This is a genomic window from Flavobacterium sp. NRK F10 (assembly GCF_024054235.1).
GTDB classification, from domain to species: domain Bacteria; phylum Bacteroidota; class Bacteroidia; order Flavobacteriales; family Flavobacteriaceae; genus Flavobacterium; species Flavobacterium sediminis.
The window spans coordinates 2,473,892-2,589,234 of sequence record NZ_JAMXLC010000001.1 but is presented as its reverse complement, the minus strand read 5'-3'; the positions used below and the strand labels follow the sequence as shown (position 1 = coordinate 2,589,234).

Genomic DNA, 115,343 nt, shown 5'->3' with positions numbered 1-115,343 from the left:
GGGAAACTGTGGTTGTTGCGTCATCAAAAGACGAAAATTACTCCTACATCCCTAAAAATTACGAAATTCCTTCGGATGCCGATTATTTTCACTGTACTTCCAATAATACTATTTTCGGAACGCAGATCAAATCCTTTCCGCAAACCGACATTCCTGTAGTTTGTGATATGAGTTCGGATATTTTTTCAAGAGTTTTAGACTTCTCTAAATTTGATATTATCTATGCAGGAGCTCAAAAAAATATGGGACCTGCAGGAACTACACTGGTTGTTGTAAAAGAAGAAATCTTAGGAAAATCAGGAAGAACGATTCCTAATATGTTGGATTATCAACAACATATTGCAAAAGAAAGTATGTACAATACACCGCCGGTATTTGCTGTATACACTTCTTTACTTACTTTACAATGGTTAAAGAATTTAGGTGGTGTACCGGCTATTGAAAAGTTAAACAATGAAAAAGCTGCTCTTTTATATAATGAGATAGACCGAAATCCTTTATTCAAAGGTGTGGCTGCAACTGAAGACCGTTCGAACATGAATGTTACTTTTGTACTGAACAATCCGGAACATCAGGAAACATTTGACAAAATGTGGAAAGAAGCCAATATATCCGGCATTAACGGACACCGTTCTGTAGGTGGATATCGTGCTTCTATTTATAATGCGATGCCGATAGAAAGTATTCAGGTTCTGGTTGACGTAATGAAAAAATTAGAAGAAAACGTTTAATCGGTTTTGTTGCCAAATCAACAAAATTAAATTTTATACAATATGAAAGTATTAGCCAATGACGGAATTTCTAAAAGCGGTATAAAAGCTTTAGAAAAAGGTGGTTTTGAAGTCATAACAACTAAAGTAGCACAAGAACAGGTAGCCAGTTATATCAACACTAATGATGTAAAAGTACTTTTAGTAAGAAGTGCTACCAAAGTACGTAAAGATATTATTGACGCTTGTCCGGGATTAAAAATCATCGGAAGAGGAGGCGTTGGTATGGACAATATAGATGTAGATTACGCACGCCAGCAAGGAATTCATGTTATCAACACCCCGGCATCTTCTTCTGAAAGTGTTGCCGAATTAGTTTTCGCGCACTTATTCTCCGGAGTTCGTTTTTTACACGATTCAAATCGCAATATGCCTTTAGAAGGAGATACTCGTTTTAACGAATTGAAAAAAGCTTATGGTGGCGGTGCCGAGTTAAGAGGAAAAACATTAGGTGTGATCGGTTTCGGAAGAATCGGTCAGGCCGTTGCTAAAATGGCATTAGGACTGGGAATGAAAGTAATTGCTGCCGACAAATATGTTGACAATGCAGTTATTAAAGTAGATTTCTATAACGGTCAGTTCATCAATGTAGACATTAAAACCGAACCTATGGAAGAGGTTTTAAAACATTCTGACTTTATTACACTTCACGTTCCGGCTCAGGACGGTTACGTTATTTCGAGAGAAGAAATTGATTTAATGAAAGACAATGCCGGAATTGTCAATGCTGCTCGTGGCGGAGTAGTTGACGAAGTTGCTCTTGTAGAAGCTTTAGACTCCGGTAAATTGCGATTTGCGGGATTAGACGTTTTTGAAAATGAACCGACGCCTGCCATGAAAGTATTGATGAATTCAAAAATTTCATTAACACCACATATCGGTGCGGCAACAGATGAAGCACAAGACAGAATCGGTACGGAATTGGCGGAGCAAATCATCAGTTTATTAAAAAACGAATAATAAACCTTAAAAAACTGTAGAACTATGGCAGGAATTTTAGATTTAATCAATAGTGATTTAGGCAAACAAATCATTGGAAACATTTCGGCGCAAACCGGAATTAGTGAAACTCAAGCTTCTGATGTTGTTTCTTCAAGTGTTCCTGAATTATTGGGCGCTATGCAGGGCAATATGTTAAGCGGTGATAGTGCAAACGGCTTATTAAATGCTTTAACAAGCGGTAAACACAACGGAAGCATTTTAGATAATGTAAGTGGCTTTTTAAATGGTGGCGATTTTTCCGATGGTTCTAAAATCCTGAATCATTTATTGGGAGACAAACTAAATGCCGTTTCTACCGGAATTAGTAATAAGACCGGTGTCAGTTCCAGTATCATTACTAAAATTTTACCGATGCTCGCTCCTATCATCATGGGATATTTAGGGAAACAGACTCAAAAAGGAAATGTTTCCAGCACATCTGATTTAGGTGGATTACTAGGAGGTCTATTGACCGGAGTTACTAGTGGAAATAGTGGTAGTGGAGATATCCTTACCTCTGTTTTAGATCAAAACGGAGATGGTAAATTAGATGCCAGTGATGCCATTTCAGCCGTTACTAAAAAGAAAGGCGGTTTAGGTGGATTATTGGGCGGACTTTTCGGAAAATAATTCCAAAATATTTTTTATGTTAAAAGCTCTGAATATTTCAGAGCTTTTTTTTATCTTTAAACATTCTAAATAAGATTGTTTTGCGTCATTATCTTTATATTACGGCTCTTGTTTTCGGATTACTTTTTTCCTGTAATTCCAATAAAGAAGTTGTGGCTAAAGATCAGCATAATGACAAGCCTAAATTGGAAAGCGATACGATCAGAATAGCAAATGACGAGATCGAATATGAAATCATCATTATAGATCCCGGATTTACATCCTGGTTTAATTCTTACGCCAAACCAAGAGGTTTTTACACGCAAAGCTATTTAGAAGCCAGAAATATTTTTTGGGTAACCGAATGGAACAGAAGAGTTATAATGTCATCGCAATATGATCCGAGCCTGTACGAAATGCAGATCAACTACAATTCTTATACAAATTACGGATATGAAGTGAATTATATGCTCTACAACTATTTGGTTTATTTTCAACTAACAAATAAGCAACGTTTGGGCGGATTTCCCCCCAGAATTTAAATATGAAGAAACTCAAAGAACGCTGGAATATTAAAAGCAATTTCCAGTTTGTCATCATTTTTATTGTTTTTGCTATAACCGGTTCTACTGCTGCTTATGTTTCACGACCTATTTCTGATGCTTTGGGAATTCAAAAAGATAATTTACCCTACTGGATATACCTTCCGGTTCGTTTAATTATTATATTCCCTTTATACCAGATTTTACTTATTGCGATCGGTACGCTATTCGGTCAATTCAAATTTTTCTGGTGGTTTGAAAAAAAGATGTTACGCGGTATGAGATTAGGATTTATCGCTGATTTTTTTGATAAAAAAACAAAATAATTTATACTTTTTCTTACTTTTAATTTGCTTTTCCATACATAAAAAGCTATATTTGATTTCTCTGCTATTCAGCCATTTTTTTCTTTAATGTTTAATTTAATTTTATAGCTTATGAAAGCAAACAAAAGAATGAAATGGATGGTTTTCTTATGTGCATCCGCATTTTTACTTTTTTCTTGTGCTAATGAAGAAAGTAGCCCGTCCCAAGAAACAGCAATTACTACAAGTAAAGTAGCTGTTAAAACTACCAAAAAAAGAACTGAAGACATGATGATCTTTAGAACTAAACTAAATGAAATTTTAGAAATGCAACAGAAAAAAGCCGACCGTATGCTAGTACAAGAAGCTCTTTTATCTGCATCTCAGGATTTCTTAATTGCAAATGAAATTGACATTAAGTCTATTACTGACGAAACTCAGACTATTTCAAAAGCATTTGCACTTTATTCTTCTAAAATGAATATGTTAAACCCAACTAAAAACTAACCCTATGAAAAAGATTTTAACACTAATAGCTGCTTTACTGATCTCGGAAACCTATGCAGACAAAATAGAAGTCTACAACAACACAAATTATGATCTGTCATACAACATCACAACCCATGATATTAGTGGTAATCCCTATCCTTATTTACAAAGTAGCGGAACATCAACTTTAGTTACGTTGAACTCATGGAGTTCTGCTGTCTATGACAATAATCTATCCGGAACATTCCCTTTTTACTCACCGCTTACAACACCTCCTATCAATACTTGGGGGCGTTATATAGCTGCGGGCTATCCGGCAATAGACACGCCAAGTAATATAGCACAAAATATATACGGAACTTCACAGACTTTTGCAAAATTCAAATTTCTCTTTGCAGGAACTTCATTTTCTGCTAATGTGGGGCCGTTAGGTTATGCTGACTTTGATGCTATTTATGATCCTACAACAAGTATCTCTATACAATATTTTGAAGGCTTTGACGGGACGAATACCGTTTATTATATATTGGCAGACGAAATTTAAAAAACATATAAAAAAACTGTCTGGAAACACACCTAATTCAATGGATTGTGCATTCAGACAGTTCCTTTTCACAAAAAAAACAGACCTTACACTACTGTTCTTCTTTTACTATAAAATAAGTATAAAGCCAAGTCAATGTAAAAGTCGGAATAATATCGATAAAAGGAATTAGCTCTTCAATCGTACCGATAATACCAGCCACTTTACCTTTAGTTCCTTTATACATCAACATTAATAACAAACCGGAAATAGGAGCCCAGATTACATCAACAGCCTCACCAAATACAGGTACCAAATAAGACATCATTCCTATCAGGTCAAAAATAATGCTCAATACTAACTTTGCTTTCTTATTAGAAGATTTAACTTCAGGTTTAACTATTACCTCTTCTCCCATTATATCTTTTTTTATTCAACTATCTCTATACAAACAAAACTAATGCCAATATAGTACTTCAGAATTGAAAATACTCATTATTTTAATTTGGAATGGTAATATTTTCTCAATTTCTCCAACTTTGGTGCAATAACCATCTGACAATAACCTTGAGATGCATTTTGACTGTAATAGTCCTGATGGTAATCTTCTGCCGGATAAAATTCAGATGCCGGAGACACTTTGGTTACTATAGGCTTAGTATACAATTTTTCCTTTTCAATTAACTGAATATAATGTTCTGCCTTTTCTTTTTGTGCCTGTGTATAGTAAAAAATTTCACTTCTGTATTGCGTACCCACATCAGCTCCCTGACGGTTTAAAGTAGTCGGATCATGAGTACCGAAAAAAATCTCTAATAAATCTTCGTAAGCCACTTCTGTCGGATCAAAAGTGATCTGAATTGCCTCCGCATGTCCGGTTGCACCTGTACATACTTCTTTGTACGTGGGATTTTTAGTCGTTCCGCCGATATAACCGGATACTACTTTTTTCACTCCTTTTACTTCCTGGAATATGGCTTCTGTACACCAAAAACACCCTCCCGCAAAAGTTGCGATCTCATTATGTTTATCCATTTTTATAACAATAGGTTCTTTATTTTTTTGTTCTTCTTTTTGTTTTTTTTGCCCCTGACATCCGGTCACGATCAACAAACTTACTACTAAAACTATTTTCATTTTTGCAATTTTTATCCCAAGTTAGCCATTAATTATTTTTTAAATAAACGGTTTAACTAATTTTTATCACATTTTTTGTATTTCAAAATAGTTTGATTTCCTCAAAATAAGTTACTTTGTAAAAAATTTGTCATGATAAAAGCCTATAACATTCATAAAAGCTATGGAACGCTTCATGTTCTGAAAGGAGTTAATTTACATATCCAAAAAGGAGAGATCGTTTCTATAGTAGGTGCTTCCGGAGCTGGGAAAACAACCTTATTACAGATTTTAGGGACATTAGACAAGCCCAATCTTTCTGATGACTCCTCACTTGTGATCAACAATGAAGATGTTTTAAAAATAAATGACAAAAACTTATCTCGTTTTCGCAACCGGCATTTAGGTTTTATTTTTCAATTCCATCAATTGTTACCGGAATTCACGGCTTTGGAAAACGTCTGTATTCCTGGTTTTATTGCCAACAGAAACAAAACAGAAGTGGAAGCAGAAGCCAAAAAACTTCTGGATTATTTAGGGCTTTCACACCGTATCGATCACAAACCCGGAGAACTTTCCGGTGGTGAACAACAAAGAGTAGCGGTTGCCAGAGCTTTGATCAACAAACCGGCTGTTATCTTTGCCGACGAACCTTCAGGAAATTTAGATACTCATAGTGCCGAAAATTTACACCAGCTTTTTTTTAAGCTTCGAGACGAGTTCGGACAGACTTTCGTTATCGTTACCCACAATGAAGATTTGGCTGATATGGCCGACAGAAAACTGACAATGGTCGACGGAAATATTGTATAATTATGAAAATTTTAGAGACCGATCGATTAATACTTCGGGAATTTGAACCTGATGATGCAGATTTTCTTTTCCTGTTAAATCAAAACTCTAACGTTATCCGATATACAGGCGACGCTCCTTTTTTATCTGTAAAAGAAGCTAACGATTTTATTAAAAATTATTTAGATTATAAAATATTCGGTACAGGAAGATGGTTGGTTATTGAAAAAGAAAAGAACACTTCTATCGGTTGGTGCGGACTCAAAAACCACGATCATGAATTCATTGATCTGGGCTTTCGTTTTTTAGAAGAGACTTGGAATAAAGGATATGCTACCGAAGCTGCTCAAGCCTGTCTTGATTATGGTTTTAATCAATTACATTTTACGGAAATTATCGGAAGAACAATGCCTGAAAATACCGCCTCGCAACGTGTTTTAGAAAAAGTAGGAATGCAATTTTCCCATCAGGAAACTGTTGAAGGTTTACATGAAGCACTAATCTATAAAATTTCTAAATGACTTCTACAGAGCTAAAAGATTTCTTAGATGAAAAAGCCGATTTATACAATCGTCCTGATTTTATAACAACTGATCCTATACAAATCCCGCATTCCTTTACGGTCAAAGAAGATATTGAAATTGCGGCTTTTATAGCTGCTATTTTAGCTTGGGGAAATCGGAAAATGATTATCAGAAGCGGACAGCGGTTTATGGAAATTATGGGAAATTCTCCTTATGATTTTGTCATGACCCACAAGGAAGAGCACTTAGAAACACTAAATACCTTTGTACACAGAACTTTCAACGGACAGGACGCTAAAACATTTATTAAAGCGTTGCGCAACATATACCAAAATCACGATGGTTTGGAAGCGGTTTTTAATCAATCCCAAAGCAATGGAAACCAAGTAGAGAGCATTTCCAATTTCAAACGTATCTTTTTTGAAATCCCGCATTTGCCAAGAACTACAAAACACATTTCCGATCCTTTGAATAAATCAGCTGCCAAACGGATTAACATGATGTTGCGTTGGTTAGTTCGTCAAGACAATAAAGGAGTCGATTTAGGAATATGGAAATCTATCAATCCGGCTCATTTATCCTGTCCCCTCGATGTACACAGCGGAAATGTTGCCCGAAAACTTGGTTTACTTACTCGTAAACAAAACGATGCTAAAGCTTTAGTAGAGCTAGACACCAATCTTAGATTATTGAATCCCCAAGATCCTGTGAAATATGATTTTGCACTATTTGGTTTGGGTGTTTTTGAAGGTTTTTAAATGTAGGCTATACTCTAATAGTAAGGTTTTGAAACATTTTTACAAAATCATGTAACACATCAGTAAGCTTCACAACGTAACTTTGTTTTATCAAAAAAAGATACTAACCTTTAAAAATATAAAACTATGTTACGTTGGACTATTATATTCATAATTCTTGCTATTGTCGCCGGAATTTTAGGCTTTGGAGGTATTGCTGCCGGAGCTGCTCAAATTGCAAAAATCTTATTTTTCATATTTATCGTCCTTTTTATTCTTTCTCTTATAAGAGGAAAAAGGTAAAACAAATATGCTACAACAATCTTATAATTACGTTTAGTTTAAGTTTTGAGTTTTGGTTGAATTAAAAAATCCCGATCGGTCAGATCGGGATTTTTTGTGGAGAATATCGGGCTCGAACCGATGACCTCTACGCTGCCAGCGTAGCGCTCTAGCCAACTGAGCTAATCCCCCTTAGACGATATCCGCAAACCTACAGTTTTTTTCAATATGTTTTACAAAACTCTAAAAAAATAAATACACTTTAACAAAGTCAGGGGATTTAAAAATAAAATTGTAACAAAAAGGCTAAAGTTCCGTCTTACACAGAAAGAAGTTATCGGCTTTTTAAAAACCAACTAAATAAAACTATTTTGGAAACAATTCTTACTATTCGAAACTTAGACAAAGTGTACAACAATCATGTACATGCTGTTAAAAACGTTTCGTTTGAAATAAAGAAAGGGAATGTTTATGGTATTTTAGGACCTAACGGTTCAGGGAAATCAACTACTTTAGGTATCGTTCTCAATGTCGTTAATAAAACTTCAGGAGAATACCAATGGTTTGACGGAACAGTACCTACTCATGATGCTTTAAAGAAAGTAGGAGCTATTATTGAGCGTCCTAATTTTTATCCCTATATGACTGCTGAAGAAAACTTGTCATTAGTTTGTAAAATCAAAGAAGTTCCGCGTGAAAAGATTGCAGAAAAACTGGAATTAGTAGGTCTATTAGATCGCAAAGACAGTAAGTTCAAGACATTTTCTTTAGGGATGAAACAACGCTTGGCCATTGCCTCTGCCCTTTTGAACGACCCTGAGATCTTAATTCTGGATGAACCGACCAATGGCCTTGATCCGCAAGGGATACGTCAGATCAGAGAATTAATAAAATTGATCGCTTCTCAAGGAACAACTATTCTCTTGGCATCACACTTATTAGATGAAGTAGAAAAAGTATGCAGCCATGTAGTTGTTTTACAAAAGGGTGTCATGCTTTACCAGGGAACTGTAAATGAAATGGTTGCTAACGAAGGGTTTTTTGAATTGAAGTCTGATGATATTGTACATTTGGAAAGTATCATAAAGGAACATCCGGCAGTTGACAAAACAAGCCAGGAAGACGGAAAACTGATTGTTTATCTAAACTCCGGTTTAGAAGCTGCTGAATTAAATGATTATTTATTCAAAAAAGGAATTGTTCTTAGCCATTTGGTTAAGAGAAAACACAGCCTTGAAGAACAATTCTTACAATTAACCAATCATCAATCCTAATGTTATGTATCGTTTACTTTCTATAGAATTTCAAAAAATATTCAAGAACAGAGCCAGTAAAATCTTAGTTATACTCTATTTTTCTCTTTTATTCTTATTGTTCTTAATTAGTAATATCGAATTTGATCTGGGACCTATTCATGTTAACATTGCCGATCAGGGAATATTTAACTTCCCGTTTATCTGGCATTTTAATACTTATGTAGCAGATTATTTCAAAATATTTTTAGCTGTTGTTATTGTATCTATGATGGCTAATGAATATACCTATAACACTTTAAAACAAAACCTAATAGACGGATTAAGTAAAAAAGAGGTTATTTTAAGTAAATTTTTGACGGTTATAATGTTTTCATTGATATCGACTCTTTTTGTTTTTCTCATCACATTGATTTTAGGGCTTCGCTTTTCTTCATACAATGAATTTTCAATTGTTTTTTCCCAACTAGAATATGTATTAGGCTATTTTATAAAATTAGTAGCTTTCTTTTCATTCTGCTTATTTTTAAGTGTTTTAATCAAACGTTCCGCTTTTGCTCTTGGTTTTTTGATCTTTTGGTCAATGTTTGAATTCTTTAGTCACGGAATTTTAAAATATGTTATTCTGAAAGAGAACAAACAAGACGATACTTTAATTGATAAGATTTATGATTTCTTTCCGCTTGAATCCATGTCTAACATCGTTGTTGAACCTTATTCCCGATTGAATTTTGTAAAAACTATCGGTACTCAGGTAGGAATAGAAAACACGAAAGATTACAGCGTTCACTTTTCAAACATCCTGATCGCCTTAATCTGGATCTTTATCTTTATTTTCCTATCCTATAAATTGCTTAAAAAACGAGATTTATAGTATCTTTGCAGGTACTATGAAAATGAAATTTATTTTTGGCTTCTTAGTGCTTTTTACAAGCATGCCTCAATTGTATGCCCAATATATTACGGTTGATGATACTTACACTGCCGAAGACTTAGTCAATGATGTCCTCTTCTCTAATTCTTGTGCTTCTGTAAGCAACGTTTCCGTTTCAGGCGGTAACTTTGGTAACGGACAGGAAAGTTGGGGCTTTTTTAGTGGTAACGGAAGTAGTTTTCCATTTCAGAACGGTATTATACTTAGTTCCGGAAAAATTGACAATGCACCGGGACCCAATACGTATATCTCAGATGATGGCGGCGGAAATATCAATTGGGGAGGCGATTCAGACCTTAATCAAGCTCTGGGTATTTCTAACTCACTAAATGCAACAGTTTTAGAATTTGATTTTATTCCGATAGGGTCGCATATCAGTTTTAACTATATCTTTTCTTCTGAAGAATATCACGGAACGGCAACCTGTACCTATTCAGACGGTTTTGCATTTCTATTACGGGAAGCAGGTTCTACTGCTTATCAGAACTTGGCCGTTATACCAGGGACTAACACTCCCGTAAAAGTAACTAATGTACATCCGGATATTCCAGGAGGATGTAATGCTCAGAACGAACAATATTTTGATGCTTTTAACGGAACGAATCATCCTACGAATTACAATGGTCAGACCAAAAGAATGATAGCCGAAGCGGATGTTACTCCCGGAGTTCAATACCATATTAAATTGGTCATAGCCGACGAAGGTAACTATCGCTATGACTCCGCTATTTTTTTGGAAGGAGGTAGCTTTAATTTCGGTTTAGATCTGGGAAATGACAGAACCGTTGCTAACGGCAACCCAATCTGTTCCTCTGAAAATCCTTATACTATCGGGCAAACTATTCCGGGAGCCACTTACCAATGGTTCCAAAACAATTCACCTTTGACCGGCGAAACCAATGCTACACTTGATGTAACTTCTGATGGTATTTATAAAGTAGAAGTTTCAATCGGAGGGTGTATAATAGATTCTGAGGTTGAATTGGAATTTGCACCGAATTTAACTGTTAATCAAACTGATTTTGAAAGTTGCGATGCTGACGATAATCAAGATGGTATTACCGCTTTTGATCTAAATAATATCGCAACACAACTATTCAGCAATCTACCGTCTAATTTCCAGATCTCTTTTTACGAATTAGGCTCTAATACGGCTTTACCGTCAGACTATACTAATACAACAGCATACCAACAAACAATACTTGCCCGAATTTCCAATATCAACTGTTATAGCGATTATCCGATAAACTTAACAGTACACACTTTTGAAGAAACAATTAATGATGTAACTCTCGGACTTTGTAACGGAAATATAGAAACTCTACAGGCAGACAGTGGTTTCAGTAGTTATCTTTGGGACGACGGTTCAACTACCGAATCCATAAATGTAAATTCAGCCGGAAACTATTCGGTTACCATTACTAACGATCAAGGCTGTTCTAAAATTAAAACCTTTTTTGTCGTTACTTCAGAAGCTGCTACCATAACAGATATTGTTATTCATGATTTTGATTCAAATAATACTGCAACGATCTTAACATCCGGAAATGGCAACTATGAATATTCTTTAAACGGCATCAATTATCAGGATAGCCCTGTTTTTGAATATCTGGAAGAAGGAGAATATACGATCTATATTCAGGATAAAAATGGCTGCGGTATCACTATCGGAACGTTTTACATATTGAATTATCCTAAATATTTCACCCCTAACGGAGACAACTACAACGACTATTGGAATATTAAAAATCTGGATAAAAGAGGGCTGCAAGCCAGTAAAATTTTTATATTTGATAGATTTGGAAAACTTCTAAAACAAATTAGTCCGGAAGGCACCGGTTGGAACGGAACTTATAATGATCAACCTCTACCTTCTTCAGATTACTGGTTCGTTTTAGAATTAACCAATGGCAAAACCATAAAAGGGCATTTTGCTCTAAAACGATAACAGAAATTATAATGGTAAGAAGTTTGTTTTTTGTTGCACTGGGAGGTGGATTAGGAAGTATCCTAAGATTCCTGACCAATGTTTGGGTATCCAAAAATATGGTTGAAAAACTGTATAGTGCCACGTTTATTGTAAATATCCTTGGCTGTTTTTTAATCGGTTTTTTAACAGGTTATCTTCAAAAGCAATTTTCCGGTAATGAATCTTTAAAACTACTTTTAGTCACGGGCTTTTGCGGTGGTTTTACCACTTTTTCCACTTTTGGACTTGAAAATTATAATTTTATACAATCCGGAAATTATATGACTTCTATTTTCTATACCTTCTTAAGTATCGGATTAGGAATCATATTTGTCAGTCTGGGACTTTTATTAGCAAAATAATCTATGTTTACAACCACAGAAATCAAAAAATTAAAAGAAATACTCTCTCACCCTAAAAAAATCAGCATTGTTTCACATAGAAATCCTGACGGAGATGCAATGGGTTCCTCCTTAGGATTACTGCACTTTTTACAACAGCTGAATCATGAAGTAACCTTTGTATCCCCTAATGACTTTCCTGATTTTTTAGCCTGGTTGCCCAATGCTGAGAACACTGTAATCTTTGAAAAAGAAGAGGAAAAGGCAAAAGATTTCTTAAACAGTTCCGAGCTTATCTTCACATTAGATTTTAACGCTTTACACCGTACTGGACACCAAATGGGAGCCTATCTGGAAACGTTAACCCTTCCGATGGTTCTGATTGACCACCACGAATTACCGGATGATTACCCTGCTTTTACATTTTCCGACACCAATTACGGTTCAACTTGTCAAATGGTATACGACTTTATTAACGCTTTAGGGTACAATCACTTGATCGACAAAGACGTTGCTACCTGTATTTACACCGGAATTCTTACAGATTCGGGCGGATTCCGATTTCCTAAAACCACGCCGGCTACGCACCGTTGTGTCGCAGAATTAATCGAACGGGGTGTTAATAATTCAGAAGTTTATAATTTATTATACGATAACTCCACTTATAACCGTTTACAACTATTAGGCAGGGCATTACAAAATTTGAAAGTTTTACCGCAATACAATGCTTCCTACATCACACTGAGTCAAAAAGAACTGGACAGCTTCAATTACCAAAAAGGAGATACAGAAGGCATTGTAAACTATGGTTTAACAATTAAAGGAATACACCTTACAGCGATCTTTATTGAAAATAAAGAAGAAGGAATTGTTAAAATTTCTTTTCGTTCACAAGGAAGTTTTGATGTCAATCAATTTGCTCGTAACCATTTCAACGGCGGGGGACATATTAATGCTGCCGGTGGAAAATCTTTTTCAAATTTAGAAGAAACTGTAAACCAATTTATTGCTATTTTAGCAAAAGAAAAAGCTTAATATGAAAATTATTTTAAAATCAATTGCTCTTGGTTTCCTGGTTGCTGCTTGTTCACAACAGCAAGCAAGAAAGCCGATCTCCCATACTGACGGGACTTTTATAAAAGAATCTATTGAGCGGAACAAAAAATTAATTGCCAACGAAGAAAAGCTGATCGAAGATATCATAAAAAAAGACACATTAAAAGAATACTTAGCCTCATCAAAAGGTTATTGGTATAAATATGATGTTAAAGTAACGGATGCAACACCAAGTCCGCAACGAGGAGATATCGCGTTTTTTGACTATGAAATAAAAGATATCCGAAATCAGATCATCTATTCTGAAGAAGAACTCAAACCTCAAAAATATTATGTCGATAAGGAACATATTATGATGGGACTTCGTGACGGGATTAAATTGATGAAAAAAGGAGAAAAAATAACTTTTCTTTTTCCATCACACATGGGATACGGTTATCACGGAGACGATAATAAAATCCAATCGAACCAGCCTTTGATCTGTACGGTTACCCTGAATGATATTCAAAAAGATACGATCCATTAAACAAACTGATTTACATAAATGAGAAACATTAAAAAAGCATTTATTGCATTGGCTACTTCGTTAATTCTGTTTTCATGTAACGAAAAGTATGCCGATTTAAAGGATGGTTTATATGCTGACATCCAAACTTCAAAAGGAGACATTCTCGTTCAATTAGAATTTGAAAAAGCACCTATTACAGTTGCTAACTTTGTTTCCTTAGCAGAAGGTAAAAACCCTTTCGTAGAAGAAATATTCAAAGGAAAACCTTTTTATGACGGACTACTGTTTCACCGTGTTCTTTCAAATTTCATGATTCAGGGTGGTGATCCTAACGGTGATGGTTCCGGCGGTCCGGGATACAAATTCAAAGATGAATTCCATGAGGATCTAAAACATGATGCTTCCGGAATTTTATCCATGGCTAATTCCGGTCCAGATACAAACGGTAGTCAGTTCTTTATCACCCATAAAGAAACTCCTTGGTTAGATCGTGTACACACCGTTTTCGGTCATGTTGTAGAAGGACAAGATGTTGTCAATGCTATTGTACAAGACGATGTTATCGAAAAAATAAGCATCATCCGAAAAGGAAACGAAGCTAAGAAATTTGATGCCGTAAAAATATTTAAAGATTACTACAGTATTGAAGCTGAAAACCAGAAGAAAGCTGCTGAAGCATTAGAAGAGATAAAAAAAGAACAAGTTGTAAAGATCAACGCATTAAAAATGAGCGGCACCAAAACAAGTTCCGGTTTGGTCTACAAGATTGAAAAAGGCGAAGGAAAAAAACCGAATAACGGACAGGAAGTCTATATTCAATATTCCGGTTTTTTAACTAATGGAGAACTGTTTGATTCGAGTGTAGAAGCAATAGCTGAGAAATTCGGAAAGTTAAACCCTAGAAAAGCTGCCGCTAATGCCTACCAGCCCTTACCTTTTAATTACGGCACAAAACAAGGATTGATCCCTGGGTTCATTGAGGCATTGGATTTACTTTCTTTCGGAGACAAAGGAACCTTTTACATTCCGGCGATCTTAGGTTATGGCGCACAGGGTTCCGGAAATGTTATTCCGCCTAACGCAGATATCGTATTTGAAATTGAATTATTAGAAAATCTTCCAAATCAATAAAAAATGAGAATTACAAAACACTTTACCATTTACTTCTTATTGCTGACGTCATTATTGATAGCACAAAATAAAGAAGAGGGATTATTTGCTGAAATTAAAACGAATCAAGGAACTATCTTACTATCATTAGATTTTAAGAAAACACCTGTCACAGTTGCTAACTTTGTTAGTTTAGCTGAAGGAAAAAATGATTTTGTAGACGAAAAATTAAAAGGAAAACCTTTTTATGACGGACTAAAATTTCATCGTGTTATTGCTAACTTTATGATTCAGGGTGGTGATCCGGATGGAACCGGTGCCGGCGGTCCTGGTTACAATTTTACAGATGAAATTACCGATCTGACTCATGAAGGTCCCGGAATTTTATCCATGGCAAATGCCGGTGCAAATACAAACGGAAGTCAGTTTTTTATTACTCATAAGGAAACACCTTGGCTTGATGGAAAACATACCGTTTTCGGACATGTAGTAGAAGGACAAGATGTTGTTGATAAGATCAAACAAGGAGATGTGATTGAAAAAATCACAATTATCAAAAAAGGTAAAGAAGCTAAAAAATTCAAAGCCGAAAAAGTATTCAAGGCTTATATGAAAGATAAAGAAGCTGAAGACAAAAGAATTGCAGCTCTTAATGACAAAAGCAGAGAGAATTTTGCTAAAGTACAGGAAGAGAAAAGAAAAAAACAAGTAGCACTAGAGGAACAAAGAAAAAAAGAACAAGAAGCTAAGATCAGTGCCATTTGCACAGAAAAATCGGTTTACTTTGCTCATCTAAAAGAAAAAGCTACCCAAACTGATTCAGGTTTGTTGTATGTAATTACTCAAAAAGGAACAAACCAAAAACCGGAACCGGGAACTAGTGTAAAAGTTGCCTATTCTGGCTTTTTTAACGATGGAAAACTTTTTGACTCCAGTAATCCTGAAGTAGCAAAACTTTTCGGAAGATACGATCTAAGAAGAGAACAAAGCGGTAATTATGGACCTATCGAATCTACGATCGGTCAACATCGTTTTATTGCCGGATTTGCTGAAGGTGTAGATTTGTTACATTACGGAGAAAAAGCAACTCTTTTTATTCCTTCTAAACTGGCTTACGGTGAAAAAGGCGCCGGTGGTGGCCTTATTCCGCCAAATACAGATTTAGTTTTTGAAATTGAATTGGTAAAATAAATTCATAAAAAAAGCTCTGAAATTTTCAGAGCTTTTTTTATTTATAAGCTTGACTAAGCTTTAAATTTCCAGTCAAATTCATCCTTTTGCGTAAATACTGCTCCTATTTCAATTGTAACCAACACTCCGTAATCAAAATGCAGAAAAACCCAGTTTTCTTCATTGAAAAGCATCGTAACCCCGTCATTCACTTCCGTTTCCCATTGGGTAATCTTATTCGCTTTTAATACTTGTAAAACCTCTTCCCGGCTTTTACCCATTACCTTTTCTCCGAACAATACTGCCTCCGGATTTGAAATGGTAATATATCCCAAACGAAAACCTTCTTCTTCATAAAATGTCAACCGGGATTTCAGATCGTTATACCCTAAAATAACATTTTGTTCCTCATCTTTATATTGAAAATCAGCTTTTCCGTAAAGTGTTTCAACATGATTTTGCTTCATCCCGAAAAGCAATTCATCAAATCCGAATTTTAATTTTATCTCCATATTTTCTAAAATAAAAAACCACGAATCAAACAAAGTTTACAAATTCGTGGTTTCTATAGTAATTTCTAAAATTCTTAATCTATTTTGTATCTTTTACGATCATTTTCATTCAAGTAAATCTTTCTTAAACGAAGTGATTTTGGTGTAACTTCAACATATTCATCTTTTTGGATGTATTCCAAAGCTTCTTCCAATGAAAATTTGATCGCAGGAACAATTCTTGCTTTATCATCAGCACCGGATGAACGAACGTTAGTCAATTTTTTCGTTTTAGTTACATTCACCACCATATCGTCACCACGTGAATTTTCACCGATTACTTGTCCTTCGTAAATATCTTCATTAGGATCAACAAAGAACTTACCTCTTTCCTGTAATTTATCAATAGAGTAAGGAATAGCTTTTCCGTTCTCCATTGAAATTAAAGAACCACTTAAACGTCCCGGTATTTCTCCTTTAAACGGTTGATACTCAATAAAACGGTGTGTCATAATAGCTTCACCGGCAGTAGCTGTTAACAATTGATTACGTAAACCTATAATACCACGAGAAGGAATGTTGAACTTAATCACCATACGATCTCCTTTTGGTTCCATACTTAACATTTCGCCTTTACGAACTGTTACAAACTCTACTGCTCTACCTGATACATTCTCTGGCAAATCTACTGTTAACTCTTCAACCGGTTCGCATTTTACACCATCAATCTCTTTGATGATAACTTGCGGCTGGCCGATTTGCAATTCATATCCCTCACGACGCATTGTTTCAATCAATACAGATAAGTGCAATACCCCACGACCGAAAACCATAAATTTATCTGCCGAATCCGTTTCATGAACTCTCAATGCTAAGTTTTTTTCTAATTCTTTGTTTAAACGTTCTTTAATATGACGAGAAGTAACAAACTTACCTTCTTTTCCAAAGAACGGAGAATCATTGATTGTAAATAACATACTCATTGTAGGCTCGTCGATAGCAATAGTTTGCAATGCTTCCGGATTTTCATAATCAGCAACGGTATCACCGATCTCAAATCCTTCTAATCCTACAAGGGCACAAATGTCACCTGCTACTACTTTTTCTACTTTCTTACGCCCCAGACCTTCAAAAGTATGTAATTCTTTAATTTTTGATTTAATTATTTTACCGTCACGTTTTACCAAAGAAACATTTTGTCCTTCTTTCAATTCTCCTCTTTGCAAACGACCGATTGCGATACGACCTGTAAAAGATGAGAAATCCAAGGATGTAATCAATAACTGAGGCGTTCCTTCTGAAACTTTCGGTTCCGGAATATGCTCCAATACCATATCCAATAAAGGCTCAATATTTTCTGTTTGATTTTTCCAGTCTTCCGACATCCAGTTATTTTTAGCCGAACCGTAAACTGTCGGGAAATCTAACTGCCATTCTTCCGCGCCTAATTCAAACATCAGGTCAAAAACTTTTTCGTGTACTTCTTCCGGTGTACAGTTCTCTTTGTCTACTTTGTTGATCACAACACAAGGTTTCAAACCAAGACTGATTGCTTTTTGCAACACGAAACGTGTTTGCGGCATAGGCCCTTCAAAAGCATCTACTAAAAGTAATACCCCATCAGCCATGTTCAATACACGTTCTACTTCTCCTCCGAAATCGGCGTGGCCCGGAGTATCAATGATATTGATTTTTGTTCCCTTATAATTTACTGAAACGTTTTTAGAAACAATTGTAATTCCCCTTTCTCTTTCAAGGTCATTGTTATCTAATATTAACTCACCTGTACTTTCGTTATCTCTAAACAATTGACAGTGATACATGATTTTGTCAACCAAGGTTGTTTTGCCGTGGTCAACGTGTGCTATAATTGCAATATTTCTAATCGGAGTCATGCGATAAATTTTTCAAGGTGCAAAAGTACGCTTTATTTTTGGATAAAACACTATGTAGTAATCCAGTAAATTACAAATAACATAAAAATAATGTATAAAAAAAGCCTTCCGAAAGGAAGGCTTCAAGTTTAATAGTAATTTTATTTCTTACAAAGCAGTAACATGTTTTGTCAATTTAGATTTTAAATTAGCTGCTTTATTTACATGAATAATGTTTTTCTTAGCTAATTTATCAATCATAGAAATTACACTTGGTAATTTAGCAGTAGCCTCAGCTTTATCAGTAGCTAAACGGATTGCTTTGATAGCATTACGTGTAGTTTTATGCTGATATCTGTTTAAAACTCTTTTTTTCTCGTTACTTCTAATTCTTTTTAGAGCTGACTTATGATTTGCCATTTTAATTCTTTTTAATTGTAATAATTATTATAAACTACTAGTTAAAAAAGAAAAACCTCCCACAATTGAAGAACAATCACTTTGGTTTTAACTAATAAAACAAAAATCAGAGACACTTGACTTTTATTTTATAAAACTTATTTACAACTAATTTGTAGCCCGTAGGGGAATCGAACCCCTCTTACCAGGATGAAAACCTGGCGTCCTAACCGATAGACGAACGGGCCTGAGATGAACTTTGTAGTCCGTAGGGGAATCGAACCCCTGTTACCAGGATGAAAACCTGGCGTCCTAACCCCTAGACGAACGGACCATTATTCTCATTGCGGTTGCAAAGATACATCTAATTTTTATTCCTGCAAGACCTCAAAGAAAATTTTTCAAAAAAAATTAATATGCCTTTGCAAAAAGTACTCTCCCTTTTGAAGGAGCCCCTGTATAAACACAAGTTCCAGCTTCCTCCACTCTATCCAGAGCGATACAACGAATCGTAGCCTTTGTTAATTCTTTAATCTTTTCTTCTGTTTCCGTAGTACCATCCCAATGTGCTGATACAAAACCTCCTTTGTTCTCTAAAACCTCCTTAAATTCTTCAAAAGAATTTACTTCAGTAATATGAGTATCTCTGTAATTTAATGCTTTTGTGAACAAATTTTCCTGGATTTCTTCCAACAAATTTTGGATATACACTGCAATTCCTTCTTTAGAGACAGTTTCTTTTGACAAAGTATCTCTTCTGGCTACTTCATAAGTTCCGTTCTCTAAATCTTTAGGTCCTATTGCTAAACGTACCGGAACACCTTTCAATTCATACTCTGCAAATTTAAAGCCCGGACGTTGAGTATCTCTGTCGTCATATTTAGCCGAAATACCTAACTTACGTAACTCTTTAACTAATTCATTTACCTGGTTCGAAATCGACTCCAACTGTTCATCATTTTTATGGATCGGAACTATAACTACTTGGATCGGAGCTAAATTCGGAGGTAAAACCAATCCGTTATCATCAGAATGGGTCATTACCAAAGCCCCCATTAAACGAGTAGAAACTCCCCATGAGGTTGCCCATACAAAATCTTGTTTCCCTTCTTTATTCACAAATTTCACATCAAAAGCTTTGGCAAAATTTTGTCCTAAGAAATGTGACGTCCCTGCCTGAAGTGCTTTTCCATCTTGCATTAAGGCCTCGATACAATATGTTTCTACAGCTCCTGCAAAACGCTCATTAGCCGTTTTAACGCCTTTCACTACAGGAATAGCCATAAAATTCTCCGCAAAATCAGCATACACATTCATCATTTGCTCTGCTTCCGCTATAGCTTCTCTTTCCGTAGCATGTGCCGTATGCCCTTCTTGCCATAAGAACTCTGCTGTTCGTAAAAACAAACGAGTACGCATTTCCCAACGCACTACATTAGCCCATTGGTTTACCAAAATAGGTAAATCTCTATAAGATTGAATCCATTTTCTATAGGTATCCCAGATGATTGTCTCTGAAGTAGGACGAACGATCAATTCTTCTTCTAATTTAGCCTCAGGATCCACCTCAATCGATTTTCCGTCCTCACCTGTTTTCAAACGATAATGCGTTACAACAGCGCATTCTTTTGCAAATCCGTCTACATGACTGGCTTCTTTACTAAAATAAGATTTGGGTATAAACAACGGGAAATAAGCATTTTGATGCCCGGTTTCCTTAAACATTCTATCTAATTCTGATTGCATTTTTTCCCAGATAGCATATCCGTAAGGTTTAATAACCATACAACCTCTTACTCCTGAGTTTTCAGCCAAATCTGCCTTAACCACTAACTCATTGTACCACTTTGAGTAATCTTCCGCTCTTGTTGTTAAATTTTTGCTCATTATTATTTTTTTGGCATAAAAGTTGTTTAACTAAATCTTAAGTAAATTATTCGACAAAACTAACTAAATTTGTAATGTCCGACAATAAAAAAAACGCGTTATGAAAACTAAACTACATTTTTCCAGCAAAATCCAAATGATCTTTTCACTTGGAGCATTAGCTGTTTTTGTCGTTTCATGCGGTTCCTACCAAAATTCATCCTATTATGATAACGATGCAATTTACGGAAATGATGAACCCAGACAAGAGACAGTACAGTATAATGATTCGGAAGCAGATCAAAACGGTGAAGCTTATGCTCAAAAATTCCGTTTCATGCAAGATGAATATCAGCAACAATACGATTACTTCACTGATGTTGACCAATACTCTTCTCAAGAGAATGACACAGTTGTAACGGTTTACAAAAATAACTACAATGATTCTAATCAATACGCCGGTTGGGGGAGCAATGACCATGATGTAACTATAAATTATTACAACAACGGATGGTATGGTTGGAACAGTTGGTATTACCCTTATTACGGCGGATGGTACGGCGGTTACTACAATCCTAGTTGGTACTGGGGTTGGAATTCATGGTACGGACCTAGCTGGGGTGTAAGTTGGGGTTGGAATTCATGGTATGGTCCAGGATGGTATGGCGGTGGTTATTACCCATATTATGGCTATGGCTATGGTTATCCTTACTATTATGGAGGATATTATCATAGAAACGTTGTTTACAACAGCGGTCCTAGAGGTGGTAGTAATTATTATTATGGCAACGGCGGTCGCTACAGCACTGGTCGTAATGTTAACCTAAACAGAAGTTCAGGAAGCAGAAATACTTATTCAACCAGTAATTCTCGTTCCAGAAATACTTACAGCAATAGTCGAACCAATACCAATTCGACCCGAAATAATTATTCTACTCCTACAAGAAGTTCCAGCACTCGCAGCACCAACTACTCTACTCCGAGAAGTTCAAGCGGAAGTTATGGCGGTAGCAGATCCAGCGGAGGCTTCGGAGGCAGTCGTTCCAGCGGCGGTTTTAGTGGTGGTGGACGTTCTGGTGGCGGAGGACGTGGTCGTTAATTTAATTTTGAAAGTATAGGCTATGAAAAAAATATTATTATCATCCATTTTTTTATTGGGTTTATTCAGTCATGCCCAAGAAATAAGACAAGAAGACGGATTGCGATATGCGATACAAGATTTAACAGGAACAGCTCGTTTCAGAGCTATGAGTGGGGCTTTCGGTGCCGTAGGCGGTGATCTATCTGCTCTTAATGTGAATCCAGCGGGAAGTGCTGTTTTTAATAACAACTATGCCAGTTTTTCAGCTAGTAATTACAATACCAGCAATAAATCCAACTATTTTGGCCTAAGTACAAAAGAAAACAACTCCACCCTTGATATTAATCAGGCAGGAGCGGTTTTAGTTTTTAAAAATACAGATAACGCCAGTGACTGGAAAAAGTTCTCAATAGGGTTAAATTATGAAAACACCCATGATTTTGACAATGAAATCTTTATCGCCGGAACAAATCCTAACAACTCTATTTCTAATTATTTTTTAAATTATGCACAAGGAATTCCTGAATCCACTTTATCCAATTCAAATTATTACGATCTGAATTTTGGCGGGCAACAAGCTTTCCTTGGTTATCAAACATATTTGTTTGATCCTACTTCTGCCGGAGCTAATACTTACACAAGCAATGTTCCTCCCGGAAGTTATTACCAGGAAAATTATATTACAACTAGCGGTTTTAACGGTAAAGTAACCGGAAACTTTGCTACTTCTTACAAAGACCGTTTATTCATCGGGTTAAACTTAAATGCTCACTTCACAGATTATGTAAGAACAACTAATCTATATGAAAGTAATAACAATAACCCTAATTTAGGAGTTCAGGCTATTTACTTTGATAATGAAGTATATACTTATGGAACCGGATTTTCCTTTAACTTAGGAGCTATTGTAAAAGTAACAGACGCTTTAAGAGTTGGTGCTGCTTATGAATCGCCAACTTGGTACAGACTGCGAGATGAGTTAACACAATCTATAGATGCTTTTTCTAATGATGGTTCTACAACCTACCACGATTACTATTATCCGAATATCACGAACATTTATCCGGTTTATAAAGTACAAACACCCAGTAAATGGACAGGTAGTGCCGCTTATATTTTCGGACAAAAAGGACTAATCAGTGCTGATGTTTCTTATAAAGACTACAGTAGTATTGAGTTTAAACCGAAAAATGAAGATGTATACCAAAATCTGAATATGGCTAACAGTAACTTATTAACAGACGCTATTGAAGTTCGTGTAGGTGGTGAATATAAATTCAAACAATGGAGTTTCAGAGCCGGTTATCGTTTTGAAGAAAGCCCGTATAAAGTAGATTATGCTATGGGAGATCTAACAGGATATACCGGAGGACTTGGCTATAGTTTCGGGGAAAGCAGAATAGACCTGGCTTATTCCAATGCTCATAGAAATTACAATCAATATTTAATTTCTTCAGGGATGAACGATACAGCCCGAATAAGAACTACACAAAACAATGTTACACTAACATATTCGATCAACTTTTAATAAGACAAAACAAGATACACTTTAAACCCGACAGCAATTTGCCTGTCGGGTTTCTTTTTTAGAAAAGATTAGCTTGCTTTTCAGTTTTTTACGTAATTTTGCACCCGCTCAATTCTTTCGGTTTAACAGAGCGAAACTAATTTTTTAATTCTATGAGAACCAAATCATTAAAGAAAAATAAAATCAATGTAGTTACACTAGGTTGTTCCAAAAACGTTTACGATAGCGAAGTTTTAATGGGACAATTGAAAGCTAATGGTAAAGAAGTCACACATGAAGCAACAAATGACGAAGGGAATATCATTGTAATCAATACTTGTGGTTTTATTGACAATGCAAAGGAAGAATCGGTTAATATGATCTTAGAATATGCCGATAAAAAAGAACAAGGTTTGGTTGACAAAGTGTTTGTTACCGGATGTTTGTCAGAACGTTACAAACCCGATTTAGAAAAAGAAATTCCAAATGTGGATCAATTTTTCGGAACAACGGAACTACCACTATTATTAAAAGCACTCGGAGCTGACTATAAACATGAATTAATCGGAGAACGCTTAACCACTACTCCTAAAAATTATGCTTATCTGAAAATTTCTGAGGGTTGTGACAGACCTTGTAGTTTTTGTGCTATTCCTTTAATGCGAGGAAAACACGTTTCTACTCCGATTGAAAAATTAGTTATAGAAGCTGAAAAATTAGCAAAGAACGGAGTCAAAGAATTGATCTTAATCGCTCAGGATTTAACATATTACGGTTTAGACCAATACAAAAAAAGAAATCTTGCCGAACTTTTAGAGGCTTTAGTTAAAGTAGAAGGTATTGAATGGATTCGTTTGCATTATGCCTTTCCTACCGGTTTTCCTATGGATGTCTTAGAGCTCATGAAACGCGAACCTAAGATCTGTAATTACTTAGATATTCCTTTACAGCATATTTCAGACAATATTTTGAAATCAATGCGTCGCGGAACTACCTACGAAAAAACAACTAATTTGTTAAAAGAGTTTCGAAAAGCTGTTCCGGGAATGGCCATTCGTACAACCTTGATCGTTGGCTATCCGGGTGAAACTGAAGAAGATTTTGAAATTTTGAAGAACTGGGTTCAGGAAATGCGTTTTGAACGCTTAGGCTGCTTTACCTATTCGCATGAAGAAAATACCCACGCCTATCTATTAGAAGATAATGTACCTGAAGAAGTAAAACGTGAGCGCGCTAATGAGATCATGGATATTCAGGCGCAAATTTCATGGGAATTGAATCAGGAAAAGATCGGTCAAACGTTTCGTTGTGTAATTGACCGTAAAGAAGGACAATATTTTATAGGCCGAACAGAATTTGACAGTCCGGATGTGGATAATGAAGTTTTGGTTGACGCTTCCAAATTTTATTTAAAAACCGGTGATTTTATTGACCTTACAATCATTGATGCTACGGAATTTGACCTTTATGCCGAACCGACAACCTTGAATTAAATAAAAAAGCTGATATATTTATAGAAAATCCTTGCCAAAAAGCAAGGATTTTTTTTGATACATGATAAATATCATATCTTATATTGATCGTTACACTTACTTTTGACCTAAACAAATCGTAACCCGAATATGATTACCAAACATAATTTATCAGATGAATTCCCTGAATTTTCAGAAAGGATAACGTCTTTAAAAGCAACGAATGCCCACTTTAAAAAATTATTTGAAACCTATGATGAATTAGAGCAATCTATTTATCGCATTGAAACTGATACTGAGCCAACTTCAGACAACGTGTTAAATAATTTAAGAATTGAGCGGGTTAGCTTAAAAGACGAAATTTATCAGTTTATAATAAGACATTAGTTCTTTTTCATAAGATTAGCTTTATTAGTTAATCCATAGTTTTCAATCCGAAATCCTCATCATTTTTGGTGAGGATTTTTTATTTTTGAAAAAAATTAAACCTATGTTTTTACGAATCGAAACAACAAAAGCTAAAAAATTAATCGGTTTTTCAACCACCACCTCTTTAGCTGAGGATAAAACAGCAACTATCTGGAAACAATTAATGCCCAGACTAAAGGAAATTCACAATGCTGTTTCTGCCGATTTATTCTCTTTACAGGTTTATGATTTCAAAACTCTGCAGGAATTCACTCCTTTTACTGAGTTTACCAAATATGCTTTAGTAGAAGTTAAAGATTTTTATCGGGTTCCGGAAGGTTTTAAGACTTTTGAACTTCCTGAAGGCGATTATGCTGTTTTTCTACACAAAGGAACACATGCCGATTTTGTAAAGACTTCTCAATATATCTTTGGCGAATGGATACCAGAAAACGGTTACACCGTAGATGACAGTCCACACTTTGAAGTTTTGGGTGATCTGTATAAAAATGACCATCCGGAAAGCCAGGAAGAAGTATGGATTCCGATCAAACGTTAGTTCAGTACCCTGCTGATCTGTGCAAACCTCTTTTTATAATATGCCTCACTTAAAGACGAAATGGTAACACCGCTTGACGTAGATGAATGAATAAATTTTATATCATGATCCGTTACTTCCGTAATCATTCCCACATGACTGATCCGACTTTTACTGGTAGTATAGAAAAAAATAAGATCTCCTTTTTGCGCTTCAGTTTTATCTACTTTAAAACCATATCGAGCCATTTCGTAAGAAGAACGTGGTAATTCCATATCAACTTCTCTAAAAGTAGTACACATTAATCCCGAGCAGTCAAAACCTGCTGTTGTGGTACCTCCGCTACGATAACGTACCCCTAAATATCCCGATGCCTTGGAGATCAGAATAGTTGCTTTATCTGAAACCTCTGCCTCATTCCCGGTTTCTGAAACAATATCCTCTTTCTCTTCAGGCACTACTGCAATCTCTTCAATTGTTGTAGAAATGGATGATTCTCCTTTTCTAATAATTAAATGATAGCCTATTGGTAAATTGCGTTTTACCTCCGGATTCAACTTTTTTAATTCCTTAACTGAGGTATGGTACTTTTTAGCAATTCGGTATAGTGTTTCTTTTGGTTCTACTTCATGGATCAAATCCTGATCGTCGTCCTCCTCATTTGAATCCGGGATCTCTACAACAGAATTATTCGATGTACCGGTTTCTTCATCAGCTATTACATACTGATCTGATTTGAGTTTTACAACGTCTCCTATTTTCAGATCCTCTGCTTTTAAATCAGGATTATACAACTGTAAATCAGATACTTTTAATTGGTATTTTCGGGCTATGCTATAAAAAGAATCTCCTTTAGCAATTGTATGTGTCTGCGGAACAACCAAAACAGAAGACTGATCCTCTTTTACCGGTATAGTCAATACCTTTCCTATGGCTAATGGCTTCTCTTTTATAGAAGGATTAGCATCAAAAATATCTTTTTCTTTGACCTTGTATTTTTTTGCTATTCCATAGACTGTCTCTCCGGAACTAACCTTGTGTTTTAGTTCTTGGGCACAGATCAACTGAATGCTGACCAACAAACATACTACTACAAATAGCCTTTTCATTGTTTAAGAATTGAAGTGGCAAGGTAATAAATAAATTTCCACAAAAACAACCCTCATTAAGTTTTAAAAGAATCCGGCCCGAAATTCTTTAGAATCTTCGGGCCAAAACTCCTTCTATCAACAACCCAATTATAATAATGTAGTAGGACATACATATTCCGAACACGGAATAGTTGTCCTCTCTGCAATTTCTTTAAAACCTCCGATTACGTCGACAAAATTAGTAAAGCCGTTTTGGCGTAAAATAGATGCCGCAATCATACTACGATATCCGCCGGCACAGAAAAGGATAACGAATTTATCTTTCGGAAATTGATCCAATGATTGATACAATCGGTTCAAAGGAATATTAATTGAACCTTCCACATGCTCTGCATCATATTCACTTTTCTTTCTGATATCTATTAAAACAGAATCAACTGAAGTCATCATTTCCTGCATTTCTTCTGCCGAAATACGAGATTGTTCACTAACCGGTTTTCCTTCTTTACGCCATTGTTCTATCCCTCCTTTTAAATACCCGATGGTATGGTCATATCCTACTCTAGATAAACGGATCATACATTCTTCTTCCCTTCCCGAATCGGTCACTAATACAATTTTCTGATTAATATCTGAAATCATTTCGCCAACCCACATGGCAAAACTCCCATCGATTCCGATATTTAAGCTTTTAGCAATAAAAGCAGCGGAAAAATCAGAAGCATTTCTCGTGTCTAAGATCAGTGTATCTTCTTGTTGGATCACTTTTTCAAATTCAGTTACCGACAATGGTGTTTTAGCACGTTTTAAAACCTCATCTAAAGATTCGTATCCTTTAAGGTTCATCACCACATTTTTAGGAAAATATCCCGGTGGCATTACCAATCCATTCAATAATTCATTTACGAATTCATCTTCTGTCATATCCGGACGAAGGGCATAATTCGTTTTCTTTTGGTTCCCTAAAGTATCGGTAGTTTCCTTGCTCATTTTTTTACCACAAGCACTTCCTGCACCATGATTAGGGTATACTATGAGATCATCTGCCAAAGGCATAATTTTTTCGCGTAACGAATGGTATAACATTCGTGCTAATTTATCCTGAGTCAGATCTGCAATAACATGTTGGGCTAAATCCGGACGACCTACATCGCCAATAAACAAAGTATCACCGGAAATAATCCCATGTTCTTTCCCTGTTTCATCAATTAATAAATAAGTCGTACTTTCTAATGTGTGTCCGGGAGTATGAATTGCCTTGATTTGGCACTTACCCAATTGAAAAACCTCACCATCAGAGGCAATATGTGCTTCAAATCCCGGTTTGGCCGTTGGCCCGTAGACAATAGTTGCACCGGTTTTATGGGCTAAGTCTAAATGTCCCGAAACAAAGTCAGCATGAAAATGCGTCTCAAAAACATATTTAATTTTTGCGTTATCTTTTGCAGCTTTATCGATATAAGGTTGCACTTCACGTAAAGGGTCAAAAATTGCTACTTCTCCGTTGCTTTCTACATAATACGCAGCATGTGCAATACAGCCGGTGTAAATTTGTTCTACCTTCATACTTTTACATCAATTTTGTCTTTGCAAGATAATTCGGTTTTATAGGACAAAAAATGATAAATATCAGGCATAAAAAAACTGCCTCAAAAAAGAGTTATTTCTTTTGAAATTCTATTCTTTAAAAAATTAAAGCTCTTAGAAAATCGGTTTGAAATGACAAATTTTGAGACAGTCTTTATAGATTACAACGGAATGTTTCCGTGTTTTCTTTTTGGTGTGTCTACCACTTTATTTTCTAAAATACTGAATGCTTTTAGTAATTTTCTACGCGTTTGATTCGGTAAAATTACCTCATCAATAAATCCGCGTTTAGCTGCACTATACGGATTAGCAAATAACTCAGCATATTCTGCTTCTTTTTCTGCTAATTTCGCTACCGGATCAGCCGCTTCGCTAATTTCTTTTTTGAAAATAATCTCTGAAGCACCTTTTGCTCCCATCACCGCAATTTCGGCTGTTGGCCAAGCAAAGTTAAAATCAGCACCAATGTGTTTTGAGTTCATTACGTCATAAGCTCCACCATAGGCTTTACGCGTAATTACGGTGACTCTTGGTACAGTAGCTTCACTAAATGCATATAATAACTTGGCTCCGTGCGTAATAATTCCGTTCCACTCCTGATCTGTTCCCGGTAAGAATCCCGGAACGTCTTCTAACACTAATAACGGAATGTTGAACGCATCACAAAAACGCACAAAACGCGCTCCTTTGATCGAACTATTTACATCTAAGCATCCGGCTAAAACCATAGGCTGATTGGCAACAACTCCTATACTTCTTCCGCCTAAACGTGCAAAACCTACAATGATGTTTTCTGCAAAGTTTTTATGCACTTCATAGAAACTGTCTTCATCAATGATCCCTTTGATCACATCGTGCATATCATAGGGTTTATTGGCATTATCCGGAACGATCGTGTCCAATTGTTCACGGATTTCTTCACCTAAGGTATATGGTAATTTAGGTGTTGTTTCTTTATTATTTTGCGGAACGTAACTTAACAAACGTTTGATATCTTCCAAACATTCTACTCCGTTAGGAGAGGTAATATGTGCCACACCCGATTTTGTAGAATGCGTACTTGCACCTCCTAATTCTTCTGAAGTTACTTCTTCATTGGTTACTGTTTTTACAACATTTGGTCCGGTTACAAACATATAACTGTTGTTTTCCACCATAATGGTAAAATCGGTCATTGCCGGAGAATATACTGCCCCACCGGCACATGGTCCCATAATAGCTGAAATTTGCGGAATTACTCCGGAAGCTTGTACATTTCTATAGAAAATATCAGCATAACCACCTAATGAGCGAACTCCTTCTTGAATACGTGCTCCACCGGAATCATTTAAACCGATCATTGGTGTTCCTGTTTTTAAAGCCATATCCATTACTTTGCATATCTTTTCAGCATGCGTTTCTGAAAGCGAACCTCCGAAAACTGTAAAATCCTGTGCAAAAACATAAACCGGGCGACCGTTAATTGTTCCGTAACCGGTCACTACACCGTCACCATAATAGGTTTCTTTTTCCATACCGAAATCAGTCGTACGGTGAGTAACTAACATTCCGATTTCTTCAAAAGAGCCTTCGTCTAATAAATAGGTTACACGCTCGCGAGCGGTTAATTTCTTTTTAGCATGTTGGGATACTATTCTTTTTTCGCCTCCTCCTAATTGGGCTAAGGCAATTTTATCTTGTAATGATTTGATTTTATCTTCCATATTCTTTAAGATGAAAGAAGAAAGAAAAAGAGAAAAAGAGAAAAAAATTTATTTCAAACTTATCACCTCTGCTTCTTGCTTCTTGTTCCTTTTTTCTTAATTAGGTAAACGAACTATTTTCTGATCTTCTAAATATTGTTTCAAAGCTACTAATGCCGCTATTTCTGCTTCCTTCTCAGCTTGTACTTTTAACACTTCGCTGTCATAGTATTTTTTAACGAAATTGGTATCAAAATTTCCGCTTCTGAAGGCTTCATGCTCCATAACAAATGTTCCGAACGGCAATGTTGTACTTACTCCTTCTACATGGTACATATCGATTGCCTCTTTCATTCTTTGGATGGCTTCTTCACGAGTTTTCCCATAAGTAATCAATTTTGACAGCATCGGATCGTAATAAATCGGCACATCCATTCCTTGTTCAAAACCGTTATCTACACGGATACCATCCCCCACCGGAATCTGATAGGTTGACAGATGTCCTACACTTGGCAAGAAATCATTTAACGGGTCTTCCGCATACACTCGCAATTCCATAGCATGCCCTTTAATCTGTAAGTCTTCTTGTTTTACCTGAAGTGCTTCGCCACGAGCTACACGAATTTGCATTTCTACCAAATCCATTCCTGTAATCAATTCCGTTACCGGGTGCTCTACTTGTAAACGTGTGTTCATTTCTAAGAAATAGAAATTTTTATTTTCGTCTAATAAAAACTCAACCGTTCCCGCTCCTAAATAATCACAAGATTGCGCTACTTTAACAGCAGCTTCTCCCATCGCCTTGCGAATTTCCGGTGTCAATACTGATGAAGGGGCTTCTTCCACCACCTTTTGGTGACGACGTTGAATGGAACATTCTCTTTCGAAAAGGTATAAAATATTTCCGTGACTATCTGCCATTATCTGAATTTCGATATGACGGGGTGAGGTTACAAATTTTTCAATAAATACAGAACCATCCCCGAAAGCTGAAGTGGCTTCTGAAATAGCACGATTCATCTGTGATTCAAATTCGCTTTCTTTTTCTACTACACGCATTCCTTTTCCGCCACCTCCGGCAGAAGCTTTAATCAAGATAGGAAAACCAATTTGTTTCGCTACTTCTTTGGCTTTTGCCACGTCTGTAATAGCTTCATCCAATCCCGGAACCATTGGGATATTGTACTCTTTAACAGCATCTTTAGCTGCTAATTTGCTCCCCATAATATGGATCGCTTTTGATTTAGGCCCGATGAATGTAATGTTATTTTTTTCTGCTAACTCAGCAAAATCGGCATTTTCACTTAAAAATCCGTATCCCGGGTGAATTCCGTCTACATCTAATTCTTTACAAACTTCAATGATCTTATCTCCTCTTAAATACGATTGGTTAGAAGGGGCTTCCCCGATACAAACGGCTTCGTCGGCAAATTTTACGTGAGGTGCATTTCTATCGGCAACAGAATAAACCGCTACAGTTTTAATTCCCATTTTTTTTGCCGTTTTCATAACACGAAGGGCAATTTCCCCTCTATTGGCAACTAATATTTTTTTCATATTCTATTCAGATAAAAGATGTAAGAGTATTACATTGAAAAAAAAGACTGCTGTTTGAGCCACTCTTTCTCATTTCTTTGTTCTTGCACCTTGTTTCTATTTTTATTCGAATTCAATTAATAATTGTCCTTTTTCTACTGCATTTCCTTTTTGAACGGTTATCGATTTGATAACACCGTCTCTTGGCGAAGCAATACTATTTTCCATTTTCATGGCTTCCAGGATCAGTAATTGGTCATTTTCTTTTACTTCCTGTCCGACTTCAACCGAAATCTCCAGAATTAAGCCCGGCATCGGTGCTTTAATAGCATTGATCTGTTTTGATTTTCCGATCTCGAAGCCCATCTCTTTGATAAGAGCATCCAGCTCGTCTCCGATTTTTACAGTGTAGGTATTGTTATTCACCTTTACTGTATAGTTTTTCCGGATAAAATCTGCCGAAACCATTTCGACTTGAAAAGGGGTGTGATTTTTAAGTACGTGATACTTGTTTCCTTCTACGCTAATTGCGTCTAAATGAGAAACTTTTTCCTGATCAGCCTCAAACTGAAAAGTGTTGTTTACGTTTAACTTATAATGATTACTCATATTTTACTTTTTTAAAAAGAATTGTAAAATTAAGTAAAAGAAAACGTTTTCGTGTTCTAAAAAAATACAAATTATGGTAAATAAATATAGCTATAAGACCAGAAGCCCTGCCATCCTTAGGTTTTGCATGGGTTTGGAAAACCAAAATAATTCGAAGTCATCAAAACATTCGTCAAAGCTGTTTTTCCATTCAGAGAGCAATACTTTCTGATTTGACGATGGCGTAAGCAAAGGTAGTTGTTCTAAAAGCCAATCGCCTTGTTCTTTTTCTAAAGTTATTGAAAATGAATTGCTTTTGGTCTCAAAATGTAGCATCAAATTATCAAAAACTCTACCTTTTTTCTGTTTTCTAACGTGTTCAGCCCTTGGCATAGCGCCTAAAAAGAGTAATCTTGCATTTGGTCTTATTTTAAAATTCTCTTCTTTAGTAATGGAATCATGAATATAGTCCGGATGAATTTTTGTTCCGGGAATTTTAAAATCGAACCAATCTTGTAAATCATAATCAAAACAAATACCGTGCATGTAATTGAACAATGATTTCTTCAGTCCGAAACTAAATTTATCATGATTGATTCCGGTTTTGTCTTTGAATTGGATATCGTTATTCGCAAATGATATCTCTTTTACGTCGGGAATTACGCCAAATTCTTCCGGGTTCAATCCCACCGGACTATGAGCCGTCATGGCAAATTGATGCCAAAAACCGCTTTGTAGAATACCGAGTTCAAACATTTGACGTACCATTTCCAGGCTATCCACAGTTTCCTGAACGGTTTGCGTAGGATAACCATACATTAAATAGGCATGAACCATGATACCGCTTTCAGTAAAATTTCGGGTAACCTGTGCCACTTGTTCTACAGTAACACCTTTTTTAATCAATTCCAGTAAGCGATCGGAAGCAACTTCCAATCCGCCGGAAACGGCAATACAACCCGACTCTTTCAGCAAAAAACACAAATCGCGAGTGAAACTTTTTTCAAAACGAATATTCGTCCACCAAGTCACAACCAGATTACGACGTAAAATTTCCAAAGCTAATTCACGCATTAAAGCCGGCGGTGCTGCTTCATCTACAAAGTGAAATCCGGTTTCATCTGTTTGTGCTATAATTTCTTCCATTCTGTCGACTAAAATCTTAGCATGAACGGGTTCGTAAACTTTAATATAATCTAACGAAATATCGCAAAACGTACATTTCCCCCAATAGCAACCATGTGCCATCGTTAGTTTATTCCAACGACCGTCACTCCACAAACTATGCATAGGATTGGCAACCTCTATTACTGAAATGTATTTATCTAACCATAAATCAGAATAATCAGGAGCTCCCACTTCATTTTGTTTGTAATCGCGTAATGTTGTATCGTTTTTATAAACTACTTGATTGTTTTCTAGCAATAAGGTTCTTTTGTATTCTTTTGATGCGATTTCTCCTTCGTCGAAATGACAACTATTGCGATACAATAATTCCACTGGTAATTCGCCGTCATCTAAGGTAATAAAATCGAAGAATTCAAACACTCTTTCGTCTTTTAGATCGCGAAGTTCAGTATTGGGAAAGCCCCCTCCCATTGCTATTTTAATCTCGGGAAAATTGGTTTTTAAAAACTGAGCACAACGAAAAGCGCTGTATAAATTTCCCGGAAACGGCACTGAAAAACAAACTAATTTAGGTTGGATTGTCAGTATCTTATCTTTGAAGATCGAAAGTGTAATCTCATCAATGTAAGTTGGTTTTGTATTTAAAACTTCATACAATTCGTCAAATGAATTGGCACTTCGCCCCAAACGTTCGGCATAACGACTAAATCCAAAATTTTCATCAACACATTCAACTATAAAGTCCGACAAATCTTCAAGATATAGCGTGGCCAAATGTTTCGCTTTATCCTGCATTCCCATGTTTCCAAAAGCCCATTCCATATCGTCGAGCTGTTGAAAACGAGAAGCTTCCGGCAGAAAATTACCACTGCAGATCTGTCTGGCTAATGAAGGGTTTTTATCTTGAAGGAAGGCGATTACAGCATCTATGGTTTTGATGTATTCTGTTTGTAAAGCAAGAATCCTTTGTGAGTTTTCAGAATAAGCTTCAAAAAAAGTTCTCGACTCCGCCTGAACGGACACTAAATGAAAAATATCTTCTAACCCTTTCTTTGAAAACAATGCTAAAATCACTTCAATTCCTAAATCCATTTGGAACGAAGAAATCTCTTGTGTATTCAAAAAACCTTTTAAATAAGCAGTGGCCGGATACGGAGTATTCAACTGTGTAAAAGGAGGTGTTATCAGGAAGATGTCTTTCAAAATATTTTTCTGCAAAGTTAATATTCCTGAATAATTATAAATATTTTTTATACAGGATGATTTACAAAACTTCTTGTTTTTGTAAAAACCAGCTTCATGAAAAAGCTATTTCCCTTAATAATCCTTGTTTTAATACTGTTTTCATATGATGAAAAAATGCCTATAAACCCAACTTAACTAAGGATAAGAGGCGACATCAAAAAAATTATTGATATTGAATAAGAGATTAACAGTCAGGAAGTAAATACAAGTATGTGAAACGCTTTTGAAATAATCTCTATCCTCAAAAAGAAGTTGCTCCAAAAGAAAAATGGAAAAGTACAAATACTATTGGAGCTCATATGGTTGATTAAAAGAAACTACTATTTATCAAAATTTAAAAGGGTATACTGAAGTTCCTATACGTTATGACTCAAATTCTTTTATTAAGTCTCTGATAAAAATTAATTCAAAAACGACGGTTATTGGTTATTAAAACACATCTCCATTCAAGATGAAATCAAATTGTCACAAGAAATAAAGCCTCGTGAAATAATCTGATTATTCTATCAAACAGTCGGAATAATTTTTAAGTAGTAATCAGATGCCGATTTAGGCTATAAAGGCGGAATTGCAGAAGTCTGTTTTTCAAAATTGAAAACTTTGAGTAAAATTAAAGTTATTTTTTTATCTCTATAAATAAAACAACTGAGTCTACTTTCTCATCTTATTTTTTCTTCTACTTTTGCAAAAATTTTTACAAATATGAACAAATTACTTGCTTACCTTTTATTATTAACCTTAACTTTTTCCTATTCTCAAAATACAACTACAAATCAAAAAAGCGATCTACATTTTTTTAACGGTAAAGTTATTGAAAACAGAAGCAATTTTGACCTGAGCGATTCAATTCAAAGAATTCAATATTTGGCTAATTTAAGAGAAGAAAAAGAAATCAATACTTCTCGAAACATCCCTTTTACAAGATTACAAAGCTCTGTTTTTTTATGTAGTAATAGTAATTTTGAGGAGTTTGAATCCGTTAATAACAATTTTTATTTAAAAGATTACAGCTATGCCACTGGTGATCCTTCGAATCCGATGCAATGTAAACCTATACAGGTACAGGCTAATCAGCTAATTCCTCAATACAACCCGAATCAATCCGGCTTAATGGCTACAACTGTTCCATCCAATTATTACGACGAGTTTATCGGAGAAATTGACGGATTTGATCAATATGTCTTAAAACTAAATCACAAAAATTCATATACTACATCTAGTGTAGTTCAGACAAAAAGGTTTAAAACTAATAATGAAACTGAAGTAAAATTTAACTTCAAAACGGTATTAGAAAGTATTCCCGGTAGTAATCATGATAATGAACAACCTTATTTTAAAGCCAGAATCATTAAGAACGGTTCTATTATAAGTGAGTTCTGTTTGATAGGCGATCCGGAGAACTGTATTTTTACAGAGGCCGGTAGCGGATCATATAACAGTATAATACTTTATACTCAAAACTGGCAATCAGGAATTTTAGATATTTCTTCTATCCCTAATAATGAAGATTTTACTATTGAATTTATGGCTTCCCGATGTGGATTAAGCGGTCATTTCGGTTATGCTTACATTGACGACTTGTGTTTGCTTCACTCTAATGAAAATTTACAAGGAAGCATTGAATTAGATCCGCTATATTTAGATTGTCCTACTTTTCCGTTATCCATTTGTGGTAGCTTTACAATACCGAATTCGGGAGGTATTAGCGCAGACATAGATACTATAACGTTAAATATTAAAGATGAAAATAACCAAATCATTTTTTCAAGTTCTACTCCCTCACAATTAGATCTTACTAATGAAACATTTTGTTTCACTATTAATCAAAATGATTTACCTGCCGCTCCTAATACTTTTTACAATTTAGATGCAGAAATAAACTACAACCTCTCACAAACTACAACTCTTCCTTGTACCGGAACAAGCTTTAACGGAGCTGTTGATGATGATGCTAATCCGGGATGGGACATCTCATTTCTAAATTGTAATAACTGTCCTATTACACTACAAACCACCGATCTTTTTGCCTGTGATTCAGATGGAAACGGTAAAGAATTCTTTAATTTAACGGATTGTGAAAGTCAAATTGTAAGTAATAACAATTATACTTTCAGTTACTTCGCAACTCAAAGTGATGCTTATAATGACACTAATGCTATTACTGTAATCACTAACTATGAAAGTTACACCAACACTATATTTGTAAGAGTAACTCAAGACAGCACTTGCTATAAAATTACACCTATTCAACTTATTGTAAAGAATCCTTACACTACCATTTCAGGAATTTTAAATGTTTGCAGCGGAAGCACAACTTTAACAGCTTCTCAAGGAGCGAGTTATTTGTGGTCAACCGGAGAAACAACTCAAAGTATTGATGTTTATGCAACCGGAACTTATTCTGTAACGGTAACGGATAGTTATGGATGTTCTTCTACAAATCAAGTTACTATCTTACCCAATCAGGTAGCAGTATTACCTACAATCAGTGTTAGTCAACCGGATTGTTTTAGTCCGCACGGAACGATTACCGTTACATCCCCCGCTTCAGAATATAGCTACGATGACGGTTTAACTTGGTCAACAAATGCACAAATGACAAACTTAAGTGTCGGAACTTATTATGTTAAGATAAGAACTATTATGGGATGTGAATCTTACAGTTCACCTGTTACCATAACTCCTTTTTTATCTCCGACACCTAATGTCACTTATACAAATCCTGCTTTTTGCGGAGACACCGGAACGATTACCGTTACAACAGCTTCTACAGAATATAGCTTTGATGACGGCTTAACCTGGACCACAAACAATACAATGAGTAATTTACCGATAGGTACTTACCATATCAGAGTTAAAGATCAAAACGGATGTATCTCAAATCCTAAAACTATTAGTTTTTACGATGTTTTCTTAGATCCTCCTACTTATACCGTTTTTGAACCTTTTTGTTCGTTATTAGGAACTATCACAATTACAACAAATGCAACCGAATATAGTTTTGATGGTGGTAATACCTGGCAAACATCAAATACATTATTCAATGTAAACACAGGTACCTATATTATAAAAATCAAAAATGAGGACGGATGTATCTCTCCGAACGTATATGTAAATGTTTACAACTTTCAGAACATTCAGCCTAATTATACTATTGACCCTGCCGGTTGTGACAAGTATGCTACAGTAACAATAACAACACTTGGTGATGAATATAGTTTTGACGGAGGAGTCACTTGGTCCACTTCAAATACTATAGGGAACCTAAACGGAGGAAATACAGTTACTATCAAAGTCAGAAGAGCTAATTGCGAGTCTTTAAATAGAGTAGTCACAATAAACTCATACTATCTTCCGCTGCCTGTTGTTAACGATTTTTCTACTTTAATTTGCGACAGTCTTAACGACGGACACGAAATTACAGATCTGAATGCCTTCAATAATGAATACATTAACAATTCAAATAATTACACCTTTCAATTTTACAATTCGCAGCAGGGGGCTTTAACAGAGAATCCAAACGACCGAATTAACAATCCAAGCTCGTACGATTTAATAAATACAAATCAATCGATTTATGTTACTATTAAAGACTCTAACGGATGTTTTAGCGTTGCAACTCTCGAACTTGAAATGATCGCTTCTCCTGTAATAGATTTAGAAAACTTATATTACTTATGCGAAAATTTTACAGTGACTATTAGCGAAGATTCTAATTTTGACTCTTACACCTGGTCTGAAGGAACTGTCGGAAACGTTTTAACAGTGGATCAACCCGGAAATTATTCGCTTACAGTAACAGAAGATCACGGAAGTGTTATTTGTTCCGCAACAAAAACTTTTCAGATCGTATTGTCTAACCCGGCAACAATAGTGAATTTTGAGACCCACGATTGGACTGTTGAAAACAACACTATTCAAATTAATGTAACCGGACTTGGCGATTATGAATATTCGCTAAATGGAATTGATTATCAAGACAGCAATCTGTTTACGGAATTACCAAACGGAGAATATACTGTTTATGTAAGAGATAAACACGGTTGTGGTGTTTCTACCGGCGATATTTATCTATTGATGTATCCGAAATACTTTACGCCTAATCAAGACGGTTATAACGATACCTGGAAAATCAAATTCTCTGATAACGAACCTAATTTGCAAATTAAGATTTTCAATCGCTATGGAAAATTCCTAAAACAGCTAAGTTCGATTTCAGAAGGCTGGGACGGAACCTACCTTGGCCAACAATTACCTTCAGATGATTATTGGTTTGTAGTAATCAGGGAAAATGGCAAAGAACACAGAGGTCACTTTAGTTTAAAAAGATAAATCATAACCCTTTGTTAAAGCTAATTTTGTTCCGCGCATTTTTAGTATTTTAGCAAAAATTTTAACTATGCCTAGCGACTGTATAACGTTTCAAGAATCCGGATATTTTTCAAAACTAATTGTAGATTATCTCAATCAGAAAAAGGAAGTTCAAACGTTATACAATCGCTTTTCTCGTGTAGAAGAATTCGAAGCACAAATTGCAGAAAAAAAAGAAAATTTCTCAGGCAACCGTACTGTTTTGGTTCAGTCTTTAGAAAACCAATACAAAGGGATTCCTATTTCCGAAAGTACAGGTAACAATATTGAAACTTTACGTTCGCAAAACACTTTCACTATTACTACCGGACATCAGTTAAGCCTGTTTACCGGACCGCTGTATTTTATCTACAAGATTGTTGCCGCTATTAAGACGGCAGAAGTTTTAAAAACGCAATATCCTGATTATGATTTTGTACCGGTATATTGGATGGCTACGGAAGATCATGATTTTGATGAGATCAATCACTTTTTCCTGAATGGTAAAAAAATAAGCTGGAACAGAGATGCTAAAGGACCGGTTGGCCGACTTTCAACAGAAGGTTTAGACAAAGTTTTTGACATATTGGAATTAGAACTAGGTATCGGAACTAACGCTCAGCAAATGAAAGAGCTGTTCCGAAAATCCTATTTAGAACACCACAATCTAGCAATTGCTACCCGATATCTCGTAAATGAACTTTTCAAAGATCACGGTTTGGTGATCGTTGACGGAGACGATAAGGAATTGAAACAACAAATGATTCCTTACTTCAAAGAAGAATTACGCAACCAAAAAAGTTTTAATGCCGTTCAGGAAACTTTACCTTTCTTCGAAAAAGAAAACTATAAAATACAGGTTAATCCACGAGAAATCAACTTATTCTATATTGAAGATAACCTGAGAGAACGAATTGTTAAAATAAACGATCATTATCAGGTTTTAAACACCAAACTGTCTTTTTCTGAAGAAGAACTACTAAACGAATTAGAAACTCAGCCGGAAAAATTCAGCCCTAATGTTATTTTACGTCCGCTTTACCAGGAAGTCATTTTACCCAATCTATGTTATATAGGTGGTGGTGGAGAAGTTGCTTACTGGTTAGAATTAAAAAACATGTTCAAACAGTTTAAAGTAACTTTTCCTATTCTGTATGTTAGAAATAGTGCAGTAGCCGTTACTGAAAAACAACTCCGAAAAATAGACAAACTGGAATTGAATTGGAAAGACTTATTCCTGAAAAAAAACGAACTTCTAAACGTAAAAACGAAAGAACTGGCTGATTTCCCTTTAGATTTTTCCAAGCTTAAAGAACAGTTATCCTTACAATTTAGTCAATTGTATGAAATAACAGAAAAAACAGATGTTTCTTTTTTAAAAGCAGTTAAAGCTCAGGAGCAAAAACAATTAAACGGACTTTATAAATTAGAAAAAAAGCTTCTAAGAGCAGAAAAAATAAAGCAACAAGACAAGCTAGAACGTATTTTAGAACTTAAAGACTCTCTATTTCCTAATGAAAGTTTACAAGAAAGAATCTTAAATATATCCGAATTATCAAACGAAATTAACACAAAACAATTTATATCTTCATTAAAAAATTATTTTAATTGCTTTAATGATAATTTTACAATTTTTAAGCTCTAAAAATCGATAAAAAGCATCAAAAGTCGATAAAAAACATAATTTATTTGATTTTTATCAAAAATAAATCGATTTATTTATATTTTTCACATATTTTTATGTTAATGTTAAATATTGGTTATCTTTGCCGAAATTTAATTTTAACAACTTATGAAAAAAATTACCCTTTTATCATTATTCTTGTTATTAACCTTAATTTTCCTATCTAACAGTTCTGTCGATTTTCCTAACCCTTCTTTAATAAAAGTTGAAGGTGGTTCATTTAAGATGGGCTCAAAAGGATCTGATGCCTTGGCAGATATTGACGAACAAAAAGAACACGATGTTCAAGTTAACTCCTTTTTAATGTCAAAATTCGAAGTTACGGTATGGGAATGGAAGCAATTTGTAAAAGCTAACAAATTGAATATGCCTCCTAAACCTGAATGGGGATGGCATGATAATCTACCTATTAACAATGTTACCTGGGAAGAAGCCGTAGCCTATTGTAATTGGTTAAGCAAAAAAGAAAAATTAACTCCTGTATACAGTAAAAGAGGTCCTAACTATGTTTGCAACTTCAAAGCAAACGGATACAGACTCCCTACCGAAGCAGAATGGGAATATGCCGCTAAGGGAGGAAAGACAAGCAAAAAAACAAAATACAGCGGTGGAGACGAAGCAGACAAAATAGCCTGGCATAAAAGTAATAGTAAAGGAGCTCCCCATACAGTAGGCACAAAATTACCTAACGAATTAGGTATTTATGATATGAGTGGAAATGTTTGGGAATGGTGCTGGGACTGGTATAACCAGGATTACTATTTAATTGAAGCCGGCAATAATCCCAAAGGTCCGGAAATGGGCGAAAGAAGAAGCGTAAGAGGTGGTTCTTGGGATAGTAAAACAAGTTATTTAAGACCTGCAAACCGTATTTCTACTTATCCGAACAAAACTCATGAGTTCTATGGCTTTAGAGTTGCCAGAAGCCTTGTACAATAATTCAGTTTTAACTTGTATTTACTTCACAAAGTGTTACCTTTGCAAAAAATTTTAAAATGGCAAGTAATAGAACTTTTACAATGATTAAACCTGATGCTGTTGAAAACGGACACATCGGTGGAATTTTAAATATGATTACTGAAGGTGGTTTCAGAATCGTAGCAATGAAATTAACTCAATTAACAGTTGCTGATGCTCAACAATTTTACGCAGTTCACGCTGAAAGACCTTTCTTCGGTGAATTAGTAGAATTCATGACAAGAGGTCCGATTGTTGCTGCTATCTTAGAAAAAGATAACGCTGTGGAAGATTTCCGTACTTTGATCGGTGCTACAAACCCGGCTGAAGCAGCTGAAGGAACAATCCGTAAAAAATATGCAACTTCAATCGGTGAAAATGCAGTTCACGGTTCAGATTCTGATGAAAACGCTGCCATCGAAGGTGCTTTCCACTTTGCAGGAAGAGAAATGTTCTAGTATAAAGAACTTCACAATATAAAAAAAATCCGCTTTTAGAGCGGATTTTTTTTATTTATACTTTTCCCGGATAGCTTCCACAACTTTATCGGTCAGTTGAAAACGTTCTTTTCGTTCCAATGCTCTTGGCGGCGCTACTCGCTCTTTACAATCAGCAATAGCACAAGTTTCACAAGTTACTCCTACCCTACTTCTCTTCAGTTTTTCATCATTAAAGAACGTAATTTTACTTTGCGAATGTGCCGAGATCATAATTCCTAAAGCAATACTTCTGTAATAACCACTTCTAAACGGATCTTTAGTCGCTGATGAAAAAACAAAGTATTCATTATCAGTATGAACATAAGACGAAATCTGTGTGTCAAAAACAGGTTTTTCTTTTCCTTCCTGCGCTATCTCTCCCAGTGTTCTTATCGATACCCAACGGCGACAATAATGCTCATTTCGTTCATTTGCATGTGGTTCTAACAAGTTTGTTATATGCAATTCCTTGGTCAACTGATAATAATCACGACCGGCTTTATGGCTGAATCTTAAGAAAAATAAGTTCTTCAGATTAAAATCTTTTGGCAGCACATTGGTCAAACGCTGAAAAAACGTTTCCGGCGAATCCGTAAAACGATACATCAATGTCTGAAATTTTTGACTATTATATGTCTTTTCTTCAAAAAACGACTTCAAAGCCGTAACCAATTCTTTTCTCGGAATCAAAAGTGCTCCTGCAAAATAAGAGGCCATAAAATTATTCAGTACCTGATCAAAACTATCAAATTTGATCCAGGAGAAAGTATATAAGCGATCCGTTATATTTAAAAAATTATACGCTATTTCTTTAGCGTAAATAAACAAGCGCTGTGAATCATCTGTTTCAGAAGAGACCAGCAAAGTTTTAGAGCTTGGTACAAAGACCGAACGCAAGTTGTTTAATTCTTTATGTTGTGTTAATTCCTCATTATTAATAGTGTAGCCGTACTCTTCTATTAGTATCTCTTCTAAGTCAGAAACCTTTAACCGTTTTGACAGATCAATGGAATAGGCTTTTGCAAACTTTTCGACCTGAAGCTCAATTTCCTCAAAATAATTATTATTTGCTTCCTGATACGAACGTAAGGCTGCCAGAAAGAAACTTTCCCGAGTTAGATTATAATGTTTGGCTATTTCAAAAAGCGTACTGATAAAAGCATTCACCTTTAACGGTGCTTCTGCAATAATGTCAATCAAATCACTTTCTTTGATCCCGAAAATATCCAATGGAATTTCTTTTAAAATTCGCGACTGCAAAATTTCCCCGATTGGCGCCAGATTTTTATCCAATTTTAAAGAAACCAAATTATCATAACTGGTTTCCAATGCTTCTGCTAAAGTTACAATCTTATCGCGCTTCGGATATTTTTTCCCTTTCTCAATTTCATTCAAATAAGACTTAGACAAGCCCGTAATTTTAGCTAAACCAAACAAAGACAAATTTTTATCTGTCCTAATTTGCTTTAATTTCAGACCAAAAATCAATCGAATGTACTCTTCTTCTATCATTTTCTAATTTTTTATAAAAAACAAAAAATTGCGTCAACGCTTTATTTTACTACTCAAAACAAAGATATAACATTTTTGCGAAATACAATTTTTAATTTTTTTATTCATTTTTGCGAACGTTCGCTTGTTTTGTATTTTTTTATTTTATAATATTGTACGCAGAAAACAAAAACATAAACTTATGGAAACATCAGTTAACAATATTCAGATTAAAGCAATCGCAAAGCACAACGCTATTGTAACCGATGAAGCTTTGGCTTTTTTAGAAGCACTACATCAAAACTTCAATCAAGAACGTTTGACCTTACTTCAAAAAAGAGTTCAACAACAAGAAAAGTTTAACCAAGGGGAAAAGCCTGTTTTTCCGAGTGAAACAAAAGCCGTCAGAGAAGGTGACTGGACTGCAGCTCCGATTCCGGAGATTTTATTAGACAGAAGAGTTGAAATAACCGGACCTGTAGATCGCAAAATGGTCATTAATGCACTGAACTCAGGAGCAAAAATGTTTATGGCTGACTTTGAAGACAGTTGCTCTCCTACTTGGAACAATTTAATGGAAGGTCAACAAAATTTAAAAGATGCTGTTAACCGAACCATTTCATTAGAACAAAATGGTAAATCCTATCAATTAAATGAAAATACTGCTACTTTGTTAGTCAGACCACGCGGTTTACATCTGGATGAAAAGAACATTGAAGTGAACGGAACAAAAATGTCCGGATCATTAGTTGATTTCGGTTTATTCTTTTTCCATAATGCGCAGGCTCTATTGGCACAAGGTTTAGCTCCTTTCTTCTATTTACCTAAACTAGAACATTACGAAGAAGCCCGCTGGTGGAATGCTGTTTTTGTTTTTGCTCAGGATTATTTAAAAATCCCACAAGGAACTATAAAAGCTACGGTATTAATTGAAACCATTACAGCCAGTTTCCAGTTAGACGAGATCATTTACGAATTAAAAGAGCACATGGCTGGTTTGAATTGCGGTCGTTGGGATTATATTTTTTCCTATATCAAAAAACTAAACCAACATCCTGACTTTTTGGTTCCGGACAGGGATCAGGTTACGATGACCAGCCCTTTTATGAGTGCTTATTCTTTACGCGTAATTCAGGTTTGCCACAAACGCAATGTTATGGCAATTGGTGGAATGGCGGCTCAAATTCCGATCAAGAACGACGAAGAGGCTAACCAAATTGCTTTTGACAAAGTGAAAGCCGATAAAGAACGTGAAGCAAAAAATGGTCACGATGGTACATGGGTAGCACACCCGGCATTAGTTCCTTTAGCTATGAAAGTATTTAATGAAAATATGCCGACTAAAAACCAAATACATGTAAAACGCAACGAATTAAACATAACTGAAGCTCAATTATTAGAATTACCTAAAGGAACAGTTACTGAAAACGGTGTTCGTAAAAACATCAATGTAGGGATTCTTTATGTGGAATCGTGGTTAATGGGTATTGGTGCTGCCGCGCTTTACAACTTAATGGAAGATGCTGCTACAGCAGAAATTTCGAGAGCACAATTATGGCATTGGTTGAACAAAAAAGTAACACTTGACAACGGAAAGGTTTGTTCGGCTGAACTATATAAAACTTATATTCCGGAAGAATTAGCTAAAATTAAAGAATATGTTGGTGAAGAGCGCTATGCGAAAGGAAAATTTGAATTGGCAACCCAATTATTTACCGAAATGATTTTAAGCGAAACTCTGGACGAGTTCTTAACATTAAAAGCTTACGAATACATACAATAAAAAATGTCGGATGCGGCAACATCCGACAATTTAACTCTAAATAATTAAAAAGAATAACTATCTAAAACATCACAAAATTATGAAAACTCAAGAAAGAATTCAAGCATTAGTTACTGATTGGGCAACAAATCCCAGATGGAAAGGGATTGAGAGAACCTATACCGCTGAAAAAGTAATAGAATTACAAGGTTCTTATCAAATAGAATATAGTATTGCCCGTAGAGGTGCTGAAATTTTATGGAATAAATTAAACAATCAGGAATGGGTTGCCGGATTAGGTGCTTTAACAGGAAATCAAGCCATTCAGGAAGTAGAAGCCGGTTTAGAAGCGATCTATTTGAGCGGTTGGCAAGTAGCTGCCGATGCTAATCTGGCAGGTGAAATGTACCCAGATCAATCCTTATACCCGGCTAACAGTGTTCCAATGGTTGTAAAACGTATCAATAATGCTTTGTTACGCGCTGACCAAATCCAATCAGTGAATAAAATTGAAAACAAAAAAGATTATCTGGTACCTATTGTTGCTGATGCGGAAGCCGGATTCGGAGGAAACTTAAATGCTTTTGAATTGATGAAAGCGATGATCGAAGCCGGTGCGGCAGGTGTTCACTTTGAAGATCAATTATCATCTGCAAAGAAATGCGGACACTTAGGCGGAAAAGTTTTGGTTCCGACACAAGAGGCTATCAATAAATTGATTGCTGCTCGTTTAGCCGCTGACGTAATGGGAGTTCCAACTTTAATTGTAGCAAGAACAGATGCTGATGCTGCTAACTTGTTAACCAGTGATATTGACGAAAGAGATCATAAATTCGTTACCGGAGAACGTTCTTCTGAAGGGTTCTTCTATGTAAAAGCAGGATTGGAACAAGGAATTGACAGAGGTTTATCGTACGCCCCTTATGCTGATTTGATCTGGTTAGAAACTTCTACACCTGACTTAGAGCAAGCAAGACAATTTGCCGATGCTATCCATGCAAAATATCCCGGTAAATTATTAGCGTATAACTGTTCGCCTTCATTTAACTGGGCTGCAAAATTATCCGTAGCTGAAATGGAAACATTCCGTGAAGAATTAGCAAAAATGGGGTACAAATTCCAATTTATCACTTTGGCCGGATTCCATGCTTTAAATACTTCTATGTTCGAATTAGCATTAGCATACAAGAAAAAAGGAATGGCAGGTTATTCAGAATTACAACAAAGAGAATTTGCTTTACAAGAAGAAGGTTTCAGAGCTGTAAAACATCAAAACTTTGTAGGTACTTCTTATTTTGACGAAGTACAAAATGCTGTAACTTCAGGTTTAGCTTCAACCGTTGCCATGAAAGATTCAACTGAAACTGCTCAGTTCTAAGATATACTTAAATTAAATATTCTTTCAATTTAAGTTTGGTTTGTTTGTTAAAAAAAACGCTTCTCTCAAGAAGCGTTTTTTATTTATCTGAAAATAATATTTCTTATTATTGATTTTCCCAGTTCTTCATTGAGCATGTTCACGATTTTTTCTTTTCCGTAACTTAATTCTTCTTTCAGAACAGCCGACGAAAGTCCTACATATAGTGTTTCATTTTTAAGCACTATTTCAGTTGTATAATTCAGTACTCCATTCCCCATCAATTTTTTCCATGCCTCACGCACATCAATCTTATCCATACCTTTTTGCAGGTTATTGGTCTGGATGAATTCTTTCAGGACATCTGCAATAGAATTCTCTTCATTTAATCGCTTTGCCATATTGTATCAGAATTGCTTTTTAGTATAAAAATATTTAATATCCTGTTGATTCTTAACCACTAGCTCTTTATCGGTCAAACTTATCACTTCTTCATCCCAAGAAGCATAATTCGTTTTATAATGCAAGATCACTTTATCATCCTTGAACTCAACAGTTATATTTTCCTGTACTTCATTGGTTAAAAAAGTACCGTCCATCTGCGGAACCAGCTTTTTCCTAAAGCCTTTAAGATCGGCTATTTCAAAATAATCCACAGATTCATTAACTTTATATTCTTTCTTTTCTCCGGAAGGTATTTCCACTTTATGGATTTCCCAATAACCATTCAATAATTCAATATCTTTCGGCTCAATTCCGGAACAAGAGACTGCTAGGGATACAAGTAAAAAAAGGACTATTTTTTTCATGACCAGGATACTTTTATTAGAGGTTTCTGTATTTGCCAAAATTAACCTTTTTCAAACAACCACCATAATCTTCGATAGGGTTTTACCTTGTAATTTTTTACTATATAGTTTTTAATGTGGGAAACAGCTTCTTCAACATCATCTGTCAGTAACACTAAAGACATATCCTCCTTGGAAATAGTTCCTTCCTTTGTCATTTGCTCTATCATATCCCACAACTCTTTATAAAACTCTTTCCCAAACAACACAATAGGAAACTTTGTAACGGATCTTGTCTGAACCAGAGTCAAAGTTTCAAAAAATTCGTCCATAGTTCCGAAACCTCCGGGTAAGATCACAAAAGCATACGAATATTTTACCAACATTACTTTACGAACAAAAAAATGTTCGAACGTGATTGACTTATGAACGTAAGGATTGACTTTTTGTTCAAATGGCAATTGTATATTGCACCCCACGGAAACACCACCGGTCTCAAAAGCTCCTCGGTTTGCGGCTTCCATTATTCCGGGACCACCTCCTGTCATTGTTACCAATCCCAGTTCAGCTATATTCTGACCAAAGGCTCTGGCTACCTCATAATACGGATGATCTTCCTTGAAACGAGCAGAACCGAATACCGTAATACAAGGACCTACAAAATGTAATGATCTGAAACCTTTTATCATTTGCCGGAAAACTCTCCATGCAAATTTCAATTCCCTATCCCTGCTCTTAGGACCTTTAAGGTAAATATGTTCTTTTGCAGGAATGATTCTTTTTAATTTCAATGCCTCTGAATTTTATTCTAAAGTTACAATTTTTAGAATTGCTATTAAACTATTTCCTATTTTTATAGTCCTACTGAACAAAGTTTAACATCAAATGCTATGAAAAAAATTCTTCTGCTTATTCCTTTGTTTTTATTATGGAATTGCAGTAGCGATCATTCCGATGCTCCTATTGACAATCCTGAGGAAGAAACCATGTATTTTCCACCTGTAAACGGTACTACTTGGGAAACCACTACTCCATCCGACTTAAACTGGAATGAAAATAATATTCCCGAATTACTGAATTACCTGAATATTAAGAATACTAAAAGTTTTATGATTCTTTATAACGGAAGAATTGTAATGGAAGAATACCTGAATGGTCATACTGATACTTCTCTCTGGTACTGGGCCAGTGCCGGCAAAACATTAACGGCAACTATTTTCGGTATCGCAAAAGATGAAAATTATGTTACACTAAATGGTAAAGTATCAGACTACTTAGGTACTGGATGGACCACTGAAACAGTAGCTCAGGAAAATCTGATAACCTGTAAGCACTTGTTAACCATGACTTCAGGCTTAGACGATAGCTTAGGTGATGATGTTTCTCCTGCCAACCTGCACTATATTGCCGATGCCGGAACCCGCTGGGCTTACCATAATGTCTATGTCAAACTTCAGGATGTGGTTGAGCAGGCAACAGGTCAAAATTGGTCTACGTACTTCAATACAAAATTACGAGACAAAATAGGAATGAACGGCTTTTGGACACAAATAGGTTCTAACAGTGTGTTCTATAGTAATACGAGAAGTATGGCTCGCTTTGGTCTGTTAGCTTTAAATCAAGGGAATTGGGACGGAATTCAGATCGTTAATTCCGATTATTTTAATCAGGCTACATCCACTTCTCAGAACATCAATTTAGCCTACGGCTATTTGTGGTGGTTAAACGGTAAAAGCTCCTATCATTTACCGCAATCACAATATGAGTTTCAAGGTTCTCTTATTCCCAGTGCTCCGGATGACATGTACTGTGCATTAGGAAAGGATGATCAAAAAATCTATGTTATTCCAAGTAAAAAACTGGTTATCATACGAATGGGAGATGCTGCGGACGGAAGCAATTTTGCTTTATCAGATTTTGACGACGTTCTTTGGCAAAAGATAAATGCTGTCATAACTAATTAAAATAAAAAAAAGGATAGATTAAAAACCTATCCTTTTCCGATTGTTCTAACCGTTTTATTTATTAGTATTGATGTTCCCCTGAATAGACCAGGCAAAATCTAACTGAACCTGATTCTTAAACAATGACATATCTTTCATATCAATATATTGATCTGTAGCATATCCGACATTACCTTTTGCGGTTGCCAAGGCATGACAAGTCATACAGTTTGTTTGAATACCGTATTGAAAATCTTTTCTGAAATTATTTTTCACACTGAATACATTCGGTCCGAAACTTCCTTCCAGATAAGGATTGAACGAAACAATCGGTGTAGCATTTTTATCTGTGCCACCACTTATAGGCTGATTAGGCCAAACCATTGCATAACATGAAGATACTGAATAATTAGCTGCCGCACCGGTAATTATACCCGGTCTTAAATCAGCTTGGAATTTTGAACTTGGGAAAAAAGGATTCTGCGGATCGTAACTCCAAAAATAAGTTTGCCATGTCCAATTGCTTATTTCTTTGGTTCCCACATGCATAGCAACTAAGAATACTAGGTCACCCGCTTTAAAATTATCATTCCCTTTATCCTGATGTTCATTCAAATAAGCAGCTGCTGCACTGTCCAGTTTAAAGTTAATAAAATCACTCACATTACAAGAAGCGTTTGTGATCTGCTCTCCTGAAGGGTTTTCTCCTACAACCGGGACCAAGGTTCTTTCCGGCTGGCTATTATTAATATCCACATATACATACGTATGCCAATCATCATAACCAAAAACCTGAGGTTTACTTGGCATTCCCGGCCAAACAGGTACTCTGATCAGTCCATTATCATCTGGCTTTCCTGCATAATAAACCGGCTTTGTCGTAATACTATTAGCCGGAAAATCAGGTATTTTCCCGATTCCGTCCGTTTTGTTATAACTGTCCAGAACAGATTGGTTAAAAATAAGATTAGACGTAGCAAAACATGCTGCTGCCGGATTATAGGATACGGATTCAAAAACATTAAAAGTTGTATCGATTACCGCTTTTTGCTTAGCAAAAACCTGTGCATGTATAAATTGTTTCGGTATACTTAAATGTGCTCTTTCAGTTTTAGTTTTAGTACATCCGCCTTCCTTATCTGAATTGGCTGACATATCTGCTAATTCCTTAACTCCTAACCAGGTTTCGTAAACCAATAATGTATCTCCTTTATACACTTGATTCGACTTTTCGGTAAGTCCAGCCCATATTCCCCAGGCGTGTTTATTGATCTGAATAGTATCCTGGTCTGCTAACCACTGGTAAATTTTTAATGAATCTTCCGGAAAATGAAACCCGTCTATATTAAGGTTGTCCGGGAATTCTTCCGGTGTTATAGCATTTTGAGATACCATAACCTCACTGCCTGGTTTCGGTTCTTTTTTTTCTTCTTCACTTGCCTCTTTCTTACAAGACCCGGTGAATCCACCTAAAGTTGCCAAGAGAATTAAGGCAACACTCCTTTTAAAAAAAATACTGTTATTCATATAGTTTAATTGATTAATTTCTACTCTCAATAGGGTTTAGCAGTATTCTCTGGAGTAAAACTATACAAATTAGCTATAAAAAAAACAGGTAAAATTACCTGTTTTTAATATTAAAAGTATTTTCTTATGTTTTATTTAAAGAATGAATCCACAAATTCGTACTTATTAAAAACCTGTAGATCTTCGATTCCTTCTCCTACTCCGATATATTTTACCGGAATTTTAAACTGATCGGAAATTCCTATTACCACACCTCCTTTTGCTGTACCGTCCAGTTTAGTAACAGCAAGAGAAGTAACTTCTGTTGCGGCAGTAAATTGCTTCGCTTGTTCAAAAGCATTTTGTCCGGTTGAACCGTCTAAAACCAATAGAACATCATGAGGAGCATCCGGGACTACTTTTTGCATTACCCGTTTCACTTTAGAAAGTTCGTTCATTAAATTCACCTTGTTATGTAAACGTCCGGCAGTATCAATAATCACTACATCCGCATCTTGTGAAACTGCCGATTGCAAGGTATCAAATGCAACTGAAGCGGGGTCACTTCCCATTTGCTGACGAACAATAGGTACCTGAACTCTATCTGCCCATATCTGTAATTGGTCAATTGCAGCGGCTCTGAAAGTATCAGCCGCTCCTAAAACAACTTTATAACCGGCTTTTTTAAACTGATTTGCTAATTTACCGATAGTTGTTGTTTTCCCTACACCATTTACTCCTACCACCATAATAACATAGGGCTTTTTAGTTACAGGGACTTCAAACTCGGAAGCATCACCATGGTTATTTTCTGATAATAATCCGGCTATTTCTTCACGAAGTATTTGATTAAGCTCTTCGGTTCCTAAGTATTTATCCTGGGCTACACGCTCTTCGATACGTTCAATAATTTTTAAAGTAGTATTTACGCCTACATCTGAAGAGACCAATACTTCTTCTAAATTATCTAAAACTTCATCATCTACTTTAGATTTTCCGGCAACGGCTTTAGAAAGTTTAGTAAAGAAAGAAGTTTTTGATTTTTCAAGACCTTTATCTAACGTTTCTTTCTTATCAGAAGAAAAAATCCTTTTAAAAAAACTCATTATTAGATCAATTAATTAGAAAAGCAAATGTAAAAATAAAAAAGCTACTTTCAAACGAAAGTAGCTTTCACATATATTAATTTAAAAAAGAATTATTTCTTTTTTATGAATTCGTCAACTAATTCAGGAGCCATAACTTGTTCTACGAAAGTGTATGCACCTGTTTTTGGAGATTTAACCATTTTGATCGCTTTGGTTAATCTTTTTGATGAAGTTTGTAAAGTTGCTACGGTTTTCTTTGCCATGACTAAATATTATTTAATTTCTTTGTGAACTGTAACTCTTTTTAAGACAGGATTAAATTTTTTGATCTCTAATCTATCCGGAGTATTTTTTTTATTCTTAGTAGTGATGTAACGAGAAGTTCCTGGAAGACCAGTAGCTTTGTGCTCAGTACATTCTAAAATCACCTGAATTCTATTACCTTTCTTTGCCATTGTACTTATATTTTAGGAATTTACGTATTGCTACAAAATTCGTATTATTTACCTTGTGCTTTTTTTAACGCTGCAGAAATACCTACTTTATTGATAGTTTTTAAAGCAGCTGTTGAAATTTTCAACGTTACCCATCTATCTTCTTCAGGAATGTAAAAACGTTTCTTAACTAAGTTTACAGAAAATTTTCTCTTAGTTTTATTCATAGCGTGAGAAACATTGTTCCCAACCATTGCTTTTTTACCTGTAAGTTCACAAACTCTTGACATTATTTCTAATCTTTTATTTCGTTATTCAAAATCAGGGTGCAAAGAAACAAAATTGTATTGAATTACACAACTATCTTTTAGTATTTTTTTGAAATTTCTTTATAAACCTTCTCCAAGGCTTTATTTACCGCTCTATCAATTACTTTCTCCCGGGGTTGTCCGAAATTAAATTCTTCAACAAAGACCTCTTCTTTAAATACAATTGCGATGAAAACCGTTCCCACTTCTGCATCGGAATCTCCTTTTAAAGGCCCTGCATTTCCGGTCGTAGCAATAGCAATATCTGTTTGAAAGATTTCCTGAGCAGATTTTGCCATGGCGCTTGCTACCTCTGCACTCACTACTGAATATTTTTCAATCAGCTCAGCAGGAACATGTAATACGTTCTCTTTCGCTTCAGTTGCATAACTTACTACACTCCCTTTAAAATAAGCAGAAGCTCCGGAAACTGAAGTTAACGTTTGGGCTATTTTACCTCCTGTACAACTTTCTGCTGTTGCAATTGTTAAGTTTTGCGCTGTTAGCATACGCCCTAAAACCACTTCAATAGACTCGTCTTCGTCATAGCCTACAATGATATCACCGATCAACTCCATCAGTTTCTCTACTTCTCCGGCAATGGCATCATGTAATAATTGTTCGTATAATCCTCTTGCTGACAAACGTAAGCGAACTCTACCCGGACTTGGTAAATAAGCCAATTTAATAAACTGAGGCAAATTATTTTCCCAATCTTCGATCTGCTCCGCAATAAGGCTTTCCCCTCTACCGTATGTCATAACGGTTTTATGAACAATAAATGGTCTTTTGAATTTTTCGACTAGCTTAGGAATTACTTCATAATCAATAAGATACTTCATCTCATAAGGTACTCCCGGCAACGAAATAAAAACAGTATTATCTTTCTCCATCCACATTCCGGGCGCTGTCCCCATTTTATTAAAAAGTACCGTTGCTTGTGAAGGAACTAAGGCCTGATCTCTATTCATCTGTGTAATAGGACGCTTGTAAAACCCCTCTATTAATTCTTTAACATGAGCCAGAACCTGTGGGTTTTCCACCAACTCATCCTCAAAGAAAGAACAAAATGTTTTTTTGGTCACATCGTCTTTTGTTGGGCCTAAACCTCCTGTAACAATAACGACATCAACTTTGGGAAGCAATTCCTGTAAAGTAGCGGTAATATGTTGCTGTTGGTCAGAAATTGTAAGTATCTCATATACATCAATTCCTATTTTGTTTAAAGCTTTTGCTATATATGCTGAGTTTGTATCTACTATCTGTCCAATAAGGATCTCATCACCGATAGTAACGATGGAAGCTTTCATAATTCTATTGAGTAGGTAGTTTAGTAAATTTTATAAACGGAAATCTTTTTTTATTTCCTTAGCGGCAAGTTCTACGCGTTCCCGAAGCGATTTAAAGACTTCTTTTATTTCTTTTTTCTGTCCTTCTGATTTTGCCCAATTCATAACCTGAAGGTTTTCATCATAAGCTAAATCCATTCCCAAAAGATCTAATGAAGGTTTGATCTTATGAGCAGATGCATATACACGGGAATAGTCTTTTTCTTCAATTCCTGTTTTCATCGATTTAATTTCAACCGGAACTTCATCTAAAAAAAGTGTTACGATCTGAAAGGCAAAATCTCTGTCATTTTCAGAGATCTCATAAACTTTTGCTAAATTGTATTGTAGTGCCATGATTTTACTTAACTTGAACTTTAAACATTTGCTGTCCTTCTAAAAAGCCAATCAGCTCATCGTCTTCTTTTACCGCCGCTACGCCTTTAGGCGTTCCTGTAAAAATAATATCGCCTGTTTTAAGTGTAAAAAACTGAGAAACATAAGCAATAATTTCATCTATTTTCCATAACATTAAAGAAGTATTTCCTTGTTGAACCACTTCTCCATTACTCCTTAATTCAAAGTTAAGGTTTTCTAATGAAGAAAATGAATTTTTCGGTAAAAAGTCACCAATAATCGCTGAACCGTCAAAAGCCTTAGCTTTTTCCCATGGTAATCCTTTTTCTTTTAACTGATTTTGTAAATCTCTTGCTGTAAAATCTATCCCCAATCCTATTTGATCGTAATACTTATGTGCAAACTTAGCATCAATATACTTTCCCACTTTACTGATCTTAACCAAGACCTCTACTTCATGGTGTACATCATTACTGAACTCAGGGATCACAAACGGAAATTGCTTAGCTAAGACAGCCGTATCCGGTTTCATAAATATTACCGGTTCGTTTGGCCTTTCATTATTCAATTCCGAGATATGGTCTGCATAATTTCTTCCTATACAAATTATTTTCATTTTCCAGCAGTTATATAATCTTTTTACAATTCTTTTTCAAAGCAAACACTATCAGTCACGTCTACATATTGTCCGTAATTAGGTATTTGTCGATAAGCATGTTTCGCATAAAGGGCAATTGCTTCCGGCTGTTTTTTTCCTGTTTCCAAAATACATTTCGTATAATGAAGTTCTTTTGCCCATTGTTCCAATTCTTTCAAAATCATTCCAGCGGCTCCCTTTCCTCTCTTTTCCGGCAATACAAACATCCTTTTCACTTCCGCTGTATTGTCACCATACTTTTTAATGGCACCGCAACCTATAGCGACATCTTTTTCAAAGATTACAACGACATGCCTAATACTGTCTATTTTATTAAACTGTGCATAAAAAGAATGGTCTTCCCCATCTCTTATCGCCAGATCAGCATCTAATAATTGTACCAGACTTTGAAAATCAAGATCGTCTGAATCGGTTCGCTTAATCGTATACATTTACAGCTTTGTATTCAGTTTTCTCAATTTAATTCCTGTCAGTACTTTTTTAGTATATAACGGAAATTCTGCATTTTGGATCCAGCCAAAGTAACCCGGCTCTTTTTCCAATACTTCTTCCACTAGTGCTCCTTTATGTTTGCCAAAGGTAAAGATTTCCTGTTCTTCTTCATTTAATGCAATGAATCCTGCAAAATCAACCGATCTTTTACGTTTCGTAAATTCAGAAAGAGATTTAATATCATTTTCCAGATCTTCGTAGCGATCTAATTGCGCTTTCAGTATTTCGTAAGTGGCATTGGTATCGGCTTCAGCACTATGCGCATTGTCTAAACTTTCATTACAATAAAATCGGTAAGCAGCACTCAGTGTTCTTTCTTCCTTTTTATGAAAAATAGTCTGCACGTCTACCGCAACCCGGTTTTTCATATCAAAATCAACCTCAGCGCGCAACAACTCTTCAGCTAATAAAGGAATATCGAAACGATCTGAATTGAATCCGGCCAGATCTGAATCTTTGATCATATTGTAAACATGTGATGCCAACTCTTTAAAAACAGGTTCATTCGCTACTTTTTCATCTGTTATACCATGTACTGCGGTAGAATGAGGCGGAATCGGAATTGTTGGGTTCACCAACCATGTTTTACTTTCTTTGTTTCCGTTTGGAAAAACTTTCAGGATTGATATTTCAACGATTCTGTCTCTTGCCACATCAATTCCTGTGGTTTCTAAATCAAAAAAACAAATAGGTCTATTTAGTTTTAATTCCATTTTTTGTACTCTTTATAAATAATTTAAAAATTATTATTTCAGCTATTATCAGATTCACTCCCCACCCAAGCCAGGAAACTATCCGATAAACATCCATTGGTGGCGGATGGAACAAAAATACAATAATGTATTTGAAAAGCCTTAATGAAATGGCCGATAATGTTAATGCAAAACTCCGTATTGCAAATTTTTGATGGTTTATAAAATCGCCTTTCCTTATAAAAGCATACGATCTATATGTAAAATACATCCACAATACGGATAAAATCACAAACGAAGTTTGCGCTATAACTCCTCCGTTTGCATAATAACTCATAACTAAACCTGAAGGTCCGGATAAGAATACGATCAGAAATATATAAATCTTACCTATTAGCTGATGGATATCTTTCTGCTTTCTTCTTATATTTTCTAAAAACTGAGCCCAACCTAATAATACTAAAAAAATACTGGTATAAACATGCACAAAAAAAGCTATTTTGTAATGCAATAACCGAATCTCTTCATATTTAATCCTAAGAAATGCTACATCAAATCTCATAGGAATATATTGAATTGTTATCAATAGCAATAAATACGTAAAGTAAAAATAAATAAAGAGTATGGCGTATTTAAAAAAGCTTGTTCGCATTATTACCTTCCGAAAGAATCATAATATTCTTCTGCATTTTTTTCATATCTGAGTAACAGCTCGATATTTTGGGTTTCAATAGCGGTCAGTTCTTTTTTAACATCACTGAAAACCGGCATGTACCATTCAAAACCTTCAAAATACATTCTAAGTTGTTTACTTCTAAATGCAAAACCATGCTTAGCAAATATGGAGTTTCTCAAAATAAAGATATCCGCCTTTGTCAGATTTGAAACAAATTCTTTTGTCAACAATTCGGTAGAAGGATTCGCTTCATAAATTTTTTGAGTGGTTGCAAAATATTCTTGATCCATATAAACCACTTCCTCTCCATTTACGGTATCTGTGAAAGACTCGTAATCTCTAAATTTATCTGTATCATAAAAGCTATATTCAAGTTCGTTCTCCGGATTGTACTTGAACAATCTTTTCTTCAAATCAAAAATTCTGGAACCGATCTTTACACTATCCGGATTAAATGCTGTCCAAAATCCTTTCATTACCGAATCTCTTTTTTGCAATTGAATTGAAAATTTACCATCCGTTCGCGTTCTCCTAAATTCTTCTACCTGCATATCGAAAGCGCCTTCATGTTCCCTCAAAACACCTTTAAACGGACTAACATTTCCGGCTGTTACAGAGTGTCCGAAAACCGAATCGTTTTTTATTTCATCAATTGAAAAAGTAATTTTTCTTGTTATAAGATTGCTATATTTATCATTCCCGTAAATAGTATCTTTTTGAGCATCATACAAATTTGCTTTAAAATCCCCGACCCAGTAACCTAAAAAATCATCTTTTGACTTAATTGACAAATTGTCATTTATCAGTGGCTTTTCAAAGGATACTTCTTCTTTTTTTTGCTCAACCAATGGCTTTTCTTCCTTCTTTACTACTTCCTTACACGAGACCAAAATCGTTAAAACAAATAATACGATTACATTAACTTTCATCTTTCTGATTTTTTTCAAAAATAACAAAAACCCGATGGTAAAAAAACCACCGGGTCTATATAGAATCATTTTATATTTTTTTAAACCTCTCTATTCAAGTCCCAGGCTTCCAACAATTCCGCAACGCGTTTTACGAAACTTCCGCCTAAGGCTCCGTCTACTACTCTGTGATCATAAGAGTGAGACAAGAACATTTTTTGACGGATCCCGATAAAATCTCCGTCCGGAGTTTCAATAACAGCCGGTACTTTGCGAATTGCTCCTAAAGCCAGAATACCTACTTGCGGCTGGTTAATGATCGGTGTACCGAAAACCGAACCGAAAGTTCCCACATTCGTAACTGTATAGGTTCCGCCTTGCGTATCATCCGGTTTTAATTTACCGGTTCTTGCTCTATTTGCCAGATCATTCACCTGTTTAGCCATGCCTACTAAATTTAATTGGTCGGCATTTTTAATCACCGGAACAATCAAGTTTCCATTCGGTAAGGCGGCAGCCATTCCTAAATTGATGTTTTTCTTTTTAATGATGTAATCGCCATTTACCTGAATATTCATCATCGGGAATTCGCGCAAAGCTTTTGCAACCACTTCCATAAAAATAGGTGTGAAAGTCAATTTCTCGCCTTCTCTCTTTTCAAAAGCATTTTTTACTTTATCTCTCCACTTTACAATATTGGTAACATCTACCTCAATAAATGATTGTACGTGAGCCGAAGTTTGTTTGGACTCCACCATATATTTAGAGATCAACTTACGCATTCTGTCCATCTCAATGATCTCGTCTTCTCCGTTAACCGATACCGGGGCTACTTTCGGAGCTTCTTGCTTCTCGACTCCGCCCGAAGTGACAGCATTAGCTTCCATTTTTACAGGTTGTACCACTGTAACCGGTTGATTTCCTCTATTCTTAATATAACTTAAAATATCATCTTTCGTAACACGTCCGTCTTTCCCGGTTCCGTTTATAGCTTCTAATTCAGCTACAGAAACACCTTCTTCTTTTGCTATATTTTTCACTAAAGGCGAAAAGAATTTCTCTGAATTTGAAAAATCTGCCGGTGCTACTGTTTCTTTAGCTATTTCAACTGTTTTTACTACCTCGGCAACAGCAGGTTTTTCTACTTCACCAGAAGCAACAACCGGAGTAGCTCCTGCAACATCACCTTCTGTTTCAATAATCGCTACCGTTTGTCCGACCTGAACCACATCATCTACATTAAATAATATTTCAACCAATGTTCCGGCAACTTCAGAAGGCACCTCACTATCTACTTTATCAGTAGCAATCTCAAGCACAGCTTCATCCTGTTCAATGGTATCACCAACCTTCTTTAACCAGTTAGTCACAGTTGCTTCTGCAACACTTTCTCCCATCTTGGGTAATTTCAATTCAAACTTTGCCATATTTTTAACTAAAGTTGTGTTTATTTGATTCAGATTACAAAAATAATAATTTTTAGATGCTTTTATAAAGAATACAATAAATTTTTACAACAAAATAACTTCTCCTCTATCATTGGAATTATTACTTCCTATTAAATAGTCATGATTTATTGATAAAAACTTAAATGTACAGTCCTTATTTCTCTTTTCCTCCATTAATCGGATCGCTTTTTTAAAGGAAATTGATTTCAGATCTATAATCAATTCAGCTCTTGAATGAGCCGGAGAATCACTTCCCTCTTTATGAATTTCTGTTTTTAACTTTGCATTTATTTTTCTTAAAACCGTTTCATTTTCAACATCATCAGAAACCAAAACATAATGTTCCGGCTTTTTATCACTTACTGTCTTGGATTGAAATACTTTTAACAATGAAAACGCAAAACTTCCTATTTGCATCATACTATCAAAAAACCACGATTTCTTAAAGTGTTTTTTATAAAAAAACTGCATGGCTTCACGAAAGCGTTTCATATACAACCCATCTCTTACCGTACTTTCTCCTTTATAATGTATAACAGTTGTTCCAGCAAAATAATAATTCTGCCTCCCTGCTTTTTTTACCAGATAGCTCAGATCAATATCATCGGAATACATAAAACAATTTTCATCAAATCCGCCTACTTGCAAATACAATTCTCGCTGCATCAACATAAAAGCACCTACTAAAACGTCTACTTCTCCAGATTGGTTTTCATTCAAATGCATCGCATAATATTGATTAAACCAACTTGATTTCGGAAACAGTTTATAGAACCCGAAAATTTTAGTAAAAGCTACCCAAGGTGTCGGCACGCCACGCTTGCTTTCCGGAAGAAATTTTCCGGAACCGTCAATTAGTTTACAACCCGTTATGCCTAAATGAGACTGCTCGACTCCGCTTGAAGTGACAAAAGTAAGTAATTTAGAAAATGTATCTTCTACAACAACAGTGTCGGGATTTAAAATGCAAATATAGTCGCCTTTGGCTCGGGCTACACCGATATTATTGCCTTTAGGAAACCCAAGATTTTCTTTATTCTCTATCAGAATGACATCTGGAAATTGCTCCTTAATCATTTGGCAACTGTTATCAGAAGAAGCATTATCAACCACTATGATTTCACCATCAATGTCTTGAAGTGCTTTTTGAACACTGCCAACACATTGCTCTAAGAAATAACGGACGTTATAATTAAGAATTACCACCGATAGTTGCATGACGCGAAAATAAGTAATAAATTCGAAGAAAAATATCAAAACCAAATGAAATCATTTCTAACTATAGTATCTTTTTGTCTTTCACTATTGGTTTGGTCACAAAACAATATCGAACAAAATTACGACAAAAAGGAGGTCTACATTACTATGCGCGACGGCGTAAAACTTTTCACAAGTATTTATATTCCTAAGGATATTTCAAAAGAAAACAAATATCCGTTCTTAATGCAACGTACGTGTTATAGCGTAGGTCCTTATGGAGAAGATCAATACCGAAGAACTCTCGGGCCAAGTCATTTTTTATCTGACGACAAATACATTTTTGTTTACCAAGATGTAAGAGGCCGCTATATGAGTGAAGGAACTTGGACCAATATGACACCGCAAGTAGACCACAAAACCAAACAAAATATCGACGAAAGTACTGATACGTACGACACCATAGACTGGTTAATCAAAAACATCCGGTACAATAACGGAAAGGTAGGTCAATTCGGAACTTCTTACCCCGGTTTTTATACGGCTGTCGGAACTTTATCCCAGCATCCGGCTTTAGTTGCTTCCTCTCCTCAGGCTCCGATTTCTGATTTCTTTTTTGATGATTTTCACCACAACGGTGCTTTTGTAATGGGCTATTTTAAGACCTTTCCTGTTTTTGGTGTTCAAAAAGACAAACCTACACAAGAACATTGGTTTGGCAAAGACATGATTAAAAGAACATCTGATGACGGTTCCGTTTTCTACCGTGAATTAGGCACCTTAAAAGAAGGTGCAGACACTTATTACAAAGACAATTTCTTTATGCAGGAAATCATGGAGCATCCGAATTATGATGCTTTTTGGCAAAAAAGAAACTTATTGCCTCATTTGAAAGACATCAAACATGCTGTAATGACTGTAGGCGGTTGGTTTGATGCCGAAGATCTGGCCGGACCGTTAAACATCTACAAAACCATTGAAAAAACGAGTCCGAAAGCACATAATACAATTGTTATGGGTCCTTTTTCGCATGGCGGATGGGGACGTGAAAACGGAAAAACATTCCACAATGACATTTATTTTGGTGACAGTATTGCTACGTTTTACCAAAAAAACATCGAATACAAGTTTTTTACACACTACCTAAAAGGAAACAAAAAAGATAAATTAGAATTACCGGAAGCCTATATGTTTGACACCGGTAAAAAAGAATGGAAAGAATTTACAGCCTGGCCTCCTGAAAAAGCAGAGAAAATAAATTTCTATTTAGCTGAAAATGCTTCTTTAAGCAAAGCTAAACCATCAAATGCAGCTTCAACCGAATATTATAGTGATCCTAATAATCCGGTACCAAGTTCTGTAAACTACAAAGATTTCAACGGTTTTACCCCGCGTAATTACATGAGTGAAGACCAACGATTTGCTTTAAGCCGTCCGGATGTAGTGACTTTCACTACCGATTATTTAACGGAAGACATCACTTTTGCCGGAGAAATTTTAGCCAAATTAAACATTGCTTCTACGAGCACCGATGCTGATTTTGTAGTGAAATTAATTGATGTTTATCCGCTTGACGAACCGGAGAATGCTGATAAACCGAACGTACTCTATGCCAATTACCACCAAATGGTGAGAAGTGAGATCATGCCGGCGCGTTTTAGAAACAGCTATGAAAAACCGGAAGCTTTAACACCTAACCAAGCTACTAAAGTAACTTTCCGACTTCAGGATGTGTTACACACCTTCAAAAAAGGACATAAAATCCAAATTCAAGTGCAAAGTACATGGTATCCTTTAATGGAAATCAATTCGCAGAAATTCTTAGAAAATCCACATTTGGCTTCCAAAGAAGATTACACTAAAGCTTTTATCAAAGTCTTTAACGATAGTTCAATAGAAGTTGAAGTTTTAAAATAAATGGAATCAGCCTTCGGGCTGATTTTTTATTTCTAAACACTATTGTTTCTAATATAGAAGATGTTTTTTAGCATTGTCTTTCCATTCTGCCTGATTCGGATATTCTACAAAATAAATCTTCAAATCCGCCTGATTGGCATAATCCACAAAGTAGATCTTTTTATCTGCTTGATTAGCATAATCCGTAAAGAACCATCTACCATCGTTTTTCCCTGCCTGATTGGAATATTTTACTTTGTAAACCAATAAATCGGCCTGATTCGGGTAATCGACCACAAATACTTTTATATCTGCCTGATTGGCATATTGAACAGAAAACACCTTTTGTGCTTTAGCCACAAAAGAAAAGGCTACAAAAAGCATTATTAATACAAATCGAAACATAACTTACTATATTTCTCACTAAAGTACATAATCTAAAATTAATAAGCTTAAAAATTCAAAACCAAAACCTTATTTTTGCACCAATCAATTTTCAAATTGACTCATTTTCAAATTATCAAATCAATAATGAACTTCCTTTCAGTCGAAAATATCTCAAAAGCTTACGGCGAACGCGTTTTGTTTGAAAACATTTCGTTTGGTATCAACAAAGACCAAAAAATCGCTTTTATTGCTAAAAACGGTTCCGGAAAAACAACTATTATGAACATGTTAGCCGGTTTGGACGAACCCGATAGCGGTCAGGTTATTGTTCGTAAAGACATTAAAATGGCTTTTTTATCGCAAAATGACAATTTACAGCCTGAATTGACTATTGAAGAGAGCATTTTCGCCAGTGATAACGACACGCTGAAAGTGATAGAACAATACGAAAAAGCATTGGAAAATCCGGATGATGCCGAAGCGTATCAAAAAGCGTTTGACAACATGGATCGTCATAATGCCTGGGATTTTGAAACGCAATACAAGCAAATTTTGTTCGAATTAAAATTGGACGATTTAAAACTGAAAGTTAAAAACCTTTCGGGTGGACAAAAAAAGCGCTTGTCATTAGCCATTATCCTAATCAACAAACCTGATTTTCTAATCTTGGATGAGCCAACCAACCATTTGGATTTAGAAATGATTGAATGGTTAGAAGATTATTTCGCCAAAGAAAATTTAACGTTATTCATCGTAACCCACGACCGTTTCTTTTTAGAGCGTGTTTGTAACGAAATCTTAGAACTTGAGAACGGAAAGTTATACCAATACAAAGGCAATTATTCGTATTATCTAGAAAAAAAAGAAGAACGAATAGCTTCTGAAAATGCAAGTGTTGACAAAGCCAAGAACTTATTTGTCAAAGAATTAGAATGGATGCGTCGCCAACCGAAAGCACGTACCACCAAATCAAAATCGCGTCAAGATGATTTTTACGTGATTAAAGAGAAAGCTATGAGTCGCCGTAAGGAAAATGTGGTGGAACTGGAAATTAACATGGAACGCATGGGAAGCAAAATTATTGAATTGGCAAAAATCAATAAAAGTTTCCAAGACAGAGTGATTTTAAAAGATTTCAATTACTCGTTTCAACGTGGCGAACGCGTGGGTATCATTGGTAAAAACGGAACCGGAAAATCTACTTTTTTAAATATTATCACAGGAAGCATTCAACCTGATTCTGGAAAAGTAATCGTTGGTGACACCATGAAAATCGGGTATTATACGCAAAGTGGAATCAATCCAAAACCACAGCAAAAAGTAATCGACATCATTAAAGAATATGGCGAATATATTCCGTTAACCAAAGGAAAAATCATTTCAGCTTCGCAATTATTGGAACGTTTTTTATTTGATGTCAAAAAACAATACGATTACGTCGAAAAACTAAGCGGCGGCGAATTGAAACGTTTGTATTTGTGTACCGTTTTGATTCAAAATCCGAATTTCTTGATTCTCGATGAGCCAACCAATGATTTGGATATCGTAACCTTAAATGTATTGGAAAACTTCTTACTGGATTATCCCGGATGTTTATTAGTAGTGAGTCACGACCGTTATTTTATGGACAAAATCGTGGATCACTTATTTGTGTTCCGCGGACAAGGTGAAATTGAAGATTTTCCAGGAAATTATTCCGACTTCAGAACCTATGAAGATTCGGCTGAACCTGTTAAAGAGGAAAAAGTTGAATCGGCTAATGCTAAATCTTGGAAAGAAAAACAAGTAAAAGCGGGCTTAACTTTTAATGAACAAAAAGAGTTTCAAAAAATTGAACGCGAAATCAAAGATTTGGAATTCAAGAAAAAAGAAATTGAAGCCGAATTTGCTGAAGGAAAAGTAGCCGACGACAAAATTGAAGCAAAAGCTAACGAATTACAAAAAATCATTCAGTCTTTAGAAGAAAAAGAAGAACGTTGGTTTGAATTGAGTGCAAAAATGGAGGAATAATTGGTCATTCTGAATCAAGTCGGAGAATCTGATCATTAGATCCGAAATAACATAGCGTTTAAAAAATGTTACATATATTAAAAGCATACATAAAATTCTTATTAGATTCCAAAAACGAACATGGCGTACATTCGCCATTTGTATTTAATTTGGTAACCAAATGTTTTTACGATAAGACAAACTACCCGGAATACCAAACGTTAAAACAGTATCGAAAAGCTCTTTTGGCGAATACTAACACGATCGAAGTTACGGATTTCGGTGCGGGTTCCCGTGTTTTTAAATCGAATACTCGAGAAATTGCTAAAATTGCCAAAACAGCCGGAATTTCACCTAAAAGAGCAGCCTTCCTATTCCGTATCGTTCGTTATTTCCAGCCCGAACAAATTTTAGAAATCGGAACTTCTTTAGGATTAGCCACTTCTGCTCTAGCTTTGGGAAACAAAAAATCATACATTAAAAGTCTTGAAGGATGTCCAAATACATTGGCTGTTACTGAAAATCAGTTTAACACCTTCTTTCCAGAATTAAATTTTGAATTTTTAAACACTGAATTCTCAAGTTATTTTAATTCTTCTGACTTTCGACTTCCGGCTTTCGACTTAATCTATTTCGATGGTAATCATTCTAAAAAGGCAACATTAGACTATTTCAATTGTCTTTTGCCAACTATAACCAATGATAGTGTCTGGATTTTTGACGACATCCATTGGTCGCCCGATATGGAAGAAGCCTGGCAAATCATTAAAAATCACTCACAAGTAACCGTGACGATCGATACTTTTCAGTGGGGATTCGTTTTCTTTAGAAAAGAGCAGGAAAAAGAGCACTTCACAATTCGAGCATAGACTTTTAAGTTTTTCGTACCTTTACGCAAAATTTAAAATTCAACCGTCATGAATATTGAAGAAATTTTTGAAAACAACAAAAATTGGGTAACAGAAAAACTTTCAATCGACCCTCATTTTTTCGACAAATTATCAGAAGGACAATCACCTGAATTCTTATACATAGGTTGTTCTGACAGTCGCGCCACTGCCGAAGAAATCATGGGAATGGCTCCGGGACAGGTTTTTGTCCATCGTAACATTGCAAATATGGTCCCGAATTCGGATTTAAGTTCAATGTCGGTTATTAATTACGCCGTAAACCACTTAAAAGTAAACCACATTGTAGTTTGTGGTCACTATGGTTGTGGCGGGGTAAAATCAGCCATGCAACAATCTGATCTAGGAATTTTAAATCCTTGGCTACGAAACATTCGAGATGTGTATCGTTTGCATAAAAAAGAATTAAATGCCATTACTGACGAAGAAACTAAGTACAGACGTTTAGTTGAATTAAATGTGCAGGAACAATGCATTAACGTCATTAAAACAGCTGAAGTTCAAAAAGCAAACAGAGACCGTGATTTAAAAGTTTACGGCTGGATCTTTGATCTTCATACCGGTAAATTGATCGACTTAAATATTGATTTCGACACCATACTTCACGATATTACCGAGATCTACAAAATCGAAAGTTAAACTTACTTCAAAATATTTTAACAAGGCATCGTAACAAAATGCCTTTTTTTTCTACTTATTAGGAAAACTTAAGAGTTCTAATTTCTAAATTCTAAATTAGATATGTCAAAACCTATTATAGACATTAAAGGCATTACACGAGACTTTCCTTTAGGAGACGAAACTATTCATGTACTTAAAGGAATCGATTTAACCATTAATAAAGGAGAATACGTTGCCTTAATGGGACCTTCCGGTTCAGGAAAATCAACTTTAATGAATATTTTAGGCTGTTTAGACACTCCCACAGGCGGTTCTTACATTTTAAACAGCAAATTAGTCAGCGAAATGCACGATGATGAATTGGCTGAAATCCGTAACAAAGAAATCGGTTTTGTATTTCAAACTTTCAACCTTATGCCACGTACCACTGCTTTGGATAATGTAGCTTTACCAATGGTCTATGCCGGAAAATCTAAAGAAGAAAGAAATGTACGTGCTACAGAAGTTCTGACTCAGGTTGGCTTAGAAGATCGTATGGATCATAAGCCTAATCAATTGTCCGGTGGTCAACGCCAACGTGTTGCTGTAGCTCGTGCCTTGGTCAATCACCCTGCTATCATTTTAGCCGATGAACCTACCGGAAACTTAGACAGTAAGACTTCTGTAGAGATCATGGCTCTTTTTGATGATATCCACTCTAAAGGAAACACCGTTATTCTGGTAACACACGAAGAAGACATTGCCGAACACGCACACCGCATTATCCGTTTACGAGATGGTATTATTGAAAGCGATACTAAAAACAAATAACTTAATTACAGAAAACTTTAGTATTTCTGTTGTTTATTATACCGAATGTCATTACGACACCTCTACTGATAATCGTTATACTTTTTGTTATCTTTGAAAAAATTCTGGCTTTTCAGAGTCTAAAATTCAAAAAAACAAAATGAAAGTATATACTAAAACCGGGGATAAAGGGACGACAGCCTTATTTGGCGGAACCCGAGTTCCCAAACACCACATCCGCATAGAAAGTTACGGGACAGTAGACGAACTCAATTCTCACATTGGTTTGATCCGTGACCAGGACATGAACCCTTTCTACAAAACAGCTTTGATAGAAATTCAGGATCGACTTTTTACTGTAGGAGCTATTTTAGCAACACCTCCGGAAAAAGAAATCTTAAAGAATGGTCAGCAACGCTTAAATATCAATAGAATTTCTAAAGAAGATATTGCTTTCTTAGAACAGGAAATCGATAAAATGGATACTGAACTCCCTCCTATGACACATTTCGTTTTGCCAGGCGGACATACAACTGTGTCATATTGTCATATAGCACGTTGTGTTTGCCGCAGAGCCGAGCGTTTAGCAGTACATTTACACGAAATTGAGCCTATTGACGAACTGGTTCTAACCTACCTTAACCGACTTTCTGACTACTTATTTGTGTTGGCACGAAAGTTGTCACACGATTTGAACGCTGAAGAAGTAAAATGGATTCCGAGAAAGTGATTTTGCTGTAAAAGCTACTATTATTTCACATTCGGGAAAGCAGTTCGATCAGTAGGCAAGACAAACGTTCTTATAAATCATTAAAAAAAATCAAAAAATACTTGACTTTTTAAGTTAAAAAATTATTTTTGCATTAAATTAAATCGATAGAAAGATGTATTGGACATTAGAATTAGCATCTTATTTAAGTGATGCGCCTTGGCCTGCAACCAAAGACGAACTTATCGACTATGCAATCAGAACAGGAGCTCCTCTTGAAGTTGTAGAAAACTTGCAATCTATTGAAGATGAAGGAGAGATCTACGAATCCATGGAGGAAATTTGGCCTGACTATCCGACTGACGAAGACTATCTTTGGAACGAGGATGAGTATTAATTAAAAGATAAACGCAACAACTTAAAAGTCTCTTAAAGAGGCTTTTTTTTGTAAATTTGCACACCAAAATAAAAGAAAAATAAGTAGTTATGAGTATCATAAATTCCATATTGAAAGCTTTTGTGGGAGATAAATCCCAAAAAGATATAAAAGCTATTCAACCTATTATTACTAAAATAAAGTCTTTTGAAGGCGCTTTACAAGCCTTGAGTCATGACGAACTAAGAGCTAAAACCGTTGAGTTTAAAGAAAAGATCAAAGCAGCCCGAGCTGAAAAAGATGAAAAAATCGCTTCTTTAAAACAACAAGCCGAACAAACAGACGATATTGATGCTCGTGAAGATTTCTATACTGAAATTGACCAGTTAGAAAAAGAAGCTTATGAAATTTCTGAAAAAGTTTTAAATGATATTTTACCGGAAGCATTTGCTGTTGTAAAAGAAACAGCTCGACGTTTCAAAGAAAATACAAACATCACCGTTACAGCCACTGCTAAAGACCGTGAGCTTTCAGCTACCAAATCTTACATTACACTGGATGGTGACAATGCTGTTTGGGCAAATTCATGGGATGCTGCCGGAAAAGCCATCACTTGGGATATGATCCACTACGACGTACAGTTAATCGGTGGTATCGTATTGCATCAAGGTAAAATTGCCGAAATGCAAACCGGTGAAGGTAAAACCTTAGTAGCAACACTTCCTTTATATTTGAATGCCTTAACAGGTAACGGAGTGCATTTGGTAACTGTTAACGACTACTTAGCCAAACGTGATAGCACATGGAAAGCTCCTTTATTTGAATTCCACGGAATGACCGTTGATTGTATTGACAATCACCAACCAAACTCTGAATCCAGAAGAAAAGCTTATGAAGCAGACATCACTTACGGAACTAATAACGAGTTCGGTTTTGATTACCTGCGTGATAATATGGCGCACGCACCTTCAGATTTGGTACAACGCAAACACAATTATGCGATTGTCGATGAGGTAGACTCCGTTTTAATTGATGATGCCCGTACGCCGTTAATTATTTCCGGACCGGTTACCGACGGAGATCGTCACGAATTCATGGAATTAAAACCAAAAGTAGAAAACTTAGTTAACCTTCAACGTAAATTAGCTACAGATTGTTTAACAGAAGCAAAACGCTATTTCAAAGAAGGTAATTCTAAAGAGGCCGGTTTCTATTTATTACGTTCGCACAGAGCCCTGCCTAAGAACAAAGCTTTGATCAAATTCTTATCGGAAGAAGGAGTAAAACAATTACTTCAGAAAACCGAAAATTACTATATGCAAGACAATAACAGAGAAATGCCGAAAATCGATGAGGCACTTTACTTTGTTATTGAAGAAAAAAACAATCAGGTTGAACTAACAGACAACGGAATTAAATTCCTTTCTCAGGACACTGATGCAAACTTCTTCATTCTACCGGATATCGGTACTGAAATCGCTAAAATTGAAAAAGCTAATTTAACAAAAGAAGAAGAAGCTGAACAAAGAGAAGAACTTTACAAAGATTTCTCAGTAAAATCAGAACGTATTCACACATTAACACAATTGCTTAAAGCGTATTCTTTATTTGAAAAAGATACCGAATACGTTATCATGGACAATAAAGTAATGATCGTAGACGAGCAAACCGGACGTATTATGGACGGACGTCGCTATTCTGATGGTTTACACCAAGCTATTGAGGCAAAAGAAAACGTAAAAATTGAAGCTGCTACACAAACTTTTGCAACCGTTACGTTGCAAAATTACTTCCGTATGTACAACAAGCTAGCCGGTATGACCGGTACTGCGGTAACTGAAGCCGGAGAGTTCTGGGAGATCTATAAGTTAGACGTAGTAGAGATTCCTACTAACAGACCTATTGCCCGTAAAGATAAAGAAGATTTAATTTACAGAACTGTACGTGAAAAGTTCAATGCTGTTATTGAAGACGTAGTCCAACTTTCTAAAGCGGGAAGACCGGTATTGATCGGTACAACTTCAGTAGAAATTTCAGAATTACTGAGCCGTATGCTGAAAATGAGAGGAATTCACCACAATGTATTGAATGCTAAAATGCACAAAAGTGAAGCCGAAATTGTAGCTGAAGCCGGTAAACCGGGAGTAGTTACTATCGCAACAAATATGGCTGGACGTGGTACCGATATTAAACTTTCTGACGAAGTAAAAAAAGCAGGCGGTTTAGCTATCGTTGGTACCGAACGTCACGATTCCCGTCGTGTAGACCGTCAGTTAAGAGGTCGTGCCGGTCGTCAAGGTGATGTAGGTAGTTCACAATTCTACGTGTCATTAGAAGACAACCTGATGCGTTTGTTCGGCTCTGAAAAAGTAGCCAAAATAATGGATCGCATGGGCTTAAAAGAAGGTGAAGTTATCCAACATTCCATGATGACCAAATCTATCGAAAGAGCTCAGAAAAAAGTAGAAGAAAACAACTTTGGTGTTCGTAAGCGTTTATTAGAATATGATGACGTAATGAATGCGCAACGTGAAGTAGTTTACAAACGTCGTAAACATGCTTTACACGGAGAACGTTTGAAAGTGGATATCGCTAACATGATGTACGATACTTCAGAATTGATTGTTCAAAACAACAAATTAGCAAACGACTTTAAAAATTATGAGTTCGATTTAATTCGTATCTTCTCAATCAGTGCTCCGATTACAGAAGCAGATTTTTCTAAACTATCTGAAAGAGAGATCGTAAGTAAAACATACAAAGCTGTATTAGCACACTATACCGATAAAAACGAACGAAGTGCACAAGAAGCTTTCCCGATCATTAAAAACGTTTACGAGAACAATGATGGCAGATACGAGCGAATTGTAGTTCCGTTTACTGATGGTATTAAATCGCTTAATATTGTTACCAACTTAGAGAAAGCCTATCAAACAGAAGCAAAATCACTAATTACTGATTTTGAAAAGAACGTAACATTAGCCATTATTGATGAAGCCTGGAAAAAACACCTTCGCAAAATGGACGAATTAAAACAATCGGTTCAATTAGCCGTTCACGAACAAAAAGATCCGCTATTGATCTATAAATTAGAAGCTTTTAACTTGTTCAAGAAAATGGTTGACGATGTAAATAAAGATGTTATTTCATTCTTGTTTAAAGCTGACCTGCCTTCTCAAAATCCAAACAATATTAGTGAGGCTAAAGAAGTAAAACAAAAAGAAAGCTACACTGAAAGCAAAGAAGAAGTTTTAAATACTGATGAAATGGCAGCCCGTAGCCGTCAGGCCGGAAGTCAGACTCAGGAACAACCTCAGGTTACAAAAACCATTGTTCGCGAAACACCTAAAATAAACCGTAACGATGTGGTTACTATTAAACATGTTTTAAGCGGTAAAAGCGAAACTATGAAATTCAAAAAAGCAGAACCTATGTTAGCTACCGGCGAATGGGTTATCGTTAATGAATAAAAAGACTAACATCTTTTCTTTATAAAAAATCCCGATTGGAAAGCAATCGGGATTTTTATTTTTATGCATATAAAATATTATTTCGTGCCTTTCTTTATTTCCTCTAATTCTGACTCAAGCTTTTCAATCCTCTTAACAATCGATTGAAACATTGAAACTTCATTATCTCCCTGAACAGAACCTATTATCTTATAAGCCTCTTTTTCTCCTTTATACGAATCTGTTATCTCTAAACTATTTTTATCAAAAACCAGATAAAGAGCATTATTCTCATTTTTATTCTGTATTTTCTTTGTTAAAAACAGATACGTTCCCGCCGGATAGAAGTGCTGTGAAAGATTTTCAGACACTTTGTAAACGAAATCTACATTTGCTAATATTTTTTGCAAATCAATTTCCACATGTCCTTTCAGATCGTCTAATTCATAGACCTGTTCCGGCTTTTTTTCACTATTCGGAATCAAATGCTCTATTTCCGAAAAGTTCGTAATCTTATTAATAGTTAAAGGTTTTGTTAACAAATCATCTGTCGTCAGGTTCAAAATCTTTGCAATACGAAGCAAACTATCTATTTTAGGCTCTGCCCTGCCCTCTTCATAGGAACTGATAACTCCTCTGTTCAAATCGAGAAGTTCAGCAAAAGCCTGCTGACTTAAACCCTTTATCTGTCTTATTTTTTTTATATTGGTACCAAAATAGGTCATATTACTTTTTTTGAAGTACAAAACAAAGGTAATGAAAATATTTTTATAATATTGCTAATATTTTTTGCAAATTAATTTTTTTTGTCTAAATTTGTTAAGACAACACTAATCTCTATTTAATGCAACGAGAAAAATTGTACACTAAAATTAAAGATTGGTTACTCGAACTCAATATTGAAATTGTGCACGAAAACCCGAATCATCAAACTTTTATTATCAGCAAGGAAGCTGAGGGAATCAAAAACATGATATTGGTTATTGCGCCACAAATATTGATTATTGAACAATTTTTATTTAGTTGTAAAAAAGATCAACCGGAAGTATACAAACAACTTCTGATTAAGAACAGGGATATTGTTCATGGTGCGTTCGTTTTAGATGAAACAGGAGAGCGAGTGATTTTCAGAGACACACTCCAAACCGAAAATTTAGACCAAAACGAATTGGTAGGAACTATTAATTCATTGAGTTTGTTACTTAGTGAATATTCGGCTGAGATGATCAGTTTTAGCAAATTGTAGAACAAATAATATTAGACAACTATGAATATTTTTAAACGACTTTTTAGAATAGGTAAAGCAGAAGCACATGCTGCTATAGACGGTTTGGAAGACCCGATCAAAATGACGGAGCAAGGAATCAGAGAAATGAAAGAACAACTGGACAAAAGTGTTCAGGCTATGGCTCAGGTAAAAGCTTTGGCCATCCGAAGAAAGAACGAACATGCTTCGCTTTTGAATAAATCAGAAGATTATCAAAATAAAGCCATGCTTCTGGTTCAAAAAGGGATCAAGGAAGAGATTGCTACGGAAGAAAGCGACCGTTTGGCAAAAGAAGCTTTAAAAATGAAAGAACAAGCTGTTCAGGATGCTAAATTAGCAGAAGCGGAAAGTCAAAAACTGGAACAGGATGTTGAAAAAATGCAAACGAATATCAACTCGTTAAAATCAACTATTGCAAAATGGGAAGGTGAATTGAAAACATTGCGTGCCAGAGTTCAGGTAAGTCAGGCGACTCAGGACATCAATAAAAAAATGACGCAATTGGATTCAGACAGTACGATAAGTATGTTGGAAAAAATGAAAGACAAAGTACAACAACAGGAAGCGCTAGCCGATGCATACGGAGAAATTGCAAATGCGTCGAAAAGTATAGACGAAGAGATCAATGCGGTAGTAGATACAACAGAAAACAAAGCCGAAGCAGAGCTTCAAAAATTAAAAGAACAATTCAATGCTAACTAAGAATGAGTTTTGAAGAATTAATTGAAATATCGTTTACGCCCGCCAATGCGATACTGAGTATTATTTTAATACTGAGCGTTTTGTATTGGCTGTTTACGATACTTACCGGAATTGGTGACTTTGATCTCGATTTAGATGCGGATCTCGACTTAGACGGTGACCTTGATAATCCGGACGGATTGGTCGAAGTAGATGCTGAGCCTTCATCATTCATTCAATTTCTAAAATTCCTTAATCTGGATATTATTCCTATCACGTTCTTTTTAACATTAGCGTTCTTATTTACCTGGCTTATCAATGTTAACCTAAGCTTTTATTTACCACTGCCGAACTGGTTCTTTTTTATAACCATCATTCCGGCATTTATAGTGAGTTTATTCCTTACAAAATATATTTGTACTCCGCTAAAACCGGTCTTTAAAGAGATCAATCACAAAGGAGAAATAGCGTATGACTATTTAGGAAGAACCGGCACTATGATTACCAAAACAGAAGCCGATAAAATCGGCATGTTGGAACTGATCATTAATAAAGATCCGATCCGATTAATGGTAAAAAGCAAAGACGGTTCATTAATTAAACAAGGCGAAAAAGCAATAATCGTTGACGAAGAACCACAAAAAAAATTCTTCTACATAGAAAGAACATATGAAATTTAATAGAAACTAACGTAATTATTCAAAATTAATTTATGAGTACATTTTACATTACTTTGGCTGTAATCATCATAGCCGGATTAGGACTGATCTTCTGGATTTTATCCATGTACAAAAAAACAGTTCAGGGAGTTGTAATCCTTAGAACAGGTTATGGCGGAACCAAAGTGTTTTTTAATGCAGGTATCGTAATTCCTGTGATCCACCGTCAGGAAAACATGGACATTTCCGTAAAAAAATTAGAGATTTCCAGAGAAGGTAAAGACGGACTTATTTGTAAAGACAACATGCGTGCCGACATTCAGGTAGCTTTTTTCGTTCGTGTCAATAAATCTGTTGATGACATTGTCAACGTAGCACAAACTATTGGCTGTCAAAGAGCATCTGATATTTCTACCTTAAGAGAGCTGTTTGAAGCTAAATTTTCAGAAGCTTTAAAAACAGTAGGTAAAAAATTTGAGTTCATTGAATTATATGAAGCACGAAGCGAATTCCGTCACGAAATCTTAAGCATCATCGGAACGGACCTGAACGGTTATGTGTTAGATGATTGTGCCATTGACTATTTAGAACAAACGTCATTAGCTCAGTTAAATAAAGACAATATCTTAGATGCGGAAGGGATCAAAAAAATCACCGAATTAACAGCTAATCAAAATATTAAAGCCAATCTGGTAAGACGTGAAGAAGAAAAAACCATCAAAAAACAAGATGTTGAAGCACGTGAAGCAATTTTAGAATTGGAAAAACAATTGGCTGAAAAAGAAGAATCACAAAAACGTGAAGTAGAGAATATTAAAGCACGTGAAAATGCTGAAATTTTAAAAGTAGCTGAAGAAGAGCGTTTAAAATATGAAAGCGTTCGCATTTCTACCGAAGAAAAACTTCAAATTGCAGAAGAAAACAAACAACGTCAAGTTGTCATTGCTGCCAAAAACAAAGAACGTGCCGATTTAGTAGAAACGGAAAGAGTGCAAAAGGACCGTTTGTTAGAAGCGACCGAAAAAGAACGCGTTGTGGCTCTTGCTGATATCGAAAAAGAAAAAGCAGTAGAGCTTGAAAAGAAAAATATTCAGGATGTGATTCGCGAGCGTTTAATGAAAGAAAAAACGGTGGTAGAAGAACAACAAGGAATTTTAGATGTAGAAGCCTTAAAAGCTGCTGAAAGAGACAAACAAGTTCAGATTATTGCTGCGAGTAAAGAAGCTGAAGAACGTTTAATTGTAGAAACCAAAGCTGCCGAAGCACGTAAATTAGCTGCTGAAAAAGACGCTCAAAAATATGTGATCGAAGCGCAAGCAAAACGCGATGCTGCCGAAAAAGAAGCAGAAGCAAGAAAAATCATTGCTGATGCACAAGCTAAAGAAGAAGCTACTCTTGGTTTATCTGAAGCACAGGTAATGCATGCTAAAGCTGAAGCACACGAGCGTCAAGGTATTGTAGAAGCAACTATTATTGAGAAAAAAGCCGATGCCAACAAAAAAGAAGGTTTAGCAGAAGCCGAAGTTATCAAAGAAAAAGCATTAGCAGAAGCTGCCGGAATTACCGAAAAAGCAGAAGCGATGAAAAAACTAAACGATGCCGGAAAAGATCACGAAGAGTTCCGTTTGAAATTAGCAAAAGAAAAAGAAGTAGAATTGGCACAAATCGCTATTCAAAAAGACATCGCCGAAGCACAAGCTGTTGTTCTTGGTGAAGCTTTCAAAACCGCTAATATCGACATCGTAGGTGGTGAAAGTACTTTCTTTGACAATGTAGTTCGCCAAATCTCTGCCGGTAAAGGAATTGATAAATTTATTCAGCACAGCGAAAATGCGCAATTGGTAAAAGAAGCTTTATTAAGCAATGATGAAGAAGGAAATTTGGTTGGTAAAGTGATGCAATTAGTAGACAAATACAAAGTTTCATCTGAAGACATCAAGAACCTAAGCATAGCTTCTTTGATTTTTAAACTAAAAGGTGTTGCAAACGATAACGAACAAAGTGTTTTAGCCAAAGCTTTAGACATGGCAAGACACTTAGGGATCGACAATAAGCCGTTAAAATAAATCTTTATTTCTTTAAGTTCAGTGCCAATTGCTTCATTCTTTGGAGCAGTTGGCTTTTTATCCTATTTCTCTATTTTCTTCATATAACAAATGAGTAGCGAATCTATGCAAAACGGAACATACGAAATCATTCAAAAACGATTGAATGAACAAAAAAACGAACTATCCAAACGTATTTTTCAACTCGATGAAGAACGCAAAAAGATTTTCGGAGGCGTTGAATACAATTTAATTGCTAACGAACGTCTTTCTACAGAACAAAGTTGCAAAATCCGCGATATCATTTCGCTTGGAACTACTTGTTTGGTAGGACATCAAACACATCTAGGGCTAAAAACAGAGATCGCTTTGGAAGATGTGTTTTCCATGTACACGTTTACCAACAATCATTTTGAACCGCAGCCGCTTACCTGGTTGCAGGATCAAACCTTTATTGAGGAATTCAAAAATTTATACAAATATTATCGAAATACCACTTTCGTAAAGTTTTTTATTGCCAATAACTTTTTGTATTTCGTTTTCCAACTGTCATCAAGTCCTTCTGATATTAAGGCTTTTAAATGGTTGATTAAAGACGAAACACTTGTTTTTGTAGATGCAAGAAGTGCCGCAGAAGTAAAGTTTCCTAATCAGCACGAATTTCAGTGGACCAAAGCAACACGCGACATGCAACGTACGGGTGTGCATCCGCATGTTTCCTTAGCTGATAAAGTTTTTGTGGAAGCCATCGGTGGCGATATTACGGTAAAAGTCGAAGACAATACACAAACCGGAAAAGGAATTTACAGCGAAGATGTTATTCATAAAGACCAAACGTTGGACGATGCTGAAATTCACTTTTTCGACTATCACAATCTGTTGGTTTTTAAAATCAAACCGTATTTAGAAAACGAACGATATTTTATTTACAATCATAAGGAAAAGAAAGTTGCCCGAATTGATTCTTTGGAATATTCCGGTGTTTTGTTGCCCGAAAACCAGGGGTTGATCTTTCCCAATGGTTATGCCTTGCAAACTGGTGAAATTAAAGTGTTGGAATCCGAAAATCGTCCGGTGTATTTCTACAAGAAAATATCCGGAATTAACGGCGAAAACTTCCTTTACGTTTTTTACGATCAGGAACAACACGAATATTTGCTGATCCCTTACAACATCATCAAACAAGCTATTGAAACGCCTATTCAATGCAGCGGTTTTACGCTTTTTGAAGACGGAAAAATGTGCTATTTCAGAGGAAATGAAGATACCAAACATCATTTGGTACAAATTTGGCAAACGCCTTTTACTAAAGATGTTGTTGTAAACGAACAAAACAAAGACAATATTCTCTACAAAGTCGGGAATAAAGACTTGGTACGTTTAATGGCGGAATGTCAGGAATTGCAAGTGTTTTTGAGCAAAAAAGACACGTATAATGGTTTGTATAACGAAATTGTGAAACAAACCACAACTATTTTAGATAGCTATTATTTCTTGCAAGACAAAGGCGTTTTCAGTATCAACGAACCGCTTTTAGAAATCCGAAATATTGCACATACTGCCATTAATGAATTTGAAAAAGTTCAGGAAATCAAGAAGAAAACGGCAGTTGCTTTAGACGAAATTCATCAAAAATTTCAAAATAAAACTAGCGAATTAAACTATCAGTCATACACTAATTTACAGCAATATATTGTTTCATTGGCTGAAATTCGTTCGTTGCGAGGCGAAATGATTTCGGCTAAAGATTTGCAATATGCCGATGTCAAACAAATTGAAGTTTGGGAAACCGAATTGGGAACTTTGGCAGATGAATTGGCAACCAATTGTGTTTCGTTTTTATTGGAACCACAAGCTTTGGCACCTTATCAGGAAACCATTGATGGCTTGTCGGCTGAAATTACCCATTTATCCAAAACAATTCAAGGAAAAGAAATTGAGAAGAATTTAGATAATTTGGCTAACCAATTAGAACTTTTGGTAGACATTGTCAACAATTTAAAGATTGAAGACGCGTCGCATTCAACCCAAATTATCGAAAATATTTCGGTTTTATTCTCGTTGATTAATCAAGAACGAATTGCGTTAAATAATAAGAAAAGAGAGCTTTCCGGTAAAGAATTGGCAGCCGATTTTAAAGCGCAAGTCACGTTGTTTGATCAAACGGCGATTAATTTCTACGAATTGGCAAACACACCCGATAAATGTCAGGATTTCTTAAACAAATTGGCGATTCAGTTGGAAGAAATGGAAGCCAAATATGTAGATTTTGACGAATTTATTCAGATTATTGGCGAAAAAAGAGAAGAAATCTACCAACAGTTTCAAACCAAAGGCGTTCAGTTAACCGAAGCCAGAAACAAGCGTACGACCAATTTATTTCAATCGGCGGAACGTATTTTGAAAGGTTTGGCTAATAAAGTAGCTTCGTTTGCAACCGAAATTGAGATCAACGGTTATTTTGCATCCGATTTGATGATTGAAAAAGTTAGGGATATTGCCCAACAATTGCATGATCTGAACGATGCCAATAAATCGGAAGAATTGTTGACTCAGTTAAAAACGGCTCAGCAAGAAGCGATTCGCAAACTGAAAGATCGAAATGAAATTTATGAAGACGGCGAAAATATTATTGCTTTAGGAAATTACAAATTTGCGGTAAACAAGCAAAAACTCGATTTAACTTTGGTGACCAAAAACAATCAGTATTTCTATCATTTAACGGGAACTAATTTTTATCAGCCTATTGAATATCAAGAAATTGATTCGTTTAAAGACGTTTGGAATCAGGAGTTTGTTACCGAAAATCAATCGGTAAAAAAAATCGAATATATTGCATGGAACGTGTTTTTGAAAAATCCGGATATCGGAACGGAAAAAACAAATCGTGCTGCTATTGAAGAATTTTTCGCGAATCATTTTGGCGAAGGTTTGGTAAAAGGTGTTCATGATGAAGATGCTTTGCAAATTGTGACTAAATTACAGCAATTGAACAATCAATTAGGTTTGTTGCGCTATTCGCCATCTGAGAGAGCTTTGGCTCAATTGTTTTGGTTCTTTTTGGAAGAAAGTGAAAAATCGTATTACGAAAAGCAATTCCAAGCCATTGAATTATTGAAACAAACGTTCAAAAACACCGAGCAATTCAAATATTTGAACAAACAACTTTCGGAGAAAATTGAACTTTTCAAAACACAATTTGATCATTTTGGAACCATTTCGTCTTACAAAGCGGCTTCTTATCTTAAAAAAGAAAATAGAAACGCTTTTACGGTGAACGATGAAGCCAATACGCATTATCAAAGTTTCGTGAAAAATCTAAAAGAACAAGGTAAAGATCTGGCTTTTTTCCAACGAATTGAAGATTTGTATCCGTTTCCTTCCGCGTGTTTTGATATTGTGTTCAATGCTGTAAAAACCTATTTATTAGAGCAAGATATTACCACAACAGAAGGAACTTTAGACGAAATAGCTGTGTTTTTATTGGTGCATGATTTGAAATCAAATCAAGTAGTGAAAACCAATGCTTCTGAAGAATTGAATGCGTTTAAAACGTTGCAAAAAGAAGAAGTTTACACCTTAAATTTTCATCAATTCAGTCAAAAACTGGAATATTACATTGAAAAAATTCAACCGAAGTTTTTGGAATTCCAACAGTTGAAAAAACATTGGGTTGCCGACAAAAGAAAACAGTTCAAATTGGAAACGTTCAGTACGCAGGTGTTGACTTCTTTCATCAGAAATAAATTGATTAACGAAGTCTATTTTCCTTTAATTGGAGCCAATTTAGCAAAACAAATCGGTGCGACCGGAGAAACAAAACGAACAGACCGAATGGGAATGTTGTTGTTGGTTTCGCCTCCAGGTTATGGAAAAACAACTTTGATGGAATATTTAGCCGACCGAATGGGATTGGTTTTTATGAAGATCAACGGACCTTCTTTGGGACACGAGATCACATCAACCGATCCGAGTGAAGCGAAAAATGCGGGAGCCAAACAAGAATTGGAAAAACTGAACTTAGCTTTTGAAATGGGCGACAATGTGATGTTGTATTTAGATGATATTCAGCATTGTAATCCTGAATTTTTGCAAAAGTTTATTTCTTTAGCCGACGGACAACGAAAAATTGAAGGTGTTTTTAACGGCGAAGCCAAAACTTACGATTTGCGTTCCAAACGTTTTTGTTTGGTTATGGCCGGCAATCCGTATACCGAAAGTGGTGAGAAATTTCAAATTCCGGATATGTTAGCCAACCGTGCTGATACGTATAATTTAGGCGAAATATCTGGCGTAAATGCTGAATTGTTTGATTTGAGTTTGATTGAAAACTCCATTTTGTCTAATTCGTTTATGACACGTTTGACGCAAGCGGGAATGAAAAATCTTTACGAAGTATACGATGGCATTGTTCATAACAATCCAAATGTTGCTGTTGACGGAAATTTTACGACTCAGGAAATTGAAGATTTCAAAAACGTTTTGGAAAAAATCATTCAAGTACGCAATACGGTAATTCGGGTAAATGAAATGTACATTCAATCGGCAGCAATGGCAGATGAATATCGTTCAGAACCGATTTTTAAATTACAAGGTTCGTATCGTGATATGAATAAATTAGTTGCCAAAATTGAACCGATTCACACCGATAAAGAAGTAGAACAAATTGTTTTATCGCATTATAAAAACGAATCGCAAACCTTAACCACAGGTGCAGAAGCCAATCTTTTGAAATTGAAAGAAATCATGCAAATTCAAAGTGAAGCTGAAAAAGCACGTTGGGAAGAAATCAAAACGATCTTCAAGAAAAACAATCGTTTGAAAAGTTTTGGAGGTAACGACAAAATGAATCAGGTTGTGGCTTTACTGGAAGATTTTGCAGAAGGTTTGAATGGCATTAAAAATGTATTGTCAGATAAAAAGTAGAATATTTGTTATTTTGAGTTCATTTTAAGGTGAAACCAGATATTCAATTCATTAATAACAGTATTAAAAACTGCCTTTTCAAAAATAGATTAACTAAAAAACACTGTACACTATGATAGTTAAATTAATAATCGATACTTGTGTTTGGCTAGATATCGCTAAAACTTCCAAAGGTGAAGAAATATTAAATTTACTTTCTGAATTTATTGAAAGAGAGGAAGTAAAAATTGTCCTTCCTGAAATAGTTATTTCTGAATTTGATAGAAATAAAGAACGAATAATAGCTGATGCTGGAAAAAGTCTATCAAGTCATTTCAAAAAAGTGAAAGAAATGGTTGCTGAACACGCAGATCAAGAATCAAAACAGATAATACTCTCACAACTAAATGATATTGACAAAAAAATTCCAACTTTAGGAGAGAATGCTTTTCAAGCAATACTCACTATTGAAGATATCATGAGTAAAGCAGAAATAATAAATATTTCAGATGAAATCAAATTGAGAGCTACTCAAAGGGCTATTGACAAAAAAGCTCCCTTTCATTTATCCAAAAACAGTATTGGGGATTCCATAATAATTGAATCTTATAATTATTATAAGGTTCAAAATATTGCTCAAGAGTTCAATCTTATGTTCATTACTCATAATGTAAATGATTTTAGTTTAAAGAACGGAAATCAAAAAATGCCCCATGAAGACTTGGCAGATATATTTGATTCATCAAAGTCTCAATACTTTATAAATCTTCCTGAAGCATTAAATTCTGTGAATCCAGAGCTAATAGAAGAAATTGAATACGAAAATGATTGGGATTTCGAATTCAGAAGTTTTTCACAAATTTTAGAAATGGAAAGAGAACTTGAACAAAAAATTTGGTATAACAGGCATAAAAACAGAGAATATTTGATTGAAACAGGAAAAATAAAACTAATTAATAGAGAAGAATTTGACATCAAAAAATCTCAAAGAGCAATAATTAAAGATATATGGGAAGGAGCACTTAAATCGGCTAAAAAAGTTGAAGAAATTTATGGTGAAGAAAATTTATCGTTCAATGACTTTGAATGGGGTATGATTAATGGTAAACTTTCTGCTTTACGCTGGGTAATTGGAGATGATTGGGATAATTTAGACACTTAAAAATACATCTGCTAACATCGGTAACAAGTAATGTAAACTTCTGACTTTTTGGATAAAATTATGCAGATCACATTATATTTGTTTATGCTCAGTCTTGCAACTCCATTACTTTTTTAGCAGAGTCCCAATGTAAAATCAAATTTTTATACAGCTTTTTTATCTAATTCGGTAAAATTTTTCCGGGATTCATAATGTTATTTGGATCAAAAAGTTGCTTGATTCCTTTCATTAAATTCAAACTCGTTTCGTTGAAAATGATTGGCATAAAATCTTTTTGCACGTAACCAATGCCGTGCTCACCCGATAATGTTCCGTTTAAAGATTTAGTCAATTCAAAAATCTCAACAATTCCTTTTCTGACTTCCGTTTGCCATTGCTCATCCGTTAAATTTCCTTTGATGATGTTCACGTGTAAATTTCCGTCGCCGGCATGTCCGTAGCAAACCGATTGAAATCCATATTTTTTTCCGGCTTCTTTGATTCCTTTTAGCAACGTTGGCAATTCATAGCGCGGCACAACCGTATCTTCTTCTTTATAAACGGAATTAGCTTTAACGGCTTCGGCAACGCCACGACGCATTCTCCATAAAGCATTTTTTTGATCTTCGGTGTCGGCAAACAGCACTTCGTCCACTTCAAATTGTTCCACAACACTTAAAATCTTTTCGGCTTCCTGCATTAAAACGTCTGGATAGTTTCCGTCGACTTCAATAAGCAAATGCGCTTGATGTTCGGGTTTTACCGTTACGTTGATGTTGTCGATATATTTCACCGACCAGTCTATGGCGTCTCGCTCCATGAATTCTAAAGCACTTGGTACAATTCCTGCTCTAAAAATAGTTGAAACGGCTTCACAAGCTTGCTCGGCCTTGAAAAACGGAACCAACATCAAGATATTGAATTGGTTTTGTGGTAATAATTTCAAGACAATTTTGGTCACAATTCCCAAAGTTCCTTCGCTTCCTACCATCAATTGTGTTAAGTTATATCCTGTTGAGTTTTTTAACGTATTGGCGCCCGTCCAAATGATTTCGCCATTAGGTAAAACTACTTCTAAATTTAAGACATAATCTTTGGTTACACCATATTTTACGGCTCGGGCACCACCGGAATTTTCGGCAATATTTCCGCCAATAAAACAACTTCCCATGCTACTAGGATCAACCGGATAAAACAAACCTTTTTCGGCAACTGTATCGCGTAAAACCTGAGTAATAACAGCTGGTTCGGTAATAACCTGAAGATTTTTTTCGTCTATAGCTACAATACTATTTAATCGTTCTGTAGAAAGTGCAATACCGCCGTGAATACTCAACGCACCACCGCTTAAACCGGTTCTTCCGCCAATGGGAATTACCGGAATTTTATATTGGTTTGCCAATTGTACCACTGCCGAAATTTGCGCAGTATTTTCCGGTTTTACCACAACATGCGGTGGAAAATTATAATCTTCCGTTTCATCGTGGCCGTAATTTTTTCGGGTTTCAAGATCTGTAAAAATGAAATTTTCACCAACGATTTCGGTTAATTCATTGATATGTTGAGCTGTTAATTCCATATTAAAATTGGAGTAAAATAAAATACCATAGTGCTAAGGTAACAAAAGAAAGTGGAATTCCGACGCCCACCATCATGTTACTTAATTTGGGTTTTAAACCGTAACTGGAAGCTAAAATTGCTCCGGTAATCATTGGTGCCATTGCTGCTTCGATAATGGAAACATCAATAGGTAAACCATCGGCTCCTAAAACTAATTTGTAGAGTACAAAAAAGAACAAAGGCGTTATGATTAATTTAAAAAGTAGACCAACTCCTAAAAATGGCCAATGCAAACTTCTGCGTTCAAATTTTAACTGAAATCCAACTGCTACTAATGCAACAGGTGAAACTGTTGCGCCTACGCGTTGAAAAACGCTTTGTAAATCCATTGGAAAATCTACTTTAAAAAGATTCAGCATTAAACCTAAAAAAAAGGCTAGAAAAGGTGGGAATTTTAAAATTTTAGTCAAAAGTGTTTTAGCACTTGGCGTTTCTTTTGAAAAACTTGTAGCAACAATAATTCCTAAAGTTGACATTACTACGAAAGAACCGGGTTGGTCTACAATAATAGCCGTTTCAATTCCTTCTTTGCCGTATAAAGCTTCAATTACCGGAAAACCGACAAAGGATGTGTTACCCAAACCGCCTACTACAATTAGACATCCGATTAATTTTTTGGACCAACCTAATAATTTTCCTAATCCGTAAAAAAAGATAAAAGATAATCCGAAACCCAACCAAGCTATCCCTAAAGGATATAACAAAGATGCATTAAGTTCTATCTTCGGAATGTAATATAAGGCTATAGCCGGAATTGAGATATAAATCACAAATTGGTTAAGTACTTGATGTGCATTTTTAGGGAAGGCGGGAACTTTTTGAAAAAGAACACCTAATAACAGGCATCCAAAAAGTAAAATAATATTATCCATTCTGTTTTATTGGGCGTTAGTCTAACAAAGTTACAGGAAAGTCTTGGCTAAGAATAAGATTCTTTCACAAAAAGTTAAAAAATTCATTAATGTTGAGTATTCCCCAAAAGCGATATATTATTGCCCGTTGTTTTATGTTGCACTTTTCAGTAATTTTACACAAAAACGTATTCAAGTGGCAAAGCACAGCAAAACTCCAACAGCTCTTTACGAGAAAGATGGCGTAAAACAACCCGATTCGGTTAGCCAATCGGTTGCGCAGAACGTAAAGCAATTCAGAAGGAAACAACCTTCTGCCAAAGAATTAGTGGAAGGGATTTTGAAAGGCGATAAAATAGCATTGAGTCGTGCGATAACGTTAATTGAAAGCACCAATACGGAACATTTGGACAAAGCAAACGAAGTGATTCAAGGATGTTTACCTCATGCTAACAAATCGGTTCGAATAGGAATTACAGGAGTTCCGGGTGTGGGAAAAAGTACGTTTATTGAAGCTTTCGGGAAATATTTGACTGCTATTGGTAAAAAAGTAGCCGTTTTAGCGGTTGATCCAAGTTCGTCAATTAGTCACGGAAGTATTTTGGGTGATAAAACCCGAATGGAAGAATTGGTCAAAGACAAAAATGCGTATATCCGTCCGAGTGCTTCCGGTGATAGTTTAGGCGGTGTAGCCCGAAAAACCAGAGAAACCATCATTTTATGTGAAGCTTGTGGTTTTGATACCATTATTATCGAAACTGTTGGTGTGGGTCAAAGTGAAACTGCAGTTCACAGTATGGTTGATTTTTTCTTATTGTTAAAAATTGCCGGTGCAGGCGACGAATTGCAAGGCATTAAACGCGGTATTATGGAAATGGCAGATACGATTGTCATCAACAAAGCCGATGGTGATAATATTGCGAAAGCAAAGTTAGCTAAAACCGAATTTAACCGAGCGTTACATTTATTTCCAGCTAAAAATAGCGGTTGGACACCAAAAGTAACAACTTGTAGTGCTTACGAAAAAACAGGAATTGACCAAGTTTGGCAAATTATCGCAGAATATTTTGAACTAACGAAAGAAAATCAGTATTTCGAACACAAAAGGCAAGAACAAAATCAATACTGGATGCTGGAAACCATAAACGAACAATTAAAAAATCGCTTTTACAATCATCCAGAAATCAAAATTTTATTAGAACAAAACAAAAAAGCGGTGCAAAACAATGAAATTTCACCTTTTGCCGCCGCTCAGATCTTACTGGAAAAGTATTTTAAATAAGCTGTTCTTTTAAGCAGAACAAGTAATAAACCCTTTGTTCACAGAATTAATCTTTCTTGAACTCAGTCTGAAAACGCCTATTCCTTCTCTGGAATTTGTATTGTTTGTATTTCCCTCGATCGTTGTGATATAGCCGCCTTGAACCGATTCAACTATTCCTGTGTGGCCAAGTCCGCTACCATAAGATATTATAAAAACAGCCCCCGGAACTATTAATTCAGGATCGTTTACAGCGTCTTTTGCAGTAATCTTGGGCTGAATCGTTTTATCCCACTGATACAAACAACCTCCTGTCTTTACTAATGGATTCGTTTGCCCTAATTCTTTAGCTGCTTCATCAAAGCACCAATACACAAAGCTCATGCACCAAGCATATCCTCCTGACAAGCCTACTGATCCTAAATATTCATCCACCATCGGTCCTCTATTACTCCCTAATGGATCTTCCAGTTCTCCTATCTGAGTCCGAGCTATTTCTATTACTTTTTGTAGAAAAACATCATCTGTTGTAGTTACGACAGGAATTGATTCTTCTCCAAATAAAAATTTCCATGTAATCGGTCCTACTTTACCGTCTGCAATAAGTGGAAATCCGTTTTCATCTAATGTTCTGCTCTGGTATAATTTCACTGCATTGTGTGTTTTATAACCAAAATCTCCATCTACTACCAGATTGGCAATCCCTAACTCATTTATTCTCTCCTGAATGGCTTTAACGATAGTTTTATCGCTCTCTCCTTTTTTTATAATTCTTCCTGGATAATTCATTGTTTTTGTTTTTTTAGTATTGTTGTAAAATTTCCGGATACGATTTTGAATTTTTCTTATTCAATTCTATCTTTCCGACAGATTCAAAAATTAGCGGAAGAGTACGGAACAGATTTCTTTTTTCCTGATCCGACTTACTAAAAGCTTCAAAACCGAAGGTATAAATGCTCTTTTCTTTCAGTTTAAAACGGGTAAGCTCAATACCGCAACCTTCATCAACAAACGTAGTTGCACTAACTAATTTTCTGGTATTCAAGTCGTATTTCAAGATCAAGCGATCTTTTGCTACCGGAATCCACCCGGTTGTGGCATTTCCTGAATTTAGAATTTCTACAATTAAAGGGGCATCAACTAACTTAATACTATACTTTATCCAAGTATTCAATTGTCCTTCAATATGCTCGTTGAATTTAAACGTTTTGTTTTCCTCTATTTGTTTTTTGATCTCCACATGAGAAACCAGTCCTTCTTTCATTTCTCTGGGATCTCTTATCTTTATCCCTAACGAATCGATATCAGGCAAGCTCAGATAATAATCGTATCGAGGGTAATTATCTTCCAGCCCAAACTGTTGGTCATAAGTTGCAAACCAATGCTCTATCTGTTTTTCCTGGCCTTTGTTCAGGAGCCAACGAACCTCTGCACTCTTTAACATTTTTCTTTAGCTTTATAATTTTTTAATGTATTCGGTTCAAGACATCAATCCGGGAATCCTTAGAGTTGCCGATTCACTATAATTCAAACTCTTCGTTGTTATCTTTATCAAATTATAGTTTTCATCAAAATATTTTATAGAATAATTGATGTTTTGACTGTTCTGCTTTCCGGGAATAATAAAACTAAAATTGAAAGCTCTTTTTAGCGGATCTTTGAGATCTTCTTTCAACGTTTCGAAATTGAAAAGACTTTGCGAATTGACAACCTCAACATCGAGTTGAATGCGTTCAACTTCTTTCGGTTGGGAATCAATAAGTACTGAAATATATCTTCTTAAATCAGAGTCTTGTGAAACCTGTGTAGCGATTTCTTTCTGTATATCTTCTACGATTTCGTATTTCAATTCAATGCTATTCAATGTTCTGTTATCCAATAGTGTATTTATGGCATCATACGTGATCTCTTTTGATTCACTGGATTTCAATACCGGAAACGTCTGAAAAAAAGTTTGATTAAAAAAGACTTCCTTACTTTCGTCCCTAACGACCATATCACTCAAAATACAATCAGATAATGAAAAATTCTCTAATGTAATTGTCTTCTTGTCATTGTCTAACGATGCTTCTATTGCATTGCCGATCGTTTTATTGATATTTGTATCAATAATACTGGAGTCTTTGATCTCTTTATAAATGAAGTTCAGATTAGCATATTGAGAAATTCCGTTTTGCAAAGCGTTGAAAAGAAGATTGGAATCCCTAAGCGATTCTGTTTCGTAATTAAGTTGGTAATACTTCCCGTCCTTAACTACCATGGCATTCTGTAAAAGGTTATTCCCTGTAATCTCGATCTCTGCATCCGGCAAATCGTTAGGAAAAAGGAATCGGATATCGCTTTCGTCATCCAGAAAACGGTTCCTTTTGAGCTCTAATTCCAGTTTAGCACTATCAAATCCTGAGAAATCCGGTCCGATTGCAAAATCAAATACTACTTTAGACAACTCTTCTTGTGAGCTTTCAACATTTGCGAAAAAAGAAATTTCAACGCAAGGGCTAAAATCGTCTGAAGTTCTTGCTATAAAATACTTTTTAGGAACAATTAGGAACGTATTGGGTTGAAGTGTTGATTTATAGATCGTCAGAGTATCAAAAGGAAATGCTGTCATGTAAATTTGCTGAAACTCTGAAAACACATTATTTAGCCTAAACGGATTAGCTTCGACCTTTTCATTGTTTAATGTTTTAAACAAGCCGCTTGACAGATTAAAATTTAAAGTCTGATTGTGTTTGTAGATGTATGTAGACTTAACAATTGTTTCCGTTTCTTTGGGTAAAGACATTTTTACCTTTTTATCCGCAACTTTTACATTAGCTGCTTTTGCTCTTATAACATTGCTTTTTCTGAAGTTCAAGGTACTCACTTTTAACTTCCCCTGCGCATTTGCTTTTTTTATGATGTCTTTAGACAAATCTTTACGCAAAGCCGTTATCGGGCTTAATGAAATAATCGGGCGGAACTTTACTTCTGTATATCCTTTGAACTCGAAATAAAGATCAATACTACACTGTAAATCTTCTATCTGAGTAATCAGATTGGTAAAGGCTATTTTTACCGCTTCATCTTTCAGGTTAAATTCGATATAATTGCTATCGTGATGAATTATTCCATTGATCAGTGTTGTTTCATCGTCAGAAATTTTTAATTGCAGTGTAGCCTGACTCAATGACAGATCAATGTTTTGTTGCAATCGTGACCTGCTTTTTGAAAGTTTGTATCCGACTAAAACTTTACCCATGTAGCCTTTTATATTTCCATCTGCATCGAATACATTTTCATAATAAAAGAGGGTTTGTTTATAAGGTGTTATCTGAATTTGAGGAAATCCCATTTGTACTCTATTATCCTCATGGGCTTTAAATTTAGATCCCTCATTAAACTGTTCTACATTTTCTATAAAAGGTGTGTATTCTTTTTTGGTTTTGAACAACGGGATTATTCCTTTTTTCATCTCGATCGATTGCACCACCGGATGGGCAACTACTACCGATCTTTTTCCGATCACATTTTTTCCTAATACGGTAACGGGAGCTGCCGGTTCCAGATTGAATCTGTTTACGGGCACTAACTTTTCTCCTTTTACTTTGTATACTTTTTGAGTGTCTGGCATGTTTCTATAGTTTAAATGTTACCTTTTGAAGGAAAAAGGAGAATGAAATATTCTCCCTTTTCTTTTCAAAATACTCAACTTGAGAACTCATCTCTTATTTTTTGGATATCCTTGTTCTTAGCTTCTGTGTCAGTTGGTATTTCAAATAACACATCTCCTTCTAAATAATCCAACTCCATATAAGGTGTGGTGATAGTTACTTTTTTGCTCTTATTACCGATCTTTCCTTTACAGGTATATTTGATTTTATATTTGGTATTTTTAATAGCATACCCTGATTCATACCATACACGATAAGGAATAAGATCTTCATAATTCTCTGAAGTGAATTTAAACTTCTTACTCGACATTTTATCTGCTTTGAAAGTCACTTCCAACGTATCACATTCGTACAATTCTTCTGTTGATAAGGTGTAATTAATCATGTTCTCAATAGGTAGCGGAATGAACAATTTGGTCCCTTCAAATTCAAACTCGTACTCTTTGTCCTTGATCTTTACACGTTTGTCCTTTTCATACATAATATTTTCACGAACCTTTACTTTACTTCCGTTTGCCCCCTCATTTTTAACAAAGTCGAAAACAAAAGCATTTTTATCCATTGATCTGTCGTTCCACGTAGCCGGCAAAACGGCATCGATCTCTTTACCGGATCTGGATGTAGTTTTTACATAAGGTGTTCCGCCCGGCGCTAACATCCTTCCGGAACTTTTCCATACGATGCTTCCGTTAGAATCAGGATAACCTACTTCAATAGATACCTGACTAACCGGACTGTCATTCACAATATCGCCGTCTTTATCCGTTTTGATCAAACCTCCGTTCAAAGAAGCGATCACCTGAACTTTTCTCCAGTCTTCGTCTAAACGTACTTCAGTAATGTATTTTGCCAGATCTTTTTTAGCTGCTTCTCCTGATTTTGTAGTTAACGGAGTTAAATTAGCATCTATCTTTGAATTCATTACTTCAATTGCAGAGAACTTAATTTCATCTGTAAATTTAACTTTACGGATCTGTTTCCCTGATTTAATGCTTACCCCAACTCCTACATCACCTCTTAAGAAACGGAAAAAACCTCCTTTTACTTTAGGATCATTGGCTGGTGTAAATTGTTTTTCCGGCTTGTCAAAAATCTCTTTCTGAACCAATTGGAATGCAAAATCACGTTGTTTTGACAATAATTCCTGCTCAAATTTCTCTCTCTCCTCATTTGTGAATTGAGTATCGGTAATTACCTCTGAGATAATTCCTCCGCTAGTTACAATCTTTTCGTATTCTCGTTCCCAACTTAAGCTTACAAACGAAACTTCTGCTTTTACTTTTGAAGAGAAATAACTGTGGACTTTTTGTACATCAATAGTCGTTTTAATTGTGGTAGTCGGTAAATAAGCTTTATACTTGATGTTATTCACAACCTGTAAATTGTTAGTACCGTTCTCTAATGCACTTTTAACTAAGGAAGCACTGTTACGTCCCATTAAGACAGAAAAAGAATTTTCACCGAGGCCGAAAGTAGTTCCGGCACCGTCTCCCTGTACATTGAAAGCCCATGGGTTTACTCCACCGAACGGATTTTCTTTAGACTCTTCTCCTACAACACGCAGAGAGATATTATTTTCTACCAATTGTATCGGGCGAACATTTGTTTCGTTAAAATCTCTGTCTACTCCTTTTAAAAATGAGAACAGTCCGAATAATTTTCCCTGTCTGTTGTTGTTATACTGCGTATGCAATCTGTCTTTTAGTTTATCGATTGCTTTCTTCAACAAATCTTCCGGTACATCAATTGTAGACGTTAAGGTTGTATAGGCTCCTGCTTCTTCTTCTAAGCCTTCAGCTCCGATCACTGTTGCAGAATCTCCTTCTGATTTAAAGACCTGCATTGAAAATTTATACTTTCCGTCTTTTCCCGGTTCTTTAGCTAATCTTGGATATTTCGGATAATAATAAAACTGCATCGGCTCATTTCCTTCCCGAAGTTCAATATTATTCGGATCCGGTGAAAAAACAACTGAAAAATCAGCTCCGTCTTCTTTTTCTAATAAAATTTCTACTGTCCCAGCTCCTGCATGTGGGTAGCCTAGAGGCTGTGGTTTTAATGTTGGCATTTTTTAGTCTTTAAAATATTATGCTTACTCTTTTTTACAGTTTTCAGCGTCCCTGTTATTCGATCGACAGGACAAAATTGGTATTTTAAAAAAAGGTAATTATCAGTACTTTACCTGATTTTAATTAGAAATAGACTATAGAAAAAAGGGTGTTTTTCCCCTAAAAAGAGAAATTTTAATAAGTTATTTTTGCTAAAATAAATTATACATATTATGAAATTAATTCAATCTATTCTCTTTATTGCTTTTACTTTAGCAATCTTATTGACTTCATGTGCTGATGATAAAGCAAATGAAGTTACAATGCCACACAACATCATTTCCGTAAAAAAAGGGATTTTGATGAAAGAGACTTATGAAAACGGAGTTCAACGTATTATTGAAAACAGTCGGGAAAACGGTTCGTATCAGGCAACTGAATTTGCGTGGATAGATCTGGATTCTTTGAAAAACTATATTAAGCTATTGGATAAAGTTTCTGAATTGAATAATACTAAAATAACCGGCATCAGAATTTATTATTCCCAATATCCGTCTAAAAAAGAATATAAGTATTCAGAAGGAGAAGAAGAACAATTATTACCCGGAAGAGAAACACTGTTCTTTGCTCCTACCATCAAAATGAATAGTACAAAACTTTCTCAGGCTTATCCATTACTTGAAAATGTTCCTTTCAGTATTCAACATGACGGAACTAATACATTAGTCGGTAAACTAAACGTAATTGAGGAATTGACCTATAAGAGCAATAGAAAAATAAAACGCTTTACCAGTACAGATACAGGAGCGTCTTTAGACGACAACAATAATGAAACCAGTTTATTGCTTAATGAACTTGCCATGTTTCCTCCTCCTAAAAATGACTAAAAAAGCAACAACTGTCCTAAAAGTAAGGAGAAACTTTTCTTTAATTACCATTATAATTTATATCTTTTAAGGCAGTTGTTTCCTATTTAAATAAAAAAATATGCGAATACCGCTTATCTCAACTGAAAACATTAGATTTTCTTTAATTTTATTAGAATTATTCGTGGCTTTGTTCGGAACGTTTTACTTTCGTAAATACTCCAAAAGTCCTCTGAAAATTCTATTATTTATCTTGTGGTATACATTTCTGAATGATATCGTAGGACTTACAATGCAATACGTATTTAAAACCAGTAATAATTTTATCATTTATAACTTTTATCAAGTTATCCGCTTTTCAGCTTTGCTATGGATTTACAGCCGATATGTCAGAAATATCAACAACTATAAAGTCATCACTTTCTTTCAATTTTCTTATCTCTTTTCTTTTTTGATCAATCTTTATTTTGAAGATTTCTGTAAAAGCTATTTTCTGAATACTTTTATCATCGGAGCTTCGCTCGTAACCATCGCAATCATTATTTACCTTTTTGAAATACTACGATCGGATAAAATCTTATTTATAACAAAATCACTAGTCTTTTGGGTTAGCTTTGCGCATCTTATTTATTTTGTACCTAACGTTCCTTTTTATATTGTAAGAAAGTATTATTCTAATTCTAATACTATTCCTTTTATATTTATAATCAATTATTTCTTACTTTTAAGCTATAATAGTATATTAATTTCTGGATTTATATGGAGCAAAGCGGAATCGAAGGAGTAATTTTTGCCACTTTAGGACTTACAGGTTTGTGCTTTGTGATCATCCTGTTAATTGTTATTTTTCAACAGAAAAAGAACAAATTGTTGATAAAACAAGTTGAAGAGAAAAAAAACTTCGAACGGGAAATCGTTGAATCACAGATCGAAATAAAGGAACAAACCCTACGGAACATTAGTTGGGAATTACACGACAATATAGGTCAGTTATTGACGCTTGCTAAAATTCAGCTTCAAAAAATAGAACACTCCGATACTCGGGAATTACATGATAACTTAACCCGAATTTTAAATGAAGTACGGGCCCTTTCAAAAGTTACCAATCCGGATTACATCAGTCAGATCACTTTAGAAGATGCTCTTAAGTTGGAAATAGAACGCTTTAACAGATTAAATTACATTGAATCGACCTTAGAGTTGAAAGGAAATTTTTCACACATTAATCCTAAAGCTGAGATCATTATCTTCAGAATATTACAAGAGTTTTTTTCTAATACCATAAAACATTCAAAAGCAACAAAACTCAATGTTGTTGTAGAATATAACAACTTCACAAACGAGCTGATTATAGAGGCGAACGACAATGGAAAAGGTTTTGACACCTCAACAAATTTTGCTATGGGAGTCGGTTTATTGAATATGAAAAAAAGAGCCAGCCTTATTCAAGCGGATATTAAACTCAATTCTAAGATCGATGTCGGAACCAACTTACTGATTGTTTATAAACAAACTGATTGATCTTCCATCTGAATCTTATCATAAAAATTGTAATCATGAACAAAAGAACAGTTGCCATTATTGAAGACCATACTCTACTCTCAGAAGCCATTGCAGGAGTTGTAAACGGCTTTCCGAATTTTCATGTTGCTTTTTTATGTAAAAACGGAAATGAACTGATCGAAAAATTAAAATCTCATAAAGCACCGGAAATTATTCTAATGGATGTTAATATGCCTATCATGAACGGTATAGAGACTACCAAGTGGTTAACTGAAAATTATCCGGATGTGGACGTTATTGCTTTAACTGTTGAAGAAGACGAACACACTATTCTGAAAATGATAAAAGCAGGAGCTAAAGGTTATTTATTAAAAGATGTTGATAAAAAAACACTGGAACAGGCCTTAGAAAAAACAGTTGAAACCGGTTTTTATCACAACAATTTAGTCAATAATGTGCTGGTCAATTCTGTAACCGGAAAATCACCTAAAGAAGAATTGCTCAAAAATACTGAAATTGAATTCCTTAAATTGATCTGTACCGAAATGACATATAAGGAGATCGCCGATAAAATGAATCTAAGTCCTAAAACCATTGACGGCTACAGAGACAATCTATTTGTAAAATTAAATGTAAAGAACAGGATAGGACTTGTTATTTATGCCATTAAAAATAAAATCTTTAAAATTTGATTACTACTCTATCCTAGTTCTCCTTATCTTAAATTACGAATCTCTTTTCCGTAATTATTCTTAATTTTAAAAAAAGTTATGCTTTTTCCAACCTTTTCTTATTTTTTACACTCTATATAAGAAAGCGACGATTGTGATGGACGAAAAAATCATACAAGCCTGTAAAAAACAGCAACGCGATGCGCAGCGGAAGCTATACGAATATATGGCGCCCAAACTTTATTATTTATGCAAACGCTATCTTAAAAAAGAAGAAGAAATTGAAGAGGTTCTTGCTGATTCTTTTTATACTGTTTTTACCAAAATAGAACAATTAAAAGAAAACTATGCCTTTGAAGCCTGGGCTCGAAAAATTACAGTGAACCATTGCCTATTACAACTTAAAAAGAATCTGAATTTCAATTTATACTTGGAAGATGTATCCTTTGATGACCACCCTTTAGCAGATGCTATGACGGATTTAGAAGAAAAAGACCTGCTCAAATTAGTCGAATATCTTCCGGAAGGCTGCCAAACCATTTTCAATTTATTTGTAGTTGAAGGCTACAGCCATAAAGAAATTGCCGCACAACTTCAGATCTCTGAAGGAACCTCAAAATCACAATTGAATGTTGCTAAGAACAAATTAAAAGAATTGGTAACAACCTACTATTATCAAAAAGCAAAATAAAATGAAAACGGAAGATCAACTATATCATAAAATTAAATCGGCTGCTCAAAAAGGAGAAATACCAGACTTCCCGAACATGGAAAGTGTGTGGAACCGTGTAGAAGATAAATTAGATACCAATGTTTCACAGAAAGAAACGTACCGATGGAAAAAAGTAGCCATTGCAGCCTCTATTGTACTTGTCGGAACCATTATTTATCATTTTTATTATACCCCGGATACAGAACTGAAAATCAATGAAAAGCCTCTTGTACTTCGGGATACTGTTAAAATCAAAAAAACAATTGAGGAAACACCTGTAACTGTTGTTACCCGTGAAAAAACATCGCATCCAGCTATTAAAGCCGAAGCTCCTCAACTGATACAAGAACAAATTGAACTAAGCTCTGATGCCGTTGCTTTAGAAGAAAAAGAGATTGAACTATATTCCAATGCAACTGCAACACCTTCGTCAGATGAAATCATGGAAACATCAGAAATTCAGGTTGAAACGGCTAAAGCCGAATCAAGTCCGAAAATGGGATTTATAGATTCCTCAACATATACGAAAAAAGCACAAAGAACCCCCGATTATTCCGCAGTTGACCAGAAGGAAAACGACCAGAATAAAAAACTGGCACCTCTTATATTAATTGACGGAAAAAAAGTCTCCCGTAAAGAATTTGAAGAAATAAACCCAAAGCAATTAGACTCTGTCTTTGTTCTTAATGAACCACTTTATATCATCAACGGAACAGAATATACAGAGCAGGAAGTTTTCGGTCCTAATCCTAGCAGTCCTTATTCTCCTTTAGATCAACAAGAGATCATTTCGACGACTATTTACAAAGGAGAAGACGCTACGAAGTTATATGGAAAAAAGGGAGAAAAAGGCGTAATCGTCATCACTACTAAAAACGGAAAACCGAAGAAGTAAGAAACACATCGTTAGCTCAATACATCAACGTTTCATTTAAAATTATTAAGTCATGAAAAATGTAAAAATCTTTTCATTAGGGATTACTATGTTTTTAGTTTTCCTTAGTTTTAAAACTGTACCTTATTTACAATCAACAAAAAATCCGGAGAAAACAATTACCGGAATTGTTTCAGATGAGCTGGGACCTATTTCCGGAGCCAATGTCAATGTTGTAGGAACACTAAACAGTACTATAACGGATTTTGACGGAAAATATTCGATCAAAGCTAAAGAAGGAGACATTTTAGAATTTAGTTATGTAGGAATGAAGGAAACCCGAAAAGTAGGGAAGGTCAATGTTATCAATGTACAATTAAAAGCTGCTGCTTTAGAAGAAGTGGTAATAGTGGGTGCTACAGGAATAAAAAGAAAAAAAGAAACCGAAAAAATGATGATGAATGTTTCTGCTTCTCCAGTACAGTATGATGCTATGAACGGCTATACAAACGGAATAGCAATACACCAAAATCAGAACTATGACGATAAAAATGCTATTGCAACGGATAATGAAGATTACGGAACTTTAGTAGAAAACGAATTTGAAAGTCCTAAACAATCTCCTCTTTCTACTTTTTCGATCGATGTGGATAATGCTTCGTATACCAATATACGTCGTTTTTTAAATTATGGGCAAGAGGTTCCTAAAGATGCTGTTCGTGTTGAAGAAATGGTCAACTTCTTTAAATACGATTATGCACAGCCTAAAGGTAACCATCCGTTTGCCATTGAAACGGAATATAGTGATTGTCCCTGGAATGAAAATCACAGACTACTTAAGATAGGGTTACAAGGAAAAGAAATCCCTACTCAAAATTTACCGCATTCCAATTTTGTATTTTTAATTGATGTTTCCGGATCCATGAGTTCGCCAAACAAATTACCACTTTTAAAAGAAGCCATGAAAATTCTGGTAAACCAGCTACGGGAAAAAGACAAAGTAGCTATTGTAGTATATGCCGGAGCAGCCGGCTTGGTTTTACCTCCTACTTCCGGAACTAAAAAAGAAACGATACTAAATGCTTTAGACCAGTTGCAAGCCGGAGGAAGCACTGCCGGAGGAGCAGGAATTCAACTGGCTTACAAAATAGCACAGGAAAACTTTATCAAAGGAGGAAATAATCGTATCATTCTTGCCACCGATGGTGATTTCAATGTAGGTGCCTCATCTGATAATGATATGGAACGATTGATCGAGGAAAAACGTAAAAGTGGTGTATTCTTAACTTGTTTAGGCTTCGGAATGGGTAATTACAAAGACAGCAAAATGGAAATTTTAGCGGATAAAGGAAACGGGAACTATGCCTACATTGACAATATTCAGGAAGCCAACCGATTTCTTGGCAAAGAATTCAAAGGAAGTATGTTTGCCATTGCTAAAGATGTAAAGATACAAATTGAGTTCAATCCCAAACACGTACAAAGCTATCGGTTAATCGGATATGAAAACCGAAAATTACGTCCGGAAGACTTTAAAAATGATGCTATTGATGCGGGCGAATTAGGAAGCGGACATACCGTTACGGCTTTATATGAAATCATACCGGTTGGTGTACAAAGCGATTTCTTTCAAAAAACAGATGAGCTGAAATATTCCAATGTAACAAACAATCAAAATTATTCTGACGAATTGGCAACAATAAAATTCCGTTACAAAAAACCGGATGGTGAAAAAAGTATTGAAATAGTACAAACTATAAAAGACCAATCCGTTGCACTGGCTCAATCATCAGAAGATTTCAAATTCAGTACTGCGGTAGCCTGGTTCGGATTAAAATTACGCAATTCAAAATTAATCCATAAAAAATCAAATGCTGATATTAAAGTTTTAGCCAAACAAGGTAAGTCAAAAGATACTGAAGGCTATCGGGCCGAATTCATCCGATTGGTAGATGCCCTTAACTAATTTTTCAAATTCTTTAATGAGTCTTCTTTTTGTCAGAATTGAAATCTTAAAAAGAGCTTAATTTATTTGATGATCGTATTTTCTTCTGTATTTTTTTGTACATTTATACTTAAATTTTTAAGCTTTCTTTTATGAAAAAAATACTTTTAGCTATCGTAATTGTCTTAGTCGTTATTCAGTTTTTCCAAATTGATAAAACCAATCCGACTTTTGACGAAAATCAGGATTTTTTAAAAATCAACAACACGCCTCCGGAAATTGCAGCAATTGTAAAAGCATCTTGCTATGATTGTCATTCAAACCAAACCGTTTACCCTTGGTATTCGTATGTTCAGCCGGCAGGTTGGTTCTTAAAAGATCACATTGATGAAGGTCGCGAAGAGCTTAACTTTTCAATCTTCGGAACTTACGAAGCTAAAAGACAGGCTCATAAATTAGATGAATCGGCAGAATTGATTGAAAAAGGAGCTATGCCATTGGAAAGCTATTTAATCATTCACAAAGATGCTTCGCTTACTGAGAGTCAAAAAACGGTTTTAACAGATTATTTCAAAGGGTTGCAAAATCAGGTCAAAATGACTAACAACCTAACTAAAAACGAAACAGAAGAACACGAATCAGAAGAAAGAGATTAAGTCACGTACTAAATAATACAATACCAAAGGCTGCCTTATTCTAAGACAGCCTTTATTTTTTGGTTACCAATCTGAAAAAGAAATCCCGATCCCTACTGTCGTTTGGTGGTGATTGTAATCGATCATGGTTTCTCCGTATCCGTCAAAAAACTGTACATGCCCTCTTAGATGTCCTTTTAAAGGAAAAACATAATTCAGTTGCATGCTTCCATATTTTAAATGATTAAACGGATGAGTAACAATAGCATAAAATTGATGACGGTTGTAAGTATAAGCAGCATTAAGCTCTCCGTTTCCGATGTATTTAGTAATTGAAGGATTCTCGTCTTCATCGTCTTTCAGACGTATCCACGGGTGAAAAGAAACCAGCCAATTTCCATTCTCATATCCTAAATTAAAGATAATACGATTCCAACTTCTTGAGGTAGGCAGATCCTTTCCATTCGACTGATGGTTCAATGCCAGACCAATTGTTCGGAACTTTCCGCCTAAAAAAGAAAAAGAAACCGGATACATAAATATCAATTCCGGTTCGTAATTCAATTCTCTGAAGACTCTCGATAATTTTACATTAAATACTTGCCAATGTGCCTTTTGGGTATAGCCTAACCAGATATCTCCTTCATTATTAAAAAGTCCTTGAATAACTTTTGTTTTAAAACTCAACTGAAATTTAGTTTCTATACTATTATAAGGCTTTGCTTCATCTACTGAATAATCAGGATTTTCACTATACGGCTGATCATTTGGCTTGGACGACCAACGAGCCGGAGCCAGATAAATAGGCTTATAAGACATTAACCTAAAGGTTCCGTGTTTATCAATGCTATCAAGTTCCCAACGCTGTGAATACTTTTTCACAATATAGTCGTCAGACAACGAAAACAAGCTGTGTTGAGAGAAAGCAATTGAACAGAAAAAAAGTCCTGAAAAAATAAAAAACCTTTGCTTTTGAAACATTTTCAATCTGATTTTGAATTTCAAAAATAAAGGATTTTTTACAAAAAACAAGTTTATTCGCTTGACTCGTTAAACGGAACTTCAACAAAGTTTATTTTTCAATTTCCTTCAAATTCTCCATTTTTTTGAACTCCAGGAAACCTTTAATATCTTCAAAATGTTCGCGAACGCGCTTGTTACCGAACTCAAATACTTTAGTAACTAACCCGTCAAGGAAATCACGATCGTGAGAAACCAAAATTAATGTACCGTCAAAATCATTTAATGCTGCTTTGATAATGTCTTTCGTTTTCATGTCCAAGTGGTTCGTTGGCTCATCCAGAATCAGAACATTTACAGGTTCCAACAATAATTTGATCATGGCCAAACGTGTTCGTTCTCCTCCTGATAGTACTTTAACTTTCTTTTGAATATCGTCTCCACTGAACATAAATGCTCCTAACATATCCTTGATCTTTGTACGGATATCCCCTACTGCTATTCGATCAATTGTATCAAAAACAGACAATTCACCATCTAATAAAGCTGCTTGATTTTGAGCAAAATAGCCGATCTGTGCATTATGACCTATTTCTAACTTCCCTCCGTCATGCTGAATTTCGCCCATAATAGCTTTGATCATAGTCGATTTTCCTTCACCGTTTTTACCCACTAAAGCCACTTTTTGACCTCGTTCAATTACCATACCGGCATTGTTAAAAACCACGTGATCTCCGTACTTTTTAGAAAGTTCTTCTACCACAACCGGATATTGCCCGCTACGAGGTGAAGGCGGGAACTTCAACTTTAAAGCAGAAGTATCTACTTCATCAACTTCTACTAAAACGAGTTTTTCCAACATTCGAACACGTGACTGCACTTGTTCTGTTTTAGAAAAAGTCCCTCTAAAACGCTCAATAAAAGCTTTGTTTTCGGCAATAAATTTTTGTTGCTCATCGTAAGCTTTTTGTTGATGTACTCTCCTATCTTGTCTCAATACCAAATAATCAGAATATTTCGCCCTGTAATCATAGATCCTTCCCATTGTAACTTCTATCGTACGATTCGTAATATTGTCGACAAAAGCTCTGTCGTGAGAAATGACCATTACGGCTTTGGCCTGAGTTACCAAAAACTCCTCTAACCATTGAATACTATCCATATCCAAGTGATTGGTAGGCTCATCTAATAAAATTAAATCCGGTTTTTTTAACAAGATCTTCGCCAGTTCAATTCGCATACGCCAACCTCCTGAAAACTCTGATGTTTTTCGTGTAAAGTCTTCCCGTTCAAAGCCTAACCCTTTTAAGACTTTTTCTACCTCAGCCTCATAATTAATCTCTTCAATAGCATAAAACTTCTCCGAAAGTTCAGAAACGCGCTCAATTAACTTCATGTAACCGTCACTCTCATAATCTGTTCGGGTAGTTAACTGTTCGTTGATCTCATCTATTTCCGCTTTCATCTTGAAAATATCCTCAAAAGCTTTAGCTGTTTCTTCAAAAACAGTCAGCTTATCTTCCGTCAACAAGTGCTGAGGTAAATACGCGATTACAGCTTCTTTAGGTGCTGAAACCACACCCCGGCTTGGTTTGTTTACTCCTGCTACAATTTTTAACAAGGTTGACTTTCCTGCTCCATTCTTACCCATTAAGGCAATTTTATCATTCTCATTGATTGCAAAAGTGACCTCACTAAACAACGTAGTCCCACCAAACTCAACCGCAATATCGTTAACTGTAATCATTTTATTAGTCTAAAGTTAAAAGTCTAAAAATTAAAAAATTTATCAATTTTAAAGGCGCAAAGATAAACAATTCCCTATTTAGTCAATAGAGTTAACTATGCTTGTTATTAACTTAAAATTAAAAACAAATTCTAAGCTGTCTCATTTGTAAATTTTACTTTACTTTTACTGTCAATTCTAAAACAAATGTCATGGCAAAAAAACTATTTTTATTTTTATTAATTTTCTCAAACAATATTTTCGGGAACAATACTAATTCAGAAATGATCTTTACTACTCCGGTGATTACTAGCTTAACGAGTAATAGCCCTGTATGCATAGGTAATAATGCTATTTTTTATATAACCGGCTCCCCTAATGCAGATGTTGAATATAACATAAACGGAGGAGTAATTTTTGCTATTGTATTGGATACAAATGGAAATGGTATTATAACAATTACAAATCCTACGGTAAATCAAACGCTCAATTTATTGGGCATTCATTTAGGTACAGACTATACTCCATTGACGAATACAATCACTGCTTTTATTAATCCTTTACCGACTCCAACCTTAGCAAATGGTTCTATTACAGTTGAACAATCGTCCGGAACAGTAATCACACCGTATATTTTAGATTCCAATTTAAACAATACAAATTATACTTTTGAATGGTACTTCAACAACACTTTAATTACCGGAGCTAATGATAATACTTATACAGCTAATCAAGCAGGGGATTATTATGTTATTGCTACTAATTTATACACAAGCTGTATTGGAACATCAAACACAATAAGTGTTACAGAAACTCCCTTATCCTCTGACTATTTTTCTCAGGATCAAATTTCATTACTCTATCCGAATCCTGCTTACGAATATATGGAACTAACTTCTAAAGACTTAATCAACTCTATAGCTGTATATAACTACTTGGGGCAAAAAATAATTTTTAAGGAACTTAATGCAGTAAATCACTATACAATAGATCTATCAATGCTATCAGCCGGAAATTATCTTCTTGAGATAAATTCAGAAGAAAAAAAGAGCTTCCAAAAGTTTATCAAAAAGTAATCTTAAGCAATCTTTAACAGTACAGGATTGTTAAAATGTTAAAATCTCTGTACCTTTGAGCTAAACTTTAAAAACTATTTCGTATGAAAAAAATTGCAATATTTGCGTTTGCTATAACGCTTTTAGCAACAAGTTGTAAAAAAGAAGAAAAAACAGAAGCTCCTGTTGAAGAAACAACGGAAGCTACTCCGGAAGTTGTTAGTTTAAAAATAGTGTCAGACTCTACAAAAGTGAACTGGACCGCTTATAAGACTACTGATAAAGTAGCTGTAGGAGGTAGTTTTACTGCGATTTCATTAAAAGATACCAAAGAGGGTGAAACTCCTGAGGCAGTATTGGAAGGTGCTAGCTTTTCTATTCCGGTAAGCAGTGTATTCACAAACAACCCTGAAAGAGACGAAAAATTAAAACAATTCTTTTTCAGCGTATTAAAAGATACTGAATTAATCGGTGGAGTAATCAACTTTAAAGAAGGAAAAACAGTCTTGACATTAACTCTAAACGGTGTTACTCAATCTGTTGACGTTACTTCTAAATTTGAAAACAAAAAATTTACTGTTGACGGTGTTATTAACTTAGAGGATTTTGGTGCTCAAGCAGCTGTTGAATCAATCAATAAAGCATGTTATGATCTGCATAAAGGTGCTGACGGTGTTAGCAAAACATGGAGTGAAGTTGCTATTTCAGGATCTGTTTTATTTGAATAATATTTCTATTCCGTTATAAACTATAAAAAAAGTCCGATTAAATCGGACTTTTTTTATAGTTTTATTTTTGGCTCAGCAAGCATTATAATGCCGGCTTTATCGTATAATCACTACTGTAATACTGAATATAAACAGCATCGTTCACAATAACGCCGTTGTGAGATTCGTAATCAAAAGCTGTTTCTATCTGTTCTGATTTGTATCGCTTAGCCGTTTCTTCAAAGCTTTCCGGTTGACAAATGCGTAATAGGGTGTCAAATGTAATGTCAAATCCTGCATTAGCTCTGGAATTTGGTTTCACACCATACTTTTTTTCGTATTTTTCTTCATAGATCAAACCTTCCGGTGTGTCGATCTCTCTTCTGCTTGAAGGAAATAATAAGTTAAGATCTACCAGATTCTGCATCGGAATTTCATCATAATCCAGTGTATCGTATAACTCTAATACTACCAGCTGTATGTCAAAATCTTTCTTATACTTTACCAACGCATTGGTTACATTCAAAACCTGACTTGCTAACTCTGATTCCAGAATCACGAAGTTTTTTTGGCTTTTGACTAATTTAGTACGGATACTTTCTAAATCAATTGCTCCTTCTGCATTATATGAAGCAAATTTTACATCTTTATAATGTTGTTCTAAATACTCTTTAGTACTATTCTTTTTCTTACTGACCACTGCTAATACATTGCCATTCTTAGCATACATATAGTTGAAAACAGCTTTGTACATCGTTTCCTGCAACGGTACTACGCTATACAGATTAGGCAAAGGTTTACTTTCTTCTTTTGAAAGCGGGGAAATAACTGGCGTATTGTATTGTGACAGTAATTGGGCTGTTGCTTCTACATGAGAATTCTGAAATGGTCCTATTACGGCATCTACATCCGAAAAATCATTTCTTCCTATGATCTTGGCAATATTTGAAGTGGAACGTGAACTTTCTACATCTAATATCTTTACATGAACCGGTAAGCCCATTACTTTAGCGGAATCTATAGCCATTAAAGCTCCTGAATAGAAATCCAATGTAAGGTTTAAGAATTTATTTTCTTTAATATTTTCCTGAACGGTTCTGGAAGTATCAGTATAAATTTTAGTAACATTAAAAGGTAACAGTAAGACCAGATCTTTTCGGGTAGAAAAATCCAATGTCTGGATCAGATCAGCCTGTGGTTTACTCTTTGAAACGAATGTATTAGGCAGCTTCAGTTTCATCCCTGTTTTTACGCCATCAACCGCTTCCGGATTCAATTTCAATAATTCTTCTTCTGAAACGCTTAACTTTCTTGAAATACTGAATAAAGTCTCTTCCGGCTTAACGATGTAATAACGCTCTAAAACACCAATACTGGAGGTAATAACATTTCCATTTATATTGTTACTTTTCTCCTGAATTACTTTTTTTAATTGTAATGTATCTCCTATTTGTAAGCCGCTTTCTTTTAGCTGCGGATTAAGTTCTTCTAATTCGCTAATAGAAAGATCATATTGCTTAGAAATACCGTATAACGTTTCTTTTGTTTTTACAACATGTGTGAATACCTCCGTTGTATTTTTTGTGGTTGTAATCTCTACGGTATCGTTTGTATTATCCGGCTGGTAATTTTTAGATACGATGATCTCTTGTCCTACTTTTAAACCGTTCTGTGCAACCTCCGGATTCCATTCTTTCAGATCTGCTACAGAAACATCGTATTGTTTTGCCAAACCATACAAGGTTTCCTTTGTCTTTACAACATGTGTAGTTGTTTCCGACTTATCATTTGTTTCTGTTTCCGGAGTAACTGCTTTTACTTCTTTGGTAACCGTTACAGAAGATTTACTCGGTATTAATAAAATTGCATTTTCCTTGATTCCGTCTTTGGCATCCGGATTAAGCTGATAGATATCATAAGGGGTTACTTTATATTTTCTGGCAATGCTATAAACAGTTTCTCCTTTTGCAATGCTATGCTTTACATAAGGTTCTTGTCTTGCAACCATTACGCTACAAGATAATAACATCAAAAATGCAATTTTACGTATTAACATGTTTTAAAATTTATTCCCATTCAATAGTTGCAGGCGGTTTAGAACTAATGTCATACACTACTCTGTTTACACCTTTCACTTTATTAATAATTTCGTTGGACACTTTCATTAAGAACTCGTAAGGCAGGTGTACCCAATCCGCAGTCATACCATCAGTAGATTCGACAGCGCGCAATGCCACCACTTTCTCATAAGTACGTTCATCTCCCATTACACCCACACTATTTACCGGAAGCAAAATAGCGCCGGCCTGCCACACTTTATTATACAAACCGTGTTCTTTTAATCCGTTGATGAAAATAGCATCAACTTCTTGCAATATACTAACTTTTTCCGGAGTAATATCTCCTAAAATCCGAATGGCTAATCCGGGTCCCGGAAAAGGATGTCTTCCTAATAATTCATCATCTATGCCTAATGTTTTTCCTACCCGGCGTACTTCGTCTTTAAACAACATTCGCAATGGTTCAACTACCTGTAATTTCATAAAATCAGGTAATCCGCCCACATTATGATGGGATTTAATTGTAGCTGAAGGACCTTTTACTGAAACTGATTCAATCACGTCAGGATAGATTGTTCCCTGTCCTAACCATTTTACATCTTTTAACAAGTGTGCTTCATCATCAAATACTTCAATAAACACACGCCCAATCGCTTTGCGTTTAGCTTCCGGATCTTCCAATCCTGCTAAAGCATCCAAAAAGCGTGCCGAAGCATCAACTCCTTTTACGTTCAAGCCCATATCTTTATACTGATGCAATACACTTTCGAACTCATTTTTACGTAACAAACCGTTGTTTACGAAAATACAGTATAAGTTATCTCCGATAGCTTTATTCAATAAAACAGCTGCAACAGTAGAGTCTACACCACCGGACAATCCTAATACTACTTTATCGTTACCGATCTTTTGTTTTAGTTCCTCAACAATCTCTTCTACAAAAGCATTTGCTGTGAAACTTTGCTCTACTCCTGCAATCTTCACTAAAAAGTTCTCTAACATTTGCTTTCCGTCAGTTGAATGATACACTTCCGGATGGAACTGGATTGCATAAGTACTTTCTCCTTCTATTCGATAAGCTGCATTTTCAACATCTTTTGTACTTGCTAATCGAACCCCGTTAGTCGGTAATTGTTTGATGGTATCTGAATGGCTCATCCACACTTGACTGCCTAAACTAACATTTTCAAAGAATGCTTCATTTTCCTTAATAAAGGAAAGATTTGCTCTTCCGTATTCACGAATAGTGGACGGAGCTACTTCTCCTCCTGAAAAATGAGCTAAATACTGAGCCCCATAACAAACCGCTAACAAAGGCTTTTTACCTCTGATCTCCGATAAATCCGGATGAGGCGCTTCTTCCGAACGAACCGAAAAAGGGCTTCCTGACAGAATTACTGCTTTAAAAGATGATAAATCTTCAGGCGGGTTATTATAAGGATAAATTTCACAAAAAATATTCAGTTCCCTAACTCTACGCGCAATTAGTTGCGTGTATTGCGAACCGAAATCTAAAATTAAAACGTTGTGTTGCATTGTGTTGTTATATGTTGTTTAAAATTTCAGGTCTTAGTTATTTTAGTTTTATTTAATAGTAACACGGAAACAACTTGAACTTGAAAAAACTACTATTATTAATATTCAAATATTCCGTATTCTGATGTGATCGTTAATTTTTTCTCATTTGACGCCTCTATTCTACCAATGATCTGTGCTTCAATATTAAACGATCTTGAAATTTCAATAATATCATTTGCTAATTCAGCCGGAATGTAAAGTTCCATTCGATGTCCGCAATTGAATACCTGATACATTTCTTTCCAATCGGTTTTTGATTGCTCTTGTATCAATTTGAATAACGGCGGAACCGGAAACAAATTATCTTTTATCACGTGAACGTTATCAACAAAGTGAAGAACCTTTGTTTGTGCTCCTCCACTACAGTGCACCATTCCGTGAATATCATTTGCATTGTATTTTTCTAAAATCTTTTTGATAACCGGTGCGTAAGTTCTCGTTGGTGAAAGCACTAGTTTACCGGCGTCAATTGGACTATTTTCAACAGCATCAGTCAATTTGGTTTGACCGGAATACACTAGTTCATTTGGCACAGAAGCATCGAAACTTTCCGGATATTTTTCGGCCAGATATTTAGCAAAAACATCATGACGAGCAGACGTTAATCCGTTACTTCCCATTCCGCCATTGTATCCTTTTTCGTAAGTTGCTTGACCGAATGAAGCCAAACCTACAATAACATCACCTGCTTGAATATTAGCATTATCAATAACATTTTCTCGTTTCATACGAGCTGTTACCGTTGAATCGACAATAATAGTACGAACTAAGTCACCCACATCGGCAGTTTCTCCCCCTGTAGAATGGATCGTAACCCCGTGTTCTTTTAGATCTGAAATTAATTCTTCTGTTCCGTTGATAATCGCCGAGATCACTTCGCCGGGAACTAGATTTTTGTTTCGTCCTATAGTTGATGACAACAAAATATTATCGGTTGCTCCCACACAAAGTAAATCATCAATATTCATGATCAAAGCATCTTGAGCAATGCCTTTCCATACAGACAGATCTCCTGTTTCTTTCCAATACATATAAGCTAATGACGATTTGGTTCCGGCACCATCGGCATGCATTATGATACAGTGTTGATCATCATTGGTTAGATAATCCGGTATAATTTTACAGAAAGCTTTGGGGAACAATCCTTTGTCAATGTTTTTGATTGCATTGTGAACATCTTCCTTTGAAGCGGAAACCCCTCTTAAATTGTAGCGTTTGCTATTTTCAGAGCTCATTAAACGTTGTGTTGTTAGTTAGAAATTATCTCTCTTTTTACCGAAATAACTCCAGTTTTTGTTGTGCTACAAAGATAGTTTTTAAATTTAGAATTCAGAAATTAAAATTTAAGTCAGATGTTCTAAATTTTTACTTCGTAAATTCCATCGATTAATTCACTTTCATTATTAGGAAACACCACGTTATCTACTTTATACAACGTGTAACATTCTTCTTCTTGGGAAACAACATCCAAATGAATTTCTATTTCTCTTACATCTGAAGTTTCAGTATTTTCTAATTTAACGGTGATAATTTTACCTTCTACCAAACCGGCCGGAAAAGTAATATGTATAAAGTTTTTAGTTTCAATAAAACTAAATGAAACTAATTCGTCATCCTCATCGGTCACTACGATCTGATCTCCTGAAAAAGTTTCATTTTCAAAAACATTCTCCCCGGAAACCTCATCAATACATGAAATAAACAAAGATGCCGAATCCGGAGCATCTACGTCTGAACAGTTATCATTACAACTTACAAAAGGCAATGTAACCATTAATAAAAACATAATTAGTTTTGTGAATTTCATATTACTTACTTAAAATTTCTATTTCAACTCTTCTGTTGGCTGCCGCCTGTTCTTCATTATCTTCCGGAATGGGATAAATAGGATACCGCACACCATATCCGGTTACTGATACCCGGTGCATAGGAATTCCTTTATACATTAAAAAACGACGAACCTGTTTTGCCCGTTCTAAAGACAAGTTTCTTCTATCGCTATCTACACAGCAAATATGTCCTTGTATCTGAATGGTAAGGTTAGGGTTATTTTGTAAGACAAACAACAGATCATACAAAGCAGCTTGTGACTCTTGTGTAGTTTGAAACGTATTCTGATAGAAGTTAATATTTTTCAGAATAATCTTGTCTCCCACTTTTGCTGCCGCTACTTTTACATGAAGCGGAGCATCGTCCGGAATTTCTACAATTTCTTCTTCTTTTTCTATTGTAACCAGAGACAACCCTAATACTTCCTGTTCTTTATCCAGATCTTCTTCTTTGAGGTAATAAATGGAGGCACGGCGATTTTCAGCTTTAATTTCAGATTGTTTAAAGTTCTCTCCGTAACTGATAGTCTTAAAGTCTTCTCTGATTTTAATTTTCCCGACAATAGAGCGATAAATAGATTTCACTCTTTTTTGTGATAGTGTATCATTGTACTGATTGGTCCCCACTTCGTCTGTATAACCTCTGATCGATAAAATCTTTGATTTTCGATTCTTTATTATCCACTCTCTCAATCTGATTTTTTCGGTAGCAGATAATTCGTATTTATCGGTTTCAAAATAGAACGAAATAGTATCTTGAGAAAAAGCTGTGAACGAAAAAAATAAAAATAACAAATAAAAAATACGGTTCATTTTATTTTTTTTACGAAGTAACAACTTTTTTTGCTAATCTTAAAACTTTAGTCTTTTAAAATTAATGTTCTATACAAAAAGTATGCTCTTCGTTTTTAAATTTATTCTTTTAATCTTACTGTCTTTCCATAACGTCTGAAAATAGTTTTTAGTATAAAAAAACCTGCACCTTTAAAAGGTGCAGGCAAAACTAACTGTGATTTATATGAAATTATCGGATGAAAAGTAACTCTCTGTATTTTACAAGAGTCCACATCTCATCATCTACCAATAATTCTAACTTATCGGCATGATAACGTATCAATTCAAAATATGGTTTTACTAAGAAGCAGTAAGCACTTGCCATTTCTTCAGTAGAAGAAAGATTATTTGCTTTTTTACGCTCTTCTGTCATTTGATCTACTTTAGAGTTAATAGCTTCAATATGTTCAGAAATCTCTTTAACCAAAGCTACTTGCTCTTTAGCATACTGTTCAAAATCTTTTCCGAAGATTTCTTTTAATCCTTTAACATTTTCAATCAATGTGTTTTGGTAACGAATCGCTGTCGGAATAACATGATTACGAGCTATATCTCCTAAAACACGACTTTCGATCTGAATTTTTTTGATGTATTCTTCCAATTCGATCTCATAACGCGCTTCTACCTCAACATGGTTCATGATGCTCAACTCTTCAAACAAGGTGATCGCTTTTTTAGAAACTTTAGCTTTTAAAGCTTCCGGAGTTGTTTTATGATTACTTAATCCGCGTTTTGCAGCTTCTTTTTCCCAAGCTTCACTATATCCGTCTCCTTCAAACAAAATGTTGCGAGATTGTTTGATATATTCTCTTAATACGTTGAAGATCGCTTCGTCTTTCTTAAGTCCTTTTTTATCGATTAAAGCATCAACTTCTTTTTTGAAGTCTGTTAATTGTTTAGCAACAATTGAATTTAAAGTCGTCATCGGGTTAGCACAATTCGCTAATGACCCAACGGCTCTTAACTCAAATTTATTTCCTGTAAATGCAAACGGAGACGTTCTGTTTCTGTCTGTATTATCTAATAATACATCCGGAATTTTACCTACTACATTTAATTTAAGATCTGTTTTTTCTTTCGGAGATAATTTCCCGTTAGAAACTCCTTCTAATTCTTCTAAAACAGCTGTTAACTGTTGCCCGATAAAGACTGAAATAATTGCAGGTGGCGCTTCATTTGCTCCCAAGCGGTGATCATTACTGGCTGAAGCAATAGAAGCTCTCAATAATTCTTCATATTCATTAACAGCTTTAATGGTATTTATGAAGAAAGTTAAGAACTGTAAATTACTCATAGGTGTTTTCCCCGGACTTAATAAATTAATTCCGGTATCAGTAGCCATAGACCAGTTGTTATGCTTACCGGATCCGTTTACGCCTTTAAAAGGTTTTTCATGTAACAATACTTTAAAATCATGACGTTCACCCACTTTTTGCATTACATCCATCAATAATGAGTTGTGGTCAACCGCTAAGTTTGTTTCCTCAAAAATAGGAGCCAATTCAAACTGATTAGGTGCTACCTCATTGTGACGTGTTTTTACCGGAATTCCCAGTAACATACATTCATTTTCTAAATCCCTCATGTAATTTAAAACACGAGTCGGAATAGAACCGAAATAATGGTCTTCTAATTGTTGTCCTTTTGCAGAAGTATGTCCTAATAAAGTACGTCCGGTTAATATTAAATCAGGACGTGCTGCAGCTAAAGCCCTGTCTACTAAGAAATATTCTTGTTCCCAACCTAAAGTCGGAGTTACCTTTTTAACATTTTTATCAAAATATTTTGCTACAGCCGTTGCTGCATTATCAACAGCATTCAAAGCTCTTAACAAAGGTGTTTTATAATCTAATGCTTCTCCTGTATAAGAAACGAAGATCGTAGGAATACACAAAGTTGTTCCGAAGATAAAAGCAGGAGACGTAGGATCCCAAGCTGTATATCCACGAGCTTCAAATGTATTACGAATACCTCCGTTAGGAAATGAAGAAGCATCCGGTTCTTGCTGTACTAATTGACCTCCCCCGAATTTTTCTACAGGGTCAGATCCATCAAATGAAGTTTCAAAGAAAGCATCATGCTTTTCTGCTGTAGCACCGGTTAAAGGCTGAAACCAGTGTGTGTAATGTGTAACTCCTTTTGACAAAGCCCATTCTTTCATTCCCATTGCCACATGCTCAGCCGTGTTTCTATCAATCTTGGTTCCGTTTACGATAGCACTCTTTACCGCTTTATAAGCTTCCGGAGTTAAATATTGGCGCATTGCTTTATCATTAAAAACATTGCTGCCGAAAATTACAGATTTTTTGTCTAGATTTTCAACAGAAACAGGCTTTCTGTTAGCCGTTTCTTTTAAGGTCTGAAAACGAAATGTCGACATAAAGTTGTGTTTTATTTTAATTATACCTTTAAAAATTCATGGCAAATATACAAAAAATTACAACTTCATTAATACAGCCCCTTGTTTTTTTAGGGTATTTCAAAAATCAATATATTTGCATATATGATTTCTACTAATTTATATATGATAATGCTAGGGTGTACCCCAAAAGGGCGTATAACGGAACAGCATGATATTTTTTTCGGAATAGGTACAACACTACAAGATCTTATTCCTGATATGTATACTTTTTGGCCTGAAGCCGAACAGCAAATTCACATTGATGCCTGGCAAAAGGTGACTCAGGTAGAAGATTTTTCTATTAAAGTTATACCGAAAGCACAAGCTAAAGAAAAGACCTATCAACTTTTCTTTATTAATTTAGGAGGATATCAACCGGAGCAATTTGAAGAATTCCACCACAAACTTCTCATAGTTGCTACATCAAAAAGTGAAGCCATTAAAAAAGCAAAACAAACTCATTTTTATCAAAATTTCAGTTTTAAAGGCGCTGTGTCTCATATAGATGATCAATATGGTGTTGCTATTGATGAAATTTATGACATTGAAGAAATTCTTTCTGATAAATTTAAAAAAGAATATGCTTTAAATATTATACCCGGTAATCAACCTCCTGACGAAGTGCATATCGGTTACTTAAAAATGAATAAAATCAATTTTTAATAAGCTGTCGGAATACAACCGAATGATCTGTCAGATAAACTTCAACCCCGTATACTCCTTTTGGGAGCGATGACAAATTATTTTCGGTTGCAACCAACATACCTAAAGCGTTATATATTGCAATTTTTTTGACCGGAATATTTGTTCTGATCTCAAAATTATCTTTAACCGGATTAGGATAAATAACTAAATCCTGTGTTTCACCATTAAAACTTTGCGTTCCCAAAACAGCAAACGCAACACAATCAGATATATCCTGACATCCGTTAGTAGTAAGTATTACTGCATAATTTCCATCCTGAACAGGCGTAAAACTTTGATTGGTTTCTCCTGTTATTTCTGTATTTCCGTTACCACAATCTACCCATTGATACGTAGTTCCTGCCAAATCTCTATCAGCAATCAAAGTTCCTGAACTAACCGTAACAGTCGTAGTAAAAGCATTTTGAGAATCGGTTATTGTTAAGGGTATCGTGATACTATCTGTAGCATCCGGATCGCAGAATTCATTAATCACTGTTAATGTAACCTGTTTAATACCGGGGCAAGCATACGTATGAGCAGGATTAACCTCTGTACTGGTAGTTCCGTCACCAAAATCCCAAAGAACCGAATCGTAATTAGCACTCGTATTGATGAAAGAAACTGAAGCCTGTTGACTTACAGGATCGTAATCACTCAGCAAAGGCGAATAAGCAAATAAGGCTACCGGGGTCAGACATTGCGGATTGTCAATATAAGTTACCGAAGCCGGTGTCCAAACTCCTGCGATTTCGTCCCCGGTTACTTGTAATACCGGAATACCGAAGTTAGCATCAAACCATTTGTATGTAATTACAGTTCGTTGCATAGGTATAGTATCCGTCTGTGTTATGATCGTATCATTACTTATTTCTACCGTTTTCATTTTTAAAACATCTGTAAAAATGCCGTAAGGTGTTGTTAAACTTCCCCAACCTTCTACTGTATTTGTTCTATCTAATTGAGATTCGTACTGTACCGGAAACCCCAAAGTACTCAAATCAATTTCAAATTCACTGTGATTGGTATACGCATCGTTATAGACTATGGGGAAATTATAAACCGTATCCGGAATCGTATAATCAAAAGTAAAAGGCACTGTAATTCCACTAACCGTTAATGACGCTCCTACCATTTTACATGCTAAACCTGTAGCCGACTTATCGTAATGGTTAACAACATTCGTTAAGCCATAACCTTGTATCTGAATACCTTCTACCTGTTGATTTGCCAAATTGAACTGAGCATTAAACTGAGTATTACAATTTACCACATATCCATTACTCAAACACCAAGTTGCTTTATATCCTGAATTATTAGGATCATCCCAGGTAATTGTTTCTTGTGTATTGGCTTGTAATATACTGTAATCCCATGAATAGGCTGTGCCTGTTTGTACAAAATCGATCCCTGAAAGGGCTGCTGTGGTATTAGAAATCAAGTAGGAACTTCCTGCAGAAGCAAATGAACCCGAAGGATAAGCAATTTGGGCTCCGCATATTATCGGTAAGACATTTAATATATAGAGTAGTATTTTTTTCATAGCCAAAACTTTATTTCAAAGAAATAAAAGAATGTGCTATTTTTATTTTTTTACACTATGAAAAGGACAAAAAAAGGCTTCAACGGACAAATATCGGATAGAATTACTTTACCCTATTCCATACTTTTACTTTTTTTATAAAACCGTTAGTTGCTTCAACACGAAGTTCATTATGTGTAGGCAATGAAATATTAGCCGTAAAATCGGATTTAATTTCAGGTACCCAAATTTTACCTTCCCAGTGTGGATTCTGGTATTCAATATCACGAATTACTATATCTCCTACTTCAGCTCTGAATTTATCGGGTTTCTGCCAAATGATCTTACCAAAGTAAAAATTGTCTTTTTTATACACTTCTATTCTACGGTCTTTATCCGGACTTTCCCATTTGCCAACAATGGCATCGCTCTTATATGTTGCAAAACTGAAAATAGCCAAAAGAACTGATATTATTAATCCGTATTTTAAAAAAGAGTGTATTTTCATACCTAAAGCTTTACTCACAAATTTAGCATTTTTTGCCAAAAAAACAAGTTATGGGATTCGCTTCCAAACTTTCTTTCGACTCATATTGTGGTAAAACACTTTAATTTCCAACCGATCCCGAGACTGCAACCGCAATTCAGCATTAAAAATATGACTTTCCCCCGGCAAAGTGATTTTCCCATTCCAGTAACTATCCTGAAATTGAAAATCGTCCAATACGATATCTCCGGGTTTAGCTTTCGGTTCTTTTACTTTTAACCAAACTACTTTTCCCAAATACGCTTTTTCTCCTTTAAATATCTCTATTCTACGTGTTCCGTCCGGATTTTCCCATTGTCCGATAATTGCATCAGAGTTAGCCGTTTTAAACCCAATACAGAAAAAGATCAAAAAACTAATTATAATTTTCATTCCAGACTTTATTAAAAAAGAAAAACACCTCATCCGATATGAGGTGTACTCTATAATCAACTTATAAAACTATTTACTCCTATTGGCTTTAAATCGTTGTTTCATTTCCTTTCTATTCTCTGTCTTATGGTCTTTAAAGGCTTCAAATTCTTCTTCAGTCAAGACTTCTTTCAGTTGGGTCTCTCTTTCTTCTCCTAAAG

The 115,343-nt window shown here is 35.4% G+C and carries 106 protein-coding genes and 3 tRNA genes (2 of these 109 running past the window's edge); 56 read left to right on the top strand and 53 right to left on the bottom strand.

All coding sequences use genetic code 11. The features are described 5' to 3' along the window. From serC to NHF50_RS11685, 7 genes are all read left to right on the top strand, one after another. Positions 1–731, top strand: partial view of a 3-phosphoserine/phosphohydroxythreonine transaminase gene (gene serC, locus NHF50_RS11715; RefSeq protein WP_109569838.1) — the 3' portion only. The gene continues 340 nt to the left of window position 1, outside the view; only the last 731 of its 1,071 coding nucleotides appear in the window; the start codon falls outside the window, past its left edge; it ends in the stop codon at positions 729–731. 42 nt (positions 732–773) lie between these two features. Then, positions 774–1,730, top strand: coding sequence for a D-2-hydroxyacid dehydrogenase (locus NHF50_RS11710; RefSeq protein WP_109569837.1), 957 nt, complete (start codon positions 774–776; stop codon positions 1,728–1,730). Between the two features lie 24 nt (positions 1,731–1,754). Beyond that, the gene (locus NHF50_RS11705) at positions 1,755–2,381 is read left to right on the top strand and encodes a DUF937 domain-containing protein (protein WP_252776597.1); all 627 of its coding nucleotides are present in this window, start codon (positions 1,755–1,757) and stop codon (positions 2,379–2,381) included. A gap of 80 nt (positions 2,382–2,461) precedes the next feature. Further along, a complete protein-coding gene (locus NHF50_RS11700) occupies positions 2,462–2,902 on the top strand; it encodes a DUF6146 family protein (RefSeq protein ID WP_252776595.1) in 441 nt (146 codons plus the stop codon). Between the two features lie 2 nt (positions 2,903–2,904). Continuing rightward, entirely contained in the window at positions 2,905–3,228 is a 324-nt protein-coding gene (locus tag NHF50_RS11695) for a DUF6787 family protein (RefSeq protein ID WP_252776594.1), read from the top strand. 111 nt (positions 3,229–3,339) lie between these two features. Further along, on the top strand, positions 3,340–3,714 hold the full coding sequence (locus tag NHF50_RS11690) for a hypothetical protein (protein ID WP_252776592.1): 375 nt from the start codon (positions 3,340–3,342) through the stop codon (positions 3,712–3,714). Between the two features lie 4 nt (positions 3,715–3,718). After that, positions 3,719–4,240: a hypothetical protein gene (locus NHF50_RS11685; RefSeq protein ID WP_252776589.1), complete on the top strand. Its 522-nt coding sequence runs from the start codon at positions 3,719–3,721 to the stop codon at positions 4,238–4,240. A gap of 91 nt (positions 4,241–4,331) precedes the next feature. Here the strand turns inward: NHF50_RS11685 and NHF50_RS11680 are convergent, their stop codons facing one another. After that, entirely contained in the window at positions 4,332–4,637 is a 306-nt protein-coding gene (locus NHF50_RS11680) for a hypothetical protein (RefSeq protein WP_252776587.1), read from the bottom strand. 77 nt (positions 4,638–4,714) lie between these two features. After that, positions 4,715–5,254 (bottom strand): peptide-methionine (S)-S-oxide reductase MsrA, encoded by a 540-nt coding sequence (gene msrA, locus NHF50_RS11675; protein ID WP_218925801.1) that lies wholly within the window; start codon positions 5,252–5,254, stop codon positions 4,715–4,717. Positions 5,255–5,488: 234 nt separating this feature from the next. Between msrA and NHF50_RS11670 the strand changes: the two genes are divergently transcribed. From NHF50_RS11670 to NHF50_RS11655, 4 genes are all read left to right on the top strand, one after another. Then, complete coding sequence (locus NHF50_RS11670; RefSeq protein WP_109569829.1) at positions 5,489–6,148, top strand: ABC transporter ATP-binding protein; 660 nt, start codon at positions 5,489–5,491, stop codon at positions 6,146–6,148. Between the two features lie 2 nt (positions 6,149–6,150). Next, entirely contained in the window at positions 6,151–6,648 is a 498-nt protein-coding gene (locus tag NHF50_RS11665; protein ID WP_109569828.1) for a GNAT family N-acetyltransferase, read from the top strand. Continuing rightward, the gene (locus NHF50_RS11660) at positions 6,645–7,409 is read left to right on the top strand and encodes a TIGR02757 family protein (RefSeq protein WP_252776585.1); all 765 of its coding nucleotides are present in this window, start codon (positions 6,645–6,647) and stop codon (positions 7,407–7,409) included. Before NHF50_RS11665 ends, NHF50_RS11660 begins: the two co-directional genes overlap by 4 nt. A gap of 126 nt (positions 7,410–7,535) precedes the next feature. Then, positions 7,536–7,691, top strand: a complete 156-nt coding sequence (locus tag NHF50_RS11655) for a DUF1328 domain-containing protein (protein ID WP_109569826.1) — start codon at positions 7,536–7,538, stop codon at positions 7,689–7,691. A 97-nt stretch (positions 7,692–7,788) separates the two neighbouring features. Here the strand turns inward: NHF50_RS11655 and NHF50_RS11650 are convergent. Further along, positions 7,789–7,862: transfer RNA gene (locus tag NHF50_RS11650), tRNA-Ala, on the bottom strand. A 179-nt stretch (positions 7,863–8,041) separates the two neighbouring features. Between NHF50_RS11650 and NHF50_RS11645 the strand changes: the two genes are divergently transcribed. Genes NHF50_RS11645 through NHF50_RS11610 form a run of 8 tightly spaced genes read left to right on the top strand, consistent with a single transcriptional unit; the run spans position 8,042 to position 16,032 of the window. Continuing rightward, entirely contained in the window at positions 8,042–8,944 is a 903-nt protein-coding gene (locus NHF50_RS11645; protein WP_109569825.1) for an ABC transporter ATP-binding protein, read from the top strand. 4 nt (positions 8,945–8,948) lie between these two features. Beyond that, the gene (locus tag NHF50_RS11640; RefSeq protein ID WP_109569824.1) at positions 8,949–9,797 is read left to right on the top strand and encodes an ABC transporter permease; all 849 of its coding nucleotides are present in this window, start codon (positions 8,949–8,951) and stop codon (positions 9,795–9,797) included. A 22-nt stretch (positions 9,798–9,819) separates the two neighbouring features. Continuing rightward, positions 9,820–11,805 (top strand): T9SS type B sorting domain-containing protein, encoded by a 1,986-nt coding sequence (locus NHF50_RS11635; protein WP_252776583.1) that lies wholly within the window; start codon positions 9,820–9,822, stop codon positions 11,803–11,805. 11 nt (positions 11,806–11,816) lie between these two features. Next, entirely contained in the window at positions 11,817–12,188 is a 372-nt protein-coding gene (crcB, locus tag NHF50_RS11630) for a fluoride efflux transporter CrcB (RefSeq protein ID WP_252776581.1), read from the top strand. A gap of 3 nt (positions 12,189–12,191) precedes the next feature. Beyond that, a complete protein-coding gene (locus tag NHF50_RS11625; protein ID WP_252776579.1) occupies positions 12,192–13,202 on the top strand; it encodes a bifunctional oligoribonuclease/PAP phosphatase NrnA in 1,011 nt (336 codons plus the stop codon). Position 13,203: 1 nt separating this feature from the next. Then, a complete protein-coding gene (gene gldI, locus NHF50_RS11620) occupies positions 13,204–13,749 on the top strand; it encodes a gliding motility-associated peptidyl-prolyl isomerase GldI (protein WP_252776576.1) in 546 nt (181 codons plus the stop codon). 18 nt (positions 13,750–13,767) lie between these two features. Further along, entirely contained in the window at positions 13,768–14,862 is a 1,095-nt protein-coding gene (locus NHF50_RS11615; protein WP_252776575.1) for a peptidylprolyl isomerase, read from the top strand. 3 nt (positions 14,863–14,865) lie between these two features. Next, the gene (locus NHF50_RS11610) at positions 14,866–16,032 is read left to right on the top strand and encodes a peptidylprolyl isomerase (RefSeq protein ID WP_252776573.1); all 1,167 of its coding nucleotides are present in this window, start codon (positions 14,866–14,868) and stop codon (positions 16,030–16,032) included. A 53-nt stretch (positions 16,033–16,085) separates the two neighbouring features. Here the strand turns inward: NHF50_RS11610 and NHF50_RS11605 are convergent, their stop codons facing one another. The 6 genes from NHF50_RS11605 to proS form a co-directional block, all read right to left on the bottom strand. Continuing rightward, positions 16,086–16,523 carry a hypothetical protein gene (locus NHF50_RS11605; RefSeq protein ID WP_109569816.1) on the bottom strand — a complete coding sequence of 146 codons (438 nt, stop codon included), beginning with the start codon at positions 16,521–16,523 and terminating at the stop codon, positions 16,086–16,088. Between the two features lie 74 nt (positions 16,524–16,597). Beyond that, entirely contained in the window at positions 16,598–18,397 is a 1,800-nt protein-coding gene (gene typA, locus NHF50_RS11600; RefSeq protein ID WP_109569815.1) for a translational GTPase TypA, read from the bottom strand. A 147-nt stretch (positions 18,398–18,544) separates the two neighbouring features. After that, positions 18,545–18,796: a 30S ribosomal protein S20 gene (gene rpsT / locus NHF50_RS11595; RefSeq protein ID WP_109569814.1), complete on the bottom strand. Its 252-nt coding sequence runs from the start codon at positions 18,794–18,796 to the stop codon at positions 18,545–18,547. 155 nt (positions 18,797–18,951) lie between these two features. Then, a tRNA-Glu gene (locus NHF50_RS11590) sits at positions 18,952–19,023 on the bottom strand. Positions 19,024–19,037: 14 nt separating this feature from the next. Beyond that, positions 19,038–19,109: transfer RNA gene (locus NHF50_RS11585), tRNA-Glu, on the bottom strand. A 77-nt stretch (positions 19,110–19,186) separates the two neighbouring features. Next, positions 19,187–20,662 carry a proline--tRNA ligase gene (gene proS, locus NHF50_RS11580; protein WP_252776571.1) on the bottom strand — a complete coding sequence of 492 codons (1,476 nt, stop codon included), beginning with the start codon at positions 20,660–20,662 and terminating at the stop codon, positions 19,187–19,189. Positions 20,663–20,762: 100 nt separating this feature from the next. On the opposite strand from proS, the gene NHF50_RS11575 reads away from it, so the two are divergent. The 5 genes from NHF50_RS11575 to NHF50_RS11555 all read left to right on the top strand — a co-directional run bounded on the left by NHF50_RS11575 (position 20,763) and on the right by NHF50_RS11555 (position 25,668). Beyond that, a complete protein-coding gene (locus NHF50_RS11575; protein ID WP_252776570.1) occupies positions 20,763–21,740 on the top strand; it encodes a hypothetical protein in 978 nt (325 codons plus the stop codon). A gap of 22 nt (positions 21,741–21,762) precedes the next feature. Beyond that, the gene (locus NHF50_RS11570) at positions 21,763–23,250 is read left to right on the top strand and encodes an OmpP1/FadL family transporter (protein ID WP_109569811.1); all 1,488 of its coding nucleotides are present in this window, start codon (positions 21,763–21,765) and stop codon (positions 23,248–23,250) included. A gap of 152 nt (positions 23,251–23,402) precedes the next feature. Then, positions 23,403–24,722, top strand: coding sequence for a 30S ribosomal protein S12 methylthiotransferase RimO (gene rimO, locus NHF50_RS11565; protein WP_252776567.1), 1,320 nt, complete (start codon positions 23,403–23,405; stop codon positions 24,720–24,722). 129 nt (positions 24,723–24,851) lie between these two features. After that, complete coding sequence (locus tag NHF50_RS11560) at positions 24,852–25,088, top strand: YdcH family protein (protein WP_109569809.1); 237 nt, start codon at positions 24,852–24,854, stop codon at positions 25,086–25,088. Between the two features lie 103 nt (positions 25,089–25,191). Then, complete coding sequence (locus NHF50_RS11555; protein WP_252776565.1) at positions 25,192–25,668, top strand: GyrI-like domain-containing protein; 477 nt, start codon at positions 25,192–25,194, stop codon at positions 25,666–25,668. Here NHF50_RS11555 and NHF50_RS11550 read toward each other — a convergent pair. From NHF50_RS11550 to NHF50_RS11525, 6 genes are all read right to left on the bottom strand, one after another. Beyond that, positions 25,665–26,756 (bottom strand): C40 family peptidase, encoded by a 1,092-nt coding sequence (locus NHF50_RS11550; RefSeq protein WP_252776562.1) that lies wholly within the window; start codon positions 26,754–26,756, stop codon positions 25,665–25,667. The genes NHF50_RS11555 and NHF50_RS11550 overlap by 4 nt on opposite strands. Positions 26,757–26,885: 129 nt before the next feature. Continuing rightward, positions 26,886–28,304, bottom strand: coding sequence for a rhodanese-like domain-containing protein (locus NHF50_RS11545; protein WP_109569806.1), 1,419 nt, complete (start codon positions 28,302–28,304; stop codon positions 26,886–26,888). A gap of 182 nt (positions 28,305–28,486) precedes the next feature. Next, complete coding sequence (locus tag NHF50_RS11540; RefSeq protein ID WP_252776560.1) at positions 28,487–30,028, bottom strand: acyl-CoA carboxylase subunit beta; 1,542 nt, start codon at positions 30,026–30,028, stop codon at positions 28,487–28,489. 96 nt (positions 30,029–30,124) lie between these two features. Next, a complete protein-coding gene (accC, locus tag NHF50_RS11535; RefSeq protein WP_252776557.1) occupies positions 30,125–31,564 on the bottom strand; it encodes an acetyl-CoA carboxylase biotin carboxylase subunit in 1,440 nt (479 codons plus the stop codon). A 102-nt stretch (positions 31,565–31,666) separates the two neighbouring features. Then, positions 31,667–32,152: an acetyl-CoA carboxylase biotin carboxyl carrier protein subunit gene (locus NHF50_RS11530; protein WP_109569803.1), complete on the bottom strand. Its 486-nt coding sequence runs from the start codon at positions 32,150–32,152 to the stop codon at positions 31,667–31,669. Between the two features lie 90 nt (positions 32,153–32,242). Then, positions 32,243–34,462 carry a radical SAM protein gene (locus tag NHF50_RS11525; RefSeq protein ID WP_252776555.1) on the bottom strand — a complete coding sequence of 740 codons (2,220 nt, stop codon included), beginning with the start codon at positions 34,460–34,462 and terminating at the stop codon, positions 32,243–32,245. Positions 34,463–35,206: 744 nt separating this feature from the next. Between NHF50_RS11525 and NHF50_RS11520 the strand changes: the two genes are divergently transcribed. The 4 genes from NHF50_RS11520 (at position 35,207) to NHF50_RS11505 (ending at position 41,953) form a co-directional block, all read left to right on the top strand. Then, positions 35,207–38,836, top strand: coding sequence for a T9SS type B sorting domain-containing protein (locus NHF50_RS11520; RefSeq protein WP_252776552.1), 3,630 nt, complete (start codon positions 35,207–35,209; stop codon positions 38,834–38,836). A 67-nt stretch (positions 38,837–38,903) separates the two neighbouring features. Then, entirely contained in the window at positions 38,904–40,499 is a 1,596-nt protein-coding gene (bshC, locus tag NHF50_RS11515) for a bacillithiol biosynthesis cysteine-adding enzyme BshC (protein WP_252776550.1), read from the top strand. Positions 40,500–40,646: 147 nt separating this feature from the next. Next, the gene (locus tag NHF50_RS11510; RefSeq protein ID WP_109569800.1) at positions 40,647–41,477 is read left to right on the top strand and encodes an SUMF1/EgtB/PvdO family nonheme iron enzyme; all 831 of its coding nucleotides are present in this window, start codon (positions 40,647–40,649) and stop codon (positions 41,475–41,477) included. Between the two features lie 56 nt (positions 41,478–41,533). Beyond that, positions 41,534–41,953, top strand: a complete 420-nt coding sequence (locus NHF50_RS11505) for a nucleoside-diphosphate kinase (protein ID WP_109569799.1) — start codon at positions 41,534–41,536, stop codon at positions 41,951–41,953. 51 nt (positions 41,954–42,004) lie between these two features. On the opposite strand, the gene NHF50_RS11500 is transcribed toward NHF50_RS11505, so the two are convergent. Further along, on the bottom strand, positions 42,005–43,486 hold the full coding sequence (locus NHF50_RS11500) for a helix-turn-helix domain-containing protein (protein WP_252776548.1): 1,482 nt from the start codon (positions 43,484–43,486) through the stop codon (positions 42,005–42,007). 181 nt (positions 43,487–43,667) lie between these two features. Here NHF50_RS11500 and aceB point away from each other — a divergent pair, with 181 nt between their 5' ends. Continuing rightward, a complete protein-coding gene (aceB, locus tag NHF50_RS11495) occupies positions 43,668–45,248 on the top strand; it encodes a malate synthase A (RefSeq protein WP_252776545.1) in 1,581 nt (526 codons plus the stop codon). 79 nt (positions 45,249–45,327) lie between these two features. After that, complete coding sequence (gene aceA, locus NHF50_RS11490; protein ID WP_109569797.1) at positions 45,328–46,605, top strand: isocitrate lyase; 1,278 nt, start codon at positions 45,328–45,330, stop codon at positions 46,603–46,605. 83 nt (positions 46,606–46,688) lie between these two features. Here the strand turns inward: aceA and NHF50_RS11485 are convergent, their stop codons facing one another. Genes NHF50_RS11485 through NHF50_RS11475 form a run of 3 tightly spaced genes read right to left on the bottom strand, consistent with a single transcriptional unit; the run spans position 46,689 to position 48,163 of the window. Then, the gene (locus NHF50_RS11485) at positions 46,689–46,985 is read right to left on the bottom strand and encodes a DUF721 domain-containing protein (protein ID WP_109569796.1); all 297 of its coding nucleotides are present in this window, start codon (positions 46,983–46,985) and stop codon (positions 46,689–46,691) included. Between the two features lie 6 nt (positions 46,986–46,991). Further along, entirely contained in the window at positions 46,992–47,393 is a 402-nt protein-coding gene (locus tag NHF50_RS11480) for a lipocalin family protein (protein WP_252776543.1), read from the bottom strand. Positions 47,394–47,434: 41 nt separating this feature from the next. Beyond that, entirely contained in the window at positions 47,435–48,163 is a 729-nt protein-coding gene (locus tag NHF50_RS11475; RefSeq protein WP_109569795.1) for a TIGR00730 family Rossman fold protein, read from the bottom strand. Between the two features lie 99 nt (positions 48,164–48,262). Here NHF50_RS11475 and NHF50_RS11470 point away from each other — a divergent pair, with 99 nt between their 5' ends. Further along, positions 48,263–49,336 (top strand): serine hydrolase, encoded by a 1,074-nt coding sequence (locus NHF50_RS11470; protein WP_252776541.1) that lies wholly within the window; start codon positions 48,263–48,265, stop codon positions 49,334–49,336. Positions 49,337–49,390: 54 nt separating this feature from the next. Here NHF50_RS11470 and NHF50_RS11465 read toward each other — a convergent pair whose 3' ends face one another. From NHF50_RS11465 to NHF50_RS11400, 14 genes are all read right to left on the bottom strand, one after another. Continuing rightward, positions 49,391–50,842 (bottom strand): hypothetical protein, encoded by a 1,452-nt coding sequence (locus NHF50_RS11465; RefSeq protein WP_146193458.1) that lies wholly within the window; start codon positions 50,840–50,842, stop codon positions 49,391–49,393. 131 nt (positions 50,843–50,973) lie between these two features. Beyond that, the gene (gene ftsY, locus NHF50_RS11460; RefSeq protein ID WP_109569792.1) at positions 50,974–51,927 is read right to left on the bottom strand and encodes a signal recognition particle-docking protein FtsY; all 954 of its coding nucleotides are present in this window, start codon (positions 51,925–51,927) and stop codon (positions 50,974–50,976) included. Between the two features lie 92 nt (positions 51,928–52,019). Further along, positions 52,020–52,172 carry a DUF4295 domain-containing protein gene (locus NHF50_RS11455; protein ID WP_109569791.1) on the bottom strand — a complete coding sequence of 51 codons (153 nt, stop codon included), beginning with the start codon at positions 52,170–52,172 and terminating at the stop codon, positions 52,020–52,022. 9 nt (positions 52,173–52,181) lie between these two features. Beyond that, positions 52,182–52,364, bottom strand: a complete 183-nt coding sequence (gene rpmG, locus NHF50_RS11450; RefSeq protein WP_109569790.1) for a 50S ribosomal protein L33 — start codon at positions 52,362–52,364, stop codon at positions 52,182–52,184. A 44-nt stretch (positions 52,365–52,408) separates the two neighbouring features. Beyond that, positions 52,409–52,633 carry a 50S ribosomal protein L28 gene (gene rpmB / locus NHF50_RS11445; RefSeq protein WP_109569789.1) on the bottom strand — a complete coding sequence of 75 codons (225 nt, stop codon included), beginning with the start codon at positions 52,631–52,633 and terminating at the stop codon, positions 52,409–52,411. A 77-nt stretch (positions 52,634–52,710) separates the two neighbouring features. After that, a complete protein-coding gene (locus NHF50_RS11440; RefSeq protein ID WP_109569788.1) occupies positions 52,711–53,961 on the bottom strand; it encodes a competence/damage-inducible protein A in 1,251 nt (416 codons plus the stop codon). Positions 53,962–53,991: 30 nt separating this feature from the next. Next, positions 53,992–54,336 carry an Hpt domain-containing protein gene (locus NHF50_RS11435; protein ID WP_109569787.1) on the bottom strand — a complete coding sequence of 115 codons (345 nt, stop codon included), beginning with the start codon at positions 54,334–54,336 and terminating at the stop codon, positions 53,992–53,994. Positions 54,337–54,340: 4 nt separating this feature from the next. Then, a complete protein-coding gene (locus tag NHF50_RS11430) occupies positions 54,341–54,952 on the bottom strand; it encodes a fumarylacetoacetate hydrolase family protein (RefSeq protein WP_109569786.1) in 612 nt (203 codons plus the stop codon). A 23-nt stretch (positions 54,953–54,975) separates the two neighbouring features. Then, positions 54,976–55,425, bottom strand: a complete 450-nt coding sequence (locus NHF50_RS11425; protein ID WP_252776538.1) for a GNAT family N-acetyltransferase — start codon at positions 55,423–55,425, stop codon at positions 54,976–54,978. Then, positions 55,426–56,199 (bottom strand): 3'-5' exonuclease, encoded by a 774-nt coding sequence (locus NHF50_RS11420; RefSeq protein ID WP_252776536.1) that lies wholly within the window; start codon positions 56,197–56,199, stop codon positions 55,426–55,428. Then, entirely contained in the window at positions 56,180–56,740 is a 561-nt protein-coding gene (locus tag NHF50_RS11415; RefSeq protein ID WP_252776535.1) for a DUF2306 domain-containing protein, read from the bottom strand. Before NHF50_RS11415 ends, NHF50_RS11420 begins: the two co-directional genes overlap by 20 nt. A 92-nt stretch (positions 56,741–56,832) precedes the next feature. Next, complete coding sequence (locus NHF50_RS11410; RefSeq protein WP_252776534.1) at positions 56,833–57,783, bottom strand: YARHG domain-containing protein; 951 nt, start codon at positions 57,781–57,783, stop codon at positions 56,833–56,835. Positions 57,784–57,863: 80 nt separating this feature from the next. Then, on the bottom strand, positions 57,864–59,189 hold the full coding sequence (locus NHF50_RS11405) for a dihydrolipoamide acetyltransferase family protein (protein ID WP_109569781.1): 1,326 nt from the start codon (positions 59,187–59,189) through the stop codon (positions 57,864–57,866). A gap of 84 nt (positions 59,190–59,273) precedes the next feature. Further along, positions 59,274–60,428, bottom strand: coding sequence for a glycosyltransferase family 2 protein (locus tag NHF50_RS11400; RefSeq protein ID WP_252776531.1), 1,155 nt, complete (start codon positions 60,426–60,428; stop codon positions 59,274–59,276). 45 nt (positions 60,429–60,473) lie between these two features. Here NHF50_RS11400 and NHF50_RS11395 point away from each other — a divergent pair, with 45 nt between their 5' ends. Further along, a complete protein-coding gene (locus tag NHF50_RS11395; protein WP_252776529.1) occupies positions 60,474–62,324 on the top strand; it encodes a CocE/NonD family hydrolase in 1,851 nt (616 codons plus the stop codon). A 48-nt stretch (positions 62,325–62,372) separates the two neighbouring features. On the opposite strand, the gene NHF50_RS11390 is transcribed toward NHF50_RS11395, so the two are convergent. Further along, on the bottom strand, positions 62,373–62,708 hold the full coding sequence (locus NHF50_RS11390) for a DUF6150 family protein (protein ID WP_109569779.1): 336 nt from the start codon (positions 62,706–62,708) through the stop codon (positions 62,373–62,375). 126 nt (positions 62,709–62,834) lie between these two features. Here NHF50_RS11390 and NHF50_RS11385 point away from each other — a divergent pair, with 126 nt between their 5' ends. The 7 genes from NHF50_RS11385 (at position 62,835) to secA (ending at position 71,552) form a co-directional block, all read left to right on the top strand. Further along, positions 62,835–64,700: an ABC-F family ATP-binding cassette domain-containing protein gene (locus NHF50_RS11385; RefSeq protein WP_252776527.1), complete on the top strand. Its 1,866-nt coding sequence runs from the start codon at positions 62,835–62,837 to the stop codon at positions 64,698–64,700. Between the two features lie 65 nt (positions 64,701–64,765). Beyond that, positions 64,766–65,548, top strand: a complete 783-nt coding sequence (locus NHF50_RS11380; protein WP_252776526.1) for an O-methyltransferase — start codon at positions 64,766–64,768, stop codon at positions 65,546–65,548. A 48-nt stretch (positions 65,549–65,596) separates the two neighbouring features. Continuing rightward, positions 65,597–66,226 carry a carbonic anhydrase gene (locus NHF50_RS11375; RefSeq protein ID WP_109569776.1) on the top strand — a complete coding sequence of 210 codons (630 nt, stop codon included), beginning with the start codon at positions 65,597–65,599 and terminating at the stop codon, positions 66,224–66,226. Positions 66,227–66,328: 102 nt separating this feature from the next. After that, on the top strand, positions 66,329–67,018 hold the full coding sequence (locus tag NHF50_RS11370) for an ABC transporter ATP-binding protein (RefSeq protein ID WP_109569775.1): 690 nt from the start codon (positions 66,329–66,331) through the stop codon (positions 67,016–67,018). Positions 67,019–67,157: 139 nt separating this feature from the next. Then, positions 67,158–67,727, top strand: coding sequence for a cob(I)yrinic acid a,c-diamide adenosyltransferase (locus NHF50_RS11365; RefSeq protein WP_252776524.1), 570 nt, complete (start codon positions 67,158–67,160; stop codon positions 67,725–67,727). A gap of 154 nt (positions 67,728–67,881) precedes the next feature. Then, positions 67,882–68,103, top strand: coding sequence for a DUF2795 domain-containing protein (locus NHF50_RS11360; protein ID WP_002986941.1), 222 nt, complete (start codon positions 67,882–67,884; stop codon positions 68,101–68,103). Between the two features lie 89 nt (positions 68,104–68,192). Beyond that, complete coding sequence (gene secA / locus NHF50_RS11355) at positions 68,193–71,552, top strand: preprotein translocase subunit SecA (RefSeq protein WP_109569773.1); 3,360 nt, start codon at positions 68,193–68,195, stop codon at positions 71,550–71,552. A gap of 77 nt (positions 71,553–71,629) precedes the next feature. On the opposite strand, the gene NHF50_RS11350 is transcribed toward secA, so the two are convergent. After that, positions 71,630–72,256: a helix-turn-helix domain-containing protein gene (locus NHF50_RS11350; RefSeq protein ID WP_252776522.1), complete on the bottom strand. Its 627-nt coding sequence runs from the start codon at positions 72,254–72,256 to the stop codon at positions 71,630–71,632. 119 nt (positions 72,257–72,375) lie between these two features. Here NHF50_RS11350 and NHF50_RS11345 point away from each other — a divergent pair, with 119 nt between their 5' ends. From NHF50_RS11345 to NHF50_RS11320, 6 genes are all read left to right on the top strand, one after another. Further along, positions 72,376–72,777 (top strand): molecular chaperone Tir, encoded by a 402-nt coding sequence (locus NHF50_RS11345; RefSeq protein ID WP_109569771.1) that lies wholly within the window; start codon positions 72,376–72,378, stop codon positions 72,775–72,777. Positions 72,778–72,798: 21 nt separating this feature from the next. After that, positions 72,799–73,500, top strand: a complete 702-nt coding sequence (locus NHF50_RS11340) for a PspA/IM30 family protein (protein ID WP_109569770.1) — start codon at positions 72,799–72,801, stop codon at positions 73,498–73,500. Positions 73,501–73,502: 2 nt separating this feature from the next. After that, the gene (locus tag NHF50_RS11335) at positions 73,503–74,159 is read left to right on the top strand and encodes a hypothetical protein (protein ID WP_252776520.1); all 657 of its coding nucleotides are present in this window, start codon (positions 73,503–73,505) and stop codon (positions 74,157–74,159) included. A 32-nt stretch (positions 74,160–74,191) separates the two neighbouring features. Then, positions 74,192–76,204, top strand: a complete 2,013-nt coding sequence (locus NHF50_RS11330; protein ID WP_109569768.1) for a flotillin family protein — start codon at positions 74,192–74,194, stop codon at positions 76,202–76,204. Positions 76,205–76,294: 90 nt separating this feature from the next. Continuing rightward, entirely contained in the window at positions 76,295–81,109 is a 4,815-nt protein-coding gene (locus tag NHF50_RS11325; protein ID WP_252776519.1) for a DNA repair ATPase, read from the top strand. Between the two features lie 112 nt (positions 81,110–81,221). Continuing rightward, complete coding sequence (locus NHF50_RS11320; RefSeq protein WP_252776516.1) at positions 81,222–82,250, top strand: PIN domain-containing protein; 1,029 nt, start codon at positions 81,222–81,224, stop codon at positions 82,248–82,250. A 160-nt stretch (positions 82,251–82,410) separates the two neighbouring features. On the opposite strand, the gene NHF50_RS11315 is transcribed toward NHF50_RS11320, so the two are convergent. Together NHF50_RS11315 and NHF50_RS11310 are read right to left on the bottom strand one after the other, a co-directional pair. Next, positions 82,411–83,808 carry an FAD-binding oxidoreductase gene (locus NHF50_RS11315; RefSeq protein WP_252776514.1) on the bottom strand — a complete coding sequence of 466 codons (1,398 nt, stop codon included), beginning with the start codon at positions 83,806–83,808 and terminating at the stop codon, positions 82,411–82,413. Position 83,809: 1 nt separating this feature from the next. Then, positions 83,810–84,721, bottom strand: coding sequence for an AEC family transporter (locus NHF50_RS11310; protein ID WP_252776512.1), 912 nt, complete (start codon positions 84,719–84,721; stop codon positions 83,810–83,812). A 175-nt stretch (positions 84,722–84,896) separates the two neighbouring features. Here NHF50_RS11310 and meaB point away from each other — a divergent pair, with 175 nt between their 5' ends. Next, positions 84,897–85,982 carry a methylmalonyl Co-A mutase-associated GTPase MeaB gene (gene meaB / locus NHF50_RS11305; RefSeq protein WP_252776510.1) on the top strand — a complete coding sequence of 362 codons (1,086 nt, stop codon included), beginning with the start codon at positions 84,897–84,899 and terminating at the stop codon, positions 85,980–85,982. A gap of 9 nt (positions 85,983–85,991) precedes the next feature. On the opposite strand, the gene NHF50_RS11300 is transcribed toward meaB, so the two are convergent. From NHF50_RS11300 to NHF50_RS11285, 4 genes are all read right to left on the bottom strand, one after another. Continuing rightward, positions 85,992–86,750, bottom strand: coding sequence for a CHAP domain-containing protein (locus NHF50_RS11300; RefSeq protein ID WP_109569764.1), 759 nt, complete (start codon positions 86,748–86,750; stop codon positions 85,992–85,994). A gap of 13 nt (positions 86,751–86,763) precedes the next feature. Next, entirely contained in the window at positions 86,764–87,405 is a 642-nt protein-coding gene (locus NHF50_RS11295) for a hypothetical protein (protein WP_252776508.1), read from the bottom strand. A gap of 36 nt (positions 87,406–87,441) precedes the next feature. Beyond that, positions 87,442–89,574 carry a hypothetical protein gene (locus NHF50_RS11290; RefSeq protein WP_252776506.1) on the bottom strand — a complete coding sequence of 711 codons (2,133 nt, stop codon included), beginning with the start codon at positions 89,572–89,574 and terminating at the stop codon, positions 87,442–87,444. A gap of 74 nt (positions 89,575–89,648) precedes the next feature. Further along, positions 89,649–91,682, bottom strand: coding sequence for a hypothetical protein (locus NHF50_RS11285; protein ID WP_252776504.1), 2,034 nt, complete (start codon positions 91,680–91,682; stop codon positions 89,649–89,651). A gap of 213 nt (positions 91,683–91,895) precedes the next feature. Here NHF50_RS11285 and NHF50_RS11280 point away from each other — a divergent pair, with 213 nt between their 5' ends. From NHF50_RS11280 to NHF50_RS11250, 7 genes are all read left to right on the top strand, one after another. Then, the gene (locus NHF50_RS11280) at positions 91,896–92,549 is read left to right on the top strand and encodes a hypothetical protein (RefSeq protein ID WP_252776501.1); all 654 of its coding nucleotides are present in this window, start codon (positions 91,896–91,898) and stop codon (positions 92,547–92,549) included. Between the two features lie 738 nt (positions 92,550–93,287). Then, positions 93,288–94,049, top strand: a complete 762-nt coding sequence (locus tag NHF50_RS11275; protein WP_252776498.1) for a sensor histidine kinase — start codon at positions 93,288–93,290, stop codon at positions 94,047–94,049. A gap of 35 nt (positions 94,050–94,084) precedes the next feature. Continuing rightward, the gene (locus tag NHF50_RS11270) at positions 94,085–94,723 is read left to right on the top strand and encodes a response regulator transcription factor (RefSeq protein ID WP_109569757.1); all 639 of its coding nucleotides are present in this window, start codon (positions 94,085–94,087) and stop codon (positions 94,721–94,723) included. Positions 94,724–94,859: 136 nt separating this feature from the next. Next, on the top strand, positions 94,860–95,393 hold the full coding sequence (locus NHF50_RS11265) for an RNA polymerase sigma factor (RefSeq protein WP_252776497.1): 534 nt from the start codon (positions 94,860–94,862) through the stop codon (positions 95,391–95,393). A 1-nt stretch (position 95,394) separates the two neighbouring features. Continuing rightward, positions 95,395–96,309, top strand: a complete 915-nt coding sequence (locus NHF50_RS11260; protein ID WP_252776494.1) for a hypothetical protein — start codon at positions 95,395–95,397, stop codon at positions 96,307–96,309. Positions 96,310–96,361: 52 nt separating this feature from the next. Next, positions 96,362–98,254, top strand: a complete 1,893-nt coding sequence (locus NHF50_RS11255; protein ID WP_252776492.1) for a von Willebrand factor type A domain-containing protein — start codon at positions 96,362–96,364, stop codon at positions 98,252–98,254. Positions 98,255–98,385: 131 nt separating this feature from the next. Continuing rightward, the gene (locus NHF50_RS11250) at positions 98,386–98,889 is read left to right on the top strand and encodes a heme-binding domain-containing protein (protein WP_252776491.1); all 504 of its coding nucleotides are present in this window, start codon (positions 98,386–98,388) and stop codon (positions 98,887–98,889) included. A 63-nt stretch (positions 98,890–98,952) separates the two neighbouring features. Here NHF50_RS11250 and NHF50_RS11245 read toward each other — a convergent pair whose 3' ends face one another. Then, on the bottom strand, positions 98,953–99,849 hold the full coding sequence (locus NHF50_RS11245; RefSeq protein ID WP_252776489.1) for a phospholipase A: 897 nt from the start codon (positions 99,847–99,849) through the stop codon (positions 98,953–98,955). Between the two features lie 91 nt (positions 99,850–99,940). After that, entirely contained in the window at positions 99,941–101,575 is a 1,635-nt protein-coding gene (locus NHF50_RS11240) for an ABC-F family ATP-binding cassette domain-containing protein (protein WP_252776485.1), read from the bottom strand. A gap of 191 nt (positions 101,576–101,766) precedes the next feature. Between NHF50_RS11240 and NHF50_RS11235 the strand changes: the two genes are divergently transcribed. Further along, positions 101,767–102,630 (top strand): T9SS type A sorting domain-containing protein, encoded by an 864-nt coding sequence (locus NHF50_RS11235; RefSeq protein ID WP_252776484.1) that lies wholly within the window; start codon positions 101,767–101,769, stop codon positions 102,628–102,630. A gap of 83 nt (positions 102,631–102,713) precedes the next feature. Beyond that, entirely contained in the window at positions 102,714–103,337 is a 624-nt protein-coding gene (locus NHF50_RS11230; RefSeq protein ID WP_252776482.1) for a YceI family protein, read from the top strand. A gap of 82 nt (positions 103,338–103,419) precedes the next feature. Here NHF50_RS11230 and NHF50_RS11225 read toward each other — a convergent pair whose 3' ends face one another. The 6 genes from NHF50_RS11225 to NHF50_RS11200 form a co-directional block, all read right to left on the bottom strand. Then, positions 103,420–105,372, bottom strand: coding sequence for a LysM peptidoglycan-binding domain-containing protein (locus NHF50_RS11225; protein WP_252776479.1), 1,953 nt, complete (start codon positions 105,370–105,372; stop codon positions 103,420–103,422). Positions 105,373–105,382: 10 nt separating this feature from the next. Then, on the bottom strand, positions 105,383–106,912 hold the full coding sequence (gene guaA / locus NHF50_RS11220) for a glutamine-hydrolyzing GMP synthase (RefSeq protein WP_109569749.1): 1,530 nt from the start codon (positions 106,910–106,912) through the stop codon (positions 105,383–105,385). A gap of 98 nt (positions 106,913–107,010) precedes the next feature. Then, positions 107,011–108,189: an AIR synthase related protein gene (locus tag NHF50_RS11215; RefSeq protein ID WP_252776478.1), complete on the bottom strand. Its 1,179-nt coding sequence runs from the start codon at positions 108,187–108,189 to the stop codon at positions 107,011–107,013. Between the two features lie 122 nt (positions 108,190–108,311). Continuing rightward, complete coding sequence (locus NHF50_RS11210; protein WP_109569748.1) at positions 108,312–108,761, bottom strand: hypothetical protein; 450 nt, start codon at positions 108,759–108,761, stop codon at positions 108,312–108,314. A 1-nt stretch (position 108,762) separates the two neighbouring features. Further along, positions 108,763–109,596, bottom strand: coding sequence for an OmpA family protein (locus tag NHF50_RS11205; protein WP_252776477.1), 834 nt, complete (start codon positions 109,594–109,596; stop codon positions 108,763–108,765). Positions 109,597–109,807: 211 nt separating this feature from the next. Then, positions 109,808–111,997, bottom strand: a complete 2,190-nt coding sequence (locus tag NHF50_RS11200; RefSeq protein ID WP_252776476.1) for a glutamine synthetase III — start codon at positions 111,995–111,997, stop codon at positions 109,808–109,810. Positions 111,998–112,147: 150 nt separating this feature from the next. Here NHF50_RS11200 and NHF50_RS11195 point away from each other — a divergent pair, with 150 nt between their 5' ends. Then, the gene (locus NHF50_RS11195; protein WP_252776475.1) at positions 112,148–112,681 is read left to right on the top strand and encodes a DUF1543 domain-containing protein; all 534 of its coding nucleotides are present in this window, start codon (positions 112,148–112,150) and stop codon (positions 112,679–112,681) included. On the opposite strand, the gene NHF50_RS11190 is transcribed toward NHF50_RS11195, so the two are convergent. The 4 genes from NHF50_RS11190 to NHF50_RS11175 all read right to left on the bottom strand — a co-directional run. Continuing rightward, on the bottom strand, positions 112,671–114,245 hold the full coding sequence (locus tag NHF50_RS11190) for a PKD domain-containing protein (protein WP_252776474.1): 1,575 nt from the start codon (positions 114,243–114,245) through the stop codon (positions 112,671–112,673). The genes NHF50_RS11195 and NHF50_RS11190 overlap by 11 nt on opposite strands. A 103-nt stretch (positions 114,246–114,348) precedes the next feature. Continuing rightward, entirely contained in the window at positions 114,349–114,750 is a 402-nt protein-coding gene (locus NHF50_RS11185) for a DUF2147 domain-containing protein (RefSeq protein WP_146193457.1), read from the bottom strand. A 30-nt stretch (positions 114,751–114,780) separates the two neighbouring features. Next, on the bottom strand, positions 114,781–115,143 hold the full coding sequence (locus NHF50_RS11180; protein ID WP_252776473.1) for a DUF2147 domain-containing protein: 363 nt from the start codon (positions 115,141–115,143) through the stop codon (positions 114,781–114,783). Positions 115,144–115,212: 69 nt separating this feature from the next. Beyond that, positions 115,213–115,343, bottom strand: the 3' portion of a protein-coding gene (locus tag NHF50_RS11175; RefSeq protein ID WP_109569742.1) for a hypothetical protein. It continues 235 nt past the right edge of the window; 131 of the gene's 366 nt are visible here — the last part of the coding sequence; the start codon falls outside the window, past its right edge; the stop codon is at positions 115,213–115,215.

What these genes read in the sequence shown, in the direction of transcription:
- NHF50_RS11485 (WP_109569796.1), bottom strand. Translation starts at nt 46,985, where the DNA reads ATGGCAAAGCGATTAAATGAAGAGAATTCTATTGCAGATGTCCTGAAA.
- NHF50_RS11255 (WP_252776492.1), top strand. Translation starts at nt 96,362, where the DNA reads ATGAAAAATGTAAAAATCTTTTCATTAGGGATTACTATGTTTTTAGTT.
- NHF50_RS11510 (WP_109569800.1), top strand. Translation starts at nt 40,647, where the DNA reads ATGAAAAAAATTACCCTTTTATCATTATTCTTGTTATTAACCTTAATT.
- NHF50_RS11380 (WP_252776526.1), top strand. Translation starts at nt 64,766, where the DNA reads ATGTTACATATATTAAAAGCATACATAAAATTCTTATTAGATTCCAAA.
- NHF50_RS11340 (WP_109569770.1), top strand. Translation starts at nt 72,799, where the DNA reads ATGAATATTTTTAAACGACTTTTTAGAATAGGTAAAGCAGAAGCACAT.
- NHF50_RS11370 (WP_109569775.1), top strand. Translation starts at nt 66,329, where the DNA reads ATGTCAAAACCTATTATAGACATTAAAGGCATTACACGAGACTTTCCT.
- NHF50_RS11640 (WP_109569824.1), top strand. Translation starts at nt 8,949, where the DNA reads ATGTATCGTTTACTTTCTATAGAATTTCAAAAAATATTCAAGAACAGA.
- NHF50_RS11420 (WP_252776536.1), bottom strand. Translation starts at nt 56,199, where the DNA reads ATGGAATTAAAACTAAATAGACCTATTTGTTTTTTTGATTTAGAAACC.
- NHF50_RS11395 (WP_252776529.1), top strand. Translation starts at nt 60,474, where the DNA reads ATGAAATCATTTCTAACTATAGTATCTTTTTGTCTTTCACTATTGGTT.
- NHF50_RS11265 (WP_252776497.1), top strand. Translation starts at nt 94,860, where the DNA reads ATGGACGAAAAAATCATACAAGCCTGTAAAAAACAGCAACGCGATGCG.
- NHF50_RS11240 (WP_252776485.1), bottom strand. Translation starts at nt 101,575, where the DNA reads ATGATTACAGTTAACGATATTGCGGTTGAGTTTGGTGGGACTACGTTG.
- NHF50_RS11685 (WP_252776589.1), top strand. Translation starts at nt 3,719, where the DNA reads ATGAAAAAGATTTTAACACTAATAGCTGCTTTACTGATCTCGGAAACC.
- rpmG (WP_109569790.1), bottom strand. Translation starts at nt 52,364, where the DNA reads ATGGCAAAGAAAGGTAATAGAATTCAGGTGATTTTAGAATGTACTGAG.
- NHF50_RS11230 (WP_252776482.1), top strand. Translation starts at nt 102,714, where the DNA reads ATGAAAAAAATTGCAATATTTGCGTTTGCTATAACGCTTTTAGCAACA.
- aceA (WP_109569797.1), top strand. Translation starts at nt 45,328, where the DNA reads ATGAAAACTCAAGAAAGAATTCAAGCATTAGTTACTGATTGGGCAACA.
- NHF50_RS11415 (WP_252776535.1), bottom strand. Translation starts at nt 56,740, where the DNA reads ATGAGATTTGATGTAGCATTTCTTAGGATTAAATATGAAGAGATTCGG.
- rpsT (WP_109569814.1), bottom strand. Translation starts at nt 18,796, where the DNA reads ATGGCAAATCATAAGTCAGCTCTAAAAAGAATTAGAAGTAACGAGAAA.
- NHF50_RS11190 (WP_252776474.1), bottom strand. Translation starts at nt 114,245, where the DNA reads ATGAAAAAAATACTACTCTATATATTAAATGTCTTACCGATAATATGC.
- NHF50_RS11285 (WP_252776504.1), bottom strand. Translation starts at nt 91,682, where the DNA reads ATGCCAACATTAAAACCACAGCCTCTAGGCTACCCACATGCAGGAGCT.
- NHF50_RS11250 (WP_252776491.1), top strand. Translation starts at nt 98,386, where the DNA reads ATGAAAAAAATACTTTTAGCTATCGTAATTGTCTTAGTCGTTATTCAG.
- NHF50_RS11505 (WP_109569799.1), top strand. Translation starts at nt 41,534, where the DNA reads ATGGCAAGTAATAGAACTTTTACAATGATTAAACCTGATGCTGTTGAA.
- NHF50_RS11520 (WP_252776552.1), top strand. Translation starts at nt 35,207, where the DNA reads ATGAACAAATTACTTGCTTACCTTTTATTATTAACCTTAACTTTTTCC.
- NHF50_RS11615 (WP_252776575.1), top strand. Translation starts at nt 13,768, where the DNA reads ATGAGAAACATTAAAAAAGCATTTATTGCATTGGCTACTTCGTTAATT.
- NHF50_RS11290 (WP_252776506.1), bottom strand. Translation starts at nt 89,574, where the DNA reads ATGCCAGACACTCAAAAAGTATACAAAGTAAAAGGAGAAAAGTTAGTG.
- NHF50_RS11330 (WP_109569768.1), top strand. Translation starts at nt 74,192, where the DNA reads ATGAGTACATTTTACATTACTTTGGCTGTAATCATCATAGCCGGATTA.
- NHF50_RS11350 (WP_252776522.1), bottom strand. Translation starts at nt 72,256, where the DNA reads ATGACCTATTTTGGTACCAATATAAAAAAAATAAGACAGATAAAGGGT.
- NHF50_RS11545 (WP_109569806.1), bottom strand. Translation starts at nt 28,304, where the DNA reads ATGAAGGTAGAACAAATTTACACCGGCTGTATTGCACATGCTGCGTAT.
- NHF50_RS11440 (WP_109569788.1), bottom strand. Translation starts at nt 53,961, where the DNA reads ATGAAAGCTTCCATCGTTACTATCGGTGATGAGATCCTTATTGGACAG.
- NHF50_RS11555 (WP_252776565.1), top strand. Translation starts at nt 25,192, where the DNA reads ATGTTTTTACGAATCGAAACAACAAAAGCTAAAAAATTAATCGGTTTT.
- NHF50_RS11405 (WP_109569781.1), bottom strand. Translation starts at nt 59,189, where the DNA reads ATGGCAAAGTTTGAATTGAAATTACCCAAGATGGGAGAAAGTGTTGCA.
- NHF50_RS11320 (WP_252776516.1), top strand. Translation starts at nt 81,222, where the DNA reads ATGATAGTTAAATTAATAATCGATACTTGTGTTTGGCTAGATATCGCT.
- NHF50_RS11500 (WP_252776548.1), bottom strand. Translation starts at nt 43,486, where the DNA reads ATGATAGAAGAAGAGTACATTCGATTGATTTTTGGTCTGAAATTAAAG.
- NHF50_RS11205 (WP_252776477.1), bottom strand. Translation starts at nt 109,596, where the DNA reads ATGAACCGTATTTTTTATTTGTTATTTTTATTTTTTTCGTTCACAGCT.
- NHF50_RS11530 (WP_109569803.1), bottom strand. Translation starts at nt 32,152, where the DNA reads ATGAGTAATCATTATAAGTTAAACGTAAACAACACTTTTCAGTTTGAG.
- NHF50_RS11390 (WP_109569779.1), bottom strand. Translation starts at nt 62,708, where the DNA reads ATGTTTCGATTTGTATTAATAATGCTTTTTGTAGCCTTTTCTTTTGTG.
- NHF50_RS11560 (WP_109569809.1), top strand. Translation starts at nt 24,852, where the DNA reads ATGATTACCAAACATAATTTATCAGATGAATTCCCTGAATTTTCAGAA.
- ftsY (WP_109569792.1), bottom strand. Translation starts at nt 51,927, where the DNA reads ATGAGTTTTTTTAAAAGGATTTTTTCTTCTGATAAGAAAGAAACGTTA.
- NHF50_RS11270 (WP_109569757.1), top strand. Translation starts at nt 94,085, where the DNA reads ATGAACAAAAGAACAGTTGCCATTATTGAAGACCATACTCTACTCTCA.
- NHF50_RS11410 (WP_252776534.1), bottom strand. Translation starts at nt 57,783, where the DNA reads ATGAAAGTTAATGTAATCGTATTATTTGTTTTAACGATTTTGGTCTCG.
- rimO (WP_252776567.1), top strand. Translation starts at nt 23,403, where the DNA reads ATGAGAACCAAATCATTAAAGAAAAATAAAATCAATGTAGTTACACTA.
- NHF50_RS11690 (WP_252776592.1), top strand. Translation starts at nt 3,340, where the DNA reads ATGAAAGCAAACAAAAGAATGAAATGGATGGTTTTCTTATGTGCATCC.
- gldI (WP_252776576.1), top strand. Translation starts at nt 13,204, where the DNA reads ATGAAAATTATTTTAAAATCAATTGCTCTTGGTTTCCTGGTTGCTGCT.
- NHF50_RS11360 (WP_002986941.1), top strand. Translation starts at nt 67,882, where the DNA reads ATGTATTGGACATTAGAATTAGCATCTTATTTAAGTGATGCGCCTTGG.
- NHF50_RS11480 (WP_252776543.1), bottom strand. Translation starts at nt 47,393, where the DNA reads ATGAAAAAAATAGTCCTTTTTTTACTTGTATCCCTAGCAGTCTCTTGT.
- NHF50_RS11455 (WP_109569791.1), bottom strand. Translation starts at nt 52,172, where the DNA reads ATGGCAAAGAAAACCGTAGCAACTTTACAAACTTCATCAAAAAGATTA.
- NHF50_RS11550 (WP_252776562.1), bottom strand. Translation starts at nt 26,756, where the DNA reads ATGAAAAGGCTATTTGTAGTAGTATGTTTGTTGGTCAGCATTCAGTTG.
- NHF50_RS11300 (WP_109569764.1), bottom strand. Translation starts at nt 86,750, where the DNA reads ATGAATTATCCAGGAAGAATTATAAAAAAAGGAGAGAGCGATAAAACT.
- bshC (WP_252776550.1), top strand. Translation starts at nt 38,904, where the DNA reads ATGCCTAGCGACTGTATAACGTTTCAAGAATCCGGATATTTTTCAAAA.
- NHF50_RS11605 (WP_109569816.1), bottom strand. Translation starts at nt 16,523, where the DNA reads ATGGAGATAAAATTAAAATTCGGATTTGATGAATTGCTTTTCGGGATG.
- NHF50_RS11275 (WP_252776498.1), top strand. Translation starts at nt 93,288, where the DNA reads ATGGAGCAAAGCGGAATCGAAGGAGTAATTTTTGCCACTTTAGGACTT.
- NHF50_RS11705 (WP_252776597.1), top strand. Translation starts at nt 1,755, where the DNA reads ATGGCAGGAATTTTAGATTTAATCAATAGTGATTTAGGCAAACAAATC.
- NHF50_RS11210 (WP_109569748.1), bottom strand. Translation starts at nt 108,761, where the DNA reads ATGAAATTCACAAAACTAATTATGTTTTTATTAATGGTTACATTGCCT.
- NHF50_RS11665 (WP_109569828.1), top strand. Translation starts at nt 6,151, where the DNA reads ATGAAAATTTTAGAGACCGATCGATTAATACTTCGGGAATTTGAACCT.
- typA (WP_109569815.1), bottom strand. Translation starts at nt 18,397, where the DNA reads ATGACTCCGATTAGAAATATTGCAATTATAGCACACGTTGACCACGGC.
- NHF50_RS11295 (WP_252776508.1), bottom strand. Translation starts at nt 87,405, where the DNA reads ATGTTAAAGAGTGCAGAGGTTCGTTGGCTCCTGAACAAAGGCCAGGAA.
- secA (WP_109569773.1), top strand. Translation starts at nt 68,193, where the DNA reads ATGAGTATCATAAATTCCATATTGAAAGCTTTTGTGGGAGATAAATCC.
- NHF50_RS11425 (WP_252776538.1), bottom strand. Translation starts at nt 55,425, where the DNA reads ATGTATACGATTAAGCGAACCGATTCAGACGATCTTGATTTTCAAAGT.
- NHF50_RS11430 (WP_109569786.1), bottom strand. Translation starts at nt 54,952, where the DNA reads ATGAAAATAATTTGTATAGGAAGAAATTATGCAGACCATATCTCGGAA.
- NHF50_RS11310 (WP_252776512.1), bottom strand. Translation starts at nt 84,721, where the DNA reads ATGGATAATATTATTTTACTTTTTGGATGCCTGTTATTAGGTGTTCTT.
- rpmB (WP_109569789.1), bottom strand. Translation starts at nt 52,633, where the DNA reads ATGTCAAGAGTTTGTGAACTTACAGGTAAAAAAGCAATGGTTGGGAAC.
- NHF50_RS11570 (WP_109569811.1), top strand. Translation starts at nt 21,763, where the DNA reads ATGAAAAAAATATTATTATCATCCATTTTTTTATTGGGTTTATTCAGT.
- NHF50_RS11625 (WP_252776579.1), top strand. Translation starts at nt 12,192, where the DNA reads ATGTTTACAACCACAGAAATCAAAAAATTAAAAGAAATACTCTCTCAC.
- NHF50_RS11680 (WP_252776587.1), bottom strand. Translation starts at nt 4,637, where the DNA reads ATGGGAGAAGAGGTAATAGTTAAACCTGAAGTTAAATCTTCTAATAAG.
- NHF50_RS11710 (WP_109569837.1), top strand. Translation starts at nt 774, where the DNA reads ATGAAAGTATTAGCCAATGACGGAATTTCTAAAAGCGGTATAAAAGCT.
- NHF50_RS11375 (WP_109569776.1), top strand. Translation starts at nt 65,597, where the DNA reads ATGAATATTGAAGAAATTTTTGAAAACAACAAAAATTGGGTAACAGAA.
- NHF50_RS11470 (WP_252776541.1), top strand. Translation starts at nt 48,263, where the DNA reads ATGAAAAAAATTCTTCTGCTTATTCCTTTGTTTTTATTATGGAATTGC.
- NHF50_RS11465 (WP_146193458.1), bottom strand. Translation starts at nt 50,842, where the DNA reads ATGAATAACAGTATTTTTTTTAAAAGGAGTGTTGCCTTAATTCTCTTG.
- crcB (WP_252776581.1), top strand. Translation starts at nt 11,817, where the DNA reads ATGGTAAGAAGTTTGTTTTTTGTTGCACTGGGAGGTGGATTAGGAAGT.
- guaA (WP_109569749.1), bottom strand. Translation starts at nt 106,912, where the DNA reads ATGCAACACAACGTTTTAATTTTAGATTTCGGTTCGCAATACACGCAA.
- NHF50_RS11540 (WP_252776560.1), bottom strand. Translation starts at nt 30,028, where the DNA reads ATGGAAGATAAAATCAAATCATTACAAGATAAAATTGCCTTAGCCCAA.
- NHF50_RS11670 (WP_109569829.1), top strand. Translation starts at nt 5,489, where the DNA reads ATGATAAAAGCCTATAACATTCATAAAAGCTATGGAACGCTTCATGTT.
- NHF50_RS11280 (WP_252776501.1), top strand. Translation starts at nt 91,896, where the DNA reads ATGAAATTAATTCAATCTATTCTCTTTATTGCTTTTACTTTAGCAATC.
- NHF50_RS11325 (WP_252776519.1), top strand. Translation starts at nt 76,295, where the DNA reads ATGAGTAGCGAATCTATGCAAAACGGAACATACGAAATCATTCAAAAA.
- NHF50_RS11195 (WP_252776475.1), top strand. Translation starts at nt 112,148, where the DNA reads ATGCTAGGGTGTACCCCAAAAGGGCGTATAACGGAACAGCATGATATT.
- NHF50_RS11655 (WP_109569826.1), top strand. Translation starts at nt 7,536, where the DNA reads ATGTTACGTTGGACTATTATATTCATAATTCTTGCTATTGTCGCCGGA.
- NHF50_RS11400 (WP_252776531.1), bottom strand. Translation starts at nt 60,428, where the DNA reads ATGCAACTATCGGTGGTAATTCTTAATTATAACGTCCGTTATTTCTTA.
- NHF50_RS11610 (WP_252776573.1), top strand. Translation starts at nt 14,866, where the DNA reads ATGAGAATTACAAAACACTTTACCATTTACTTCTTATTGCTGACGTCA.
- msrA (WP_218925801.1), bottom strand. Translation starts at nt 5,254, where the DNA reads ATGGATAAACATAATGAGATCGCAACTTTTGCGGGAGGGTGTTTTTGG.
- aceB (WP_252776545.1), top strand. Translation starts at nt 43,668, where the DNA reads ATGGAAACATCAGTTAACAATATTCAGATTAAAGCAATCGCAAAGCAC.
- NHF50_RS11695 (WP_252776594.1), top strand. Translation starts at nt 2,905, where the DNA reads ATGAAGAAACTCAAAGAACGCTGGAATATTAAAAGCAATTTCCAGTTT.
- NHF50_RS11225 (WP_252776479.1), bottom strand. Translation starts at nt 105,372, where the DNA reads ATGTTAATACGTAAAATTGCATTTTTGATGTTATTATCTTGTAGCGTA.
- NHF50_RS11635 (WP_252776583.1), top strand. Translation starts at nt 9,820, where the DNA reads ATGAAATTTATTTTTGGCTTCTTAGTGCTTTTTACAAGCATGCCTCAA.
- NHF50_RS11180 (WP_252776473.1), bottom strand. Translation starts at nt 115,143, where the DNA reads ATGAAAATTATAATTAGTTTTTTGATCTTTTTCTGTATTGGGTTTAAA.
- accC (WP_252776557.1), bottom strand. Translation starts at nt 31,564, where the DNA reads ATGAAAAAAATATTAGTTGCCAATAGAGGGGAAATTGCCCTTCGTGTT.
- proS (WP_252776571.1), bottom strand. Translation starts at nt 20,662, where the DNA reads ATGAGCAAAAATTTAACAACAAGAGCGGAAGATTACTCAAAGTGGTAC.
- NHF50_RS11365 (WP_252776524.1), top strand. Translation starts at nt 67,158, where the DNA reads ATGAAAGTATATACTAAAACCGGGGATAAAGGGACGACAGCCTTATTT.
- NHF50_RS11235 (WP_252776484.1), top strand. Translation starts at nt 101,767, where the DNA reads ATGGCAAAAAAACTATTTTTATTTTTATTAATTTTCTCAAACAATATT.
- NHF50_RS11315 (WP_252776514.1), bottom strand. Translation starts at nt 83,808, where the DNA reads ATGGAATTAACAGCTCAACATATCAATGAATTAACCGAAATCGTTGGT.
- NHF50_RS11200 (WP_252776476.1), bottom strand. Translation starts at nt 111,997, where the DNA reads ATGTCGACATTTCGTTTTCAGACCTTAAAAGAAACGGCTAACAGAAAG.
- NHF50_RS11245 (WP_252776489.1), bottom strand. Translation starts at nt 99,849, where the DNA reads ATGTTTCAAAAGCAAAGGTTTTTTATTTTTTCAGGACTTTTTTTCTGT.
- NHF50_RS11435 (WP_109569787.1), bottom strand. Translation starts at nt 54,336, where the DNA reads ATGGCACTACAATACAATTTAGCAAAAGTTTATGAGATCTCTGAAAAT.
- NHF50_RS11385 (WP_252776527.1), top strand. Translation starts at nt 62,835, where the DNA reads ATGAACTTCCTTTCAGTCGAAAATATCTCAAAAGCTTACGGCGAACGC.
- NHF50_RS11335 (WP_252776520.1), top strand. Translation starts at nt 73,503, where the DNA reads ATGAGTTTTGAAGAATTAATTGAAATATCGTTTACGCCCGCCAATGCG.
- NHF50_RS11660 (WP_252776585.1), top strand. Translation starts at nt 6,645, where the DNA reads ATGACTTCTACAGAGCTAAAAGATTTCTTAGATGAAAAAGCCGATTTA.
- NHF50_RS11345 (WP_109569771.1), top strand. Translation starts at nt 72,376, where the DNA reads ATGCAACGAGAAAAATTGTACACTAAAATTAAAGATTGGTTACTCGAA.
- NHF50_RS11260 (WP_252776494.1), top strand. Translation starts at nt 95,395, where the DNA reads ATGAAAACGGAAGATCAACTATATCATAAAATTAAATCGGCTGCTCAA.
- NHF50_RS11215 (WP_252776478.1), bottom strand. Translation starts at nt 108,189, where the DNA reads ATGAGCTCTGAAAATAGCAAACGCTACAATTTAAGAGGGGTTTCCGCT.
- NHF50_RS11575 (WP_252776570.1), top strand. Translation starts at nt 20,763, where the DNA reads ATGAAAACTAAACTACATTTTTCCAGCAAAATCCAAATGATCTTTTCA.